Here is a 115,343-nt window from a genome sequence, read left to right as displayed (position 1 = left end):
CTCACCCTGGAATGGAGCTCCAGCAGGGTCGAGGGCAACGTCAACAGGGTGAAACGGATCAAAAGGGATGGGTGTGGCCGGGCCGGATTCGACCTACTCCGACGTCAAATTCTCCTCGCGGATTGAATCGGTCGACTGCCTCGGCCTGGTGCTGGCGGTGCTGGTCACCGCGGCGAGCGTGCAGCACCGCGACGCCGCCGTCCCGCTGCCGGAGCGGCTGTGCACGCTGCACTTCTTGATCCGGCTGGTGTGGGTGGACGGCGGCCACGCGGGCCGGCTCGTCGACTGGGCCGCCGAGAAACTCGGCCTCGCCATCGAGATCGTCAAACGCTCCGATGACACCAGCGGGTTCGTGGTGCTACCGCGCAGGTAAGTAGTGGAGCGCACCGCACCCTGAGCTGGCTGATGCGCTCATGCCGCCTGGTCCGCGACTACGAGACCCTGGCGGCCATGCACGAGGCGATGGTGCTGTGGTCGATGACCATGATCATGAGCGGACGCCGCCGGCACGCTTTCATCCCACGGCAGCCGACACGACGGCCTGACCGCGCCGAACACGTTCGGCCGGGGCTCTGCGGCCCAGCCCCGGGCTGTCAGCCGTTTCACCTGCGAGCGCACTCCTTCCACCCCCGTGGCAGTCGTCTGCCACCCCAACTGGACCGTGAGCTGCTTCGCCCGGATCCCGTAGGCGGCTTCCGGTGCGGCGAGCACCGCCAGGATTTGCTGGTACCCCGGCGCGAGCACTTCCACGCGGATACCCTCGGCTCGATGCGGCGCGATGGAGCCCGCCACCGAGGTCCGCACCAGTCCCGCCACCCCGGCCGAAGGCTCCTCGGCCGGCACTTCCGCGACCGTCACCCGCGCCAGCTCAACCGCTCCAGAGCGCGTTCCGCCACACCGGGCGCGGACTGCACCCGCTTGGCCTCTTCCCGCACCTTCTTCTCCCACGCCTCCAGCAGCCCTGTCCCCGACGGCACCCCGCAGCCTCCCACCAGACAGACAAGACGATGCGTCGTTTCTCCCGCCAAGTAGCCGGAACCATGCCTGACCAGCAGAAACTCGGCGACTTCGTTCGAAAAGCGGAAGCCTTCTGAGAGGCAAGGACGGTGATCACAACACTTGCTTGCCTCGGGCCCGTGCACAGGACAAGAGCTGACGGCGAGCGCCGGGGAACGCACACAGGGGTGCGGCGCGTATGCGCGCCGCACCCCTGCGTCAGTGTCCCGACTGGTCGTCGGCGACTACTTGGACTGGTTCACGATCTGCTGGATCGAGCGTGCGATCACAGCAAGAGCCGCCACTGCGGCCAGTATCTTGAGGGTCACCGACACGTCACCTGTGATTGTCTCTTCGGCAAGAATTATCACCACGAGGATTGATGTCCAGGGGATCGCCCGCGTCAAGATTCCGTTGTCCCCAAGTGGGTTCTTCATCGTTCCCTCTCTTACGCGCACCGGGCGAAGGTGAACCAGTTCGATCCGGTCCAGTACACGACGTGGATGGCCAGGCACCGGTTGTAGAGGCTGGCCACCCAGGCTCCCGTTCCGTAGAACATGAACGACCAGTAGGCGACTCGTCCCACGAAGCCCATGTTCTTGAGTCCACCGAGCGCGGCGACAGCCCAACCACCACCAGCCGCAAGGTTGTTATTCTCACGTGAGTTGAGGGTGATCGTCACCCACGACCAGCCCCAGTAGACCCGGTACATGCCGGTCAGATCGTACATTCGGATCGGATCGGCCGGATAGACGTAGCTGTTCTCGTTTCCGCCGACGACCGGGTCGGTCTGCAGGAAACGACCGGTGCTCGGGTCGTAGAGGCGCACGCCCATGAGGGTGAGGCCGGTCAGGGTCTCGTCGGAGCGCTGCCTACCGCCGAGCCAGCTGTAGCGGGCCGCCGCCTGTCCGGTACGGGCGTTGCCGTACTCGTCGGAGTCCAGGACGGTGGGTGCCAGGGCGGTGTCGGCCGGAAGGGCCAGAGCCACGTCGCCGTGCAGGTTCACCAGTTGCAGGATGGTGCCGCCCGTCTTTGCGGTGGTGGCGGCAAGGTTGCCGTCGATGCCGCGGATGGTGCGGGTGAGTGATCCGGTGGCGGTGTCCTCCACGGTCCAGCGCGGAGAGTCACCCTCGGAGTCGTAGTGGTTGAGCCGGGAGGCGGTCTGGGACCATGTGCCGGACGCGTTGGATTCCACGGTCCACGAGCGGATCCGCAGGGCGGAGTCGAGTGCCCAGGTCTGGCGCTGCGTGCCGGCGGTCTGCTGTTGAGCCAGATCGTTGGCGTAGTACGCCAGGGTGGTGCCCGGCTTGGCGGTGGTGCGGCCGAAGGCGTCGTAGGTGTAGCCGGTGTTCACCAGCCGGTCGGCGCTGTCGTAGGCGTAGTTGGTGGTCGTCCCGCCGGTGGTCGTGCAGTCGGCGTTCACCGCGGCACTGGCGGTGCCCAACGACCTGCGGTTGGTGTTCTTGTCGAAGGTGTAGGTGCGGGTGGTGCAGATGGCGTCGGTGCTGGTGTCCTGCGTCTGGGTGAGACGGCCCGCCTTGTCGTAGGCGTGGGCCTGGGACGCGGTGACGCCGGGGGTTCCGGTGTGGGTGGCTACCTGGCCGTGCACGGTGTCAGTGACGCTGTCGGAGAGCAGCACGGTGGCATCGCTGTCGCGTGTGTAGGTGCGGGCGACAGCCTGACCGGCCGGGTCTTGGACGTCCGTCATCGTGTAGCCACCGGGCAGGCCCTGGGAGACAAGCCTGCCGTCTGCGTCATAGCGGGCACTGAAGGTACCGGCCACTGAGTCGGTGACCGACGTGGTCAGTCCGCGAGGATCAACAGCCGTGTTGTAGGCGTAGGTGGTGGTCGATGGCACGGAGTCGGTGACCGTGGTGGGCCGGTCGAGCGCGTCGTACTGGGTGGAGGTAACGCCTCCGTCCGCGTCCGTGTAAGACATGAGGCGGCCGAGCTGGTCGTACGCCTTGGTGATGGGGCTGCCAGCCGTGGAGGTCTGCTTGAAGGACTGACCGGTGGCAGGGTCATAACTGGTGGTCACTGCGGGTACGGCCGCACCGACGCCGCCCGTGACGGTGTTCGTGGTCTGTCGGCCGGCACTGTCGTAGCCGGTGGTGACGGTTCGGGTGACGCTGTTGGCGGTCTCGGTGACCTTGGCGATCTGACCGAACTGCTCGTACTCGGCAGTCTTGGTCGGCAGTTGGCTGGGGTTGGTGCCGCCGCCGGTGATGGCGGCAGCGGGACCGGTCTGGCAGATCTCGTCGGCCCATTCCGGCTTTCCGCCACAGGTGCCGGTGCCGTCGGCGGTGTAATAGCTCGTGAGGGTGGCCCCGGCATCAGTGCCGTCGGAGGCCGGCTGGACGGACTTGGTGACCCGTCCCTGGCTGTCGTAATCGGTCACCCTGGTGATTGCCAGGCCGCCCGGGTCCGTAGTGCTGCTGGTGGGCAGTCCCTTGGCCCAGTCGTACGCGGATGCGGTGACACGCGGGTCGGCGAGCAGGTCAGGCCAGGACCGTGGCTGGGCACCGACGGTCTGCTGGGTGACCTGGTCCTTGACGACGGCGGTGCCGTCGGTGGGGCGCCCCTGGTCGTACGTCTTGACCGTGTGCTGCCGGGCCATGAGCTGTTGGCCGGCAGTGGCAACGGTGGTGGCGCCGCTGGTCAGCGCGCCCGCGAGGGTGACCTCGTGCAGCGGGCCGTACACGTCGGTGAGGCGGGTGCCTGTGGCGTCGTAGACCGAGGTGTCAGAGAGAAGCTGGGCGCGCTCGCCGGAGGGCAGGGCGTTAATGCCCAGGTCGGTCAGTCTGCTGCGCTGGGCGGTGGTGGTGCCCAGGGCCAGTTCCCGGTTGCCCGCGGTCAGCGACCGTACGGTGTTGCCGGACCTGTCGTACTCGGTGACGGACAGGTGGTTGCCGGGGGTGGCCTCGTTGACCTTGCGGCCGGAGGCGTCCAGGTAGTGGATGGCTGCCCGCTGGTAGTCGGCCGCGCCCATGGACGCGCCGTCGTTGGAGGTGGGCAGCTGATCGGCGGGGAAGACCGCGGTCCCGTCGGTCGGGATGTCGCTCTGGCCCCATGAGCCGGTGGCCGTGGTCCCGAGGTCGTTCGGGGCGGCGCTGCCGGTCAGCGGGACGCCGTAGACAACAGTGGTGGCCGCGGTGCCGTTGGTCTGGCCCGCGGTGCCCGGGGCGAGGGTGGCGCGGGATGCCTTGAGCAGCATTCCGGGCCCGGAGGCGGGGTTGGAACCGGTCTGGCCGTAGGTGTACGTCCAGGGCAGTTGTCCGGGCGGGGTGAGCGAGGTGACGCGGCCTGAGCTGTCGTAGGCGTACGCCGTCTTCAGCGCGGGCGAGATCCTCGGGTCCCAGGTTTCCCGGAGACGTCCGCTGTCGTCGTAGACGTAGCGGGCGACGGATGTCGCGGTGGCGGCCGAGGCGCCGGGAGCGGTCGCCCACAGCTTGATCTCGCTGGCTTGGCCGGCTACGTCACCGAGCACGAATGCCGTGGCAGTGGTGAAGGTTGCGTAGCCGAACTCCAGTGTCCTGCAGCCCTTGGTGGACGGGGTGGCCTCGCAGGTGGCCAGGGTGGTCGCGCTGGTGGCGGCGATGACCCGCTTGGGGCGGGCCAGGGTCTTGCCGCCCACGGTGACCGCTTCGGAGACGACCTTGGTGGTGGAGTTCGCCAGGCCGTCGGCGAGTGAGCTGGTCACGGTCCAGGTGGTCGCGGCGGGAGCGACCTTGGCGAAGGTCGTCACGGTGCCGGCGGTGTCGGACAGCGTGAAGTCACCCGAGGCGAAGGAGCCCTTGAGCGTCAGGCCCTGGGAACCGGGCTCCGGAACCCAGCCGTTGCTAGCCGAGTTCGCGGTGAAGGTGGTCGCCGAGCCCTCGGCGGTGACGACGTCGAGTGATGTTGCGGACGTCTTGCGGATCTCGGTGTAGGCGGAGTGGACCGTTTCGGCGACGGTGCCGGACAGCCATTCCTTGCCGAAGACGGCTGCCTGTCCCGCTTGGTCCGCCGCCTGCGGGGAGCGGGAGGAGGCGGTGCGGGTGACCGACATGCCGAAGAAGGAGGCGTCGGTGCTCGTGAGGGTGTGGTCGCCGGTCAGCAGGTTCACCGAGCCGGGGCCGATGTCCTGCGACGCGGCTCCATCGGCGTTCCGGTCCACGACGACCGTGACAGGGCCGGAGGAGGCGGTGGCGCTGCCCGGGCCGGTGAAGTCCGCGCGGACCTGCACGGTGCCGTCAGGGTTGACGGTGGACGTGGCGTTCCAGGTCAGCGCAGGGCTCTTGCCCGCCGTAAGGCCGGCCGGCCACGCGGTGAGAGCCTGGCCGCCCAGGATGACGTCGCCGGCCGGGATGGTGGTCCAGGCGTCGGCGTCACCGCGGCGCCAGGAGAAGGTGACGTTGTCGTACTTGGTGCCGTCGGCCTCACCGGACAGTGGGACGCGCGCGGCGGTGCGGGTACCGTCGTCCGGGAGCGTGACACCGCCCGGTCCTACGTGGAAGGTGTACGAGACCGGCTCGGACTTGTTCTCCGCCTTGTCCGTGGCACGGACCTGGAGGGTGTTGGTGCCGGCCTTGGCGGGGGTGACGGTGATGTTCACGGCGGTGCTGGTGCCGCCAGTGGCCACCTTGGTCCAGGTCGTGCCGTCGAGCGACCACTCGACGCCGTTCTGGTCACCCGTGGGCGGGGTCACCGTGAATGTGCCGGACTGCCCTGCGCCCTTGACCCAGGCATTGCCCGGGTAGTCCGTCGAGGTCACGGACGCCGGGGTGGAAGGGGCAGAGGTGTCCACGGTGAACTTCGCGTACGCCGACCAGCCAGTGTTGTAGTTCGTTCCGTCATACGGTGAGGTACGGAACTTGTACGTCTTCCCGTTCGTCAGCACACCCGCCGGCACGGTCACCGACGTGGGCTGGCCGGACGGCACGAACGGTGACACCAGGACATTGCCGACCTGCGTGCCAGTAACGTCGTCGAAGATCTGGTAGGTGCCGTCGACCTTGTCGTTGTTCGGGTCGGCGAACGTGTCGCGCAGCGTCGGCGTCGTGGTGTTCACGAACCACGTGCCAGTGGTGTCCTTGAAGAACGGCGGACCGGCCTGCTGATCGGTGCCGGTGCGCGGCCGGTAGTTGTACGTCACCACCAGCTTCGGCGGATTCGCGGCGGCATTCGCGGAGTTCACCCGCTTCCACTGCGGGACGACCGTCTCGCTCGCAGCGCGCAGGCCCATGCCCGAGGTGGCGTTCTTCGCCGAGGCCCAGGCCTGGGCGAGCGTAGTGACGTCCGCGTTGATCCACCCGTCCGGAGCGGCCGTGCAGGCCGGGTTTCCCTTGGTCTCGGTGGAGGTGGCGTACTTGGTGTTCCAGGCCGGCTGCGCGGTCCAACGCGAAGACGTCGCGGCCTTGCCCGCGTCCCACACTTCCCACGGGTAGGCCACGCAGTCGGTGTTGCCCGAGTGGAAGTTCCACAGGCTCACTTTGGCATCGGAGACCAGCGCATCCGAGATCGGTGCCGTGTTCCAGGTGATGAACGAACGCGCAACCCGGTAAGTGCCGTCGGCGTTCTGAGTGCCCGGGTTGCCTAGGTCCAGCTCGGTGTCCGCCGACCAGTCGACAGTCTCGCCCTGCTGGACGTACGTGTCGAACACGCTGCTCAGCGACGCGGTCGAAGGGTCGACCGTGACCGGGTACTTCGTCGCCGTATCCGAGAGGAAGGCGGCGTCCGGGGTGATGACGAGGTCGGCGCCGTCCTTCGTCTTGACGACCTTCATCGCCGCCTTTACCCGGCGGTTGTGCTCACCCGAGACCGGATCGATGCTCGCGTCCCACATCACCGGAGCGGGCATCATGGCCGTCTTCTTCGACTTCTTATCCGTGAAGAGAACACCGCCGTCCGGCTGCTGCTCGACCTTCAAGCCCTTGGCCCTCAGCGGCAGCGTGTACGAGAAACCGGCCTCCGGCTTGGCCTTCACCTCGACGAACTGCTCGAAGCCGGTACGCGTCGCCTCGACGACCACATCCGCGCCCGGCACTGCATCGGTGTATGTAGCCCGGGGGCCGTTCAGCGTCGGCGTCGGCAGCCCGCCACGCCACTGCAGGGTAATCGCCTCGTCGCCCGAGCCCACGCTCACCAGATCGGTGGGCGCGGCAGACTGAGCATCCCTCAGCGAAGCGGCCTTCGTGCCCGCCTTGCCGGACAGCCGCAGGCCCTGCGGATGTGCCTTCGAGGCGACCGAACCATCCGGGGCAGCGGCGAAGTCCACATCGACGTCGCGCCACTCGCCGCTGGCCGGGTCCTTAAAACGGATCGGTCCGGCAGCCACCTCAGTGGTCAACGACCCGTCCTTGTTTACCCACGTCGTCGAAGTCTCCGAACGCTCCGACAGTGCCTCAACCTGCTTGCCGGACAGCCGCGCGGTTACACGGGCTGACGCGATGTCGGCGGCCGCAGTCGGATACCGGCCCGTCTTCTGCTGCGGGGCCTGCTGCGGGGCGCCCGTCGCGGTGGTGCCATACAGCAGCGTGACGGACATGGCCAGGGCGATGGAGGTGGCCATGCGCCGGGTCCAAACGTCGCGGGGGTTGGGCCAGGTGCGCCCTCGCCAAGCCCGCGTTCTTGTTGCTCTCATGAATCCCTACAGCTCTTGCCGGCCCAGGAGTCGGGCCAACTCGGCAGAACCGTATCCGCGCAGAAAAGAGCTTCTTTCGGCCAATTCGGACTCTAGATAGTCTTTACGTCTCACATACATGTGGAATCGTTATGGGCAAGATGGAACGAGACGTTCGTGATGCCCTTCATGGCGCTGACCAGGGCATCGTTTGAACTTATCGCTTGCGGGAACGACGTACGCGGCCCACATACGGAAGATGGTGAACGGTTCGCAGAGGAAATATCCAACACGAGGCGCCTGCCGTCGTGCCAGGGCCAGCGGGGGGCCTGCAGCTCCCGGCCGGTCTGCCGAGCGCGGGACGGCAGGCCTTCCTCGCGCAGCTCGGCGTCGGGGCGGCGGCGAACATCCGGCTCGTAGCGACTTTGAAGGACTACATCGGCGCTGACCGGGAGACGGCCCTGTTGGTCAGCCCCAGGGCGTGGCCGCTGCTCGCGGCCCGTATGGCGGGTATTGCCCGCGGCCCGTATGGCGGGTATTGCCCGCGGCCCGGAGGGCGAGCGGGGCCTGCGTGAACGGTTGAAGGCAGGGCTGCTGGACGACACCGCCTGGCAGCAGGGCCCACGCGTTCCACCCCGGACCGGTCGGCCGCCTCGTGCCGTTCGAGCGAACGGCAGCGCTGCTTTCCCTCATTGAGCCGGACGACCTCCTCTTCACCGCATGGGTGGAGCTGTCCGGGGCAGAGGCGATGGGCCACCTCCACGACCTCATCCGCACGGTCACCCACGGCGTCATCACGGAACTCGGCTACGCAGGGCCCGGGGTCGCGCTCGAGGTCCTGGTCGGCAAACGCCACGAACTCGCGCTGCATCCGGCCCACGTCCACGGCCTCACCCGACTTCTGCGTCAGTCTGTTGGCACCATCGGTGCCCGCAGCACGGCCGGGGGCGGCCGGTGCTTCACTGCGACGGCACCGGCAGTGCCCGCCCGCTGCGGGAGCTGGCCGCCGGGCAAGCCTGATCGCCTGGGCAAGCCCAAGGCGACCCTGGGCAAGCCACCCGCCAGAGGCGGCTTGCCCAGGCTTCTGGCTACAGCCCCTCCCACCCCGGGCGCAGGACGTCGGCGTAGACCCGGGCCCGCACTCCTGGCTCGCCGGGATCCCGGTGCATGGCGACGATGCCCGAGGTTGCCCAGCGTTCTTCCCAGTGCAGTCAACAGCACCTGGCCCTCCTTGCCACCCGCGATCACGGCTGTGCACCCATTGGTAGGCACGTGTTTCGTCCGCAGCTTGCCCAGCAGATAGGGCGCAGCTCCGGTTTAGCTGATTGTCATGTCCAATAGCGTCGCTTGTAGGTGATCGAAGGCGCGCCCCGCCACATATGTCGCGCGCTTGGAGTGCACGTTTGGTGGTGCACAGGGTCATGTGCCGTAGACGAGGAGGTCTCCTGGTGGGCTTGGGAGGGTGGTGGCTGTGTCGAGTAGCGGGGCGCTGGGGAGGGGAGCGGCGATGAGGCGGGGGAGGGCGAGGGCGGTGACGGATTCGGGGGACGCGGCGTCGAAGAGGTACAGGGTGTTGGAGGTAGTGTCGGACACGAGGTGGGGCGCGGTGATGTCGGCGGCGTTGCGGATCGCAGCCGGGCTGTTGAGGGGGGTGGCGAACATACGGCGTAGATGGTTGACGCCGCGTTCGTTGAGCGGGACGTCGCTTGTCGTGCTGAGGAGATCTGCTGTGTGGAGATCCTTCGCAGAGGTGCCAGTGGGGATGGCGCCGGTGAGGAGGAGGACGAGGAGGATGGGGACTGCTTTGCGTTGGAGGGCCTTCGTTGCTTCTGGCAGGCGGTGGGCGTGGTGGGAGGGCAGGGACAGGGCGAGGCCCCCGATTTGACTACTGAGACTGGCGGGTACGGCTGAGCAGACGACGAGTTGGTCGTACTCGCGAATGTCGTAAGCGGGGTTGCCAGGGCGGGTTCGGCTGAGGCGCTCAAGGAAGGTACGGGGGTCTTTGCAGGTCCGTGCCGTGAAGCTTTCCATCGTGTAGCGGGTGATGTGTTCGGCCTGCTGGTCGTGGCGGAGCTGGCCGATGAGGCATTTGCCGAGGGCGCTGGCGTGCGGAGCCTGGTGGAAGGGGGTGTGTTCCTCGACGGGTGGGGCGTTGGTGCTGGTGGATGCCTGGGTGACGAGGACGTCGCCATCGCTGTACCTGGACAGGTAGATCGCGGCGCCGATGTGGTCGCGGGCGATGGCAAGGGTGCGCTGGAGCTGAGCTCCGATGCCGCTTCCGCCGGGCAGGGCGAGACGGTCCAGTGCCAGCCCGGGTGCGTAAACGCCTACGGCGTCGTGGACGGACTCCGCGAAGTCCTCCTCGCACAGCATCTCGAGCAGCGGGGCGAGTGCGGCATCGTCCAGGCCGGTCTTCATGGCGATCTGGCGCGCACTGATCCCGAGGGGGTGCTTCTGCAGGACCCCAACGACGTTGTGGGCGTGTCTTGCCTGGCGCATGGCGGCGCTGTCGTCCGCCGAGGCTTGCCTTCTACTCCTGAGCAGCAGGCGCGGCGCGCCCATCGCCCAACCGGGTACCTCTGGTTCGGATGGAGCCACCGCAGCGATTTGGGCCGGTCGGACGTTTGCTTCGGGGCTGGGGCTGAAGGCGCGGTCTTCCTCGTATGCAAGCCGTTTGGGTGCCTCGGCGCCCGGGGACGTCGGGCTAGGGGCGCTGGTCGGGCGGATCATCCAGTAGCCGGGCTGGCGATGCTGGGGGTGATGGGCGAGGGCGAACACTGCCTTTGCGAACTTCGTTGCCGGCAGCGGGATCAAGCCCAGATCCTCGTGAGACTCCTGCCGGATACACGCGAGGAGGCCCGCGAGCACGTCCCGTACGCCAGGGGAGAGCGGGCGGTGATGCCAGCGAGGGTCGGGGGTGAAGTCGGAGTGAGCCAGCACGTCTGCCCACAACTGGGCATCCTCGTACTCACCACGCCGGGAGTGATCCAGAACCAGGCAGTAGGCGGCCTTGTCGACACCCAAACCGGCTGCATACTGCCACCAGAAGCGGGCTCCTTCGCTGTCCCCGGCCGCGTGCAAGAGGCACGCGAAGACCTGCGCTCCAGCCCCGTCCGTGTGGTGGCTGCTGATAAACACGGCAATGCTGGGGCCGGCGCTCGGGTGGGAGACGGTCTCGGCACACAGCGCCTCCAACTCCTCTCCGGCTTCCTCGTTGTGGACGAGCTGCTGCCACGCCTGTCCGGCGAACCCGTATGCGTGGCGCGCCTGGCGAAGCTGGGCCTTGGCCGCTGCGAGACGGATCTGGCATGCCCGGTCCGGCGTTCGGGCAACTAGGGGCGGGGAGAGGGTCTCCTCGCCGTCGAACAGGCTTGGTTTCAGCGCGACAGCGAGAAGCTCCTCCACGGTTCCGTAGCTCCCGTGGGTCTCGCTCATGGCCTGGCCTTGCCTTTCCTGTTGTATTCAGTGGGCAGATCGAGGATCCGCGCCAGCCGTCTGTGGGCATGGCGCAGATTTGAGCGCACGGTTGCCGCGGGGATGGACATCATGTCGGCGATCTCGTCGTTGCTGTAGTCCAGGAGGTAGCGCATGCGCAGGGTGATGCGCTGCCGTTCCGGCAGGCGAGCAATGGCCAGCCGGACCTGGTCCAGAAGATCCGAGCCTTCGCGGGCGACGGCGTGGAGGAGTTGAGGGTCGACCGGGTACCTGTCATGGCGCAGGCGCGTCTGGATGGCAACCTGGCGCTTGAGGACTTGCCAGGCACGGTGGTTGAGGTTCAATCCAAGGACCAGGATCGGCCAGTCCTCGATCAACTCGTCCCAAGTCCGCTCCACTGCCTCTTCGGCATCGACCTGGGAGTCCAGGTCCATCCACGCGTATCGGGTGAAGCGTGCCCGGTGCGTCTGGTCGAAGGCCAGGAACCGGTCCCACTCCTCGGGTGTCCACCGGTGCGTTGCCGGCGGCTCGGGCAAACGGACCGTGCCGTCAGCCTCGTCAGTGACGTCGCTCATCGGACGGCCTAGACGTGGTCGAGCGGCGCGAACGGCGGGCCGACGCCCGCCGCTGCACGCGATGGCTGGCTGCGGGCGCAGTCCGGATCCCAGTGCACCGCTGCATGGGTTCCCCTTCGTCAGGAGAGTTCGGCTCCGCCCGAACGGCGAAGCACCGCTCCATCCTCGGAGCAACGCAGGGGGACACACGGCAGAAGACCATAAGAGATGGCTTGTGTATGATTTTGGATCAATCAGTGACTGATCATGATCGAGCAGCCGAGCAGCCGAGCAGCCGAGCAGCCGAGCAGCCGAGCAGCCGAGCAGCCGAGCAGCCGAGCAGCCGAGCAGCCGAGCAGCCGAGCAGCCGGGCGGTTGGAGGCTGCCCCGGATCACTCCATCGGCACCGCAGCGTGAGATGTCGGCGTCGTCCTCCGGCCACGGGTTGAAGCCGTGCAGCGGCCGTAGATGCATCTGCCTCTTGCCTTCCGGACACCCTTGGACTCTCCGGCGGATTGGGTGCCTCTACCAGTGCGCGGGCGCGCGCGGGGCGCGTTTGCTCGACTTCGGGAAGATTTCGGCCAGCCTGGTGACGAAACGTCAACCTGTCCTGCAGCAACGCGCAAAAAAAGTGCTGCCGTCTCATATGGGTAGATTTCCCGGCTAGCGCATCGTGTCTGTACGGTCACTCGCAGGTGCGTGCGGGGCTTCACCACATGGCCTGGAAACCTCTGTTCGGAGCCCCGCACGCCTTCCACGCAACACCGAAAGGACTGTGCACATGGCACGTACCCGTCGGCGCCGCCGAACGAAACCGTCCATTGGTCGCTCGGCTGGAAGCCAGCGTATCTACCGTCACGAAACATTTCGTTCCATGAACTGGATTGGCAAGGGCGCGACTTCCGCGTTTCTCGCGATTCCTGTTCTGGGACTCATCCTGATCAACCAGACGTCCGTTCAAGTCACCGTTCCGGCAGGGGCCCTCTACTCAGTCGCTGCTGCCATGACCGGCGCGTTCGCCGGGGTCCACCAGGCTCGCAGGCGCCGCCGCTAGCCCAACCGCGGGCGGGGGCGCCGCCCCCGCCCGCGTACCCACGTGCAACCGCAAGAACGTCTTCCCGGCCGCTCCCGCGGCCCGGGAGACGTCACGAAATCCGGCGAATCTTCCACACCCTGCGCTTGCACGCCGCTGACTTGAACCCTTTTCGTGACACGGACGGACGCCATGACTTGCGACCACTGCGGCACCCCGCTCACCAACCCCGGCGTGAGGGCAGGGCGCCCTCAGAAGTACTGCGGCGCCGCCTGCCGACAGGCCGCCCACCGGGCCCGCAAGAACCACCCCGAGCTGGTCAGCACCGACCCGGCCTCACCCCAACCGGCCGACGCCCCTCGACGCCAGGCCGCGCCTGCACCCGTCGTGGAAGGCAACCCCACCGAGGACCCGGTCACCGAGATCGCCCATGACCTGAGGGAGTCCGCCCGAGAACTCCTCAGGCTGCTCCCCGACGCCGACGGTGAGGAGCCGCTCAAACTCGCGGCGCAGATGCAGCAGCAACTCGACGGACTCACCGCCGGCCTCGTCGGACGTGCCCGCTACCACCAGGTCACCTGGGGTCGTGTCAGCGAAGTACTCGGCATCAGCCAGGACACCGCCCGCCACCGCTACTCCGAGGACTTCATCAAGCGCCGCCTCGCCCGCCTGACCGGCAATCCCACCCCGGCACTCGCCCCACGAACGTCACCCAAGAACTCCCCGCCGGCCAGCCCCAGGCCACACCGCACCTCCGCCCCACGAGCCCCGCAGACCACCGCATCCCCCGACAGTCAACCCGCTCCCACCACCACGCCCGCGCCGTCGGGGGCTGCGTACAACCGGCTGGCCCCCGTCCTTTCGATGTTGGTGCGGACGTCCAAGCAGACCAACACAGAGGTCAGCGCCAAGATCGGCTGCTCTCCCTCATTTCTGTCACGGATTCTCTCCGGTGAGCGCCTACCGACCTGGGCCATGACCGAGAAGTTCGCGCACGCCTGCGGAGCCGACCCCGGCGTGTTGCGGACCGTATGGGTAACCGAGCGGTGCAGCGAACGAACCCGCGACATCACCCTCACCGAAGACGAAGAATCACCCGTTCCTGCGGCCGACGCGCTCCACAAAGCCATCCACACCCTCCACTCACGAGCCGGCCAGCCAGCGGCCCAGGACATCGCCGTCGCCAGCCGCTGGACTCTCACCACCGACGAGGTCGCGCACCTCATCGAGGGCACCCAGCTTCCCGCCTGGCGCGTCTTGAAGCTGTTCGTCGACCTCCTTGGCGGCGATGCCACCCACTTCCGCCGCCTTCTCGACCAAGCCACCGCCGAACACGGTGCAAGCCCAGCCGTCCTGACATCCAGGCCGACCAGCGACCGCACCACTCCGTCACCCGCCCAACCGCCAACAAAGCAGCCCGCCCCAACCGCACTCAACGAAGTCATCGCCACCTTCAGCCGCACGCTCAACCACCCCAGCATCGTCGAGTCCCAGCGCGCCCGGCTGCTGCAGAAGCGGGCCGACCGGAACGCCATCAGCCACCCACGGACCCAAGAGCCCGGCAGGACCCCCCGGACGCAAGCGTCCCCAGTCCCGTCCCGAGAACCACGCAAGTAGATGCACACGGCGCCAGCCGTCGGCGCCGACCACTCCCGAGGCCGGGGCCGCGAAGGGCCGGGGCGTGTACCCCCAGCACTCTCCGGCTCGATCCGGAGCCGGGCGCGGGAGAGTATCTGGTGGTCACCGGCCAGGGCCACGCCTTGAGCCCCGGGCCGGACTGGCACGTACAGCGGCTGGCACGCCTCCGTTCCTCGGCGCCTGAGGTCAGGGCACCGGGTTGCACTGAAGTGTCGCCATCTTCGAACGGGCAGGTCAGCGAGGCTGGCGTGACGGTCAATGATCGTGCTGGTGGTGGGCGGGAGTCTGCGGCCTTGATCTTGCGTCGGCGACTGGCCTCGAGGTTGGTCAGGGCGAGCACGGCGCGCCGGAGAGCGGTGGCAGCGCGGGGTCGGTGCGGAGCTTGGTGGGGATCCGCCAAGCGTTTAGGTGGGCGAAGCCGTGTTCGACTGGAGCGTCTCAAGGGCCGGTGTGAGTGTGTGCTGCCCAGTGGGTCGGTGAGAGCAGGAAGCGGGCGCGCAGTGTGTGGACGGCGTGGTGCAGGGCCCGGGCCGAGTCAGCGGTGTCGGGGGTGGTGGTGCCGTCCGCAGTGAGGTGGGCGTAGAAGTCGGCAGCAATATCGGTGGCGGTGTGCTCGTTGACTGGCCACAGCGTGCCGATGACGTTCCGGTATCCGGCCAGGTGGAACGCCCCGGTCAGATGCACGGCTTCATCGGCCAGTTGGAGGCTGGTGGCGGAGGTGTCGCAGGCCGACAGGAAGGCCAGTGACCCGGTCAGCCGCAGGGCGCTGATGTCGCTGACGGTCAGCGGAGCGGTTTCGTGGTCGTGCAGGATCAGACGGCTTGTCGCCGGATCCTGTGCGTCGGCCAGGCCGTGGCAGGAGAAGTGCACCAACGGGTGCGTGGGGAGTGCGGCCAGGACGTCGGTGCGTACTGGGCGGTCGGGCCGCAGTGCGTCGGGCATCAGCGCGTTGACAGTGTCGGCTTCGACGCCTGCGCCGCTCAGTGGGCGCGTGCCGGGTGCGTCGGGAACTGCGATGATCAACGCGCGTTCTGCGGCTGGTGATTGGTGGGAGCGAGCGTATTTCAGAGCGCGTGCCGTCGGGGTGTAGGACGAGATCGCCCGGTTCAGGACCGTGCGAGGGGCGGCCACGAGGAGTGGATCGGCGCTGTTGAGGTCGCGATGGTGGCCTGCCGCGTGGACGGGCAGGTAGCACATCACACCGACTGGGCACCACCAAATCCGCGGGAACGACGCTCCGTCGGCCGGCGTGCCGGTGTAACCGATGGCGGTCAGCACCGGGTCGGCGACGGTGTCCCACAGCCACGCCAGGATGTCGAGGATCTCGTGCTGAGCGTCCTTGCGCGTCGTGGGCGGTTGGTTGGAGTCGGTGGCCGCCCGACGGGCGCTGGCGAGCTGCTCGACCCGGGCGGCGGCGTCGTGTGCGGTGAGTTGGTGCAGCCTGACGGTGCGCACCGCATCGGGGTCGGCGCCGCTGAGGATCAGCGCATCGCAGCGGCCCGGCCCGGCGGTGAGGAACACGATCGGGCCCTGGTCGCCGTGCTCGGTGAGTTCTGCGAGCTGCGGTGGGTGCAGGAAGCCCGAAAAGCCGTCCACCGCCCGGATCCGGTCGACGAGGCGCTCCCATTCGTCGTGAGCCAGCCGGCGAGAGAGGGCGATATCAGCGGCGCCTTGGACGGTGTCCGGTGTCCCGTCGGTCCGGTGGGGCCCGGCGTCGAGGGCCGTCACGTGACCGAAGGCGGGGTTGTCGAGAGCGTCGAGGCGGTCCCGCAGATCTTTGAAGTCCCGTGCCAGCCCCTCGTGGTGTTCGCCCAGCCTGGTGAGGTCGTCGCTGCGGGCGTCGATGGTGCCGGCTGCGAGTGTCCCGCGGGTCGCCTCCAGGAGTTCCACCGCGCGCCGGGGACGACCCGCGTCCAGCGCGGCCGCCGCTGCCACTCCCGCCAGCGACCCCAGGCGGCGCACCTGGTGACGCTGGTCGTCACGGGCCAGGGTCCGGGGGCTGATCCACGGAAGCATGCCGACGGCGGTTTCCACCGCGGCCAGTGCTTCCGCGGTGCCGGAGGGCGTCGAGCCGGCCAGGACGGCGACCTCCCGCAGGGCCTGGACCCGGACGAGTGCCTCGGTGGCGGTGTTCCGTCCGGACGACCGGAACCGCTCCAGGGCTTCGGCCGACAGCGTCGCGTCCTGAGTTCGTTCGGCCAGGGCTCGCAGCGCGTAGCCGAGGTTGTTCAGGAACAAAGCGTGGTGGGGATGGTCCTCCGGCGTGCTGACGACGGCCCGGCGGCCGATCTCCACTGCTTCCGCGAGCAGGCTCAGGTCGCCGTTCTGTTCGGCGAGTTCCTGGAGAAAGCCGCCCAGGTTGCTGACGCGTCGTGCGTAGTAGGGGTCGTCGTTCGGTGTGATGGCAACGGCCTCGCGGCTCAGTTCGACCGCCCAGGCGAGCATGTCCGGTGTGCCGGACCGGAGCAGGCCACTGAGGTTGTTCAGGTACCCAGCGCGGTCGGGATGCTCCTCCGGCAGCGCAGCGACGGCCTGGGAACCGACGTCCATCGCCTCGAGGAGGAGTTCGGCGTTCCCGGTGCGCCTGGCGAGTGCCAGCAGCACGATCCCGAGGTAGCTCAGGTGCCCGGCCCGGTGCGGGTGGTCCGCCGCCGACGCGAGAACGGCCCGGCGGCCGACCGCCGCCGCCTCGGCCAGTGGGGTCGTGTCGCCGGTCCGTTCGGAGAGGGCCTGCAGGGCGAGGCTGAGGTTGCTCAGGTACGAGGGGAGGTAGGAGTCGTCGTCCCGCGCGATGGCGACCACCTGGCGGGAGACCTCGACCGCTTCGGCCAGTGGGGCGACGTCCCCGGTACGCTTGGCGAGCGTCCGCAGGGCCAGGCCGAGGTTGCTCATCCGTCGCGCGCGCTTGGGGCTGTCGTCCGGCGTGGCGGCGACGGCTCGGCGGCTGACCTCCACGGCCTCGGTGAGCTGGCGGATGTCCCCGTTCTGCTCCGACCGCGAGCGCAGCACCACGGAGAGGTTGCCCACGTACGAGGCGAGGTCGGGGCTGTCGTCCGGCGTGGCGGCGACGGCTTCGCGGCAGACCTTTACGGCCTCGGCCAGCAGACGGGGCTCTCCAGTCCGTTCGCAGAGGGCCTGCAGCGCAAGGCCCAGAATGCTCAGCAGGTCGGCGCGATGCCGGTGGCCGTCCGGCACAGCGGCGACGGCCCGGCGGGCGACCTCCACGGCCTCGGCCAGCGGACCGGCGGCCCCGGACCGCTCGGACAGCGACTGCAGCACAGCGGAGAGCGCCCGCAGGACGTCCGTGTGGTGCGGGTGGTCGTGCGAGGCCAGGGCGACGGCCTCGCGGCAGACGGGCACGGCTTCGGCTGGCAGGGCGACGTTCCCGGTCTGTTCGAACAGTTCCTGCAGGGCGATGCCGAGGTTGACCAGATGGCCGACGCGCTCCGGCCTGCCTCGCTGCCCGCCCGTGACGGCCTGTCGGCTGACCTCCACCGCTTCGGCGAACAGATCGGTGTCCCTGGTCAGCGTGGCCTGGAACCGCAGCGTGATACCGAGGTTGCTCAGACAGGACCTGTGATCGGGATGGTCGGCCGGGGCCGTGACGACCGCCCGGCGGCCCACCTCCACCGCCTCGGCCAACACCGCGGCGTCGCCGGTCCGTTCGAAGAGGGCGCGGAGCGCGAGACCGAGCATGGTCAGGTACTTGGCGTGGTCGAGGCGGTCGTCCGAGGTGGCGGCGACGACCCGGCGGCCTAGCTCGACCGCCTCCGCCAACAGGGCGACGTCGCCGGTGTGTTCGGACTGCGCCCGCAACAACAGGGCCAGATTGCTCAGGCACGCCGGGTAGTCGGGGTCGTCGTGCGGAGTGCCGGCCACGGCTTCGCGCAACAAGGCGACGGCTTCGTCCAGTTGCGGCAGACTCCTGCTCCGCTGGTAGGCCTGGAACAGCCTTCCTGCGGCCGGGACGGCCGATGCGGCTGTCGTCACGTGGCGGGCGGGTGTTCCGGCCCTGGCGAACACGGCGCGCAGTGCGTCCGGAACGGCCTCCGGACGAGCGCGGTACACGGGGTACAGGAATCGCACGGCCGCGTCGAGCGCTTCCTGGTCCTCCTCATCGGGCAGCACCAGATACCGGTACCAGTGGAACATGCCCAGCAGATGGGCAACGGGCAGGTCCTCGTCGGGACTGCCCACCTCGGCCAAGTCCTCGGCCTCCTGCCGGGCCTGGGCAGTGAGCAGCGTCGCCGCGCTCTCACCGTCGTTCATCACCTTCAGCATGCGCCGCTGCAGCGCGGCCACGGCGATGCGGCGCTTCGACGCGTCCGATCCGACCGCACGAGTCACTGTCCACGGCCCCTCGAACGCACACAACGGTACTGCCGCGGGCCGATACGTCACGGCGCCCCTGGCAGCACACCGGGCTTTGCGGATCGTATCCGCTTCGGCCCGCCGCACACCTAGGATCTCCGCAACAGGCCTGTCATGACTGCGAATTCGCGTGGTCGGCCACGCCGGTACGAGACTGAGGGAAGGAACGACAGGTGAGCGTGGTTCGAGAACGCCTGGCCGCCCTGTGCGACCAGATCGCCAGGCACAGCGAGATGCGTCAGGCCATCGGCGACGCCGACGCCGGACCTCAACTGGCTGAACTCCTCGACGCCGTCACCGCCGAGCAGACGCCTGACCAGGGCCGCCTGCTCGTGTTGCTGGACGAGATCGAGGAGGCCTGCAGCCGGGACGGCCTGGCCGGGATCACCACATCCTCAAAGCAGTACACCCCCCTGCCCGCAGGCTTCTCGGAGTCCAGCCCGGACGAGCCGCTCACCTGGACCTGCCCGCTGCGCCGCTGCAACCGGACCGTCTTCGACGATGAGGTCGCGACACCTCCGTCCTGCGCCGCAGCCGGAACGCCGATGGCCGCGATCCGAATCCTGTGATGACCGGCTTCCTGGCGAAACTGGGCACGAGCCTGGCGGAACGGTGGTTGGCCCTGCTGGTCCTGCCCGGCGTGCTGTGGGCCGCCGCCGCAGCCGCCGCCTACCGGGTGGGACAGGCCGACCCCTTCGACCCACGGCCACTGGTCGACTGGCTCGGCGACATCGCCGCACAGCCGACGGCACACCGCACCACCTGGCTGGCCGTGGCCGCCGTCGTCAGCGTCCTGGCCTCCGCGGGAGCGGGCCTCGCGGCCGGCGGCCTCGGCACCGTCCTGGAAAACCTCTGGGCCGCCCCGGGAACCCGCCCGCCGCTGGCCTGGATCGTGCACGCCCGCCAGCGGCGATGGACCGCGGTGCGCGAATCGGCCCGCCGCAGGATCGCCGAAGCCAACGACCCGAGCCGTACTGGCGCCGCACTCGCCCGCGCCCAGGCGGCGGCCCGTCGGGCCCAGCGCCGTCGCCTGGCGGGGCAGTCGCAGCTGCCGCAACGGCCGACGCGCACCGCCGAACGCTTCCATGCCAGTGCCAGTCGAGCGGGCACGCTATACGGCTTGGACCTGAACATGGCGTGGCCCCGGCTTTGGAGTGTCCTGCCAGACGCACTGCGCGCCGACGTCACCGCTGCGCGCGATTCGTACGCCTCGGCCGCCCGTCTCGCGGGCTGGGGCCTGATGTACGCCGTTCTGGCGATTGTTTGGTGGCCTGCTGTTCTGCTCGGCTCCATCATGGTTGTCGTCGCCGCCGCGAGAGCCCGTACTGCGGCCAATGTGTTGGCTGATCTCATCGACACCGCCAGCGATCTGCACCTGGTTGACCTTGCGGGCAGACTTGGCATTCCCGCCGCGACCCTGTCGGCCCTTGAGATCGGACGTGCCATCACCCAACGTCTCACCCGCCCTCAGCATGCCGCGGTCCCGGTACCTGCCTTCGATGAGACGCCGTAGGAAGCCTCAATCGCCGGTGGAGTCCACGGAGCTACGGGGAGACTCCACTGGCCGTTGACAAGATCAGTTGCTCGGGTGGCGCCGGGGGTTGAACGGGGTGTTCCGACCGACTGAGAACCGCTGGCCGCGGACATGGTTACTCAACTTGCGTATCGCCCTATCGCCCTGTCGTTGCGGCGTCCTCGCCTCGTCGGAGGTCGTCAGCGCCTCGTGAGCGGCATGATGGTGCCGGTGCGGGTGGTGAGCTCTGAACGCAATGCCTCGTTGTGGTGGTGGAGGGTGGCAAGAGTGGTTGCCGCAAGGCCCGGCCGTATCCAACGTGATCCCGTCCAGCTGCGCCCCCGTGAGCCGCCCCCGTCGAACACGAAGCCGACCGTGTTCAGTGGCCATGCGGCTACGGGCAGTCCGAACACGGGGCAGCGAGCAACCGCGGCAGCCCCGCCACCTCCAGCCCGGTCTCCTCACGGCATTCGCGCACCGCGGTCTGCCACGGCCGCTCTCCGGCTTCCGCGATCCCGCCCGGCCACAGCCACGGATGGGTGGTGGTGTAGGTGGCGCGGAGATGGACGGGGCGGTCAGCCTCGTCGGTGAAGAAGATCGCGCCGAAGACCGTGGCCTTGGCGAGCGTCGCGGCGAGCTCCTCTGGAGGCAGCCATGTCCGGCTCACGGCGTCCTCCCGTCGAGCGGGGCGGGGAAGCGGGTCATCCGCATCAGCGCCGGATCGGATCCGAAGCCGAGCCCTTCGTAGAGAGGGGCGGAGCCCTCGCTCGCGTACAGCTCGTAGAGGGTGACCCCGTCGGCTTCCAGGTGGTCCAGGAGTGCGGTGAGCGCGGCCTTGGCGTGGCCGCGGCGCCGGTGATCGGGGTCGGTGGCCACCGCGTGGATCCGTACGGCCAGCCCTTGGGGGTACTTGGGGGCGGGCAGGACAGCGTGGACGAGGCCGAGGGCGCAGCTGGCAAGGCGGCCGTCGGGTGCGTCGATGACGTAGGCGCGTGCGTCGCCTCCGGGAACGAGGCGTACGGCGAGCTGGTCGGTGCACCGGTCCAGCCAGAGCGTATCCAGGGGCTCGGACAGGATGTTCTCCGAGCGCAGGCGGGAGATCTCCGCAGCGTCGGCGGGGGTGGCCAGGCGGGGCTGGGCCATACCGTGCTCCTTAAATCGGTGCTGTGGCGGGGGTTAGCGGTGGCGGTCGGTGTGGAGGCGCAGCAGGGTGCGGCGGCCGCGTTCGGTGACCTCGGGGTCGCCGTGGGACATGCCGTAGGCGATGCCGGAGACTGCGTCGAAGGCCGCCTCGCAGTCCAGGCGTAGCTCCTCGTCCGGGTCGAGTGGCCGGCCGTACCCGTTCAGGAACGCGGCCCGAAGGTCGTCTCTGCCGGTCCAGGTGTCGGAGAGCCGCACCATGTCCCTGGTGGCGCTGGCATATTCGGAGCGCTCGAAATCCAGCAGTCGTGGCCCGCCGTCGTCGCCGATCAGGACGTTGCGGTACTGCAGGTCCCCGTGTGTCGGCACTGCGGGAGGCGCGGGCAGGTCCGCGTACGCGCGGGCCAGGGCGAGGACCAGGTCCTCGTCGCCGACGGCCAGGTACGGTCCGGCCGCTTTCAGGTGCCGCTCGATCTTGCCCAGGGCCGGGGAGGGGCCGGCGGGCTGCTCGGGGGCGGCGCGGTGCAGGGCGGCGGCCAGCTGGCCCAGACCGTGCTGGACCTGTGCCTCGGTCGCAGGGTCCAGGGCCATGCCGTGCAGCGGCCGGCCGGTGAGTGCGGTGATCACCACGGCCCGCGCCTGGCTGTCGGCTGCGACCAGCCGCGGGGCCTTCGCGCCGAGTACCGGCGCCCACGACCGGAGCGCGGCCACCTCCCTGTCATGGAACTTGGCCCCGCGGTGCCGTTTGAGGTACCAGGTACCGCCACCGGCGCCGGTGATCCGCCAGACCCTGCTCCCGGTCCGTACCCAGGAGACGTCCTCGGCTCCGGTGATCCGGCCCACGGCCGGCTCGGCGAACACCTGCAGGTGGTGCGGGAGTCCGGGTCCGTCGACCGGCGGGCCGGGCAGGAGGAGAGTGCGGTCGGGGCCCTCTGCTGCGTAGGGGATTGGGTCGCCCGGTTCCTGGAAGTGGACGGCCGCGGGCAGCCCGGCACGGTAGGCGTCCAGGCCGGCCCGGCAGTACGCCACCATCGGCTCCGGCAGCCCGCCCTCCAGCGGGTACCAGCCCATGTCGTCGCACCGGTCCGGCTCCATCACAGCCGGCTGTCCCGACCACCGGCGGACTTCGAAGAACACGCCGATGCGGCTTCCGGCACCGACGGGGGGACGGTGGTGGACGGTGACGGCCACGGTGACGTCCTCGGGATCGATGAGGACGCCGGTCTCCTCGCGGGCCTCCCGGATGACGGCTTCGACCATGTCCTCCTCGGGGTCGAGATGACCGGACGGGCAGTGGTAGAGCCCTGTCGCGTACACGGGGCCAGCGCGGCGCGACAGCAGTACCTCCGGGCCGTCCTTGCCGTCGCGGCGCAGGATGAGGTGGACGTCGACCGGCACGGTGTGCCGCAGGCCGCCGCTCACCGTGCGGCCTGGGGCCGGCGGGCGACGAGCACGGTGAAGACGGACTCCTCGTTCAGCAGGCCGTCTTGGGCATGCTCCTCGAGGAGTTCCAGGGCCTGCTCCTCGAATCGGGCGTGGTCGGAAAAGAGGTCGGGACGGGCGAAGCTGGTGGAGCGCAGCTACCCGACCACACCGGTCGGGGTACAGGTCCGGGTATGCGGGAAGCGCTGCTCGGTGATGTCGCTGAACGCGGAGTCGGCCAGGTCGTCCTCGTACCGGCGGCCGGGCCCCGAGTAGGCGCCGGTGGTGCCCGCGCGGCGGCCTTCGCCGAGGTGCGTTTGGATCAGCTCCTTCAGCGCGGCCGTCCAGCCTGCCTGGTGGGTCCACAGACTTCCGTCGCCCATGAGTGCGAACGCCGCCGTACGTGTGGTCACCTGGTCGGCCATGGCCAGCACCGCCGGCCGGTCCATCCAGTGGAACGCCCGGCAGCAGGTGACCAGATCAGGTCCCTGGCCGGGCCGCTGCGGCCCGTAGGTGTGGGCTTCGCCCGCGAATGCCGAGGCCGTGGTCGTGCCGAGGACGGGACGGAGGTCCGCCATCGCCTGGGCGAGCATCCCTTGGTTGACGTCTACGAGGTCGATGTGGGCCAGCCGGGGCACGACTGCCAGCAGCGCGCGGGGTACCTGTCCTGTCCCGGCGCCGAGGTTGATGGGGATCTCTGGATTCGGCCAGGGCCGCTCGTCGCCTCGCTAGGTCCGCACCTCAGCCAAGTGGGGAGCGAGCGCGAGCGTGGTCAAGATGGTGGAGCCGGGCCGCCCGATCGTGCAGTGTGCGGGCCGCGCCGAACGGTCATGGGCGCCTGCGGCAGCGCTTCACGCTGGGCTTCGCCCACCCTGGACAGCTCGACCCGCACCTGGATCTGGCTGGCCATCGGGCCCATCCGCTGTGGCGTCTCTCCGCAGATCACGGGCTTGAGCCTGGTAGAGCCGCATGTTCACCTGTCGCGTATTCGCGGGCTGTTCGATGCTGGTCACAAAGAGTGATTGCACTTTGATTGGCGCGGCGCTCCCCGCTCTCGTGAGGAACTTAGCCAGGCTGAGCAGATGGCTGAGTCCCCCCATACCCCCGACGAGGCATCCGAAGAGCCAAGGAAATCACGAGAACCTCGACTACGGCCGAGGGGTGCGACGGCTTTCATCTACGTTGGAATCGCATTAGTCCTTCTGGGGCCCCCTGTGGTAGGGCTCAGCCTCTACCTTGACGAGTGGCACGCCAGTCATCAGGAGAGACGGGTATCCAGTTCCGCACCGGTGACAGTGGGCATGGCGCTGCACCTCAAAGTCACGGCTCAGAGGGTTGACCCCGTAGCCAACGAGGTGGTGCTGAGCGTCCTGCCCTTGCCTCAGGAGTCCCTAAGGGAGGGCGCTCGTGAAGGGTTGTCCTTCACTGAGGACGTACAGCTCGCTTCCTCCCACCTCATTCCCGGGAGTATTCGCCTTTCCAAGAACACCGTCCCCAGATTGCAGCAGCTTCGGTTTATCTTGGACGGCGGTCGGGCTACCCACTACCCCTGGGATTTCTACTCAACAAGCATCTCTTGGAACGCAACCACGTCAAACGGATCCTACATTCCCGTCCGGATGAGTTTCGTGAATGCCGACCCATTCTTCGTCATGAATCCGACCAGATATGTCTCAAACCCCGAGTCTGCTGGCCTTGAGCTGAGCATCCACAGGTCTCGAAGCACCTGGATTTTTACCGTGTTCATGATGTTGGCCATGTGGGGGCTAGCCTTTGCCGTGCTAGCGGGCGCGGTCATCCTGGTGCATAAGAAGGAAGGATTGACCTGGCCAGCTCTGGGCTGGATGGCCGCGACCTTGTTTGCCCTTGTCGGCTTCCGAAACGCTGCACCCGGCTCCCCACCGATCGGATCGATGATGGACTACCTTGCCTTCTTTTGGTCCGAGGCCATTATCATCTTGAGTCTGGCATGGGTGGCGGCGGTCGGATTCCGGCATGACTTCCGCAAGCTCATCCGCCTCAAGATCAATGGGCAAGACGGGGGCGAATAGGGGACCGGCAGGAACATCGGTGCAGCCGTTATCCGGGTGGGGAATCAGAGCGAGCAACTCTGAGGCCAGCCCAAGCAGGGGGTGGCCGATTTCAAAGAGTCCTATCAAGGTCGAGGGGAGGACCGGTGCGGGCACGCCGTGCAGGGTTGCGGCGAGGAGCCGCACGGCGGCGTCGGGTACTCCGGGACGGTAGCGGGCATAGTCGGCGGCCGTGGTACCGAACAGTGCCTCCCCGGCCCTGGGGGTGTCGTCGATGGCGGGTGCGCCGGGATGCATGGTCATGGGGCTTCTCCGGGAGTGAGGGACGGGGCGGGGAGCGGCCAGGAGAGGGTGCCGCAGCTGGTGGTCGCCTGCTGGGTGCCGCCGGAGTCGATTTCGATGCGGTAGGCGGACGGGGAGCCGGCCGCCCGCCACAGGGCGGCGACTTCGTGGAGTTCCGCCCAGATGTCACGCGGCCCGTCGGCGGTGACCGTCCAGCGGCTCCCGGCTGGGCGGGCCCGCATCCAGGATCCGCAGCTGGGGGCGCCGAGGGTCAGGTCCTCCGCTCCGTAGTCCCGGACGAGCCCGGGCCGCAGTGCCCCGAGCGCCAGCCACGCGCCGCGGTCGGTGACTGCTGGAGGCACTAGCCGGCTGCGCCGGGTCCAGCGGCCACCGCCCGCGGCGATCTGCTTGCGGAACTTGGCGGACAGGAAGACCTGCTCGAAGCCGTCGATGCCCGTGCCGGCGCGGTGGCCGAACTCCACCGCGCGCAGCTCGGCCTGGACCTGTCCCATCGAGGATTTGGTGATCACGGCGAGGCCCGGCCAGGACGGTGACGAGGTGGCCACCGTCATCAGGGCGAGGCCGCCCGGGGCGAGCTGGTCCACCAGGGCCGTGGGGATGCTGGGCACGGCGAAGGAGACGAAGATCCGGTCGTACGCCGCTCTGGCGGGCCAGCCGACCCGTCCGTCGCCGGTCACCACGGTGGGCCGGTACCCGAGGACGGCCAGGTGCGCTCGCATGGCTTCGCTGACGTGTCGGTCGACGTCGAGCGTGACGACGCCTTCGTCCCCGCACACGAAGCACATCACGCCAGCAGTGACCCCGGCGCCGGAGCCGACGTCCAGAACCCGCTGACCCGGCCGCAGGTCCAGTGCGTCCAAGAGGCCGGAGGTCATGCCCATCGTGCTCGACATCGCCGTCATGGTCCCCCCGCTGCGCACGCCCGGGATCCGGCCGAGGATGGGCTCGCCCGCGTGCTGAACAGGGACGCTGTCTCCTCTGTGCAGCAGGTGGCACAGCTCGTCCCGGTCGTCGGGGCGCGCCCAGTCGAGCAGCTCCCACCGCGGTGGAAGCTCGTCGGGAGCCGAGCGGCGTACGTACGCCTGACGAATCAGGAGCTCGCGCCGCAGGGCGAGAAGTGCATCCCGCACCGGGCCCGCACCCAAGTCGCCGGATTCTTCCAGGCGGGCCACCATCTCCGCCCGGGCAGCCGCGGTATCGGGATCGGCGGACGCCACGACCACGCCACCCGCGGACGACGCGGGGCTCGTGTCTGCCGGGAACCGCGGCTCAGGCAGTGGGGAGGCCTTGGACCCGGCGTCGGTGGCCGCCCCAGCGTTCAAATGGTTCACGATGTCCCTCCGTCCATGGAGCCCTCTCGGCTGGTGTCCTGGGCGCACGCCGCCCCCGGGGCGGGAACGACCGGGCAGGGCGTCCCGGGCCTCCCAGGGGTGGCCGGCATCTGCCGCAGGCCGCGCAGCGGAGACCGGGCCAGGACCACGAACGGCACGACCAGGAGGCAGGAGCCCACGACCAGGGCCGGCCGGACGCCGGCCCAGGTGCCGAGTCCGCCGGCCAGCAGCGCGCCCAGCGGCTTGGCCGCGCAGGTCAGCCAGGTACTCACGGCCTGCATCCGGGCCTGCATCCCGGCCGAGGTGACGATCTGCCGGATCGAACGCTGCGTCGTTCCGGCGGCCCCAGCACACGCCAACTGGAGAAACAGCGCGCTCCCGATCACGACTTCCCAGGTCAGGCCTGGGGACGCGATCAGCAGAGGGATCTGGGTGAGCGGTGTGAGGGCGAGCGCGGTCAGCATCATCGGCCCGGGCCCGTACCGCCGCGCAACCGCTGGAGCGGCCAGCGCCCCGGCGGCAGCGCCCAAGGCGCCGAGCCCCAGCAGCACGCCGAACGCGGTCGGGCTCATCGCCAAGAACCGCAGGAGGTACAGCGCCCACAGGGTGTTGAGCAGCGCCAGCGCGAAGGAGGTCGTCGCGTTGACCCAGGTCAGAACGCTCAGCCGGGGATCACCGTGCACGTACCGCAGACCCTCGACGATCTCCGTCCACAGCCGGCGCCCCTCGGCCGGTGCGGGGGTGCTCTCGCGGGCCTGGATCCGGTAGGTGCACCACGCGCTGACGAGGTAGGAGGCGACGTCGCCGAGCAGTGCGCGGGCCGGGCCGAGCAGCGCGGTCAACGCGGCGCCGGCGTTGCTGCCACCGGTCGCGGCGATCGCGAACAGCGCGCCGATGCGGGAGTTGCTCCGCTGGATCAGCGACCGGTCGACCAACCCGGGGAGCAGGCTGATCGACGCCGCGTCGTGCACCACCGCGGCGGCGCTCCGAACAGCGGAGACGACCATGAGGTGCGCCAGGGTCAAGGTGCCCAGCGCCGCGGCCACCGGGACCGTCGCGAGCGCCGCGGCGCTCACCAGGTCCCCGGTGATCATTTGCCGCCGCTTGGAGTACCTGTCCGCAGCCGCCCCGGCGTGCAGAGCGAGCAGAGCCGGCGGCAGCTGTCCGAGAACCGCCAGGACGGAGACCTGCCCGGCCGTGGCGTCCAGATCGATGACAGCGAGTACCGGCAGGACCATGGAGCTGATCGAGCTACCGGCGACGCTGCAGGTCTGGCCGGTCATGTACCGACGGAAATCTTGGTGCCGCCACAACGACGCGGAGGCGGCGCCGGAGTCAGGGCTGCTCACGGAACACCCCCTCTGAGTCATCCGCGAGTACGCGCGAGGCCGGGCGCGGGAACCGGTTCCTCCTGGGCGACCGCCTCCAGCGGGCGGACGGGCTCGGTACCCAACAGCCCCGGATGCGGAGGCCGCGCAGGCCCGCGGTCATCGGTCCCACCCGAGCTCCGTGTAGCGGTGGCCGGCGGAGATTCCCTCGATGGCCGCGCGGGTGTACGGGACGAGCTGCTTGGGCAGGCCCGTCGGCTCAAACCACTGCCAGGCCAGGCACTTGTCGAGTTCGAGGACCTCGGGAACCCCCTCCCACCGGCTGGCCTGGAAGATCATCTGCAGCAGGGGGAGGCCGCCGGGGGTGTCGACGATGTGCACGACGTGCACCAGCTCCAGGTCCGCCGGGTCGATGACCAGCCCCGCTTCCTCCCGGGCTTCGCGGACCAGGCAGGTGACCGCGGACTCCCGTTCGCACTTCCCGGCGAGGAAGTGCCAGGTGTTCCCCGCGTACGCGACGTCCGGGTGGCGCAGTCCGAGGAGTACGCGTCCGTGCTCGTCCTCCAGGTGGAGATGCACGCCGATGCCGTTGAGCACGGGCCGGCGGCCTCCGTCCGACGCTGGCGGCGCCTCGTCCTGCTCTGCCTGCGGCGGGTGATCTGCTGCGTGGCGGCGGATCAAGTTGCCGAGTCCGCGGCTCAGGCGCAGCCGATCCAGCTGGTCCGGAGTGACCCAGTGCAGGAGAACCCCCTCCCGCAGCTCGAGTTGGTCAGGGTCCCCGTTCCACCGGCCGGCGAAGACGCGAATAGGGACGCGGAGGCCATCCACGCTGGTGGCCTCCTCCACGGCGTACGGCGCAAGGCCCTCCAGGTGCAGCCCGGGGACCTCCTCGGACAGTTCACGCAGCAGGGTGTCCTCCAGGCTCCGGTCGCCCCGCCTACGCCCGCCCCCAACCAGCGCCATCGTCCATGGCTGCCAAATTTCGGGCCGTTCGTCGCGAAGATGCAGCAGGTAGGACCCGGCCCCGTCGTGGATGAGCGCGGAGGCGTTCACCGGTTCTGGCCGGCCGTCGAGCCCCGCTTCCAGGAGTTTGGCGCGCAGTGTCGGCGAGGTGATGGCGGTGATGGGTACCCACTGGGCGCCGGACACCTCCTGGTCCTGTAGCACGATCTCCGGCCGGTCCTTGTTGGCGAGGTAAAAGGCGTAGCGGATGTCGTAGTGCCGGTGTGGGGGTTCGCCCTTGTCGGGGTTCTCGTCGATGTCGTGAACGTCAATATCGATCGGCGTGCCGAGGGCCTGAGGCGTCAGGGTGAGGGCGTCGGCCGGGATCCCGGCTTCCTCCGCCAGCTCGCGCAGGGCCGCGCCGAGCAGGGAACGGTCACCGGCCTCGATGTGGCCGCCCGGAGCCAGAAGGAGCCCTGTCACCCGGTGTGAAATATGGAGAACATTGGCGTTTCGGTCGATGACGATGGCGCTGCACGTGACGTGGCCGGGCAGAGTGCTCCGGCTGGTCGCGTCATAGGGCTGGTCGAGAGCGGTCAGGAGGTCGGCCAAGGTGTCGCGCTCGGCAGGGTGGTGGCCGAGGTAGGCCTCGACGGTCTTGCGGATATGGGTGTGGCTGGGCGGCACGGCGTACTTCTCGCCTTCGGTGGGGGGCCTGTATCCGGATCGGGGGGTCGGCGTCATGCGTCCGCGGGGCACCGCGTCTCTCTAGTGGTGGCGATGCGGGAGGGGGTCACCGGGCTGCGTCCTCGGTGGTGGGCGTGCCGGGGTGGTAGCCGCTGGCTTGAAGGGTGAACATCGAGGCGTAATCCCCGCCCAGGGCCATGAGTTCCTGGTGAGATCCGGACTCGACGATGCGGCCGCTGTCGAAGACCAGGATTCGGTCGCAGTCGACGACGCTCGCGAGCCGGTGGGAGATGAGCACCGTGATCTGGTCCGGTCGCAGTCGGCCTCGCAGCACGGCCTCGTACACGGCGTGCTCGGACGGCGGGTCCATGCTCGCGGTCGGCTCATCCAGGAGAAGCAGAACCGCAAGCTGGTAGAGGCCGCGGGCCACGGCGATCTTCGCCCACTCTCCGCCGGAGAGCTGGCGTCCCTTCTTGAACCGCTTGGACAGCGTCGCCTGCCACTGGCCGGGGAGCGCGGCGATCACCTTGTCGGCTCCGGAAGCCCGAGCGGCGGCCATGACCCGCTCCGGATATGCCTCGGTCAGGCTGCCGGCGCCGACGGTGATGTTCGACAGAGCGCTGAAGGGGTAGCGGACCGGGTCCTGCAGGACACAGGCAACCCGCTCGTGCAGGGACTGGGTGTCCATGTCCCGAACGTCGACGCCGTCCCAGCTCACGCTTCCTTGCTGAGCCTCGTATAGGCCTGCCAGGACCTTCGACATTGTTGATTTCCCGGACCCGTTGAAACCGACGAATGCCACGGTCTCCCCGGCGCGCAGGGTGAAGGAGACGCCGTTCAGGGCCGGGGTGTCCTTGCCGGGGTAGCTGAAGTGGACGTCCTGGACGACGATTTCCTTCACCTTGTCCGGAGCACGCACCTTGGATGTCCGCGGCAGGAGGCGGCGGCTCCGCTCCTGGACCGCGAGGAGATCATCGACCCACAGGGCGTGCTCGTACACGAGGTGTCCCACCTCGATGAGCTGGGTCAGGGAGGCGCGGCCCGCCTGGATCGCCAGGACGGCCCCGGCCCCCGCCGCCAGCGGCAGCCAGCCGGCGATCAGCATGCCGGCCAGCGCCGCGTACGTGATGCCGGTGCCGATCCCACCAACGGTCCGGCCGGTGAGGTTGAGCACGGCGGAGCTCACGCCGAGGCGGGTGTCCTCCTCGGCGATTCTGGTGGTCAGGCGGCGGTGCTCGTCTAGTAGCGCTCCCTGGGCCGTGTCGGAGCGCAGTTCGGCGGCCGCGTCCACGTCGAGCAGCAGCCAGGAGAACACCCGGACTCGGCGCTGCAGCGCGTTCCACCGCTTGAAGGACTTGAACCGGGCCCGTGCGCTGCGCACGGCGGCCGCGCCCACCGGCAGGACCGACAGCAGCAGGAGAGGTAAAAGAGCTGGGTGCAGGACACCGAGCACGCCGGCCGTACCGATCAGCCCGAGGGTCGCGGAGGCGAGGGAGACGACCTGTCCGACGATCATCCTCGCGTAGAAGAGCCCACGGTCGTTGGCACGGTGGACCTCGTCGTGCCAGTCGGGATCCTCGACTGCCTCGAGGCGCACGTGCGCGGTGAGGTGGAGGAACTCGCATTCGAGGGCGGTGCGGATCTTGGGTGTGACGCGGGCCTGGGCCACCGCGACCGCAGCCTCCAGCAGGGCCCGCGCCGCGAGGAAGCCCGCCACGATCAGGATCTGGGGGATCGCAGCACGCACACGGTCGGGCGTGGGGCCCTCCGCGAAGAGGTGCTGGAGGACTTTGACCGAAGCGATCAGCCCGAAGGCGGCCATGGCCGCCGAGGCCAGCTGGCAGACGATGGCCGCGAGGGTGGAGCGGCGGTCCGCTTGCCAGGCGAGCCGGCCGATGACGGCGGTGATCTTGGGCAGCCGAGCCAGGACCTGGTACACGGTGGCGCTCGCGGCGGCGCCGTCATGAACCGACCAGTACGCCTCCTCCAGGCCCTCGGTCATGTCCCCGTCCTCCGGCCCGGCCGGCATTGCCGCCGGAGGGAGCGGCAGCTCGGTGGCACGCGGGCCGGGTACATTCCCGGCCGCTGTATCGCCGATCCCGCTCACGCCGACCACCTCGCATCCCGTCGTGCCGCGCCGCGCACGCAGACGCCGGATTGACGGGGTCCCCGGAACCGGACGGCGAGCGGGGACCGCCGCCACTGTTCGAATTCGAGGGACCGATGGACGGGGGCGGGCTCGGCGTTCACGATGTCCTCCATCTGGGCGGCAGGTTGGCACTGGTGCTCTAAGAACGCTCCGGTTCCGCGGCCGTAACGGCCCCGGACGGGCGAATATCTCGAACGTGAATGCGGATCTTGCACGTTGGGCAGTAGCGGCCTACCTGGTGGCTTTTGAACTCACGCGTTCGAGTGGCCGTCGCGGCGCGGCACCCGATCAGGGGCTTGCGCGATCCTCGGACATCGACCAGGGGGTCCGCGTGCCGGAGGTGGTGCCACGGCTTGGCCTGGCGCGTGCCCCGGCGGCGCTTGATCGGCGTCGCCGCGGTCGCTGTACCCGGACCTTGGCGCCCGGGCTACTGCTCGGCACGGTGACCCCTCCTTCAACTCGACGTGTGGAAAACCCAGTTCAGCCAGATTCCCGCGCACGGCGAGGAGGCCCGTCTGCGTGACGGGCTGAGGCGGGTTGGGAGGTGCTGGAACTGGAGGAGCCAGTAGAGGGCAGGCGCCGAGTCGGAGCAGCGGGTTCTGGCCTACCTCGGCGAGCCCGCCTCCCAGGCGCCACCCGTGATCGTTTCCGGCTGCCGCCGGGCTTCCCGGGACGACGGCCGTGCGAGGTTGGCCGGAAGTGGCCGCTGCAGGGGCAGGTCACCGAAAACCGCTTGCTGCCTTCAACGCCGTGTCGAGTGCCGGATGTATGTTCCCCTTCGACGGGAGGCGGCGCGGACCACTGCCGGCCACACCCGGATGGCAAGCTCTCGCACTGAACTCGATTGCCATACAGGGGAGATGAACGAACTTGAACGCCACCTCCGACACAACCGGCGCGACCCGTTCCGGTGGGTGCCACCCGGACTGCGGTCGGATCCGGTTCGAAGCGAAGGGGGACCCGGACTACCCCCACACCTGTAGCTGTCGGGACTGCAAGAAGCGCGGCGGGGCGCCGATGATGTCGTGGGTGGCGTTCCCCCTCGACGGATTCGAGTGGACCGGGGAGGGAGGCGAGCCGACCTGGTACGACACGTACCCGGGTAAGACCCGGCGGGGATTCTGCGGCACGTGCGGCACCCATATCGCGGCGTACGACTACGGAGACGCCTGGATGGGCGTCACCATTCCGGCGCTCGACGAGCCCGACGGCGAGGGTCTCACTCCCGTCAACCAGTCCTGCCGCGGCGAGGCGGTGCCCTGGCTGGGCCAAGTCGAGGACACGCAGCACAGCACCGTCGGCTAACCCCAGACCCCCTGTGTAGGGTCCCAAATCCCGTGTCCTAATCCCACGATCGATGTCCTATCGCTGGCAGATAGGACACGATCCTGAGACTGGCTGGTGAGGGCGCTCACCCATTTGAGTGATGCGACTGCGGTGCGGGCCTCGCGAACAGTGTGCTGGCGCCGTGGCTGTGCCGCGAGATCCAACAACGCATCAGCTGATGAGCTTATTCAATTCATCTGCCGCCTCCACCACAGAGGGATGTTTCAATTCGAGCGGCTCAATGTCTTCCACCGACAAATTCAGATCCCAAAGGCCGATAGAGGACCACTCAGGTTTGTAATAAGACCACCATGAAGCGCCTGAGAATTCCCTGCCGCCTTTTCCGTCGGGACGCTCAAACAGGGCACGGGCCCACGACTGGGTCACGGCGCGATCTCGCGTGATCACATTTGATGGCCGCAGCCCCAATTCCACAAGTCGAGGCCCGTCGTCAAGGTCACATACAGCGGGGTCACCCGCGTACGTCGCAAGGGCCAGCACACTTCCAGGTGGCGCCTTGGGGGGCGGGGCAAGCACTGCACGTGCCCAACTTTGGTAACGACCCAGCGTCTCCGCGACCGCACCTTGAGGTGTATCGGCGAGATACAAAACCAAGTACTCACCCACTGGATCGTCAATACGACCATAACCCTGCGCTGGCCACCGGTAGAGTGGATGCCCATTCTGTCCTGGCCGAGCGGAAGCGTCATACACGCAGACGCGATAGTACTGGGGCATGCTCAAGCATAGGCACCTTGTTCAATCGCCTGCAGTATCGGCGCGAGAGCTGCTAGCCCTTTCGAGCGAAAGACATCGGCCGGACGCGCGCCACCGAGCAACGGCTCTTGACCGCTAAGCCAGAGTTCGGCTTGTTCTGGCGTGAAAACAGTGAAGAGAAGAGACAAAAACGCGTCCAGATTAACGACGGCGCTAACGCTGGCCGGACTCATTCGCTCTCGACCAGATTTCCACCTAGTCGGCTGAGAAGATGAAACGCCGAGCAACGCCGCCGCCCCGTTATTACCCAGTACGCCGAGAACGCGCTCCAACGCCTGTTTGGGCTGGTATGCACTGGCGGCCGGCTTGTACCTAAGCGCGATGCTCTTTGCGGGGACTGTGGCACGACCTGCGACCGACCGAAGCCGGGAGGGGCGCTCCAGTGCCCGAACGCGCGTAGCGTCCACCACGGCGTAGTTCTTGGGCAACCTGACGTCGCCAGCGTCTCCGACCGACACCTCGATGCGCTGACCGCCCGGGAGCGTGATGAAGGCATCCGTTGGCTTCGCCATCACGACTCCTTACCCAACAAAATCTATTGGGTATCGAGCCTACTCCCTGCGCGGCAGAACGGCCCGTCATGCTGCGGAGGGATCTCACAGGGCCAGTCGCTCCCGGGTCGGACGGGGGACGCGCGGTGAGTCCGGTCTCGCTCCTGCTGTGCGCCCGTATCGGGGACGCCCTGGGGATCGCGAGGATCTTGGGCGAGCGGGACTCTGGAGGCATGGCCGCGGATTCGCTTCTGCACCTCCTGCTGGGCCCGGCTGCCGAGGGATGTCCTGGCACGCCGGCTGTACTGCGACGACGTCTACCGCGCCCTTGCGTCCTGACTGGCGGGCCGAGGAAATGACACGGATCTGAGACAGCCAGGGAATGACATGGCGTGAGACACAGGAAGAACACGCAGCTCACAGGCTCGACGTATGACGCGGAGATTGAGAACCTACACCCTGCGGACCTTGCTAGCCGCCGGCACCCTAGGGGCTGAAGCTGCAGGGCTTTGGCCAGGTGCTTCATGCTGCGGATACCCAGGGTGAGACGAAGGTGAGCGGGTGCTCGGCGGCTGAGTCCACGCGCAGGGTGGCGCCGATGGGGAGGGTGTACTTGCGCGGGGTGTGCCCGTACGGCAGGCCGTGGGCGAAGGGCCAGGCGTACTCGCGGCACAGCTCGTCGACCATGGCGGTGACCGTGATGCCCGCGGTCGCCTCGCAGCCGACGCTCTCCCCGACGATCAGGCCCGCGATCTTGTCGAGGACCCCCACGTCCCGCAGGTGGGTGAAGGCCTGATCAAGGACGTCCGTCGGCTTGAAGGCGTCCTCGACCGCCAGGATCGCTCCGTCCCAGCGCGGCTCCCATGGCCTGCCAAGCAGGCAACGCAGCGACGAAAGACACCCCGCGATCAAGTGGCCTTCGGCGGAGCCCGGTCGGGTCCAGGTCAGGGGTGCGTCGATCCGGGCGGCGGCACTCTGGCCGGCGAGCATCTCGGCGAAGTGCTCGGCCGTCTCGCATGGCGACTCCGGGTCCCCGAAGTCCCACATCACCGAGGGCCCGTGGAGGGTGACGAGGCCGGTTCGCGAGGTGATCGCGTTGAGGAGGAGGCTGGGATCTCTCACGCCGACGATCAGCTTCGGGTTGGCGGCAATCAAGGGGAGGTCGAGTCCGGACAGGAGACGGTTGGAGTTCCTTCCGCCGCCCGCGCAGACCACGGCGGCGATCGATGGGTCGGCGATCATCTGGTGGAAGTCGTCCAGGAGCTCGTCGGTGGTGCCGGCGCGGTATCCGGACCGGCCGGTGGCGTGGGCGCCCACGACGACTTCGAAACCGAGCCCGGTAAGCGCCTGGACGCCGCGGGAGAAGTCGTCCGGAAGGGCGGCGGGCTCCGGGGCGGAGACGGTGACGATGCCGATCCGGTCACCCTGGGACACGGGCGCCGCGAGGCGGGGTGTCGTACTCATGGTGGGTGCTCCATTCGCTTGGTGCCTGGACGAGCGGGCCTGAACGCCTTGGTGCACCGCTGCGACGGCCAAGGAAGTTCGTTTCCGCAGCGGGCTGCTGGAGCCGGTGCACGCGCGGAGCACCGGTACTGGAGCTTGGGGAATTGGGGCTGCGACTACCGGCGTCGGGACATGGGCGTTGAGGGCGGTGGTGGGGGTGCGTGCGTCAGGTTCGGGCTGCAGGTTCGGCCGGGGAAGGACGGCGGCGAGCCCGGGGTGCGACGGCTCGAGCCGTCGCACCCCGGGCCTTCTGGAGCCGTCAGGTGTGCCGGCTCAGTCGAGCGGGATCCCCAGGAGTTGCTGGAGCTTGGCGACGGTCTCCACGGGGGTGGTGGCGTGGACCGTGGCCATGCCGAGGTGCTGGGCGGGGATGAGGTTGCTCGGGTTGTCGTCGACGAAGATGCAGGCCGAGCCGGGCAGGCCCAGCTTGTCGAGGGTGAGCTGGTAGATCGCGGCATCCGGCTTGCGGATCCGGTGCTGCTCGGAAAAGACGATCACGTCATGGTTGGCTTCCAGGTCCCACGGCGTGTACGGGTTGAAGGGTTCCAGGCCCATGCTGTTGGACAGGATGGCTGTCTTGAGACCGGCGGCGCGGATTGACTGTGCGGCGTTCACCACGAGCTTTTCAGGGGCCAGTGTGGCCAGGGCCCGGCCCATCAGGTTGTTGGCATCGATGCCCAGGATGCCGGCGATCCCCTGGTTCCACTCTGTCTGGCTGATGTCTCCACGTTCCAGCTGGGCGTAGAGCGCGCGGCCAGCGGGGTCGAAGGCGACGGTGTCGCGGTATGCGAACGTCGACAGGCCTATCTCTTGGGCGAACGCGACGGCAGTGTCGTCCATGGGGTTGGTCAGGACGCCGCCGAAGTCGAAGATCACGGCCTTGAAGGTCTGCTGGGTACGGCTCATCGTGTCGACTCCTTGGCGATGGTGGTGGTGCCCTCGGCGTGGGCGGTGCCGTGTTGGTGGGGTGGTGTGAGCAGCGCGCGGTGAGGGCGGGCTGCGGCTCGGAGGATGGCGTCGCTGACTGCGGCGACGCGGGCGGCCCGTGCGCCGGTGCAGGCAGGTGCGGTGCCCTGGGTGAGTGCTGTGGCCAGGTCGATGACGCCCATCCCCCGGCCGGTCATCCGTGGGGCCCCGCTCGTGGGCGGTAGCGGTTCCCAGGTGAAGGTGCCGTACTCGGCGAAGAGGACGTCGCCGGTGTGGAAGTTGGGGTCGGGCAGGACGAGGGCCCCACGCGTTCCCTGGAGCTCGATGCGGGGTGTGCGGGTGGCTGCGGCATCGAAGCTGGCGGTCAGAGTGACGGGCACGCCGTCGGCGGAAGTGAGGAGGGCGCCGATATGGATCGGGGCCTGGGCCGTGAAGTGCTTGCCTGCGGCGGGGCCGGAGCGGATGGTGCGTACTTTCCGGGTGTGCGCGGTCGCTGCGTGGACCTGCAGTGGACCGAGCAACTCGTCGAGGGCCGCGAGGTAGTACGGGCCCATGTCGCCCAGCGGGCCCGCGCCTTGAGCGTAGAAGGGTTCGGGGGAAGGGTGCCAGCGCTTGAGCCCAGTGCTCATGAGTGTGGCCGTCGCGGACAGCACGGTGCCGATCCGGCCCGTCCTGACCGCCTCGTGCGCGGTCACGAACGCCGGGCCCAAGGTCGTGTCGGGCGCGGCCCCCAGCAGGATCCCGGCGGTGTCGGCTTCGGCAACCACCTGGGCGACGTCGCCTGGTGTGAGAGCAAGGGGTTTCTCGCTCCACACGCCAGGGACGCGCGCGGCGATGGCCTCCAGAGCCAGGGCGTGGTGGGTGTGGGGAGGGGTGAGGATGACCGCGAGGTCGATGATGTTCGGGTCGAGGACGGAGCCTGGTTCGGTGGCCGGGATGCCGTGCCGGCCACCGAAGGCGTCGGCCCGGGCCGGGTCGGCGTCGGCGCAGGTGGTGAGGCGGACCAGCGGGGAGGCGGCAAGTGTGGTCGCGTACTCCTCGGCGACCATTCCGCAGCCGATGATGCCGACCCGGACTATCGCGGTCATCGGCCGCTCTCCAGGCTCTGCTGTATGAGGTCGGCAAGGGTGCAGGCCCACTGCTTGTGGGTGTCCGCGGGGAGCCAGGGGATCTGGATGTCGAAATAGGTCCGGTGGTCGGCGAGCTGCCGCTCCGGCTGGACGGGCCAGGCTTCGGCGGTGTGAAGGTCACCGGGACCGGGCCACCAGCTGCGGTAGCCGTGCTGGAAGAGAGCTCCGGAGATACGCGCGGCAGTGGCTGGATCGAGGGCGCGGACGCCGACGAGCGACCCGTTTCCGGTCGGCTCGGTGGAGCCGGGCACGAGCTGGAGCCCCTCCAGCGCCGCGAGCTGGAGGTGGACTTCCCTCTGGAGTGCGCGCAGGTCCTCCACGAGCACGGGAAGGTGCTCCACCTGGGGCAGGGCTAGACCTGCGGCGAGTTCGGTCATCCGGGCCTTGGACCGCCAGACTGCGCGCGGGGTCCTCTGCCGCGTATCTCCCGCTATGGCCCGCATCAGGGCCATCATGTCGGGGTCGTCGCCGACGACGAGTCCGCCCTCACCCGTGGCAATGATCTTCATGGAGTGGGTGGAGAAGGTCGCCAGGGTGCCCCAGCAGCCAGCCGGGCGGCCTTCGGCTTCGACGCCCCACGCCTGCGCGCAGTCCTCGATGAGCGGGATGCCGAGGTCGGTGAGGTGGCGGGCGATCTCGGCGGTGCCGGGGGCGGGACGTCCTCGGAGATGGACCAGGACGACGGCAGCGGTGTCCGGGCCGATGAGCGGGGCGATCTCGGCCCACGTGGGCGTGAGGGATTCGGTGGCGGGTGCGATGCGCACGGTGGCGCCGAGCATGTCGGCTGCCGCGCCGATGGACACCCAGCCGATCTCGGGGATGATCACCTCTTGGCCGGCGCGGATCTCCAGACCGCGCATGGCCATGCGCAGCGCGGAGGACCCGGAGTCGACGGCGAGGGCCTGGGCGCGGCCGGTGAGGCCAGCGACGCGCTCTTCGAGGTCGGGGATCAGCTCCCCGTTGAACGTGGCGATCTGGCCGGTCAGTATCCCGCCGCCGACCAGGGCGTTCTGGGCATCGGCCGTGAGCTGGCTGTACTGGTAGACCGGAGCAGGGTGCTGGGGCATGACGGTGTATCCCCTCCACGGGAAGTGAGCAGGTCTTCGTGCCTGGGCTACAGGTGAGCGGTGCCGGGGAGCCGGCCGAGGATCGGTAGCGCGGTGAACGCTTCGGCCCGCGAGGCCCCGATCCGCGCCCCCCACAGCGCGCCGAGGTTCTCGGCCATGGGCCCGAAGTGATCGGTGATGGGCTGAGAGCGGTGTTCGCGCAGGGCCGTCATCTTCTGCTCGAAGGTGGCGGTGACGTCAACGATCACGGACCCGGCGACGGGCCCGCTGAGGGTCAGGGAGTTGTAGCTGTCGCAGGCGTAGAGCTTCTTGGGGTGGCCGGTGGCTATGACGGCGTCCACGAGCCCTTCCATGACGGCGGCCGCGATGCGCCGGTGGTCGGGATGGACGTCGTCGATGGGGTGGGTGATGAGGATCTCGGGGCGGTGGCGGAGGATCAGTTCCGTGACGACGGCCGCGTCGAGCGCCTCGGCGAGCACGACCTCGGCGCCCAGGGCCTTCCCGCCGGCGAGAGCCTCGGCGTTGCGTACGGCGTCGTGGGCCTGGACGGCGGCGATGACCGGGGCGGTGCGGGCATGCAGGGCGAGGGTCCCGCCGGCCCACAGTTCCGGGTCGTCGGGGTGCGCCATGACGGCTAAGACGGATCCGACGCGGCTCACCACAGACCCAGCTTCTCGACGACGTCGGCGGGCTTGGGCAGGAGCGGGCTGACGGTGCCGGTGGCCTGCCAGGTGACGGGCACGTCCCGCCGCATCCGGCTGAGCTCGCGCCACCGCAGCACATCGCTCCAACCCGCAGTGATAGCCGCGCCCTTCGCTCCGGTCAGGCGCCCGGAGTCGGGCAGGTCCTCAAGGGTGAGCCCGCCGGCCAGGAGCGCGCCGGCCGTCTTGGCGCCGATGCCCTTGACCCCGGGAATGTTGTCCGACGTGTCGCCGGTCAGCGCCCGGTAGTCGGGCCACTGGGCCGGGGTGACGCCGTACCGCTCGACGATCTCGGTGGCGGTGATGATCCGCGCGGACGCCTTCCGGGAGCGGTTGATGATCTTGACGTGTTCGCCGTCCAGGAGCTGGTAGTAGTCCTGGTCGGCGGACATGATCCGCACGGGCCGGTCCGGGTAGCGGGCGGTGAGGGTGGCGATGACGTCGTCGGCTTCGGCGTTGTCGATCTCGACCCAGCCGATGCCGTATCCGTCGAGGGCTTCCTTGATCGGGGCGAGGAACTGGATCGGCTCCAGAGCAGCTGGGGTGGATTCCCGGTTGGCTTTGTAGTCGGCGTCGGCGTCCTTGCGGTCCGCGCTGCCGTTCTCGCCGTCCAGGACGACGCAGATCTCCACCGGTTCGGTGTCCAGGTCGTCGCGGACGCTGGCCCGCAAGAGCGCGAAGAACGCGAAGAGGCCCGTCAGGTTGCGGGTCTTGTCCCGGGAGAACACCGGGGCGGGGAACCCGAAATGCCCACGCCACAGCACGTTGAAGCCGTCGACGAGGAGCAGGGGGGCGACCTGGGAGCGCAGACGGGCAGGGTTACCCATCACGACACCGCCTTCACGAATTGCTGGGCGATACGGACAGGCCTGTAGTCCTGCGAGAGGTGGTACATGGCCTTCGAAGTTCGCTCGTAGGCTATCGGATCGGCGAGGAGGCGCTGGGCCAGTCGAAGCAGCGCGTTCGGGCCGTGCATCAGTTCGGCCAGCAACCCCGGCGTGGCGGTGCCGTCTTGGAGCAGGGTCGGCAGATTTCCGGTCCGGTAGGCGATGACCGGCGTTCCGACGCTCATGGCTTCCAGGGCCACGAGCCCGAAGGTCTCCCGCAGCGAGGGAACGATCACCAGCGCTGCCTCGGAGAGCCAGAGGGGAACCTCGTCCCAGGGCAGCGTGCCGGTGCTGAGCGTGATGTGGTCGGCCTTGTCGGCGATGGTGCGGCAGCGGCCGAGCAGCTTCTCCTGCGAGCCGTCGGCGCTCTCGAAGGCGGCTGTGGCGAGCTGAACGTGCAGCGGCCGGCGGGAGGGAAGACAGGCTGCGGCGGTGAGCAGCGGCAGGACTCCCTTCTCGGTTCCCAGGCGAGCAAGGACGCGAATGGGTCCGCTTTCGCGCAGGGCACGTCGCTCGGTCGCCGGCAGTGGGTCGATCTCGCGGAGCAGGGCGTTGGGCAGGACGTGCCAGCTGCTGGCGGCCCAGCCCGCTCGCCGGGCCTCGGACCGTACGAACTCGGAGGGGGCGATGACGGTATCGGCGAGAGCCAGGGCCGGGTGCATGTCCTCGGCGTGGGGCATGACGTGCACGGCGAGGATCCGGCGGACGCCTGCCGGCAAGTTCAACTCCAGGCGGCCGAGGCCCCACAGGGCGTCGGTGAAGACGACGGTGTCGGTGCGGTGCCGCTCGGTGATGTCGAGGAGGCGGGCCTGGAGTTTGTCGGTGGCGCCATCGATCGCGTCCCGCAGGGTGGTGTCGCTGCACGGGAAGGTGACGCCGAGGTCGAGGGGCTCCACTGTCACGCCGGGCAGGGACCGGCCCATCGGCTGGGGCGCGGCGGTGGCGATCACGACGTGGTGGCCGGCCTCCGCCAGGCCCGTGGCGAGTGCCGCGGTCGCCCGCTCGATTCCGGCGGGAGCGTCCACCTGCCAGGAGGCGAGCACCAGCAGCACGCTGCGCCAGGGGGTGAGGTTCACGGGGTTTGTCCCTTCAGGGGAGAGGGGGAGCTCAGGGCTACGAGTTCGATACCGCCGGGCGGGGCTTCCCAGGGGAAGACGACCCAGTCGTCGACCGTGTATGCGGCCCAGTCGGGTGCCCGGTCCGAGCCCTCGTTGCGGCACAGGGCCACGGTCTCGATGCGGCCGTCGGGCGTGAGCAGAGGCTCGAGTGCGGTGGTGAGGGCGGCGAAGGTGGCGCCGCTGCCGCAGATGTCGTCCACGAGTAGCACCCGCCCGGACAGCGTGTCCGGGAAGCCGCCGGGGAAGGCTACGGCCACGTTCCCGGTGGCCTGGGTGTGGATGGCGTCAGTGTGGTTGTGCTTGGCGTGGACGTGGGCGAGGGGTACCGCGAGGCGTCCGGCGAGCCCGGCACCCGGGATGGTGCCGCCGTTGGCCACCGCGAGGACGATGCTGACCTCGCCGTCCGGCGCGATGGCCGCGGCCAGCTCGTCGAGAACGCGCTCCAGCATGGGCTCGGTCAACTCGAAGGGGCCGGTGCCGCGGAAGAGGCGACGGGCCGTGGGGCCGCTCACGGGGCACTCCCTTGCAGGACAGGCACGGGCAGGTGGAGGTCCTCGGCCCGGATCAGTCGGCGCAGCGCGCTGATCTCGTTGGCCTGATCCGTGTTGCGCCAGACCCTGCCGTCGGCGCGGACGACGGTGAACGCGTCGGCGATCTCCCTGGTCCGCAGCCGTACCCGCATTCCGGGTGGCGGCGTCACGGCGTCGAGCCGGGTTCGGGCCTGGGCGTCGGAGAGCATCTGCGTGTCGCGCAGGGCCCGGCCGTCGCCGATGGGCAGCATCTGCAGGAAGGTGACCCCGCCGGCTCCGAGCCGGCTGGCGAGGTCCGAGATCTGCTGCATGCCGTCGGCCGTGGACCGCATCACGACGTAGTGGAGCTGCACCGGAAGGCCGGCCCGGGCGGCGACCCGAACTCCCTCGCAGGCACGCTCGAAACTTCCCGCGCCGCGCCAGTGGTCGTGCGTCGCCGCGGTGGGTCCGTCCAGGCTGACGCGGATCGCGTCGAAGATCCCGACGAGTTCGGGTGCGCGCCGCGCGAGGTGCCAGCCGTTGGTGGTGCAGCTCACGACGGCACCCGCTGAGCGCAGGGTCCGGCCGAGCGCCGTCAGATCCCTCAGGAGCAGCGGCTCACCTCCGGAAATGTCCAGACCGAGGGTGCCGCTGGTGGCAAGGATCTTGGCGATCCTCGCCCGTTCAGTACCTCGCAGCTCTTTGACGGTCTTGTCGTCCAGGCACTGCGGGCACGTGAGGTTGCACCGGACGAGCGGCGACCAGCAGACGTTGAACGGCACGGCTGTGGCGACCTGCCGCTGGAAGACGGCCATCCACGCCGTGACCTGTGTGTCGTCGAGCCAGCAGCGTCCAGGCGGCAGTACCTGCGGTGCGAGATGGGTCAGTTCGGTGGCCGGGTCGTACACCAGGCTCCGGCCGCCCAGGACGCGGGTCGAGAAGGCGCGAACGGTCATCGGGCGTTCACCTCCGCCCGCACCAGCAGCCGGTGTGCGGCGGCCGCGAAGGTCCGGCCACGGCCGGTGGGCGCCGCCCCGGCCAGCCTGCCGCGGTAGTGGGCGAGCGTGGCCGGCCAGCCCTGGAGCTTGGTCTGCCACTGCGTGTCGGCGTCCGGGGGGTCGAGGTGGTAGCCGACCGCCTGGCGCAGCGGGACGACGAGACAGCCTGCTGCGATGAGAGCGGCGCCGAGGTGGGTGTCCTCCATACCCCAGCCGATGCGGCCGAACGTCTCGTCGAAGCCGCCGACGTCGACGACCGCGGCCCGGGGCACGGCGACCATGGCCGTCACGACGGTGCGGGCCAGGTCCCAGTCGAGGTAGAAGGCGCCGTGGCCCAGCTTCTGGAAGTCGTCCGTGTCGTTGAGGGGGCTGCCCGTGGCGGGGCCGGGCAGGACATGGCCAGAGTAGAAGAGGGTGCCTCCCTCGCTGCGCCAGGTGACCCGATGGTCGGCCGCGAGATCGGCCGGTCCTTCGGGGACCAGGGCCTGACCGCCCGGGCCGGGCTGGAAGGGCACGTTGTGGCGGAAGCCTGTGAGGACGGTGTCCGGCAGAGCGCGGGCGGCGAAGTCGGCCAGCGCATGGCGCGGCAGCACCATGTCGGAGTCGAGGTACAGGACGGTGTCGGCACTCGCCAGGTAGGTGCCGACGTTCCGGGCAGCAGCGGCCCCCTGCGGCTGGGCGAGGCGCACCCATGTGTCCACGGCGGGATGCCGGGCGGCGATGAGGTGGGTGTTGTCGGTGGATCCGTCGTCGACCACGATCACCTCGACGGGGCCCTGGGTGTCCTGGGCGGCGAGGGAGTCAAGGACGGCCTTGAGTGCGTAGCCGGTGTTCCGGGCGGGGATCACCACCGACACGGCGCGGCCAGCGGCGAGGCCCGGCGGTGTCGGCGTATGCCAGCCGATCCCGGTGGCGCCTTCGAAGTCGGCCCGCAGCCTGCTGTGGTCGTTGGGCTGCTCTCCCAAGGCGTAGGCCAGGGTGTCGTTCACGGCCAGTTCCAATCGTCGAGTACGGCAGAGGCTTCGTCCCAGCCGCGGGGGTCGGTGATCCACCGGATGCGTGGCCGGTCCTCGTCACCGAGGACATCGGCCAGCAGCGACAGGTAGGCCGGCTCGGCGACGAGGAGGATCTGCGCGGGGTGGTGCTCCAGAGCGTCAAGGCGTTCACGGACGGCGGCGCAGACCGCGGGCCGCAGCAGGCGGGCGCGTGCGTCGGTCAGCGGCCGCTCGTAGGGCAGGACCCTGGAGCAGGCTGCGAGGAGACCGTGCTCGGCCGACAGGAAGCACACCCGCTCCAGTACCTGCGGCTGTCCGGCCAGCCGACCGCGTAACTGCGGGACGATGCCGCCCTGGTACAGGTCGAGCGCGGGCACCGGGGTCGCCGCAGCCGCCTTGCGCCGGGAGCATCCGGCCATGACCAGAGTGCCCGGCAGCGGGATGGGGGCGTTCACGTCTCCCTCACCACCCGGAAGCCGATCCCCGCCGAAGCCAGTTCGGCCGGCGCGGCGTTGAGGAACGTGCACTTCGCGTAGAGGCCCGGGGAGGCGTATGAGGCGCCCCGCAGGATGAACCCGTCGCCCAGTACTGGGCTGGAGGTCCACTCCCAGCAGTTCCCCGCCATGTCCAGCAGCCCTTCCGGGGTCGCGCCATCGGGGTGGGAGCCGACCTCGGTGGTGGTGCCGGGTCCGCCGCGCAGGTTCGCGAGACCGGCCTCCGGGGCCGCTTCCCCCCACGGAAAGGTGCGCCGGCCAGGGCCTGAGGCGGCGTACTCCCACTCCACGGAGCGAGGCAGGCGCCCGCCGAGTCGGCGTGCGATCTCGGCGGCCTCGGGCTGGGACACTCCGGTCATCGGCGCCGTGCTGACTCCCGCGCCGAGCTGGGCAGGGGTGATGGGGGTCCGGGTCCATTCCAGAGCCCGGACCGTGATCGGCCGGCCGCGGTCTCCGAAGAGGCAGACGCCGGAGGGGACCGGGACCCAGCAGATGTCCTGCCCGGGCGGCGCGGCGGGGGTGATGGTGGGCGTCATGGGCGTCATCCGCTGATCAGGAAGAGGTCTTCGGCGTTGGCCGCCGGCCGGATCCGGCTCTTGCCGGGGTGGGGCTGCAGCCCTGCTTTGCCGAGTGCGGCGGTCAGGGCCTCATTCGCTGTCTCGGCTTGCGCCTGGCTGGGCGCGAACAGGCAGTAGTTGTCGGCGAACCTCACGACGTGGAGGCCGCGAAGCGCGGAGTCGACACGGGAAAGGCGCAGGTTCAGGAGCATCGGGCTCAGCCCGCACCCGGGAGCGATCGGGTCGGGCAGAGCCTCCAGGGCGGTGCGGACCCTGTCCAGGAAGGACCCGTCCTGGATGTGTTCGGCGAGCCAGCCTATGACCTCATCGGTACTGGAGCCGGCCGACGCCTGCTTCACGTCGACATCGGCGACCCATACCCAGCCGGCTTGCAGGTGTTGGGCGGCCTGCCGGAGCGAGGTGAGCCGGTTGCGTCCCGGTCGGAAGCCGGAGACCCACGGCGCGAACGCGTGTGCCTCCAGGACCGGCTCGATGGCGCGGCGCATCGCCCGGTGGACGATGCGGTCGCCCACCGTCGGGATCACCATGTCGATCCGTTTGCCGGTGTAGGCGATGACGTGCGACGCCTTGACCGGCCCGGGCTGCCACTGCCCCAGGCGGAGGTCTTCGCCGAGCCGATCGAGGCGCTCACGCATACCCGTCCGGAAGGCCGCCCATGACTGTCCATCGGCGCCGGGCGCCGAGGCCCGTCGCATACACAGCCGGGCGGCACGCTTCAGGTGACGCGGTTCGACAAGGAACGGCATCAACGAATGGGTAGACAGAGCAAGGGAGTTGCGCGCTACAGTGGCTCCTGCCTGAGTGGCAGGAACGATCCCCTCCTCTGCTGATTGGCCGCTATCCCACACACGCGGCTGGAGAGAGCGGGAACGACGGCCCCACTCAGGCTTTGTGTTGTCCGGGCTACCGGCCACGCTCGTCCTCCCACAGCAGCGTGTGAAGCCGTGGGCTCAGGTTGAAGCCCAGACGGAGTGCGCCGTCGGCCATCTCCCGCATCCCGTCCAGGACGGCCTTCGAGGACACGCCCTCGGGCATCACCCACACCTCGTGCAGAGCGAACCGCTCGACGAGGTCGGCCGTTTCGACGAGGTCGTCGGCGTGGCTGATGACGAACTTGAAGCGGGCCTTGCCGCTCTTGGCCAGCGCGCGCAGCGCGGCCGGGACGATACGGGCCGACGCCCGCCCGCCGGCGGAGGACAGCTTCGGTGACACGTTGAACGCGCGCACGCTCTCCACCAGCTCCCCGCTGGGGATGAACGTCCCGTTCGTCTCGATCTCGATCTCCCGGCCCGCCCTGTGCAGGGCACGGGCCAACCGGGTCAGACCGGTCATCTGGATCATCGGCTCCCCGCCGGTGATCACGACCAGCGGCGTACGGAAGCTCAGCGCCCACTCGGTGAGGGACTCCACGCTCTGCCGGCGCGCGACCGCCGGGTCCCGCGGGTCATACCGCTTGAAGTCCCACGTCTCGGGGGTGTCGCATGCCCACCGGGCCTGCTTGCCGTGCCCGCACGACAGGTTGCAGCGCGAGAGTCGTATGAACAGGGCCTGCCTGCCAGTGGAGGGGCCTTCCCCCTGGAAGGTGGGCCCGAAGGTCTCCGCGACCGATAACTGCCGGTCGTCGGCCGCAGAGCTCGACAGGAGGTGGAGCGCGCCAGCGTTCATCCGCGTGCCACCTCGAACGTCGCCCACGAGGACGGGGACTCTGACACGCTCACGCTCACGAGCTGACCCTCGACGGCCGGCTCCAGGTGTTCGATGAGCCACTCGGCGAGGAGCCGGGCCAGGTTCTCCGACGTCGGCTCGATCTCCAGGACCCTGTTCAGGTTCTGGTGGTCCAGGTGGTCGTCGATGAACTGCCTGAACGGCCCGAAGTTCGCGAAGTCCGTCACGAACCCGGGCCCGGTCAGAACGTGGGCGGTCCAGACGACCTCGACGGTGTAGGTGTGCCCGTGCTCGCGCCTGCACTTGTGGCCCTCCGGCAGGCTCAGCAGCTGGTGCGCGGCGTGGAAGGTGAACTGCTTGCCGATCCGGGTCCAGCCCGTCACCGCGCTCATCGGCCAGCCTCCTCGGACACCGTCTCGTACGCGGTCGGGTCCGGCACGCCCGCCAGGGTGAACGCTTCGCGCCGCTCGACGCACGTTCCGCACACCCCGCAGTGGAGTTCGCCGCCCTTGTAGCAGGACCATGTCTCCTGGAACGGCACTTTCAGCTCGGCGCCGCGTCGGGCGATGTCCGCCTTCGTCATGTGCAGGAACGGGGCCAGGACGCGGAAGTCCGTGACGAGCAGGCCCTCGTTGCCCGCCTTGATGGACTGGGTGACTTTGTCGAAGAACAGGGGTCGGCAGTCTGGGTAGACGCTGTGGTCGCCGGCGTGGGCGCCGAAGGCGATGGCGTCGGCCTTCTCGCTGATCGCGACGGCCGCTGCGATGTTCAGCATGATCGCGTTGCGGTTGGGGACGACCGTCGATGCCATCGTCGCGTCGCTATAGTGGCCGTCCGGGACGGCCACGGAGGCGTCGGTGAGCGCGGAGCCGGTCAAGAGCGCGCCCACGCTCCGCAAGTCGACGGTGCGGTGCGCGGCGCCGAGCCGGTCGGCGGTCTTCGTGGCGTAGGTGAGCTCCTTGACGTGGCGCTGCCCGTAGTCGAACGAGAGCAGGATCAGGGCGGTGCCCTGGTCGGCGAGGTCGTACGCGGTGACGGCACTGTCCATGCCGCCCGAGCTGATGAGCACCGCTGTGCGCGGCGCGGGTCCAGTCATCTCCTGATGCCCTTCAAAGGTCCCCGGACGAACATGCCGGGGAGTGGAGTGAGTCCGGGCGCGTGGCCTTGGCGTGTGGACGCGAGGCGGGGCGGCGGACGTGGCGCGGTCGCGTGCATACGCGTCGGCCGCCTGGCATCAGTGAGCCCCAACCGGGCAGGATGAGGCATCCGTGAGTCGCACTCACTCACGCTCATCCTCAACTCAACGTGCCGGGAGCCAACATGGGGGACCGATCCGAGCGCGGGACCTTCGCGGCAACGCTCAAGCACTTCCGCACGATCCGCGGCTACTCCGCAGCAGCACTGGCCAGGAGGCTCGGAATCGATCCCTCCTACGTCAGTCATCTGGAAGCCGGCCGTGAGCGAGGAAGCTCCGACCTGGTCCGCCGCATGGACAAGGAACTCGAGGCCGCCGGAGCCCTCTGGCATGCCTGGCAGGAGGACGAAGGCGAACCCGTTCCCGCCGAGACGCCGGAGGAGACGCCCACATCCACCGGGGTCCTCGTCCTGGAGGACGAGGCGCGCCTGACGTACGACGGCACCCGCTACCAGCTGCGGATGCGCAGGCTCGTGCGCAACGTCGGCTCTGTTCCGGTCACCCGCTACCTCGTCCGGATCGCCGTTGACCGCTACCCCGGGGAGCCCGAGCGCTCCAACGCCCTGTACCGGCTGCGTCCGCTGACCTGGGACGAACTGCGGCTCGAGGCGCAGTGCGGGGACGAAGCCATGGGCTGGACGGTCAAGCACGACCGGGACGCGTTCAAGGAGATATGGCTGACGTTCGCCAACGATCAGGCCCGCTTCCCGCTCTACCCGGGCCAAGAGGCCGAGATCACCTACTCGTACACGGTCAGTGGCGACAAATGGGGGCCGTGGTTCCAGCGGGCAGTGCGCGTACCTACCCGCGAGCTCAGCGTGACCCTCGCCTTCCCAAGCGCCCTCAAACCCACCGTCTGGGGCACCGAGACGTCCCTCACCGCGGACTTCGCCCCCCTCCGCACGCCTCCCACGCGGCACATCGAGGGGGACCAGACGATCTTCTCGTGGAGCACCCGGGACCCTCAGCTTCACGCCCGCTACCGCCTGGAATGGCGACTCACCACCCCGCACACCGCAGAGAGCGAGTCCGAGCCCGTGAACCCCACCTCCCCGAGCGCCGCCATGGCCGGCGCGGGCATCGTCCAGGACGGCGACCCGCTGCTGCACGCCGTCGCACGCCCCTTCGACCTCCCTGCTGAAGCCGAGGAAGCAAGGCGCGTGGTGGGCACCCTCTTCGAAGCTATCGCGCGTGTCCGTCAACTGCACACGTTCGGCAAGGGCATGGGAATCGCCGCCTGCCAGATCGGGATCGACCGTGCCGCCGCGGTCGTCATCCCCCCGGATCTGGAAGCCGACCCGATCGTCCTCCTCAACCCGGACATCGCCGAGACCGCCGCCGACTCGGACGAGCAGTACGAGGGATGCCTGAGTTTTTTCGACGTCCGAGGTCTGGTCCCCAGGCCCTTGTACGCCGTCATCGCCCACACCGACCTGGACGGCACCCGCCGCCTCATCCGCTACGAGCACGGACTCGCTCGCCTGGTCCTCCACGAGGTCGACCACCTGCACGGCACGCTCTACCGGGACCGGATGCTCCCCGGCACGACACCGATCCCAGTCGAGGAGTACCGAGGCACCGGACATAACTGGACGTATCGGTAACGACGTCACCGCTCCCGCAGGCCCGAGGGGGCTATGGCTTCCGACCCGGGGCTTCATAAGGCACTCTCCGTGACGTCGTCAGGCATGCCCGCGAGGTGACGGACAGAAGATGCCCACAGGGCGAAGCCGTGCCGGCGGGGACGAGCGACCGGAGCCCGACCATCGTGGCGCAAACGGGGCGTCCCGGTTCGTCCGCTCACGCCTGGGTCCTGGATGGGGTACGCGTGCCGCTGCGGGGGCGCAGGGGCACCTTCGCGTCGGCGAGGATCCGGTGGATCGTGGCGAAGGCGCGCCCCAATCTCCTCGGAAATTTGCCGTATGGTCCCCTGCCGCTGGTCGGTGTACGCGGCGATGACCGCCTGCTTGAACATCTCCCGGTCGCGCATTCGCGCCGACCGCCGGGGCGTGGATCTCCTGCACCACGATGCCGAGCCGGGGGCCGCCCGCCTCATAGCCTGCTCCCGCGGTGCACGGCGAGGCTTTCCCTGGTGCGGAACCTGGCTGCCGCCCGTACCGCCGTCCGCTGCTGATGCGCGGCGGCGCTCACCAACGGCATTGCCGAGGCGAGCAGATACAGGGCGCACAGGACCTCGGTCAGTGGGCTGGGCATCACAGGACCCTTACCGCCGTGTCCTCGGCGGCGAGCCGGAGAATCGAGTCGCACATCGCCACGTGACTGAATGCCTGTGGGAAGTTCCCGACCAGGTGCTGCCGGACGGGGTCCCACTCTTCGGACAGGAGCCCCAGGTCGTTGCCGAGGGCCAGCAGCTTCTCCAGGAGGGTACGGGCCTCGCCCGTGCAACCGATCATGGAGAGGGCGTCAACCAGCCAGAACGAGCAGGCGAGGAACGCTCCCTCGTCGCCCTCCAGCCCGTCCACTCCCACCGCGGAGCCGGCCGAGGGGTAGCGCAGGAGGAAACCGTCGGGGGTGGACAGCTCGTGCTGGATCGCCCGGATCGTGCCGATGACCCGCGGGTCAGTGGGAGGAAGGAAGCTCGTCTGGGGCAGGAGGAGGAGCGAAGCGTCCAGCTCCGGCGATCCGTACGACTGGGTGAAGGTGCCCCGCGCGGAGTCGAAGCCGTGCTCGCAGACCTGGGCGTGGATGGTGTCTCGCAATTCCCACCAGCGGTCCAGGACGCCGGGGTCGACAGTGGTACCGCCGGACTCGACGAGCGTGATGGTGCGGTCCATGGCGGCCCAGGCCATGCCCTTGGAGTGGACGAAGTGGCGGCGCGGGCCGCGGATCTCCCAGATGCCGTCGTCCGGCTGGTCCCGGACCCTCTCCAGGTATTCGACCAGCTTCACCTGGAGGTGGGCTGCGGTCTCGGCCGGGCCCAGGCCGGCCTCACGCGCCGCGTGCAGGGTCATGGCGACCTCGCCGTATACGTCGACCTGCAGCTGGTGGGCGGCCCCGTTCCCGACCCGGACTGGACGTGAACGCTCGTAGCCGGGTAGCCAGTCGAACTCGACCTCGCCGAGCGACCTCGCACCGGCGATGCCGTACATGATCTGCAAGTTCTCCGCGTCGCCGGCCACCGCGCGCACCAGCCAGGCGGACCAGGCGCGGGCCTCCTCGCGGTAGCCGGTGCGCAGCAGGGAGGACAGGGTGATCGCGGCGTCGCGCAGCCAGGTGTAGCGGTAGTCCCAGTTCCGTCCCCCGCCGATCTCCTCCGGCAGCGACGCGGTGGGCGCGGCGACGATCCCGCCGGTGGGCGCGTATGTGAGGGCCTTGAGGGTGATCAGGGAGCGCAGGAGCGCGTCGCGGTAGGGCCCGTCGTAGGTGCAGAGCAAGCTCCACCGCGACCAGAACTTCTCCGTCGCCTCCAGGGCCTCGCCGGCGTCGGGCACCGGGGGCGGTGCCTGGTGGGAGGGATGCCAGCTGAGGACGAAGGCGACGCGCTCGCCCGCGCGGACGGTGAAGTCGGCGTACGACGTCTCGTCCTGGCCGTACGTGGTGGCCGAGGTGTCCAGCCACAGGGAGTCGGGGCCCGCGACGGCGTGGAGGCGGCCTTCGTCGGTGGTGGTCACCCAGGGCACGATGCGCCCGTAATCGAACCGCATCCGAAGGGTGCTGCGCATCGCGACCGTGCCGGCGGTGCCTTCGACGATGCGGACCGTCTGGGGGGTGCCGTCGCGGGGCGGCATGCAGTCGGTGACGCGGACTCGCCCGGTGGGGGTGTCCCATTTGGATTCGAGGATCAGGGTGCCGGGCAGGTAGCGGCGCCGGGCCGCCGATGGCGCGGTCCTGTGACTCGGGTGGGCGGTGCCGATGCGCCAGAAGCCGTGATCCTCCGTCCCAAGGAGGTGTGTGAAGACTGCGCTGGAGTCGAATCGGGGCAGGCACATCGAGTCGATGGACCCGTCACGGCTGACCAGCGCCGCTGTCTGCATGTCGCCAATCAGTGCGTAGTCCTCGATACGCGCGGGCATATGAGCAGTCCTTCTGCGGAGCGCCGACCGGGCCCTGAAGGCTCGGGTCGACGCGAGCGAACGTTCGGGCAGTGGTGCGGCTGGGGCGGATAGGCGCCGGGCGGTATCCGCCGTGGGCTGTGCCAGCGGCGGAGCGGTCAACGGGGTACCTCGGAGGCGGTGACGAAGACCGCGAGGAACAGCAAGAACACGGTGATTCGGTACTAGGGCGGTCGTTCCTCGGATGGTGTGACGGCAGGTCAAACGAGGCGCGGTCAGCGAGGCGTCAACGGAGGTCCCTCGCCGCGGCCAGGCCGGGCGTCCGTGAGTAGGGCGCGGCCGAGCATCGCCTGGACGTGGCGCCGAACCCGGCGCCGGTGGATCGCCACAGTGATGGCCCCCGCGATCGGCCCGACGAGGGGAGTACCGGTTAGCGGACCAAGAGCGCGTAGCAGTCGGTCGGAGCGGGGTACGGTCATGGAGTTCTCCGGCAGGAGTAGGCCAGAAGGCCCCTGATGGCCATGGCGAGGCAGGCGGTGTGCCATAGGCCGAGCAAGGCGGTATCGGGCAGCGGGGCCGATGCGGCTTCGCGTACCAGGGCCGCCGCGCGTTCCCCGCGGCGGATCGGATGGAGGCTTCCGGGCGGCGTGGGCGGCAGGACTTGCACGGCGATGACGCGCATCTCCTGCCATGCCGTCTCGACGTCCTCGGGTGGCAGGAACTGCCGGCTGCGCCAGCGGGTATACGCCAACCTGACGGCGTCCCGGATTTCGTGCTCGGTCAGCCTGGCCGTGCCGGTGGCTCGCGCTGGAAGGGCCACAGTCCGGGGCGGAGCGAGCAGCCACCCTGAGGGCAGGACCACGCGGCCCTGCCCCGGCTTTCGGCCGATCCATCCCTCGTCTTCCAGGACATTGAGGGCCTGGCGCATGACCGTTGGTTCGGTGACGCGGTCGCGGGCGAGCTCGGCGATTCCCGGCAGCGGCACCTCGGGAAGGTAGAGCCGGGCCGCGATCTGATCGAGAGCCCGGTCGGCCAGGTGGCGCGCCCGCCAGGCCCGCTCATCCGACGGATGAGGTACCGCGATGCGGTCGCCGGCCCGGGCCAGTGTCCCGGCCTCTGCCAGGTCCCGCAATGCGCGCGGCAGCAGGGGGGCGGGCACCCCGAGATCGGCAGCGAGGACCTTGGCTGGCAGGGCCATCCCGGGCGCGTATCGGCCGATGGTGATGCGGCGGGTGATCTCCTCGCATAACTCCGCCACAGTCGCTTCCCGCTCCGCTGCCTCAACGGCGCCGGTGTCCGGCGCAACTGTCGACATCACGCCAACCCGCCTTCAGCGCGGACGAGGAGCGTCGTGTGCTCGGCTCGCCGAGGAGCACGTTGAAGCAGATGGTGGGAGTCTCCGTAAGGACTGCTGACCTCACGGACCTTGGTCCAGCCACAGGCCTGCTCGAGATAGTCGGCCAGTGCTTTCGGACGGACCGTGCAGCGGATCCAGGCTGGCGGAGCGGGCTTGCGCGCGGCGTGGTCGCAGAGCCCGGACACGAGGAGCGCACCCACCCTCGACTCCCTCGGGTCGGTGTGGGCGAGGGACAGCACCTGGCTCGGCTCCTGCCGCTCTTCGAGCGTCCAGCCGAACAGAGGTGCCGCCGGCTGAACTGCGAGGGCAGCGACGAGCCTCTCGCCGTCCCACATTCCGACGGGCACCATTCCGGGCTCTGGCTCGGGAAGGCGTACGAGCTCCATCAGATTGGAGCTCTCCCCGCTCAGCGGGTGCCTCTTCTCCGCCAGCCAGTCCATACGCAGGGCAAGCAGCCGGTTGAGAGCCGGCACATGACTGAGGGTGAGCAGCTTCATCACATACATGGGCGAGCCTTGGGGTGGAAGTGGTCAAGGGATCAGTACGGAGGTCGATGCGGTGGGCCGGGGAGTCAGGAATGCGTCACTGACCTTGCCCTGCAGGGCCAGCCCCAGAGAGGTGTGGGGCTGGCCGTCTGGCGATGTGCTGTCCGCGCCGGCACGCCGTGAAGGGACGATGAGGCGTGCACGGTGACGGTCGTGGCATTGGCCCCCGTACGAGCGGGCTGCGCTTCGACCCGAGGCAGGTCGGGGACGGCCGTCGCCGGGCTGGCTGCGGGGACAGCTGCGTCGGCGTCGGTGGTGACCAGGAGCGTTGCGACCAGGCCCATACCGAGGACGTTGGCCCCCGTCAGCAGCACGCCGAAGAGCGCATTGCCGTCGGCCGATCGGCGGTGATGCCGGTTCCGTGCTCGCGGTGGCAGTGGGGTCAGGACGGTGGGGCCGCCTAACTCACCCCACCCCGCACCGCTCATTGAGCCGCCCCGGCGATGAGATCGGCCCAGACCTGCTTACCCGTCACGCCGATCTTGCTGCCCCAGTCCCGGGCGAGCGCCTCGACCATCAGCAGTCCACGGCCTGACTCCGCGACGGCGTCACCGAGTTTGGCGGCTGGCAGGGGAGGCTTCAGGCTGGAGTCGGTGACGGTGATGCGCACCGAGTCCCAGGCGGTGCGCTTCACGGACATTCTGATGGTCTGACTGCTGGTGTGCCGCATGGCGTTGGCGACCAGCTCCGTCGCGACAGACTGAGCGTCACTGACGACGGGCCCTTCCATGCCCCAGGTGTTCAGGTACAGGGCAACGTCTGACCGGACCCGGCACAGAGTTTCGGGCCGGTTGGCGTACCGGCCCCGGTATCGCTGCGGACCGGTGGGCGCGGGCCCGATCATCAGGCCAGTGAAGGCAATCACCGCAGCCCCTCGGAGTTCGGAGTAGAGAAGCGGTCCAGGTACAGCTCGAAGTCCAGCGGCTGCCAGTCGGTGGTAGGCCCGTGGGCCCGCACGAAGTCGGCGGCCGGATGCTCTGCGGCGTGGTCATGCCGGGTTGGGGCGGAGGTGTTGCTCTGGCTCGTCTGCATGATCGGCCTCGGCGTATTAGGGGGCGGTCAGGGCACGGCTCCGCCACCGACGTGAATCAGGTGGTGAGCCATCGGCCGGGCCGTTGGTAGGTCCGGCGGCGCATGAAAAGGCGACGGCAGCGCGCCAGAGTGATCATGTCCTGACGCACAGTCACGATCGCCACCCTGGAAGAATGCACCCGTTGCAGCGATGCCTGCAACCATTGCAGGCAAAGTCCCAATGGATGTAAGGAAGTTCTGGCGACTTCGCATCCCGAATCCGGGCAGACTTACCCGGAGCGAGGCCGTCACACCCGACGAGAGGGAAGCCCACCCCGCACGATCACCCGTCTACCCACAGAAAGGTCAAACTTCCCGTGCCCACACCTCCGCTCGTGCAGACAGTACGAAGGCGACGCCTCGGCAGCGCGCTTCGCGACTTCCGGGTCCAGGCCGGCATGAACACCGAAGCGGCTTCCGCCGCGACGGGCTGGGACGGCAGCAAGATCAACCGAATCGAGAACGCGAAGGCCCACCTTCCGATCAAGGAAGTTGCTCCACTGCTCAACGCGTACGGCATCACCGACGAGGCCGTAGTCACCGCCATGGAGGAGCTGGCCCGCGACGCCAACAAAGTCGGCTGGTGGAACAACTACGGCGATCTCCCAGAAACCGCTTACAAGACCTACGTCGGGCTGGAGGAAGACGCCGACTCCACGCGCGTCTATACCCCAGGGCTCATCCCCGGCCTGCTCCAAATCCCGCAGTACGCACGGGAGATCATCACCGCCACCGCGATCACGAGGACCACGGAGGAGGTGACCGCACTCGTCGAGATGCGAAAGAAGCGCCAAGCGATCCTCGTGGACACGGCCAGGACCGGCGGACCGCTCGACCTCTGGGCAGTGATCCACGAGTCGACTCTGCACTACAAGAGCGCGTCCTATCCCGCGCTGATGAGGGACCAGCTACGCCACCTGCTCGACATGGCGGACCTGCCGAATGTCCGAATCCAGGTGATGCCGATACGCGCCAACCCGCACCCCGGGATGGTGGGCCCCTTCCACATCGTCCGCTTCCCCCAGCCGTGGCCGACCGTGGTCATGCTGGAGAACATCCGCGGTGGCTCGTTCGCCGAGGGAGTGGACGACGTGAAGGTCTACGAAGCGGCCTACGAACTCATCCAGGCCGCAGCCCTTCCCGTGAATGACTCACGGGAGAAGATCAGATCCATCATGGAGGACTCCACGTCATGACCAGCACCAACATGCTGCCCCACCCCGAGCTGTCCCGATCTGCGTGGTTCAAGTCGTCGTACAGCGACGGCGGTGAGAACTGCATCGAGGTGGCCGACCTCCGCCAGACGGATATCGGGAGGATCGCCGTGCGCGACTCGAAGAACCCCAACGGTCCTGCGCTGCTTCTGGAGCCGGCGTCGTTCTCGACGTTCGCCCAGATCGCCGCAACCGGTGGCTTCGACGCGTAGCCCACAACGACAAGATGGCCCGCCTCCCCCAGTTCGTAGCCGGGGGACGCGGGCCGTTCTCGTACAGCCGTACCCATACGTTGCGTGTCGTACCCGCAGCACATATGAGTGTGCGATTTGTTGCCTGGTTCCACTGACCTCGTTTCTGCGGCGAAGCGCCGCTTGTCCGAAGGGAGGCAGTCGTGACCGAACGCGACGTCATGCTCAACGAACTCGCGCAGGGGTTGCGCCCGATGTCACGGGGCATCGAATGGTTCGACGCACTTGGCCCGGAGGAACAGTCGGAGGCATTGCTGTTCCTACGCCACCACTGTGTCCAGGCGCGCGCCGTCACCGAGGACGGACCGGAGAGCGTCCGCCGCGCCGGGCTGCGCCCGACGCACACACCCGCGGTCCTGATTACCCGCGGCCGGATTGAGCACCAGTTGGGGAAGATCGCCTCTCTCACGCCCCTCGATGAACGCCGCAAGGCGTTCCGGCTGCTGGTCGCGGTCCTCGCGATCGCCGACGGACGACGGCGCGAACGCTTCTGCTCCGACGGGTGCGGTCACTGGTGGCACAGGCTATCCGCCACTGGCTGATCCCTCCGCCGGCGCTGGGCACGACGCTGCTCCTGATACCGACGCGCGCCTGGCCAGCCACCCGGCGGCAGCAACTCGTCATTACCGCGGCCGCGCGGTGGGATGCCGATTTACATGAGGGTGACGCGCATCCCGCCCTCGGCCAGCACCTCGAGTACGGTGGCCACCAGGTCGTACGACTCGCCGTTCGGCGCCAAGACGCGGGACAGGTACCCGGCTGCGGTTGCGGCATCCCGCCAGAGCAGGGTTGCGGGGGCGGTGTAGCCGAAGTTGCCGCGCAGACAGTCGACGAGGGCGTCCAGGCAGCCGCCGAAGTAGCCGCCCGGTCCGTTGACAGCCTCGCCGAGTGCCAGGTAGAGGCCCGGTTCATCGGTGATGTGTCGGCCGTCCAGCTCGTACATGCGTCCGGCCGCCCGGTCGTGGTGCTCGAGCCGGCAGCCCCGCTCACGGACGAGGTCGAGCCAGGCCCCGCGTTGCCGGGTGTCGAGGCTTGCCCAGGCGCCAGGAGCGTCCGGTGGTCCGGCCAGCCAGCGCTCCCAGATGGGCCGCGCGTACCCCGGTACAGGTTCGAAGTGCTCACCGTCGAGTTCCAGATCGATCAGATCCGTCCGATGGGAGGACGGGCGCCACGTGCGGACCTTGGGCCGCAGCAGACGGTCGGTGAGCTGCTCGCCCCGGTCGTCCCGTATCTCCAGCCAGGCCTCCTCCAGGTCCAGTGCCCGCCGGGTGCCCGTCGCCAGTGCCCGCCGCAGTCGGTCACCCGGGGCGAGCCCGCGCAAGATGAGCGGGGACGCTGCGTGCTCGGGCGGCAGGACGCGCGGCAACTCCCGGCAGGAGCCCAGCCACTGGTACCCGTTGTGCAGTCGGACAGGAGCCCTGTGTCCCTCGGGCGGCCCCTCATAGTCGTCCAGACCATTGATCACGAGAGCGTCCGTTCCCGGGTATGGTCCGAGGCTTTCCGCGTCCTCCAGGAGCCAGGCGTCAAGCGTCCTGTCTTCCGGCACCAGCCACACTCGGCTGCCGACCCAGCCTCGTACCTCGGCTCCGTCGGGGACCCAGCCGAACAGTTCGTACGTCCCGCGCCGCGGCTCCCTGAATAGTCCCTCGGCCTCGGCGCAGGTGCCCCAGACATGGCCGTCCCCTGTGTCCGTCAGCGTGTACCGTCCCTGCCCGCGATGGTCCCTGTCCTTATGCACGGTGGGAATCATGCCCGGACGAGGAGTAGACCGTGAAGCCCTTTTCGTGGCCGGTCAGGGCGACTCGAGGCTGAGCGCTCCAACTGGCGGATGGTGCCAACTGAACCGCTCAGGCACACGTGTGACTGAGCGGTTCAGTTGGCCCGGGTGAGCGGCGTAGGTGGCCCGGTCATGTCAGAGGTGGCTGGCACGATGCTCCGCATGGATCTCGTACACCTGCTCGACGGCCTGGATATCCGCCACTGGTCTTCCCTCTCCCATGCGTATGGCAGCGCGGAGGACATTCCCGATCTGCTGCGGGCTCTGACCGGCGCCGACGCGGATGCGGCGGATGAGGCGTTGTCCGAGCTGTACGGGAGCGTTCTGCACCAGGGGACGGTCTACGCCGCCAGCGCGGAGGCGGTGCCGTTCCTGGCCGGGATCGCGGCGGCCGGCCACCGCACGGCAGACGTCCTGGCGCTGCTCGGCGGCATGGCGGAGAGCGAGGACGAGTACGGCGTGGCACCGGGCGCGGTCCGGGCGGCCGTGGCGGACCGGCTCCCGTTGCTACTGCCCCTGTTGGCCTCCCCGGAGCCGGAGGTCCGCCGGACCGCGGCCTGGGCGGTGTCCCACACCCGCGCGACCGCGATTGCGCTCCCCGCCCTCCGCGCGCGCTTGGACGAGGAACCCGAACCCGCCGCGCGCGCCGAGGTTCTGGCCGGGATCGCACGGCTCGACCCGCAGGGCGGAGCGGCGGCTGCCGCCGCCGTCCTGGACCCGTCCCAGCCAGCCGAGGTGCGCATGGCCGCCGTCTTCGCCTCCCTCGACGCAGGCGCTCCGTGGACCGAACCCATGCACACGACGATGCTGTCCCTTCTACCCGCCGACCCCCTGCGCTCCGATCTCGACCTCAAACGCGGCGAGCCGCTGGCCGCCGTCATCGAGGCACTCCTGGGCCGGGGCCGCCGCAAGGAGCGCAAGGTGGCGTTCGCACTGATCGACGCAGCCCTGCACGACGGTCGGGCCGAGGTGCGGGCCGAAGGCCTCTGGGCGGCCGACCGCGCCTGCATGCTCTCCCGCAGTGCCCCGCGGCGACTGGTATGGAACCTGCGAGCGGCGGCCGTCGACGAGGAGTCGGTGGTAGCCACGTCGTCCCTCCTGGGCCGGCTGGGCAGCGTCGCCGCACCGGCCGCGGACATCCTCGCCCCCCTCGCCGGACGGAACCCGGACCACGACGACGACCATGCGGACCGGGCCCTGGCCGCACTCGTACAGGTTGCGCCCGCGCAGTCGGCCCCGCTCCTGGCCGCCGGCCTCGGGCGGCGCCCGCGGGCCCTCGACGCCGCCGCCGGGTTCCGCAGCCCGGAGGACTCCGCCTTCCCGTACAACGGCGAACTCCTCGACGCGGTCCGCGACCGCCTTGCCCAGCCCGAGGCCCTGAGCGGCAACGAACCCTGGCAGCTGACGAACCTGCTGGCGGGGTGGGGCGCCGAGGCAGCGCCGGCGTTGCCCGAGCTGTGCGCGGCGCTCCCGCACTTTCCCGGCCAGGCCGCCCGAGCCATCGCTTCCGTCGCCGCCGACTGCGCCCCGACGGACCGCGCCCGGGCCGTCACGTCGTTGCGGGCGGTGGCGGCCGAGCAGGCAGTCCTCCCCGCGGCGAAGGCCCTGCACGACCTCGACGGCGAGATCGCGCCCCTGCTGCACTGCCTCGAACACGACCTCCGGCGTGGTGCCAGCCAGCTCAGGGAGGCCGCCAAGATGGCCGGTGCGCTCGGTCCCCGGGGAGCGGCGCTTGCGCCTGCCCTGCGCGAGGCGCTCAGCGGCACGGACGGCAACACCACGCCTGCGCTGGATACGGACACGGCCCTCGCTGAGGCTCTGTGGCGCGTCACGGGGGACGCGGAAGGGGTGGTTGCCGTTCTGGACTCGGTCTTCGCGCGCGCCGAACAGAACCCCTGGTCCCGGTGGTCGGTGGTGCGGGCCGCCCGCACGACGGTCCTTCTCGGCTCCGCGGGACGGCCGCTCGCCGCCCGCCTGGAAGCCGCCCTTGACGACCCGGCACAGGCGCCGGCCGCGGTGCTGGCCCTCACGGCCGTGGCCGAACCCGCCTCGCTGGACCGCACCGCGCTCGCCGAGGCCGCCTTGCGGTCGGCCGAATCGGACGCCGATCCGACGGGTGCCTGCGACGCCCTGGAAGCACTCGGCCCCGAGGCATTGACCGGCGACCACGCGCGCCGACTTGCCGCTCTCGCCGTCGGCGACGCCCGGGTGGTCCGCTCGGGAGTCGAAGATCGCGTCATCCGCCAGGACGAAGCCCTCCGAAACCGCGCCCGGATACTCCTCACCGCCTGCCCGGACCCCGCGGCACCCTGACCTGCCGGGCATCGTCGGCCGCCTCGGCATCCGAACCAGGCCGCGCCCTGCACCATTCGTCCCGGACCGTGAGCGGCGTAGTTGGCCGGACGGGCCAACTACGCTGCTCAGCCACAGATCTCGTGACCGGGCATCCTGCTGTCTTCGCGTTGATTCCGGGCGTTGGCCTGCATCTGGGCAGCGCCCGCGCCGGCTGCTCGGCGGCGCCCTCGTCTCGGGAAGCGGGGCGCTGGAGGGCGGCTGCGGGCGGCCGACCTCGACGGCTGGGCCGTCGCGGCAGGGGTGCGTCGGGTGTGTTGCTGATCACACCCTAAAGCTCTGGGTTGCCGTCGACCCCGGACCAAGATTTTCGGTGAGTCCATGTTTAGGGATGTCAACTCGTCCGATTCGGAAGCGGACTGGATGCGTTCGGTGACGCGCCCATGTCAGGGCTTTGGCGGTGGTGCGACCTCGCAGCGTTATGCCGTTGCTGTGCCCACGTATCTGGCCGCGCCTATACGGGCGTTGGGCCCTCCGGATCTGTGGTGGACTACGTCATGGCGGCTTCGCTCCCGTTCCTTCCGGGGTGGAATGCTTCGGGTTCCGCGCGGGCCCGGAGAACCGGACACCCGGGGCGCCTGGTCCCTCCAGGCAGTCGAAGGAGGCGTGATGTCCATGGGATGTCACAGCCGGGAGAGCGGTCCGCCAGAGGTGCCGTGGTGGTGGAGAGCGCGCAGATTCGCCCACGACTGGGCGTATCCGGTGATGTTCTGCTACTACACGGCGGCCCTCATTGCAAAGGGGGTCACCCTCATGTTGTCGTCATGAGGGTGACCCCCTGACCTGGGGGTTACGCCCGTCGCTGCCAGCGGCGGGCGTCTTCCGTTTTTGCCGGAAAACGTCCCACTGCAGTTCTGGGAGGGGGCGGAACCGCATTGTCTATTCCGACCGGGGGTGGAATAGACAATGGGCTCACCATGGCACGTGTGACGTACAGATCGCCACCCATACCTGACGTCTCAGGTATGGGAATCCTGTGCGGCGGGCCCGCGTGCACTTTTCTGGACCGTAGCGGAGGAGACCCTGGTGGGCGGGGTGGACGGTGATGCATCCGGAGGCCGCGAGCAGCGCGGCGAGGGCCAGGGGCAGGGACCAGCGGCGCATGCCGCTACCGTGCCGCAGCCGACCCCGGCACTGGCCCTGACGGCCCTGCCGGGCCCCTCGGATGGATGATCCACGCCCGTCCCGCCGGGCCGTGTGGAGCCGGCCCGGCCGACCCTGGAAGAGGGACAAGCCGTGAGGGAGGCCCCGGGATGGTGCTCAGACCACCGGTCGAGCCGATGCTGCCGAGATACGGCGGATCGTCTGCACGACGAACGCCATTGAGTCTCGGCCGACCAGTGGCGCAGGACCTACGTCTGAACCCGGCGCCCGCCCTGCGTCAGGCAGGGCGGGCGCCGCCGGTGGTAGGCCCAGGCGAGAGCCAGAACGATCGGACCCCGCAGCAAGATCTTCCACCCCCGCTTTTGACCGCACCCTACTCGGACCGCCCAGCCGAACCCGCAGGGGCCTTTCCGCAGTCACAGATCCGCGACTGCTTGCCTGAACAGCCAAGAGCTTTCGGGCGTCAGGCGGTGACCAGGGCCGCGGTATCGACCCAGAGGGCCAGGACGCTGAGCGCGGCCAACTGCTCCAGCGCCTCATGTTGGGGAAGTTCGGGGAGTCCGTCATCGTGGCTGTTGGGGTTGCGGATCCCGGCGAAGAAGCCCTCCGTGAAGGCCGCAGCACCGCGGTGGACACTGCGGAAGGTGTCGCTTCCGTCGTTGTCCATCAGGCGCAGGCGGGGCTGCCCGGGTTTGGGATCGTCCTGGGAAAAGGCCTGCTGGAACAGCCTGGTCTCGCTCACGTCCTTGCGGCCGACCTTGTTCTGCGTCTCAGCGTTGACCTTTCGGGCGGCGGCCGTGACGGCCTCGCGGAAGTGCCCGCTCTGCCACAGCGGCCGCGCACCCTCCCACGCCCAGGGGTGCATCGCCGAGGCGTTCAGGTCTGGGGCATCGTCCCCCAGCCGCGCACGTACCTCGCCGTCGCGCTCCAGCACGGCCTCAGCTCGCTGGGCGGCCTCCCGGTGTCGACACCAGCGGTTGACGCGGCTGTCCGGTATCTCCGTGCGCCAGCCGGGAAGCACCCGGTCCAGGATCTGCTCGACCACCTGAGCGCTGGCCAGGATGTCCTTCTGATCCCCCCGGTTGGACATACGCGAGGTGATGAAGGTGACCCCCGGAGGGTCCGGCGGGTGGTACAGCGTGGTCAGCTCCAGGAACCGGGCCAGCTCCGCGCGAGCCCAGGCGATATCTGCAATGGAAATGGCCATGGCCGAATCCTGCACCCGGAGCCCACCGGCCGGGAACCGGAATTCCCGGATCGGTTCACACCACCAGGGTGCTGCGCCGCTCCAGCAGCACGACGTCGCGCCACAGGCCGTTGTGGCGGCCGATGCGTTCGCGGGTGCCCGGCCGCCCTCAGCATCGGTGCCGCGGTAGCCACCGACGGCTCCTCGAAGCGGCGGAGCCGCGACCGGGACGAGGGTCCGGTCGCGGCCCCACGCTGTCGTGCCCGCCCCGCACCCCACCCCACCGTTCTTCGAGTCACCCGAACCGGCGATGGCACCGCACCTGTTGCAGCGACTAGCGTTGGTGGTCCGCCCGCTGAGCTGTACAAACCGACTTTCCTCTGCCTCGCGCCACACCGTCTCCCCCAGAGAACCCGCTCTGCCAGGAGTGCCGCGCCCGGCTCCTAGAGTCACAGCAGAAGCCGGCTCACCCCGCAGCTTGACGTCGCGGGGCCTTCTGGCCGCATCGGGCGCGCCGGACCGCGCCCGGCGGGTGACGCTGGGGGCCAGGCCCGGAGCGGCGGTGAAGGAGGCCAACCCCGGGGGTCCTGGCCCCTCCCTTTGAGCCGATGCTCGCCCAGGCCGCCGAGTCCGTCCCCAGTCCCGGCGTCCTGGCGGGCGGCCTGGCCCTGGAGTAGAAGTTCGAGGGCGCCGGGCGCTGTTCGCCGACCGCACACGCAGGCTCGGGGGGAGTGCTCCTCGCTGACGGCAGCGGTCCGGGCCCAGTGTGGGTTCTCTTCAAGGGACGTCGGCCGATCCTCACTTGTCGCAGTGCTCGGCTGGTTCTTGCCGGGCCGGCGCGACGCCGACGTCCTCGCCATCCTTCCTCTCGTTTTCGGCCGCCCGAAGCCCGTCCGGGTCGCGCAACCACTGCTGCCCGTCGCTATCGAAGAACTGGACAGCGCGAATCGGTGCCCCGCCCTGCGCAATGCCGTAGCCCTTCAGGAAGTCGTCGATGGCACGAGGGGAGAAGATCAGCCGGGTGCAGGGCGGGATGGCATCGAAACCCATGAAAACCCATTCGTACTTATCGACACCCGCGTCCGGCGCATAGAACCAGAGGTCGACTCGGGTGACCGGGTCCAGCGAGCGATTCGCGACGATCACCGTCTCGCTCATACCGCTGGCGTCCTCGGTCCAGTAACTGACCCGTCCGGCCTGCTGCCGCCGGTCCCGCTCCAATTGCTTACGCGTAGCGTCCACGCTCGACGATGCCACCGTGGCGCTGAAGAACAGACCGATTGCCGCCGCGACAGCCGACAGGGCTGCCGCCCAGGGCGCCACGTCGTGGCCGAGGGAACGCGCCTGCCGTGGCGTTGCGCCGGCCGGGGTCCGCCGCCGGAGGGACGACAGCCGCCGTGCCCTGACGGTGCGGGAGGTCGCTCGATGCATGACAACAGCATCGGCCAGAAGTCGCAGCCCGGCCACCGGCTATGCGCCGAGTGCCTCAGCTGGCTGGCTCGGCCACTACAGCCTCACTGGCCGCGGTCCATACCGATCTGCTCGTGGACCAAAGTCAGGCGGAGGGTGCGCTCCAGTATGCCTGGCCCGGTTCGGGTCGGTGGGGGGCGAAGAGCTGGGAGACGGTCACGGGGGTGAGGCCGCGCCGCCTCAGACCGTCGATGATCCCGGGCACGGCGGGAACAGTGCCTGGGTACACGTCGTGCAAGAGGATGATCCCGTTGCGCTGGGCCCCTTGCAGGACACGGCTCGTGATGACCTCGGGATCGTGGTCGCGGTAATCCTTGGCTGTGACGGACCACAGGATCTGCGCGAGACCCAGGGAGCGGCAGACCTCGGCGACACTTGGGTTCGTCAGTCCCCGTGGTGGACGCATCAGGGTGGGAGTCCGGCCGGTGAGCTCCTTGACGCGTTCCTGGAGGAGCATGAGCTCGTGGCGGGTCTCCTCCGCCGATGCCTTGGTCAGGAGCCGGTGCGTCCAGGTGTGGTTGGCCAACTCGTGCCCCTCAGACGCCTCTCTCCGCACCAGGTCCGGACGGCGGGTCACATTCTTGCCCAGTAGGAAGAACGTCGCGTTGACCCCTTTGGCCTTGAGGATGTCCAGCAGTCGGGTCGTGTCGGGGCCGGGTCCTGCGTCGAAGGTCAGAGCGACGCACTGAGTCTTTTGGCAGTCGACCGGGTGTGGCTTCTGAGTAATCGGCAAGGGTGTCGCGCTCGGGGCCGGCCGTGAAACGCGAGAAGAAGCCGGAGGAGTCTTGGCGCCAGGGGCCGAAGCGGGCCGCGCCGAGCCACAGGCGCCAAGGACTACGGCCGCGGTTGCGGCGGCCGCTACACCAGTCAGGATTTTTCTAAGACGGCGGTGCGCGCTCATGCTCACAGGACTATCAGTATCAAGGTTACGAAACGCACGGCACCCGACACGGCGGAGGCAGCTGGCTCAGGAATGACGTCGTGCACGGTAGATGCGCGACGTCATGCGCAGGCCGTGGTGGATGTAGCCGGCCAGGCGAGCATGGCGGCCATCCGGGTGCGCAGCACACGGCTGGTGTGGGCGAGAGGGACGAGGGGTCCGGTCCCATGTGGTGACAGCCAGGGCAGTCGTGCGACAAGCCGACGGCTGCAGGCACTGGTCCGAGTGCCGTACCGCGGAAGGCGGGGACTGCTGTCCGGCGGCACCGTGGTGGTCAAACGCCAGGTCCGATTCCCGACAGACCAGTGGGGTCCAGCCGTGACGCAGACATCAGCCAGAGCGGGCAACCCGAGGGCACCGCAGCCCCGCTCCCGCAGATACCGGGCGATGGTTCGCGATGTCCAATGGCCCGCTGGCATCGCGGCGGCGTACACCGTTGCCCAGCTGTTGCTCGTCGTGCCGGGGGCGGGTCTGGGATGGGACGAGGCGGTCTATGTCAGCCAGGTCAGCCCGCATGCCCCCGCCGCGTTCTTCAGCGCCCCGCGGGCCCGTGGCATCTCCTTTCTTGTCGCTCCCGTAGTGGGGTTGACGGATTCGCTGGAGGCGCTCCGCGCCTATCTTGCCGTTCTCTCGGGCGCCGGTCTCCTGCTGTCGATGTGCGTATGGCGTCGGCTCCTCTCTCCCCGTGTCGCCGCTCTCGCGGGTGCGCTCTTCGCTGGCCTGTGGATCACCATGCTCTACGGCTCGCAGGCCATGCCCAACCTGTGGGTCGCGTACGGGGCGCTGATCGCGGTTGGCTGTTTCCTGAGAGCGGCGCAGGACCGTTCGGACCGTGCGGCGCTGGCCGGTCTCGGCGCAGCTGTGGCCTTCACCGCGCTCATGCGGCCGGGTGACGCGTTCTGGCTCCTCTTGCCGCTCTTTGGTGCCGCGTTGTCCGTTCGGGCGTGGCGGCGTCCGGCCGTGCTGCTCGTGCTGGTTGCGGGAGCGGTCCTCGGCAGCGCTGAATGGGTCATCGAGGCGTACCTCCGCTACGGCGGTCTCCCCGCCCGGCTCAGACGTGCGGGCGATATCCAGGGGCATTTCGGATGGCACCTTGCATTCGACGACCATGTGCGGGCGCTGCAGGGGCGGACCCTGTGCCGCCCCTGCAATGTGCCGTTGCGGGAACCGCTCTCCGCTGCATGGTGGTTCGTTCTGCCGCTGCTCACTGCAGGCGGCGTCGTGGCTGCGGCTCGCGCGCGCAAGACGGCCCTCATCCTTGTGCCGACGGTGGTCGGACTGTCCCTGGCGGTGCCGTACCTGCTCCTGGTCGGTTACGCGGCACCCCGCTTCTTGCTGCCTGCCTACTCGCTGCTCTCGCTCCCGGCGGCGCTGAGCCTGATGTGGCTGGCTGGTGCCGCGCGGCCACGCGCGGTCGTCGTCACCGCCTTGGTGCTGGCGCTGACCGCTCACCTGACCGTCCAATATCTAATCCTCGAAGCAGCGGTCTCCCGCAGCCGGTCGAGCCAGATGGCGTTCGGGCGGGTGGCCGCGGCACTCCGCCGCCAAGGGCTTCGCCCCCCATGTGTCGTCAGCGGGGAGGAAGCCGTCCGAGTCGCGTTCCGCTCCGGCTGCGCGTCCCGCCAGACCGGTGGCCACGACGGCAGCATCACCCCGGCCGAGATGGGGGTCACTGCGCGCAGCCGGCCTGTGGCTGTCCTCGTACGAGGCGACGCGCACCCACCTCCCTACGCCCGGGCCTGGCGGCCCCACCCCTCCCCGCCCTGCCTGGCATCCCGGGCCTTCTTGCCTACCTCGGGCCTGCGACGCTGCCGGCCCCGGCCGGGAAGCAGCAGCATGCGCCGTAGAGCCTTGCGAGGAGTCGGTCGAACGAATCTGCGGTTGGCGGCGCACGCGAGGGAGGGCACCGTTGCCGCGACAACGCGCACGTGCTGCCGCTGAGTGAGGTTCCCCCGCTGTGCGGGAGGTGCTGACTAGCTGGTCAGGGCGGGTTGACGTGGTTTCAGGTTCACTTGTTCGGTCGTTGCCTGGTTGGCGTAGTGCTTTTCCTCGTACTCGATCGGGCTGAGGTAGCCGAGTCGTTTCTGGATGCGGCGGGGGTTGTAGAAGCCGTCGAGATACTGGAAGAGCGCGAGGTTTGCCTCGGCACGTGTGGCGAAGACGCGGCCGCGGACGCATTCGGTCTTGATGAGCATCCACAGGTTCTCTGCGAGGGCGTTGTCGAACGAGTCGCCGACCGATCCCATGGATGCCTGGATCCCTGCCCTGACCAGGCGTGTTGTGAGCTTCACGGACGTGTATTGGCAGCCGTGGTCCGCATGGTGAATGAGCTCGCCAGCGATGGGCTCGCGGCTGGCCAGGGCGTACTCGAGGGTGGTCAGGACCAGGTCCGCGTCCGCGCGGGCAGAGGTTTCCCAGGCCACGACCCGGCGGGAGAACGCGTCGCGGATCGCGGAGAGCCACAGCGGGCCCTCCAACGTCGTGATCATGGTCAGGTCGGTGACCCACAGCCGGTTCGGCCCGGTCGCGGTGAAGTCGCGCTCGACCAGGTCAGGAGCGAGCTCGGCGTCCGGGTCGCGTCGGGTGAAGCCCTTGCCCCGGCGGGGACTGATCCCGGCCAGGCCGGCCTGGCGCATGAGACGTTCGACGCGCTTGCGGCCGACTCGGGTGCCTTCGTGCTTGAGGACGGCGTGCACACGCGGTGAGCCGTAGATCCCGCCGGACTCGTCGTGGACCTGACGGATCCTGCTGGTCAGCTCGGCGTCCCAACGGCGTCGCTCGCACGGCTCGGTCTCGGCCTGGCGCCACCGGTAGTAGGTGGAGGAGGGGATCTGGAGTTCCCGGAGTACGGGCTCGACCCCCAGGTGCGGGTGCTCGTCGAGGAGTCCTGTCACCTGGGCCGGGTCGGGTCGAGCTGGGCCGCGAAAAAAGCCGACGCCGTCCGCAGAACCTCGTTCGCCCGCTTGAGCTGTACGTTCTCCTTCCGCAGGGCCGCCAGTTCCTCACGCTCGGCGGTCGTGAGCAGGTCTCCCCGTTCGCCGGCGTCGGCCTCGGCCTGCCGGATCCAGTTCCGCAGAGCCTCGTGATGCACGCCGAGTTCCTCGGCCATCCGGCGGATCACCGGCTTCGGCTCGGTGGTCCGGTACATCCGGACCGCGCGCTCACGCAACTCCCGCGGGTATTTCCTCGGTGCAGGCATCGTCTGGACTCCTCTCATGAGACCCATCTGACCCTCTGTCACCACTTCCCGCATCTCGGGGGAACCTCATGTACGGGCTCCGCTGCCCCAGCAGCGCCTGCACCTCGTCCGGCGTACCGCCCGCGTCCGCGACGTTCGACCCGAACGCCCTTCGCGCCATGTGCGGGCCCACCCGCCGGCCCAGTCCCGCCCGCTCCCCGAGCCGCTCGAACAGTTCCCCGATCGCCTCCGGCGACATCGGCGCCCCCAGCGGAGCACGGAACAGGTTCACCAGCAGCAAGTCACTGCCACCGTCCCCCTGCAGACGGTGCCGCTCCTCGTAGTAGAGGTCGAACGCGGACACCGTCAGGAAGTCCAGCGGCGCCACCCACGAATGCCGCGACTTCGACCAGGCGCCGTTGGAGTTCTCCCGCCGCCGCACATGCACATGCGCCCCCGGGTACTCGCAGCCCAGCCCCCGCGAGTCCGGCAGCAGATGCACATCGCTGCGCCGCAGCCCCGCGGCCTGCCCACGCCGCAGCCCCACCCGCCCGAGCAGCAGCACGACCAGGCGGTCCCGCGCGCTGCGGCACGCGACGAACATCGCCACCAGCTCGACGTCGGCCGCCCGGTCCACCTCGACGACCGGCTCCCGCAGGCGGTGAACCGGCCGCAGCCGGTAGAACAGGCCCCCGTCCTCGCCCGTGGCCTCCGCCGGCAGATCCCGGCTGTCGGCGAGCTCGTAGATCTGCCCCAGCACCCCACGCGGTGCCTCACCAGCAGTGACCGCGTACGCCAGCAGCCCCCGCACCGCGACCAGCACCCGATTGATCCGCCGCTCACCCCGCACCGGCGCCGCCCCCGGGCCTGGCCGCACCACCGGCACCGCTCCGTCCCCGGCGGCCGGGGTGTACTTCAGCCAGACCATGAACAGGCCCAGATCCCGGCCCGCCTCGGGCCACTGCCGGCCCGTCGACCTGCACCACCTCAGGTACAGGGCGACCCCACCGGCGTACGACTTCGTCGTCAGCTCGGCCCGGTCCCGCCCGAACCGAAGGTTCCGCAACCAGTGATCGGCTACGGCGACGACCTCCAGGTCGTCATCAAGGACCGTCCAGTACCTCTGCCCGGACGGCATCACCACGGGAAACGCCCGCATCCGCAACTCCTGCTTCGAGTCGTGCAACAACCCGCCGCAGAGCCACACCCCCCGAGAACGAGTCCCAGGAGCTCAACGAATCCACCTCACACCACGTCACACCACAGCCGATCCACCCCAAGAGAAAGGGGGTTCCCGCCGACTCCGTACCGGCAGCAAGGCTGGTGGCACCGGGTGCAGGGGCCGGTCTGTGAGGGGGCCCAGGTGACAGGCTGTGGTCTGGACGCGGAGGCCGGGGCGGGGGAGGTCATGGCGCTGCTCCTCGGAGGGGGATCCTCCTATTCGGTTTTCTGGCCTAGTGCTGGCCCCCGTGTCTACCTGGTGTTTCGGCCCTATGGGGAGATCTCCATCAGGCCGGACCTGTGCGCGGGGCCGGGGTGACCCTGGAAGGGGGAGGACGGTTTCGTGGGTGATGTTGAGGCCGCCGGTGGAGCCGATGATGGCGCAGGCTGCGGAGTCGGCGCCGGGCTACGACATTCACGAAGCTTTCAAGGCGAGCGGCGTTGGCGCGTGGCTTGCCACAAGGGGCCGGCGTCCATGACGCCGGCCTTTTACTGACTTGAGCTCGTTGGGGTGAATCGTTGCGATGTTCCTGATGGGTGTGGGTGGGTGACTGTATTCGTGGTGTGTGAGATATGCGGATGGGGGCGGGCTGACTCCGACAGGACGTCAGCGGCGCGAGACGGTACGGATGCAGGCGGCTGAACTGTTCGAGCAGAAGGTCAAGCCGTCGGAAGTCGCACGGCGGCTGCGGGTGAGCGTGAAGTCGGCTTATCAGTGGCACCAGTTGTGGCGGGACGGCGGTGTTCAGGCTCTGGCCTCCCGCGGTCCGAGCGGGTCACGGTGCCGCCTGTCCCCGCGGTGTCTGGAGAAGCTGGCCGTGTATCTGGAGGAGGGGCCGGCCGCGCACGGCTCGGTCGAGGACCAGGTGTGGACCGCCTCGAGGGTGGTCACGCTGATCGTCAGGAAGTTCCACATCTCCTACAGCGTCTCGGGTGCCACCCGGTTGATGCACCGGCTCGGGTTCTCCCCACAGGTGCCCGCGCGGCGGGTCGCCGAACGCGACGAGCAGGCCGTGAGCACGTGGCGGGAGGCGACCTGGGCGGAGGTAAAAGGGCCCGGGCGGCCTGCGGGGGCTACGTCTGCTTCGAGGACGAAGCCGGCTTCACCCGACGGCCGCCCCGGGGACGGACCTGGGGCCGGCGCGGCATCACGCCGGTCGTGACGGTCAGCGGTCGCCGCTCGGGACGGCTGTCGGTGGCCGGCCTGATCGCGATGCGGCCCGGCTCCCGGACTCGGCTGTGTCACCGCCTGCGGACCCACCCCGCCGGCAAAGGAACACGTCGCAGCATGGGCGAGCGGGACTTCATCGCTCTGCTCGACGGAGTCCATCAGCTGGTCAGGGCGCCGATCGTGCTGGTCTGGGACCGGCTCAACACCCACGTCTCCCGCAGGATGCAGGAATTTGTGGCAGAGCGTGAGTGGCTGACGGTCTTCCTGCTGCCCGCCTACTCACCCGACCTGAACCCGGTCGAGGGCGTCTGGGCACACGTCAAACGCAGCCTCGCCAACCTCGCCGTCATGGCACTCGACCACCTCGAAGCACTCGTCCGCAACCGGCTCAAACGCCTTCAATACCGGCCCCACACCCTCGACGGCTTCATAGCTGGCACCGGCCTCACCCTCGACGCACCAGCCTCACCTTGAAAAGCCGAAGTCAGTATCTTGCACGCCGCGGACCACCAGTTGCCGCTTGCGCAGTTGATCTTTATGCCTGACCTGGGCTTCACCGTCGAAGCGTCGGGAACTATTCGTCCACGGGAACGAGGTTCGTGCCGTAGTCGATCACCCTGCCATGGTTCTTGGCCTGCTGTCGTTCTGCCGGTGTGACGCACAGGGTGTCGCCCTTGAACTTCTCACGCCAGACGTAGCCGGGCTTGCACGTGCTCGGCCCGTAGGCTCCGCCACCGGGCTGCCGGTGGGGATTCTGGTCGTGAACCTTCTGTCGTGCCGCCGGCGTGACGCACAGGGTGTCGCCATCGAAACTGTCACGCCAGACGTAGCCGGGCATGCACGTGTCCGGCCCGTAGGCTCCGCCACCGGGCTGCCGGTGGGGGTTACTGCCGTCGGACGGGAGACTCGTGACAGAGGTCTGGGTCTGGGGCGCGATCGCCGCAGTGGCCGGCAGCGCGATGCCTCCGGTGATGAAAGCGGCTGAGGCGAAGACCATCATGGAGCGCGAGATCCGGCGCTTTGACTGAGCGGCGGTCGGGCTGGGGCGGTCATACGACATGAGTGCTCCTTGCGGATAGCGGATAGAGGCCGCCGGAAATCGGCCGGGCAAGCTGCGCCCGAGCGACCGGCGGCTGGTTGATACGGGGCCACTGGAGGGCCGCCGTTCTCCTGGCTGGTCTCGCTGTCTTTGCGGCGTGACCACACTTCAAGTAGGCGCGTTGGTGGTAGCGAGCGTCATGCCCCTGAAGAACGTGTCTTGACGGGAGGGCGCAAACCTGAGCGGCTCGGTGTCGACCCCGGACATCCCTGGGAGGGCGTCACGTTCGCCGCGACGTGGGGGAGCCGTGACGTCCTGGACGTGGTGCTCGTCCGCCCGGACTTGGTGGCGGAGGTCAGCGGGGACCGGGCGGTTGACCTGGGAGTTTTCCGGCCCCCGCTGAGGTTCCAGCGAATCCGTCTGGACGTGACCGCTGGCGATGTCCCGGCTTTCGGTCAGGGGTCGGCTGCGGCGGCTGGCTGACCGGCCCGGCGCGCGTCGGCGAACGGGCCTCTTGGGGGTCGGTGCCAGTCGGTGCCGGCCCTGCTTCGTGTCCCCCGCAGGGGTGAATCCGGCCCTCGCGTACGCGTAGGCGGCTTGTGCGGTGTGCTCCCAACTCGCCCCAGAATCAGGGCTATTGATATCAAACGGGATCTTTCGGCATGTTTCCGGCGCGGCCCGATCGTCGGGCCGCCGATGTGTGATCGGAGTGCGGTTCATGGCGCGTTCGGTACGGGAGCAGTACGACGAGAACCAGGCTGCGCGCCGGCTGCGGGTGCCGTTGGCGGCCTGGCGGTGGGCGGCCGGCTCGGGCCTGGTCCCGCCGGCGGACGCCGGCCGCGGGTTGTGGTCGCGGGCGGTGGTGGAGGCCGCCGACCCGGAAGCGGTCCGCGCGGCCCTGCGGGGCCCGGTGGGGGCGGGGTGGGCGGCGGACCGGCTGACGGAGGCCCTTGGGGTGCCGCTCCCGATTCTCCGGCCGAGGGTGACCGCGGCGGCGGTCGGCCACCTCGTTAAGGCCGGTCTTCTGGTCTACCTCGGCGGGGACACGCAGTTCCCCGACGTCCACCCGGACCAGGTGGCCGCGCTCGCCCGCCGCCGGGACCTGCCCGCCCTGCTCGACCGGCACGTGCCCCTCGGCCCGGACCAGGCCGCGGTGCGCCTCGGCGTTCGCCGTTCGGATTTAGACCTGATCGCCGGCCGGCTTGGGTGGCTGTCTCCGGTTGCCTCCGTGGACGTCGACTACAGCACCACGGCGGGGTGACCACGGTCCCCCTATGTACGACGCCCAGGAGATCGCGCTGCTGGAGGTGGTCCGCCCTTCCGTGGACTGGCGGGCCGTGCGCACCGTCACGGCTGGCCGCCGCTCCCCGCTCGCCGGCCTCCGCCCAGTTGCCCCCGGCGGTGACCGGGTGTTCTTGGCGGAGGTGGCGCGGATCGCCAGGGTGGGCCGGGCTGCGGTCGTGAACTGGCGCCGTCGGCACCCCGATTTCCCCGACCCGGTGGCCGGCACGGACGTGCACCCGCAGTTCGAGCGCCGCGCGGTCGTCGTCTGGCTCCTCGCCCACGACAAGATCGAAGTACCCACGGGGCCGACGGTAGCCTCGCTGGTACTGGCCGGGCCCGGGGTGCCACGCACCGGTTCCGCCTCGATGACCCGTGGCTGGCCCTGGCCGACGACGCGGCCGGCGAGGACTGCTCGTCCGGCTGGGCCACCGACGCCGACGCGCTGGCCGAGGTGACGGCCGGGGAGTTCGGGGCATCAGTGCGCCGGCTGACCGCGCCGGGTACGGGGCCGGCCGTTGGCGGTGCCGGGCGAGGTCCGCGTGGTCGACCGGTTCCGGTCAGGGGCGGGCGGTCTGCGGGTGACGTTGGCCTGGCCGGCTGGCCTGCGGGGCGCCGCCGCGTAGCGGTCGGCGGGCGGGGTGGTCCGTCACGGGGTGCCGTACGCCGACCTGGGGGAGGAGTGCGTGTGCAAGCTGTACAAGTGGACATCTGACGTGCCGGGACCACCGGGGGCCTATCGGCCCTCGGGGCAGCGTCCCGCACGAGTCCCGCATGCGGTACAGATCGTTCGAAGGAAATCGAACTTGATTGGGTGGGGCCTGGCGGGAGGCACCGAGGCGCGGGTATGGGCATCCACCTCCATGCAGCAGGCTCACGAGCCCCTGACCGCAGCATTAACCCTTACGCCAGGGCCTACGCCGGGGGCTTTCAGCGTCCGGGCGCACTGGTGGAGGGCTGGCGGAGGGAGGCGTGCTTGCCTTCCGTAGCAGCTCGATAACGCGAGAGCGTGCCTCATCGCTCAGACCCTCGTCGTCCGGCCAGACTTGACGGCCGTCCAAGGTGCGCACCCAGATGACACTGCCTTCTGCGCTGGTAGGGCGCGACATAGCACACCTCCTCCTCTTAATCTCACTATCCCACGTACGTCCATCTCGATGGAAGAACCCGGGATTCCCAAAAGTCGTCACGGAGGGTTGCCGCGAGACTTCAGACTGTGCCAGGCGCGGACTATGTAGGGAAACGCGATCAGTCCAAAGAGAGCCCACTGAAATATGAGGAGCAAGTGGAATCCGAGTGCCATGCATGCCCTGGTGCCAGCGGAGAAAAGGATAAGCGAAGCCACGAAACATACCAGAGGGATGCACCATGCGAATGCCCGCACGCCGGCAAGCATTTTATCTTCTAGTGCGTGAGATCTTGTAGAAGACTTCGCCAATATGGTTATGGCGGCAGCCCCAACGGCTAGGAATATCGTAGTGAGTAGTACCGTCAAGTTGAGAGCCGGAACCGCGGAGCCTGTTTTTCCGGGTTTGCTGGTTTTGGCTTTAACGAGCTCGGCGGCCAGGGAGTTTCCTATCCACAATAGAGCCAGTACTGTCAAGCATGTTACGAGTGTCGCAAAGAGCCAGCCGAGGAGTTCCCCCCGGAGCTTCAAGCGCAATTCGTAGTCTCTTCCTGAAGTGAAGTTGTGAGCTGCCAAGTGATAGCAGCATCGGCCGAGGCGGCCACTACGAGGCTCAGGAGGCGTAGGCACCAGGCCGACGGAGCTCGGGTTTATCTCCACGCCAGCAGGTACCCATACTTCGCAGTGATAGCTCCGGGGGTCGCCCACGGGAGCATTGGTCTTAAAAGGCCAGTCGACCCACCCCAGGAGCGGCATCCATGCTGTCGACCATTTGCGTTCTACCTTGTAAGGGGCATCATTCGATACCTCGATCATGCACTCCTTGCCTGGTTCTCCAGGAACCAGAACGCATAGAAAATGGCTTCCTATGAGAACTTTCAAGGAAATTCTGAAGGTTTTCGATAGGGCATTTTCGGTATCGCTAAACAGGCTATGCGCTTGAGCTCTAGGTAGTCCCCACTCTGTGGATATCATCGTGTTGTACTGGATGCTTCCATTCAAGTTGTGGGATTTCGTAACGTTTCGCAGTTCTTCGGTCAAGCGATCGGGGATCGGGCCGCCGCATAGGGTCTTCGCTAGGAACTCCAGGAAATGAAATTCCAACCTATAGCACTCATCGTCGAGCAATCTCGGTAGTGCTTTCCCTTGCGCGTCGCAGACGTGGAACCCGTATTGCAATTCCGATTTATCGAGCACCATGAGGGGGACGACAGATTGGTCCTGGCCTGGATCACCCTTCAAGATCAAAGCATCTTGGGGGATAGTTACATGGAAACTCGTAGTGGCGTGAACCGTCTTAGCATCAACAAACCTGTAGGTATCCGTGCGGCGGTGCAGCCATTTGGTTCTGGAGAGCCAAAGTTGCCCCAATCGGATTCCGGCAGCCGGATCCTTGAACCCCTCCCAGTTATCCAGCAGGAGTGTCTGCTGCGGTGCCTCAGGATCTGGAGTAGTCATGACGAGCCTCCGGCCACGGCATGAGGGGTGTTCTTGCGGGCATGCGCCCGCCATCTCTTCCAGGTTGGCCAGCGGCTCGATCTCTCGCAACGCGGCGATAAGGACGCACTATCGGCGTCTTGGGGTGCGGCTGCTAGCTAGTGTTCTGCGCCTGAAATCTCAGGGCTAAGTCTGTAGCCTGTTGTCATGTCGCCAGGTCCTCGTGCCGTCGAAGTCCGCCTGTCCAATGAGGAGCACGCCGAGTTGTCCCGCTGGGCGAGTGGGGCGGTGGCGCCGCGGTTCGCAGAGCGGGCGCGCATTGTGCTGGCGTGCGCAGGCGGGGTGCCGAACGCGCAGGTGGCGGTCAAGGTCGGTGTGACCGCAGCGACGGTGAGGAAGTGGCGCGGGAAGTTCGCCGCCGAGGGGATGGCCGGACTCGAGGATGCCGCCCGAATCGGCAGGCCGAAGGCCGATCTGGTTCTGAGTGAGGCTGAACGGAACCAGTTGGTCCTGTGGGCCCGGCGTGCGAAGACCGCCCAGTTTCTGGCTCTGCGGGCGAGGATCGTCCTGCGTTGTGCGGAGGGCGGGACGAACAGGCAGGCCGCGGTCGAGCTCTGTGTCGATGCCTCGACCGTCGACCGCTGGCGCAGTCGTTTCATCGCCCATCGCCTTGAAGGCCTGGTCGATGAGCCCCGTCCAGGCCGGCCGCCCTCGATTCTCCTTGACCAGGTCGAAGACGTGATCGTGGCGACGCTGGAGTCCACGCCGGGGAAGGATACTCACTGGTCGCGGGCCTCGATGGCAGCTCGGACGGGGCTGTCGAAGTCGACGGTCGGCCGGATCTGGAAGCGGTTCGATCTCAAGCCGCATCTGCAGGATTCCTTCAAGCTGTCCACCGACCCGCAGTTCGTGGCGAAGGTCGTCGACGTCGTCGGCTTGTATCACAACCCGCCGGAACGGGCAGTGGTGTTATGCGTGGATGAGAAGAGCCAGATCCAGGCGCTGGACCGTTCACAGCCGGTGCTGCCGATGATGCCGGGCATGCCCGAACGACGCACCCACGACTACCTGCGGCACGGCATCACGAGCCTCTTCGCCGCGTTCAACGTCGCGGACGGAACCGTCATCAGCGAACTCCACCGCCGCCATCGCGCGATCGAGTTCAAGAAGTTCCTGGTCACCATAGACAAAGCCGTGCCCCACGAGCTCGACGTGCACCTGGTCTGCGACAACTACGCCACCCACAACACTTCTGAGATCAAGACGTGGCTGGCCAGGCACCCCCGCTTCCATGTCCACTTCACGCCCACAGGCTCCTCCTGGATCAACCAGGTCGAGCGGTGGTTCGGTCTGCTGACCGACAAGCTCATCCGCCGCGGAGTCCACACCTCGGTGAAAGCACTGGAAGACGACATCCGGGCCTGGATCGAGACCTGGAACGAGGACCCGAAACCCTTTACCTGGACGAAGACCGCCGACGAGATTCTCAAGTCCCTCGCCGACTACCTCACCAAGATCACCCCATCCGACCCGAGCAACCAGGCGCAGACTTAGCCCTGAGATTTCCGGCGCAGAACACTAGACGTCCGGCAGGTTGTCGACCAATACCGTCAGGTGGTCCCGCAACCGCACCGCCAGCCGCGTTGCCTCCGCAGGGTCCGCCTCGGCCGCCGCTTCGTACGCGGCCCCCATGCCGGCCGTCTTGGCTGCGAACGCCTCGGCGGTGGCTACGTAGCCGCGAACGCCGCGACCGGCCCGACCGGCTGTGCCTTGGCGGCGGCCTGCTGCACCGCGAGTTCGCGGATGCCGCCGCTGCTCGGCGTCAAGCTCTTCCACGGCCTTGCGGGGGAACTGCTTGACGATGCCGGTGATGGTCTTCTGGCTGACCTTGTCGCGGCCGGTCGCCTCGGCCACTGTCCGGTACGCCTCGGCGGCGGCGTCCTCCCCGTAGTCCTCGCGGATGGGGGTCAGACTCTCGGCCGCGCGCTGGCTGATCACGTAGGCCCGCACGTTGTCCGAGTCCCGCATGCGGGACAGACCGTTCGATTCGAGTTCGCGGCGCGGCGGCTCGGCCAGCAGTGCCGCGATGCGCGCGCCAGCGATCTGCCAGTAGGCGTTCGACGTCGACATGTCCGCCACGTCCCTGATGAACGCCTCGGCGGTGCCGTAGTCCCGCCGCCATAGCCGGCCCCGCAGCGAGATGTCCAGCGCGCTGGCCGCGACGAACCATGCGTCCTTGTACTGGGCGAAAGAGCGCTGGCACAGCTCCCAGGTCTCTTCCTCCTCGGCGGTGAGCGGCCCTTGAGCGTCGGGCGAGTCCACCGCGGCCGGCAGCTGCTCGAACCGGATCATCGGCCGCGGCCGGCCCTGAGCAACGTCGTCCTCGGTCAGGGTCGCCACAGCGCCCCCGGACGCTTCCTGTTCCCGCTCCCTGCGGAGCTTCCGGCGCGCGCGCAGTTCTGGGAAATGAAGATCCGTGCAGCTTTGGGCGTGAGTACCAAGAATTCCGCAGAACGGTTGTTACTCGATCAACTAGTCCGGTTGGGTGAGGCGGGTCGGAAGTGAGCCGGGTGGTGCGCCGGAGCGCATCGTTCCGGATCGGGGCTGGCGGGGCGGGTGGGTGTGACGGTCAGCGAATGTCAGGGCCACGCCTGACCGGTATGCGTGTGGTGTGCAGGCGACTGTGACGGGAATGTCCGGGTGCGGTAACCGGCCCCGGCGGGGGCTGCAGCTGGTTGTGTGCCGGGTCGAGCGTGGGGCCTTCGGCTCATCCGGGCCGGGAACCCGCACCGCCTCTGCCAGCCTGTTTCGGCTGGTGGAGCACTGTTCTTGAGGGAGCATCACCCATGACTTCTGCTTCTTCCTCCGCCCGCCGTATCGCCGCCACCGTCCTGGCCGCCGGGGCAGTCGTCGGTGCGGCCGCGCTGCCGGCCGCCGCCCAGGACCGTGACCACCGGCCGCATCCGCGGGTGGAGATCAGCCGGGTCCAGGCCGACAGCCCCGGACGCGACGACCGCTCCAACCGCTCCCTGAACAACGAGTGGGTGGAGATCACCAACACCACGCGCGACGCCGTCAACCTGCGCGGCTGGACCCTGCGCGACGCGGACGGCAACCGCTATCGCTTCGACAACGTCCGCATCAACGGCCGTGCCACGATCCGCATCCACACCGGAACCGGCCACAACACCCGCACGGATCTGTTCCAGAACCGCCGCGACTACGTCTGGGACAACCGGGCCGACACCGCGACGCTGCGCGATGACCGTGGTCGCACGGTCGACACCGAGTCATGGGGCCGGCGCCACCACTGACCGGTGTCAGGGTGTCGGTGGCCGCCTGGACGGCGTGCGGCCGCCGACACCGCACCCCAGGCCAGTGCCCGGGGCTCCCAGGACCCGAGGCGTCCGTGGCGGGGCCGACCGGGCTGCTTTCGACCGGCCGGGCGCCGCCGTGCGTAGACCTCTTGTCTCCCTGCCGCCGTGTCACGGGGCGTCCTCGGCCGCTTCGGAACTCCGGCGAGCGTGCGGCCTAGCATCAAGGGCCGTCGCCGGCGTCGAACATCGACAACTTTGTCCTCGGCGGTTGCGCTCTCGCTAGCGTGGTGGAGCGGGCTGCGGTGGATGGGCGGCCGTCGGGAGGACAGTGTCGATGGGCACCATGGTGGTGGGTTTCAGGCTCGGCTCGGACGCGAAGGGCCGGCAGGCGACGCTGGTACTGACCGAGGCCGGCGTGCTGCACCAGAGCACCGGCCTGCTCGGGATAGCCCCCCGGCCCGCGAAACCCCACGCCCCGATCGCCCCCGACCCCCATCCAGTTCCGCGTCAGGCCGCCGCGCTGCGCAAGGTCTACCGAGCTCTGATCGGCCGCGGCTACACCCGCGAACTCATCCCACCCGCATGCGTGCGCCTCGAGACCGACGAACACCCCCTGCACGCACAGCCGTACGGCCCCCACGCCCCGCACCCGCATCCGGAACTCATCGCTGAGTTCACGGGTGCCGCCCCCGCCGGGTCCGGCTCCCTCGAGGACGCGCTGGCCGCGTTCTACACGGCGATCGGGATCACACCCCGGCCCCGCACCCCCTTCCCGCCTGGCACCGCCACGGTCCCCCCACACGTCCGGGAAGCACTGCGCACCCTGACAGGCGGGCAAGCTCTGACCTCCGGCCCGCGGCGCGGCCCCGGCTGGACTGTCACCGCTGCCGGGGTGCGCCTGCACGCCGGCACCACGAGTCAAACGCTCGATCCTCGGGAAGTCGCCGAGCTTCAGGCAGCACTGACAGCCTGGCTACGGCACCAACAATCTGGGCCCGCCGGTAGGTGAGTCGAGCCCGCCTCGCCCCCTCATACACCGCAGTGATCCGCGACGCCGACGGCACCTACCGGACGGCTGCCATCAGCCCTCGTGATCTGGCTCCGGACATGACCGTGCCTTCCTGCGTCAGCCCCTCGAGGTGCCTGTAGCCGACGCCGGGCCAGAGGCCGCGAGGAAGGCTTCACGGCTGATCACTCCGCGCGAAGAGGCCGTTGCTCGGTGCCGGGGGGCGCCTCCGCCGAGACGGTCGCCACCGGGCTCGGTACCACCCGCTCCACGGCCCTGGTCCTCCTCCTGACCGCCCAGGAGCGGTGAGGCAGAGCCGGGACGTGCGCCGGGACGAACCGGTGTACGGACCCTTTGTCGGAAAAGGTCATGACCTTGTCATGGCCTGCTCGTATCTTCAGAGCATGACCGTCACTGCCCGCCGGGAACTCGTGAGTCCAGGAACCCGTAACGCCTTCCGCTCCCTCGCTACAGATCTGACTGTCCGGATCGTGGCCGAGCTGTGGGAGGACCACGGCTTCGCGCCCGTGGCACCGGAAGACCTGAAGTACAGCGACCCGGGGCAGCGGGCGGACTGAGTTCATGCGCTACGCGGAAGGCGTGGACTGGGCGGACGAGGGCCACGTCCGGCGTGCCCTCCTGGTTTTCGAGGACTACATCCGTACGTACCGGGATCCGGGTGAAGAGGGAACCCCGAGGTGGCTGGAGGACATCAAGGTCCGCCTTGACCGGGACGGGTACCACCTCAGCGACGAGGGACAGATCTCCTGGGTCAACCCTCCCGTGCTGGTCCGGGATCTGAGTGGTCTCAGCGACCCGTCCGGCATCGTCGTTGAACTGGAGCGCATCAGGCGTGACCTCACGACGGATCCGCAGGGGGCCATCGGGGCGGCCAAGCAGCTCATCGAGGCGACCGCCAAGACGGCGCTTCGGGAGCTGGGGGTTGTGGTGGAGAAGAACCGGGACGTGCCCATTCTGGTCGCCATGGTGCACAAGGAGCTGAGGCTGGATGCAGCCTCAGCTCCGGACGGTCCGGACGGCAGCAAGGCCATCAAGAAGATCCTCTCAGGGGCGGTCAACATCGCGGTCGGCGTGGCCGAGCTGCGGAACCAGGGCTTCGGCAGTGGGCACGGACAGGCGAGCGCGCCCTCCGGCCTCGGCGTCCGCCATGCCCGCCTGACGGTCAACGCGGCCGTAACGTGGTGCGAACTGATCCTCGACACCATGGCCGACCCGAGCGCGCCCTGGCGCAATACTGGGCCAGTGGCTGGTCCGGCCCTGTCGGGTACCCGAACCCCGGCCCCGTAAGCCGGGTGCAGACGGGCAGGCTGAGGCGAGAGCGCCGCCCAGGGCTCGCGCAAGTCGCGCGAGCCCTGCGGCTGGAGCCCATCCCCCAAGGGGCGCGCTGTACGGCAAGGGACCCTTGCTGTGTCGCGCCCGCGGTGCGGCAGCAGCCGGGTGCGGGCTGCGGCATCCGTCCGAACCGCCACGGCTTAGGCCACGGCGTTCTACCGTGGCCGGTAGCACCCACCGCCAGGAGGAGCCGATGAGCGCCCAGCCCGACCACCAGACACCCGCCGCCCCGTACGCGCCCGCACCCGGGGCGCCGGCCGAACTCCTCGCCCAGCTCCGGGCCGACCGTCGCGCCGAGCGGTGGGTGCCGGCCTTCGAGCGCGAGTGGGCGGCCGCGTTGGAGGAGTCGCGCCGGACGTTTTCCTTGAACACCCTCTACGAGGTCGTCCACGTCTGGCAGGCCCGTCTCGTCTCCGCCCCCGCGGTCGACGCGTTCACAGCTTCCGGCCACGACGAGACCGGGTTCATGGACATGGCCGAGCTCCGTGGCCGGCGGCGCCGGTGAGCCTGCCCCCGTACGCGGTCCGCCTCTCGACCCCGGCCGCGAAGGTCCTCGCCGAACTCCCCGAGCACGCCGAAGAGACGGTCTGGGACCTGCTCGACGCCGCCGCGGCCGACCCGTGGGGCTTCCGCCAGTGGGACCCCGACGACCCCGAAGGCGAAGACGTCCGGATCGCGTCCGCCGGCCGCCCGTCCGTCATCTACTTCGCCAACCGTGCGCTGCGACACCTGTCCGTCCTGGACATCGTCTGGCTCGGGTAGATCATGGCCGCGCCCGCTCCTCCTGGGCGTGGCCGCTTCCGTCCTATGGAGCGGATCTCTGGTGCCGATTGCGTCTGCGGCGTGGTCGAGGCAGCGCACCAGCCCCGGACAATTTGTGGGGTTCACCCGACAGGCGGGGAGTCTTCCCGGAGTATGGAACCGCGTTGCAGGAAGGCGGCTCTCGGCGCTCGTGGCTGCGACGAGGGGGTTCGGACGAGAGAGGGGGACGTCTGTGTCGAGGAAGCAGCGGATCGCGGTGATGGGCGCCGCGATGGTGGGAATCGTCTCGACTCCTGTCATCTGGTTGCTTGACGGACCCGACACCGCAGGAGTCGTGGGCGCGTCGATTCAGGCCGCCACCGGAGTCGCGGCGCTGGTGTGGGCGTGGGCTCAGCCTCGGGCCGACATGGCAGGCGAAGCAGGAGACACCGCGACGCAGACCGGCCGAGCGGAAGCGAGCGGCGGCGGGCAAGCCCATACGGGCGTACGACGCCGTGGTGCCGGCAGCCCTGGCACCGCTCGGGTTCAGGACACCGGTGACGCCATCTCGCGTGGCACGGGTAGCAACGCCGGCACCGGCATCGACTACACCGATTAGCGTGGTCATGCAGGTAGCGCCAAGGCCGGACGCGACATGAGGTGGCGTCGAAGCAAGCAGCGTTCATCCTCTTCGCGGGACGATCTCGCGGCCTCCTCGGTCAGCGACAGTGGTGACGCCATCGCGTCGGCAGTGGGCGCAGTGGCCGTCAGCGGCCATGTGGATCACCTGACGATCACCCACGCCGGTCCACAAGGGCCAGTCCAGTGGCCGCTGCGCCTGGGATCGGTGCCCGCACTGGCATCTGCCTTCCAGCAGCGGCCTGAAGTTCGCAACGCGATCGACCAAGCTGTCACCGGGCACACCGCGGTGGTGCTGACCCAAGTTCTGTCCGGCGGCGGCGGTGTCGGCAAAACCCAACTCGCCTCCGCGTACGCCCACCAGGCGCTGGTCGAAGGCGTCGACCTGGTGGTCTGGGTCGACGCCAGCGAAACGGACCAGGTGATCGCCCGCTACGCGGTAGCCGCTCACATCGTTGATGTCCCCAACGCTCTGGCGGGTCGGACCGGCGAGCAGCACGCCAGGGCATTTCTCCAGTGGCTGGCAACCACCAAACGATCGTGGCTCGTCATCCTCGACGACATCACCGACCCGGATGCGATGCAGCCGTGGTGGCCGCCATCATCGGCGTGGGGCTGTGGCCGGGTGGTGGCAACCACCCGCCGCCAGGATGCCGCCTTGTCCGGCGGTGGCCGGGCGGTTGTAGACGTCGACACCTACAGCCCACAAGAAGCTCACACCTACCTACGCGCCCGGCTCCGAGCCGCCCGTGCGGAGCATCTGCTGGACGCGCAGACACAAGCGCTGGCCGAGGCACTGGGCAATCTGCCCCTGGCGCTGTCTCACGCCGCCGCTTACATGATCAATGAGGACGTGCCCTGCGCGGACTACCTCCTTCGCTTCAACAGCAGTGCCGCGAAACTGGACGATCTGCTTCCGCGCCACGCGGACACCGAAGGCTACGGACGCCACGTAGCCGCCGCCCTCCTCCTCTCCCTGAACGTTGCCCAAGCCTGCGAACCCGTGGGCCTCGCCATCCCAGCGCTGCGCCTCGCCGCCGTCCTCGACCCGGCCGGGCATCCACGCGACCTCTGGGGAGGACAGGCGGTCATCAACTACCTCACTGCCCACCGAACACCCATACCGGGGTCAGACGCCCTCATTCCTGTCGACGCCACCCAAGCCAAGGCGACGCTGAGGCTCCTGCACAGGTACAGCCTCCTCACCGACGATGCTCAGGCCGGATTCCGCGCTGTGAAGCTGCACGCTCTGACTGCACGAGCCGTTCGTGAACACACGCCGAGTGGCGAACAGCGAGAGATCGTAAGGACTGCAGCCGAAGCACTCACAGAGCTATGGAACAAAGGTGTGGAGAGGGCTGTGCTGCATACGAACGTCGACAGCCTGAACGACTTCGCAGGGGACATGCTGTGGGAGGTTGAAGGCCACCACCTGCTCCGCTGGGTAGGCCACAGCTTGAGGGCTCGGGGCCTGGCCAGCGCCGCGGTTCCGTACTGGCAGCGGGTAGCAGACACGAGTGAGCGCCTGCTCGGGCGGACGGACCGCAAGACCCTTCTGGCTCGACGTGAGCTGGCTATGGCCTACCTGAGCGCGGGCCGCACCAAGGATGCCTTCGCCGTGTTCCAGGAGGACTACGCATACGATGCCGAGGCACTGGCTGACACCGGCCTGAAGAAGGACCAGGCGGGGGACTCTGCAGACCTCCTCCGCCTGTTGGAAGACACGCTCGCAGTCCGGGAACGCCTCCTCGGCCCCACAGCCCCCGAGACTCTGTCATGCCGAGTACAGCTCAGCTTCGCCTACTGGAATGCAGACAAACAGCCACAGGCCATCAGCATGCTCAAGCTAGTCCTCAAGCACCAGAACGAGGAATTGGGCATCCACCATCCCGATTCAATGGCAACGGCGCTCCGCCTGAACGAGTTGCGAACTGAACGCAAAAGGCGGTGGTGGGAGACGTCGGCCGGATCTTGACCACTCTCGAATGAACAGTTCTGAGCCCTCGGCGGCCGGGTGAGAAGTACGGCCGACGCGGTGGGGCCGCTACTCAAGTGGTACCCTCGGCGGCTCCGTTCTGGCTGCTCAGTCGTGGCGGGCGAGCTTGAACGCGGAGACGAGCAGGATCACGGCCAGCGCGGGGATGAGCACCACGTCCGGGAACACGCCGAGGAGCAGTCCACCCAGCACGGCCCCGGCTGCGGTCTCTCGGTTTGGTGACAGCGGTGTGAGAGACGGTGGGCTCCGGTGTGTTGATGCCGGTCGGGGGCTGTTTCGGGGTGTGTGGTCGCTGTCATGGATGTGAGAGATCGGGGTCTATCCACTGTCGTTGAGTGAGAGACGCCCAGGTCGCGTACTGACGTGAAAGCGAGAGATCGCAGACAACGCGCCCACCGGAATGCTGCGGTCCCCGGCCCTGACACCCTGGCGGGTGCAGGGCCGGGGCGCCGCCCCGACAGGACGGCGCCTGGGGCCCGCATGGGGGGTGGCGGCCACAGCGGTGCCGTGGGGGAGAGGAATCACCGCTGTGGCCGGGCGCCTTGTACATGCCCTCGGTGCACGTGGGTCAAGTGCGAAACCACCTGTGCGCATGGAGAGGTGCGGGCCGGGTTTACAGACTGGCATTGTGCTCACCTGCGCGGCTCGCCCGCAGCGGCGCCAGGCCGGCCTTCGTAATGTGTGTCGTGGGAGCGGGGTGCGCCCCCGTCGGCAGGCCGTTCGCGGTGAGGGCTGTCCTCCGGTGAGAGGTGGCAGCCCAGGAGAGAGCCGGGCCTGTGGCGGAAAGTGGCGGCCAGCCGTGTGGGGATTGCTGTTCTGGTGAATGGTGATGATGAAAAGGTTTTGTGCAGGAGGGTGGCCGGAGGGAACGGAATGCGACCGTGGACCGTTGCTGCGATCCCGCTGAAGGTTCGATTCCGTATGTGGTGCGAAAGATTGTCGACATCCCGCCGGCGGTCGGCGGCCGTAGGGAGTGACAGTGCTTATATAAATGCTGTTACGATGGACGGCATGGCCGACACCCACGCGCTCGACCCGACGCAGCAGAGCCTCTGGCGGCCCCTGCGTCTGCTGCAGGCGTCCATGGACGCCGACATCGCAGAGGTCTATTCCAGCCAGCAGATCGAAGGGCTCAAGCCCAGCTTCGTCATGGAGCTGCTCCGGCTTCACGCCCGCGGACCCCTGACCATCGCGGAACTGGCGGAGTCCGTTCAGCTCACGCATTCCGCACTCAGCCAGAAGGTCGCCGCGATGCGGAAGGCCGGCTGGGTCCAGACCGTCGTGGGCGACGACGCGCGCACCAGGAAGGTGACGCTCACCGGCAAAGCCCGCGGCATCGTCGGTCGCCTGGCGGCGGAATGGCGAGCCACCGAGGCTGCCATCGCCGAGCTGGAAGGGGACATTCCCTACCCGCTCTCCCGGGTCGTCACCGATGTCGAAGCCGCTCTGGAGCGGAAGAGCTTCCGCGACCGGATCGCCGAGAAGCTGGCGGAGGATCCCGCATGGGGCTGAAGGGCGCACTCATCGACGTGGCTCCGTTACGGTCGTCGCCACCCTTCCGGAGGCTGTGGATCGGCCAGACCCTGTCGGGTTTCGGCAGCCAGATGACACTCATCGCCGTCATGTTCCAGGTCTGGCAGATGACGAAGAGCCCCGCCTGGACGGGCGCCGTCGGACTGGCCCAAGCGGTTCCGCTCGTCGTGCTCGGCCTGTTCGCCGGATCGCTCGTCGACAGGGTGGACCGGCGGAAGTTCTACCTGCTCATGACCAGCGGACAAGCCGCGTGCTCGCTGCTCCTCGCGCTCCAGGCCTTCTTCGGGCACGCTCCCGCCGCCGCCGTCCTGGGGCTCGTCGCGCTTCAGTCGTGCTTCGTCGCGGGCAGCGGCCCGACCTCGCGCACCTTCATCCCGCACCTTCTCGCCAAGGAACAGCTGGCCGCGGGACTGGCGTTGAGCCGAATCGCCTTCCAGGGCGCCATGCTGCTCGGTCCCGTGCTCGGCGGGCTGATGGTGGGCGAGCTGGGAGTCGGAGCCTGCTACCTGATCGACGCCGTGACGTTCGCCGCCGCGTTCTACGGTGCCTTCGGCCTGCCGAAGATGACTCCCGGAGACGAGCCGGCGCGCCCCGGCCTGCGGGGGGTGCTGGACGGCCTCGTTTTCCTGGGACGCACCCCCGTCATTCGCGGGGCCCTGCTCACCGACCTGGCCGCCACCGTGCTGTCGATGCCCATCAGTCTGTTTCCCCTGATCAACGCCGAACGGTTCGGCGGCAACCCGCGCACCCTCGGGCTGTTCCTCACCGCGGTCGCCGTCGGGGGCGTAGCGGCGTCACTGTTCTCCGGAACCTTCACCCGGTTCCCCCGCCCCGGCCTGGTGATGCTCGGCGGTTCCGCCACCTGGGGCGCGGCGCTGACGTTGTTCGGCACGGCATCCAACCGATGGGTCGGACTGGCCTTCCTCGTCGTGGCCGGCGCGGCGGACACCGTCTCAGTGGTCTCGCGGAGCACCGTCGTCCAGATGAACACGCCGAGCGATCTGCTCGGCCGCGTCAGCGCGGCCGAACAGATCGTGGGGCAAGCAGGGCCCGACATCGGCAACATGCGAGGGGGCCTCGTGGCGGATGTCTCGTCAGGAGCGGTGGCCCTCGTCAGCGGCGGCCTGCTCTGCCTCGGTGCCGTGGCTTTCGTGGGCATCACGACGCCGGACCTGCGCCGTTCCACCCCGTCCGCCTCGGCCCGTACGGCGACCGCCAGTCCATGAGCCCGGACCGGCGGCGCGCCGGGGGTCATCCGCAGGCGGCCGTCAGTGCGGCGGTGAACTCCCATGCCAGTTCGCTGATCACGAGGTTCGTTCCCAGCTCAGAGAGTTCTATCCGGCGATCCTCGCCGCGTTCGCCCAGCACGAGCAAGGACTGTGCTCGAGGGAAGCCCGCAGCATCCTGGCCGCGGCGCCGACCCCGACATCGGCTGCGAAGCTCACACGGCAACGCCTGCAGTCGCTGCTCAAGCAGGCCGGCCGCGTCCGCGGCATCCAGGCCGAAGCCGAAAGGCTCCACGAGGTCTTCAAACGCGACTACCTCCACCAGCTCCCGCCGGTCGAAGCGGCTCTGGGACATCAGACTTCCGCTCTGCTCAGGGAGCTGAACACCCGCCCGCGACAACGCCGACCAGCTCGAAGAGGCCGTCACGCAGACCTTCGAAGAGCATCCGGACGCGCCGGTCATCCGCAGCTTTCCGGGTCTCGCCGCACTGACCGGCGCCCGGGTACTGGCGGAGATCGGCGACGACCGGACCCGCTTCGCCACTGCCGGATCCCTCAAGGCCTACGCGGGAAGCGCCCCGATCACCAGGGCCAGCGGCAAGAGCTGCAAGGTCATGAGCCGGAAGGTCAAGAACCAGAGACTGGCCGCCGTCGGCTACGTCTGGGCCTTCAACTCTCTCACCAGGTCACCAGGAGCCAGAGCCCACTACGATCGCCGAAGGGCTGCCGGTGACCGCCACATCGCAGCACAGCGGAACCTCTTCAACCGCTTCATGGGCATGCTGTTCCACTGCCTCCAGAACGGCCACACCCACGACGAAGCAGCCGCCTTCCCACAGGCCTCAGCAGCAATCAGAGCAGCGGCGGCTTGACGCTTATCCGCGTGGGATGTCTTGTCAGCGAGGACCAGGTCTGGCCTGGTGCGGGGTCGCCCTCGTCGACGTGGAACTCGCAGGCGGGCCATCACGTGCAGGAAGCGGGCGCGTCGCCGGCTTGTCCGGCCGCGAGATAGAAGGCCAGAGGCCGACAGCGGGCATCGGAGGCGAGATGGATCTTCGTGCGCCGAAGTCCTGCGCGATGCCGCGCAGGTCCGAGGCGTAGCCCTGGCCGATGGCGCGGAACTTCCACTCCGCGCCGTTGCGGTACAGCTCGCCTAAGACCATCGCGGTCTCCGTCGAGGTGTCCTCACTCAGGTCGCAGCGCGAGCTCCTGGCCGTCGGCCTGGTTGACCTCGCGGATGAAGGCTGCTCCGGTGATGGAGCTCGCGTCCCAGGTCAGCTCTTGATGTCACGGTCCTCGAAGATGAAGTCGAGGAAGATCAGGAGTAGGAACATGTCTCCGAGGGCGGCAATCGACGGACGCGCCGGTTACGAATTACTGGTCCGTGTCCTTCACGGGGTGCATTGTGTGCAGACCCTCGCCCGGTCGCACCCTGCCCGGGCATGCCTGTAGATTCGCCGGATATGCACTATATGTAACCAAAGGTGACGTATAGTGGGGAGGTGTGCGCCGACCCTGTCCGATGTCTGTGGGAGTGCCATGTCCGCCACGTCCATGCTGCTGATCAAAGGAACCTTCCGGGCGGCGTTCTCCGCACCGGATGGTGACACCATCCTCTTCCTCCCGGACAACGTGGCTGACTGGAAGCTCGTGCCCGGGGTTAACAGGGTCTTGCCGAAGGGCGACGGCCGCGCCCCGATCCGGCTGGAAGCCATCGACGCGCTGGAGACCCACTACGGGGACAAGGATTCCCCCTCAGGCGTGCAGCACCAGCCGCTGAACCTGGCGCATCAGGCACGTGACGAGCTACTGGCCTCGCTCGGCTTCACCAACGTTGTCCGCGATGGCGAATTCGTCAAGAGCACCACCCCGGACGCCGTGCCCGGCTTCATCCTCACCCGCGGCGCGGACATCTTCGGCCGGTGCGTGGCCCTGGTCAGCAAGACATTCCCCCCGGTCTTCAACGGCTACGAAACCGAAGTCGACGAGGACCTGTTGAAGAAGACCGCGAACTACCACATGATCGACCTCGGCCTGGCCTACCCGACCTACTACGCCGCCTTCCCCGACCACCTGCGCGCCTCCCTGACCGTCGCCGCCAGGGAGGCTAGGAACGCGAGGAAGGGCGTATGGGCCAAGGACGCGACCACCGAGGGGGCGAAGGTCACCGGGATGGACTCGCTCACGGCCGAAACCGGGGCCGTGATCCTCCCGAAGCTGTTCCGTCGGCTGAAGGACTACCTGGACCTCAACCCGGCGGATCCCTCCCTGGCCTGCTTCCCTGCTTTCCTCGCCGGAAACTCGGACAAGTTCTACATCCAGGGAAATCCGAAGCAGTTCACCGGCATGCACAACATTGTCGAGATCACCAACGGCCAGACTGTGAAGATGACCCGCCAGGCCGAGGAAATCACCTTCGACGAGAAGTGAGCGGGAGCCGACGCGCGCCCGGATCTCGGGCGCGGTCACGGCGGCCTGATCGTCGAGCCCGAACATGCCGAGGCTCTCGTCTCCGGCGGTGGTGGACAGCGCAGTGTACGTCACAGATCCTGTCCGACGTGCCCCCGCTGGACTGGCTCGCGAACCACCAAGACCTGGACGACGACACACTCGAGCGGGAACTCATGGGCGAGATAGCCCGCGCGGAGCTTCGGGCACTGCGCCTGCCGTGGGTGGCAGCGGACCCCCTGCCATACGTGGACTCGCCATACATTTGCTTCCGCGCCTCGGCAGCGATGTCCGACCACCTCCCGGCACCGCTTGTCGCCCAACTGCTCGACGACGGGGAAAGCAGCGTCCGCACGACGATGGCCCTGCACGCCCGAGACCAGACCGATCCCGACACCGCCGAGCGCATCGACCGAACCTACCGCCCGGCCAAGAGGGTCCGATGGCGTCCGGCCGACGAATTCCCCCTTCCTGCAGACGTACTTCGACGCCTTGCCACAGACCCCGACCCGAGAATGAGGCAGCTGGCCCCGCGCGACCCCGACTTGCCCGTGGAATCCGCGCGTCGCCTTGCAGCCGATCCCGACCACACCATGCGCCGCACCATCGCGACCTATCCCCGGCTCCCGGCCGAGGACCTGACACGGCTGCTGGCCGATCCGTCCGAACCTGTCGCGGCCACTGCAGCCGCAAACCCCAACCTGCCGCCCGCACACATGCACCAACTGTTCGCTCTCGCAGGCTTGTGACACTCGAGTACGCGTCGCCCATAGCGGGTAAGGATGCCAAGGGCCGTCGGGTGGTCACTTGTGAACGTGCGGGCAAGCATCCCCCAACCCGATGTCTCGGCCTCTGCGATGCGCCGGGGCCATCGCCGCGAGAGGGGCACCAAGCCGTGCGTGACCACCGCCACGAGGAATTGCGCAGGTAAGCAATACCGCTACTTCACCAGTGCCGACGCGACACCACCGAAGCGATCACCGGCGTAGTCACCGGCACCCAGACGCGCCCGCAGCTCCTGCTCCTGGGCCGCTACGACACCCGCGGCCGCTTCCGTCTCGTGGGCCGCACCGTACCTGTGCCCGCGGACGCAACCTCGCAGCTCGCCGGGCGCCTCACGGCCGCCGGCCCCGGGAACCGTGGACGGGGATGCGGTTCTCCTCCGCTTGGGGCAGCACGAAACCACTCGAGGCTAACCTGGTCCGCCTGACCTTGTTGCCGAGATCAGCGCGGACACCGCCATCGACCGGGCGGCATCCACCGCCACCCGCTGCGTCTCACACAGCTGCTCACCGATGCCACCGCCGCGGCCGTGGCCCTCTTCGGTGAAGGCCCCGCCACCGCTGCCGGGTGAGCGGCACGGCCCGTCGTAGCCGGGCGGCGCAGTGTCGTTTCGGCAGTGAACTCGCCCACCCGCCCGGGTGAGTTCTTGGCGAGCCCCTGTCCCGGTGACGCCGGGGCCAGCTACAACCCTGGTCCGTGATCAAAAATCTGCTGCGTGGCAGTCTGCCCGCCCTCGCCCTCGCCGTCCTGCCCGTCCTTGCCTCTGCGCCCGTCGCGCACGCCGCCCCGGTCCAGGGTGCCGCCGCAGCACCCGCGGCGCCGGGCACCGGGAGTGTTCGGGTGCCGTTGCCGCTGTTCGAGGCGATCGACCAGCTCACGGTGGACGAAGAGCAGCGCGAGGGCTACGTGCGCACCCTGTACAAACACTGGAACAAGGGCCTCAACGCCGGCGACGGCTGTGACACCCGTAAAGAAGTCATCCTGTCTGAGGCCGTTGAGGCGCCGCAGGTAGCGACGGGCTGCAAACTGACCGGCGGCAGCTGGCGCAGCCCGTACGACGACGTGGTCGTGACCGACGCAGCCCGTCTTGACGTCGACCACTTTGTCCCGCTGGCCGAAGTCCACGATTCCGGCGGTTACGCGTGGGACGCTGCCCGGCGTGAGGCGTACGCCAACGATCAGGCGTCCCCGGACACCCTGATCGCGGTCTCGGCCGCCTCCAACCGCAGCAAGGCGGATAAGGACCCCGCGGAATGGATGCCCACGGACGGCTCCTACCACTGCACCTACACCGCGTCCTGGGTGGGCACGAAACTCCGTTGGGGCCTGGCCGTCGACGAGGCGGAGCGGCAGGCGCTCCTTGGCCTTGCGGAGGACTGCCCGACCACCACCGTCGTCTACGAACCAGCGGCCTGATCGGCTTCCCCGTGAACGCCGTGGTCCTCCAACGAGGCGAAGGGCTCGAGGCGCCCGGCGAGGATCGCGAAGGCAGTGCCGACGCCACGTGAAGGGCACCATGAACTGCCGAAAGAGGGACGGCTGAACCTGTGGACATGCTCCGGGCCGTGGCCCAGGTCCTTGGACAGAACGATGAGGCGTGCGGGGCCGGTTTCCTGGTCGCTGAGGACGTGCTCGTCACCTGTGCACACGTCGTCCGCGCTGCCGGCAGCGGGCCCGGGGCCAGCGTATGGCTGGTCTTCCCGAACGCTGACGGGGCAGGCGTCGTCGAGGGGATCGTCCTGGAAGAGCCGTGGCGGGAACCCGAGGCCGAAGACGTCGCCATGGTGCGCCTGGGTGTCGCCGTGCCCGGGACGCATGTACCGGCGCTGGGTTCCGCGGAAGGTTCCAGGGGTCACGAGGTGCGCTCGTTCGGCTTTCCCGGACAGGCTCCGGAGGGCGGGCATTTCGGGTACGCGACGGCTGGTGACCTTCTGCCTGCGACCGAGCATCGGGCCGAACACCTCCAGCTGACGGGCGCCAACGACCTGACCACCGGCTTCAGCGGCGGCCCGGTCGTCGACGAGGTGACCGGTCTGGTCATCGGCATGCTCACCGAGATCACCAGCCCCGATAAATACGGGAAGGGCCAGGGCATCGCCTACGTCACCCCCGTCCAGGTGCTCCGAGCGATCTGGCCTGCCCTGACCGTTCAGGATGTATGCCCTTACCGGGGGCTGGAGCCGTTCACCGCGGAACACGCCCAGTGGTTCGAAGGCCGGCAGGACGCCGTAAGCCAGGTTCTCGCGCATCTGGACGAGCAGCGGCGTGCGGTCCTGCTGCTCGGCCCGTCCGGCTCGGGCAAGTCCTCCCTGATCCAGGCCGGGGTCCTTCCTGCGCTGGCCGCGGGTGAAGTGGCGGGCAGCGACCGGTGGCTGCCCGTACGCGTTCGACCAGGTCAGGACCTGTGTGCCGAGATCGAGCGCGCAGGGCTGCCCGGGGCCGCCACCGACGGGATCGCCGAGGCCGTGACCCGCGTGCTCAGGGCACAGCCCGAATACCAGCGGGTCGTACTCGTCATCGACCAGTTCGAGGAGCTCCTCACCCCGCTGGAAGGCAACCTTGCCGCCGCGGACCGGCTCACGGCCGCGATCACCTCGCACGCAGCCCTGAGCGTGATCCTCGTCATGCGCGACGACTTCTACCCCCAGCTCGCCGCCCTCGCCCCCGACCTGCTGGAGGCCGCAATGCCGGGCCTCCTCAACATCCCGGGCACGCTGAGCCAGAACGACCTGCACGACATCATCACGCTGCCCGCCCAGAAGGTCGGAGCCCGCTTCGAAAGCGGGCTCCCGGAGCAGGTCGTCACCGATGTCCTGGCCACCGCCCCGGAGGGGGCGGCAAGCCGCAGGGCCACAGTCACGGTGCTGCCCCTGCTGGAACTGACACTCAGCGAGCTGTGGCGACAGCGCCACGACGGCTTCCTCACCCACGACGCCTACCGGCGCATCGGGGGAGTGACCGGCAGCCTGACCACCTGGTGCGACACCGCACTCAACCAACTGCCCCCGAACAGCCTGCCCGTCGCTGAGCGTATCCTGACCTCACTGGTACGCCCTGCCGACCTGCGCCACAACATCCCCGCGATCCGTGCGCAGGTCCCCCTGGAGGATCTGCGCGACCTCGCAGCCGGCCCCGACGGTTCACCCGACGGCAGCGATGTGTTCGACACGGTCCTCGCCGAGCTGACCCGGCACCGCATCATCACCACCCGCACACCCGAAGGGCCATCGGCACGTCCGGTGGCGGAGCTCATCCACGACGCGCTCATCCGAGACTGGGGCAGGCTGCGCGAGTTGATGGGCCAGGACCGCCGCTTCCAGGAATGGTTCGTACGAGCCCGAGAGCAGCAGGCCCGCTGGGCCGACGGAAGGCACGAGGAAGACCTGCTCGCGGGCACGGCTCTGGCAGCGGGGCTCGAATTGTCCCATGAGCGCCGTCTGCCCGCCAACATCGACCACTTCCTCACCGCCAGCAAGCAGCGCCAGCAGGCTGCCATCCGCCGCAGCCGACGCCTCAACGCGATCCTGGCCGGCTTGCTCGCTCTCGCTCTCATCGCGGCGATCGGCGCGCTCTGGCAGTGGCGGTCCTCGGTCACCGCACGTGAGGCAGCCCAGTCCCGTCAGCTCGCGGCCGAGTCCAACCCCCTCATCACCTGGAACCCCGAACTGGCCTCGCTCCTGGCCGTCCAGGCGTACCGCACGAGCCACACGCCCGAAGCGCAGGAAAGCCTGAACAACGCCGCGGCTCTGCCGCTGCACCGGCGTCTGTTGGGCCATGACAGCGGCGTACACGCGGTGGCGTTCAGCCCGGACGGACACACCCTCGCGAGCGGAAGCGCAGACGGCACCGCACAGCTGTGGGACACGGCTACCGGGAAGGCCGGCATCACACTCGACCACGTTTCCCTGGCCGTGGCCTCACTGGCGTTCAGCCCCGACGGCAGCATCCTCGCCACCGGCAGCAACGAAGGGCCGGTGCGGCTGTGGAACGTGGCCACCGGCAAGCCCCTCGCCACGTTGACCGGGCATATCAGCCAGGTGAATTCCGTGGCCTTCAGCCCCGACGGAAAGACGCTCGCCACCGGCAGCAACGACGCGACCGTGCGGCTGTGGGACGTGGCCACCCGAAAGCCCCGCACCACCCTGCGTGAGCACACCGACATCGTGCACGCGGTGTCGTTCAGCCCCGACGGCCGCACCCTTGCCAGCGGCGGCGGCACGACCGTGCGCCTCTCGGACGTCGACAGCGGAGCGGCCCTCAGGACGCTGCCCGAGGGGCAAGGCCTCGTGGGCTCGGTGCTGTTCAGTCCCGACGGCCGCACCCTCGTCACCGAAAACGGCGACGGGTCGGTAGGGCTGTGGGACGTGGACACCTGGAAAGCCCGCACCACACTGTCCGGGGATGGCGACCCCATCCACTCCATGGCGTACAGCCCTGACGGAACCATGCTCGTCATCGGAACTGCCGGCCACGGCGTGAAGATCTGGGACGTGGCCACTGGAGCGGTCCGCGCCACCCTCCTCGGGCACACCAACGAGGTGGAATCGGTGGCGTTCAGCCCCGACGGCCGCACCGTCGCTTCCGGCAGCCTCGACCACAGCGTGCGATTGTGGGATGTGGCAGACCGCACCGTCCTGGCGGGGAACACCAGCGCGGTGCTGGCAGTGGCGTTCCGTCCCCACAGCAGCCTCCTGGCCACCGGCGAAGCCCTGGGGGCGGTCAAGCTGTGGGACGTGGCGTCCGGCAAGCCACACAGCAGCCTCAACCACCGCGGCGGGGTACTTTCGGCGGCCTTCACTCCCGATGGAGGCACCCTCGCCACCAGTCGCTTGGACAGCGAGGTACAGCTGTGGGACGTGGCCAGCGGCAAGGTCCGCAGCACCATCGCTGTCCCCGCGGACAAGGTGGACGCGGTGGCGTTCAGCCCTGACGGAAAGACCCTGGCGACCGGCGCAGACGACGGAGCGACAGCGCTGTGGAACGTGAAGACCGGAAAAGTCCAGACCGTCATGGGCGAGCACACCGAGTTCGTGGGCTCTCTGGCGTTCAGCCCCGACGGACGCACCCTCGCCACCGGAAGTGGCGACCATACGGCGCGCGTGTGGGACGTGGCCACCGGCGAAACCCGTACCACCCTCACCGGCCACACCGACCGGGTGACATCAGTGGCCTTCAGTCCGGACGGACGGACCGTCGCCACCGGCAGTTACGACCGCACCGTGCGGCTGTGGGACGCGGCTACGGGCAAGACGCGCCGCACGCTGATCGGCCACACCAGCGACGTCAACGCGGTGGCGTTCAGCCCCGACGGCCGCACCATCGCCAGCGGAAGCACAGACGGCACCGTGCGGCTGTGGGACGTCGAGTCCGCCAAGACCCGCACCACACTTCTCGGGCACTCCGACGGCGTGGCGTCGTTGGCGTTCAGCCCCGGCGGCCGCACCGTCGCCTCCGGCAGCTACGACAAGACGGCGCGGCTGTGGAAAGTCGCGCTCCCCACGCCCGCCACAGCCATCAAGAAGATCTGCCACTCCGTCAACCGCGACATCACCCCGGAAGAACGGACGGCGTACCTGCGGGGCCAATCGGTCGGCCCAGTGTGCAGCGCAGACTGAAGAACAGGGTGGTGTCAGAGGTCAGTTTTCGCTCGCGGGGCACGTGCTGTGCCCGGCTGGTCGTCCTACAGTGCGGGCCTGAGCAAGTGGCCAGTGCCCGGTGCCCGGCCGGGACGCGCGGCGTGCTCCTGTGTCCGGCGGACCCTTAGATTCCACCATATGTTCGATTGTCTGGGCGAGTCGCCTGCCGACAGCCCACCGGCCGGGCTCCTCTGGTCGGGCCGACCATGGAAGAGGGGTGACCTCGAGGGAGGCCTCGGAGATGGTGTTGCAACCGCCGGTGGAGCCGATGCTGGCGCAGGCTGCGGAGTCGGTGCCGGGCCCGGTCGCGCTGCGGGCGGGGGTGGCGTACGAGCAGAAGCTGGACGGCCACCGCGCGCTCGTGTTCACCGCGGCTCGATCCGGGTCGCATGCGCCGTGTCGGAGCAGTGCCGAATGCCGGAGGGGCTGCCTCAGCCTCTCGGGCGTTCGTCGTCATGCCGTCAACGGGCGTTCACGTAGATCTGGGGCGACCAGCGGGTGCAGGCATTGCCGTTGCACGCCTGGACCAGGAAGTTGTAGTCGTTTCCGGGAGCTTCGATGGTCCACATCCTGTGCGCGCCGTTGTGCATTCTTTGATCGTGCCAGCCTCCGGCATCCCCCGACCAGCGCATGGTGTAGTGGGTGGTATCGGTTCTGGAGGTTCCCCCGAAGTAGACGGTGATGGCGTTCTCGCACGAGTCGTAGCGCGCGCCGATGTAGGGACTGTTGCTGAACTTGTACCGGGGAGGAGTGTCCCCGATGTTGTTGCCGCCCTTGGGTGGGAAGCCGTTGCGGGAGTAGCAGTCCCGCGCCGGGGCGGCCTCCGCGCCGGAGGCGGGCACCGCCATGATGCCGGTCGCGAGGAGGACAGCGGACGAGACCGCCGTAGCGGCACGACGCCACTTGAGCACAGGCATGGTTGACTCCGTCCATGTGTGTGGGTTTCCTGCCGGCCTCGCCGCCACCCCTGTGTGCGGCTGCGGCTGCGGCCGCGGCTGCGGCCGCGGAAGACGCTTGACGCCGCTTGCGGTGCCGACAAGTCCAGACCCGGTAGCCGCCCCCGCGGCCATCCCTTTTTCAGGTTACGGCGGCCGACGCGATGCAGCTTGCCGAGTCCGGTCAGCCGGCCGGGGGAGTTCGCTAGAGCCACGGGGGATCAGGCGGGTCGGGAGTTCGTTGCGGTTGCCGGGCACGGGCCGACCGACGGAGACGACAAGGCGTGACCAGCTACTGAGGTTTTCGGGTTGTCATCGGGTAGTGACGGTTCATGATCCCTGCGGTATGCCGGTGAGGTGAGGTATCCAGAGGGTGGGGGCCTGACCGCTGAGCGTCGGGCGTTTCGTGAGGGGATCCGGCTTCAGGCCGGCGAAAGGTTCGCGGCGGGTGAGAAGACCGCGGTCATCGCGAAAGAGCTGCGGGTGAGTGTCCGGTCGGTGGAGCGGTGGCGTCGTGCATGGCGCGAGGGCGGCATGGAGGCCTTGCGCTCGGCGGGTCCGGCGAACTCCCCGACCGTCACTGATGCCCAGTTCGCTGTGCTCGAGGAGGAACTCGGCAAGGGCCCGTCGGCGCACGGCTTCGAAGACGAACGCTGGACTCTGGTCCGGGTCCAGACGCTGATCCGTCGGCGTCTTCGGGTGAGCCTGTCGGTGGCGACGGTATGGCGGCTGCTGAAACGGCACGGCTGGTCCTGGCAGGCGCCCGCCCGCAGAGCCCTCGAGCGTGACGAGCACGCGGTGGAGCTGTGGAAGAAGGAGGTGTGGCCCCGGGTAAAAGGCTCGCGGCGGCGTCCGGTGCCTGGGTCGTCTTCGAGGACGAAGCCGGCTTCTCGATGACTCCGCCCCGTGCCCGCACCTGGGGCCGGCGCGGGCAGACTCCCGTCATCCGCGTCCGTGGCAGGTCCCGCCGCCGGACCTCGGTCGCCGCGTTGTGCTGCTACAAACCCGGTGAGAAGAGCCGTCTCATCCACCGCCCCCGCACCCATCTCCTGCTCAAGGGCGCACGCAAGAGCTTCTCCTGGAAGGACTACCGCGACCTGCTGGTGCGGGCACGCATCCAGCTCGACGGCCCGATTGTGGTGGTCTGGGACAATCTCAACACCCACCTCGCCGCCGGGCTGAAACGGTACGAGGCCGAGCACGACTGGCTTACCACCGTCCGCCTCCCGCCCTATGCGCCCGACTTGAACCCCGTCGAGGCCGTCTGGTCACTCGTGCGCAGAGCAATGGCCAACACCGCTTTCGCCACACCCGACGACCTCGACCGCACATTCCGCCGCGAGTTACGCAGAATCCAGCTCCGGCCCCACCTGATCGATGGCTGCCTCACCGCCACAGGCCTGGCTATCAACCCACCGACGCCACCCTGAAAACCTCAGTAGTGAAGCAGAGGCCGATCCGTTCGCCGGTTGGGTCGTGGCGCTGGGCGGGCTCGTCCGGCTCGGGCGGTGCCGGCAGCCAGCCGTTGCGGGCGGCGGCCGCCCTGTAGTAGGCGACGACGTCCGCTCGGCGGGCGGGCTCGGTGTACCCCCGGCCGAAGTACGCGAAGCGGTCGTCGTCGTCGCAGCCGGAGTATGACCCGTCGTCGGCCTGTGCTCCTTGCGGGGTGCCGAGGGTCCCGACCTGGGCGGACATTGGGTCCTGCAGTGCCGCGTCTGCGGCGGTGCAGCCGTAGATCCCGCCGTTGAGGGCCCACCAGCCACCCATGACGGTGAGTGTGCCCAAGACCAGTCCGCCCGCAACTACGGACGCTCCCACACGAAGATCATTCACGGGCGGGAGCGTACCGGTCGGCAGCGGCGGGGAGAACCCGGGCACCCGCACCATGAGCGATAAGGCTGCCCCGGCCACTTAGGCGAAGTTCACGTCCACCAGCGGCAACTCAACGATCTTGTTCGGTACCACAACGGCTTCGAAGCAGCCGCGATGGCCGCCGCGATCGGCCCCACCAGCGGAACCCCAGTCAGACGGAGAGATAGCCTCAGCGCCCGACGGCCGTAGGTTCCGGGCATGGCGTCTTCCGGCACGCGTAGGCCATCAGGCCCCTGATAGGCATGGCCATGCACGCGGTGTGCCACAGGCCGAGCTGCGCGGTGCCGGGGAGCGGAGCCGACGCCGCCTCGCGTAGCAGGGCCAACGCGCGTTCCCCACGATAGGCAGGATGGACAGTCCGGGGCAGCGTGGACGGCAGGACTTGCGAGGCAACGATGCGCATCTGCTGCCATGCCCTCTCGACGTCCTCAGGCGGCAGGAAGTGCCGACTGCGCCACCGGGTGTATGCCGACCTGACGGCATCCCGGATCTCGGACTCGGTCAGGCCCACCGTGCCCGCTGCGCGGGTTGGAGGGGCCGCCGTTCGGGGCGGGGCAAGCAGCCACCCGGAAGGCAGGACCACACGGCTCCGCCCTGCCTTCCGGCCGATCCATCCCTCATCCTCGAGGTGGCCAAGGGCCATGCGCATGCGGGAGGGTAAGGCTGGGACGCGATCTGATGGAGGAACCGGCCGGCCAGGTGGCGTGCCCGCGAGTGTCGCTCATCCGACGCATGAGGCACCGCGATGTGGCGCCCGTTCTGGGCCATTGTTCCGGCATCGGCCAGATCCGGAAGGCCCGCGGCAGCAGTCTCGCGCGGGTAAGCCGAGGTCGGCGGCCGCGACGTTGGCCGGCAGCACCGTTCCGCGCACGTACCGACCGAGTGATCAGCCGACGGATCTCTTCGACCGTCACCTTCGAAGCCGCAAGGTCAACAGCCCCGCCAGCTCACCTTCACCGTGAAGTGGCAGCTTCACGTACAGGTCTCGCTGCGGGGCGCGCCTGCCAGGCCGCCGTCCCCCCGCCAGCAACCGGGAGACGACGGGAGAGAGGGGTGCCCGGTCACCTCGAGGGTCGCTAGGGTCGCCTGCATGACGAGGACGACACCGCCGCGCCCGCTCGATGTCGAGGCGCTCTTCCCGGAACTGGCCGCGTACCGTGGCACGACCACCCGCCTCCACCCGCGGGCGGGCGCTCCGGACCTGTCGCAGAGCTCGGTGGGAGGGCCCATGCTGTGGCCGGCGAACGAGCCCTGGCCGGTATGCAGGGAGGCCCACGGCCGAGGCCGCGGACGGAGTATCGAGGACATCCGCCGGGAACGCCAGATCTGGGCGGCCGCGCGGGCGAGACAGCCGTACGAGGGTCTCACCGACGACGAGCGGCAGCTCATAGAGACGCTCGGCCGCAAGCATCGCGTGCCCGACCTGAACGACACCAACCCGCTGCCCATGCTCGGCGTCGCGCAGTTCTACCGCCGAGACCTCCCCGATCTGCCGGCCGGGCCGGACGGATGCGACCTGCTCCAGATGTTCTGGTGCCCCTTCGACGCCCACGGCCCCACCCGCTACGGCATGCTGCTCCGCCTGCGCTGGCGCAACTCGGCAGAGGTCGGCGAGGTGCTGGCCGAGCCGCCGCAGCCGCCGGTCGTCGGCTACGAGGGGTACGTGCCCGAGCCGTGCGTGCTGCACCCGGAGCAGGTGGTGACGTATCCGTTCGCCGGGCTCCTGCCCGAGGAGCTGTGCGCGCGGATCGACGCATGGGAGGAGGCCCTGGAAGAGGCGGCTGAGGAAGAGGACGAGGACGGCGTGGCCGAACTCCCCGGCTACCAGTACGACCTGTCGATCCCGCCCGGCTGGCGCGTCGGCGGTTTCGCCTCCTGGCACCTCACCGATCCCTCCCCGATGGACTGCCGCGCTTGCACCACGCCGATGCACCTCCTGCTGACCGTCGACACGTCCGAATGGGACGGAGGCAGCAAGAGCTGGGCGCCTCTCGAGGAACAGGGCCTGCCCCCACGTCAGGCCGCCGAACCGACCGGAGTCGTCGTGGGCAACCACGGCGAAGTCAACGTCTTCGCCTGCCCCGCCGACCCCGGACACCCGCACCGCTGGAGCATCCAGTAGGAGCCGCGGAGGCCCCCGACTTTTGTCCGCAACGAAAGTCGTGACTCTCCGCGGGGGAATGCCTCCTCAACGACGATCCGTGAGATATGCGGTAAGGGGTGATCCAGAGAGCGTCGTACTTGCTGAGGACTGCCCGGAGTTCGCGGGCGCTCCGAGGTGTCATGGCCAGGAGCAAGCGGTCGAGGAGAGCGCGGCCTTCCACGGGGTTGGTTGAAGCCTGGGGACAGGGTCGCCGCCTGGAACACCCCCGCGTCGGCGGGCAGGACTACGGGCCCAGTGCGGGAGCCGCCTCACGCTGGGAACACCCCGCGTTGGCGGAGAGGACCCGTCGCCGGTCCAGACGATCTCGCTGGATCTCGGAACACCCGCGGCCCCGACGGCGGGTCGGCGGGGAGCCCCCTTCGTGGCCTGCAGGTTCTTAGGCGCTTTGCATGTCTATGGTCATCTGCCGGAGGTGCAGAGGTGCTGTCATGGCGGAGGCCGAGGCCGTAACGTAGTCCATGCGCCAGCAGCGTGTTCGGGGTTGTGGCGGTCATGTTTGTTGTTGGGCGTAGGCCGCGAGTTCGGGGTGCTCCCGTATGAGTTGTTCCCGTAGTCGGCGTACTTCCTGGGCCTCGGTGGCGGCGCGTTGTTCGGCTTCGGCATGGTCCTGAGCTGAGCGGGACCGCTCGGCATGCTCGGCATGGGCTTCATCGAGCATGCGTTCCCACCGGATTGCCTGTCGTAGCCGTTCGGCTTCCTGCGCTGTCTCGGCCTCGGCGACGAGTCCTGCCGTCGCGCGCTGGATCTCGGTCTGCTCTGCCCGGTCCCGGCACTGCCGGCACAGCCCGTTGTCGGGTCGTGGTCCTTTGCCGGCTGCCGAGCAGTCCTCGCCGTCGCATTCCCACCACCGGAGCTCCGCGGCGTTGCCCCGTTGTGCGGTCACTGGGCGCTGGCGGCGGTCTGCCCGGCGTTCTGCGCATTTGGGGCATGCGTCGTCCAGGTGGAGGGTTGTGCCGTCCTCGCACATCGGGTCCGGGCAGTCTGTGGACGGGCGCACCAGCCCGACTGCGACTCCGACGGGGGAGGAGAGCTCTCCTTCGGCCAGAGCGCGGGCGTAGCCGTGCGTCCACCAACGGCGTTGGATCCGCTCGAGTAGCTGCTGGGGGGTCCGTCCTGCGTCCAGGGCGTGCAGGATCGCCTCACGCAGCACTGCCGGGGGGTGGGGCGGCAGCAGAGCTGCTAGCTCTCGCGGCCATCCCGCTTCAACGGCTCTGACCGAGTCATCCAGTCCCGGCGACATCCGTATCCGGGTCGTCTTCGGTGACCTGGCTGCCGGGATGGGCGTGCCAGCGCCTCGGGACGCGGCGTAGCCGCTGGCCCGTCGCGGGCTACTACCTGTTGTGGCCCTGCGGGCGTCATCGGCGCTACGCGCCGCAGGCGCTGTCGGGGTTTCTTGAGAGGGGAGGGTTATAGGGGAGGGTTGGGGGACTGCCAGTCCCCCCTGCGGGGATTGACAGTCCCCCCTTCCTCGGGACTGAGAGTCCCCCCGTCCGCCGGATTCGAGGGGTTTTGCGGGAGGGGACTGAGAGTCCCCTCCCTGGGGGCGTGGCTTTCCCTTGTCGCTGCGTTCTGTTCGCGGTGGGGCGGGTGGCAGTGTGGGGCGGGTGTGCGGTGTGAGTGGGGGCAGGCCGCGGTGTGCCCGGTCCTCGTTGACCCGTGTCAGTCGTTCGGGGCCGTACCAGGCTGCCGGGATCTGCAGGTCGTAGACCTTGGGGCGGGCGTGCGCGGGGATGTACCGGGCGGCTTCCTGGTCTCCCAGCGTGATCACACCCCGCTCGGCGAGCCAGGCCAGACGCCGCTGCACGGTCTTGACGTCGCAGAGCGCGATCCGGGCCAGCGTCCGCCGCGACGGGAAGGCATTGGTGCCGTCCGGATCGGCTTTCTCTGCCAGGCCGGCCAGCAGCATCCGGTCCGTCGTACTGTTCACGGGGCTGTCATGCAAAGCCCACAGGATTGGCTCAAGCGCCACCGTGCACCACCACATCCAGGGCGAACCCGTTGATGCCGTGTACGGGGGCGTGTGGCGCCCTCGGGATGATTCCGCATAAGCTCATGGCTCAGCGCACCTCTCAGTTCACGCAACTAGGTGCTCTTCCCCGCGCAGGCGGTCCAGGCCTGTACGAGGACCTGCGAGCCCCGCCACCTGTGGCGGGGCTCGTTCGGTTCGGGCGAATCCTCACGCCCTACAAAACGGCGCCGATGCCACCGGCTTGGTCACCGATGCGCCCCATGTGGCATCACAGCCGGGCAACGGCGCAGCCGGTGAGTCACCGGTGAGGTTTCGCGGCCCGCTACGGCACCCCGCCGGCCAGCGGCAACTCCCCGTAGTGCAGCTCCAGACGGTCGGCAGCGCCCACCACGCGTAGGGCTTCCAGTGCGAGGCCGCTGCCGCTGCGCACCACACGCTCGATACACAAGACCGGTACCCGCTCCCCGATGCCGAGTTCCGCGGCCTCTGCCTTCGTCGGCGGCCGGGCTGTCACCGTCTCGCTCGCGGTTTGGGGATCCAGCCCAGTTGCGGTCATGGCCCCGAACACGCCGCCGACGATCTTGCCCGGCTCATCGAGTCCGGCCGCGGCAGCCACTTCGGCCGGATAGTAGGCGTCCTGGACCTGCACGACATCCCCGTCGATCACGGCATGCCTGCTGCGGCGAACAGCAGGAGAGCCGGGTTCAATCTCGAGCAACGAGGCAATCTCCCTCGGAGCGGAGATCCGCTCGATGGACAAGGCAACGACGCTGCCCTCCAGACCCACCGCGGTCGTTGCCGTCTCCCACGGCCCCTTGTCCCCACCCGGGCGAAGTACAGCACCGTAGCGGCTCAACGGGACGCGAACGCGAGAGCGGTTGCGAACAACCGTCCCAACTCGCGGCTTGCGCACGACGAAACCACGGTCGACGAGCTCCCGGTAGGCCCGTTCAATGGACGGTTTTGACTCTCCCTGAGCCATCAACTCCACGGTGGTCGGCATTTTCGCACCGGGCGGAAACTCATCCGACTCGATGCGCTCCGCCAAGCGGTCGGCCAGGTCGCGCCATCGCTGCAACGGCATGTGGACCCCTCCCTGTCTTCTGGTGCGAACCAGTACATCACATTAACCATGGTTGTTCTTAGGGTTGTTGATGGACGCCATCCCCGACTGGGATACCAGATGCACGCTGGGGCCCTGACTTCAGCGCTGACCTGCAACAACGGAACCCATGGGCGCGCAGAAGCACTCGAATTGCGAAAGGCCGCCCGGGGACGCCTTCCCAGCAGGTCCGAGCGTCCGGTCTGCGCAGAAAACGCCCTGGGGCCGGAATCCGGTCCAACTGTCAGCCGTACATGAGACGGTGATCGTGATCAGCATGCAGACCCGATCATGGAGAGGCGGCCCTACGCGCATGCAGCTGACTCGTACGCACCGGATACTCATCGGCGTCGTGGTCGCAGGAGCCGTGGTCATCGCGGGGATCGGTTTCGCCGGTTCGTACGCCGCGGTCCGCGCGCTCGCCCTGCAGAAGGGGTTCGGGAACTTCTCGCTGGTGTTCCCGATCGGCATCGACATGGGCATCTGCGTGCTGCTGGCGCTGGACCTGCTGCTGACGTGGATCCGGATCCCGTTCCCGCTGCTGCGCCAGACGGCGTGGCTGCTGACCGCGGCGACGATCGCGTTCAACGGCGCGGCGGCCTGGCCGGACCCGCTGGGTGTGGGCATGCACGCCGTGATCCCGATCCTGTTCGTGGTCACGGTGGAGGCGGCCCGGCACGCGGTGGGCCGGATCGCGGACATCACCGCGGACCGGCACATGGAGGGCGTGCGCATCACGCGCTGGCTGCTCTCCCCCCTCCCGACGTTCAAGCTGTGGCGCCGGATGAAGCTGTGGGAGCTGCGGTCGTACGAGCAGACGGTCGGCATGGAGCAGGACCGGCTGATCTACCAGGCGCGGCTGCAGGCCCGGTACGGGCGGGCGTGGCGCCGCAAGGCCCCGGTGGAGGCGCTGATGCCGCTCCGGCTGGCCCGGATCGGCGTCCCCCTCTCCCAGACGGCCCCGGAGGGCCTGGCGGCGGCGGGCATCGACCCGATGCTGCTGCCCCCGGCGCCGGAGTCTGCCGGGCACGTGACGGTAGAGCGGGCCGATGCACCGCAGGACGTCCCGGTCGGGGTGCCAGCTGTATTGGGGGAGCAGGCCATGGAAGAGCCCGCAGATAGGGATGAGAGCCTCGCCCACGTGCTACACCCGGATATCGACCCCGCACACGACGAGTTCGGTCAGGGCCACCCGTACGGTCCCGAATTCCAGGGAGCGCGAGCCCCGACGCAGCCGGTCGCTCCGGTGGCCGCTGAGCCGATCCGCATGACGGAGGCGGAGCTCTGGGAGGCCTGCCGCTCCTACGCGGCGCGCACCGGCGCGGCCCCTGATGCCGCCGCTTTCGCCGTGCACCTGGCCGAGGCGTACGGCGTGGTGGACCCGGTGACCGGTGGGCCGCTGCCCGCGACAGAGATGGAGGAGCTGCTGGCCCGCTTCCCCGGCAGTCGGACAGCTCTGACCGATACGGGTTCGGTGACCGGTCACGGTGGTGAACCCCACCCCTTCTTTGAAGCCCTCTCGGCCCGCGGCGAGGTTTATGCGTCCGTTGTGCAGGCCCTGGTGTCCGGTCGGGTGCCGGCGCCAGCGGCTTCGGCCGGTGCCCCGCTGTCGGCGGCAGGACGTCAGCAGACGTCCCTCGACGTACTGACCGATCCGGTCCCGGCGCCTGCGGGGGAGACCGAGCACTGGAGGCGACGGTCACCGACACCGCTGCGGCCGCTGCCCGGCTCCCGGAGCAGCAGACCGGGGAGCCTGCCCTGGATCCGGTGCAGCAGCAGATCCTCACCGTCGCCGCTTGGCTCGCCGAAGCCGAGGAAACCGGCGTGAAACTCTCCGGAGCAGAGGTGGGCCGCCGCTTGGGAGTATCGGCCAAGACGGGTCAGCGCCGCGTGATCGACGCCGGCAAGCACCTCACCGAGCAGCGCCGACAGCAGGGGCGCGCCCACCTCCGCTCGGTCTGAAGCTGACCACCCCGCGCGGCCGATGGCCCGGTGACCGATGACCGATGACTCCGAGACGGGTGACCGACGACTGGTGACTGGTGACGTGCCGGGTACCCGGTGACTGGTCATGGCCTGACCGGCCGGAGGCGGCGCGACCGGTGACTGAATCGGTGAGTGACCGACCATCACCTCACCGGTGCCGGTCACCGGCACGCCGAAACGGGAGCCCACTCGACGCGAGCGGTCGGCGTGGGCGAGGCCCGGCACGTGGTCGTGCTCGGCTGTTTCCGCCGTGACCGGTCCAGTAGCCACACGCGTTTGACCTGTGGTTTGACCGATGACCGATGGTCAGGAGGGCCGGTGACCGGTGACCGATCCGACCTCCATCGGTCATCGGTCATGACCGATCTTCCAAAGTCACCAGCCCCCCACACCGCTGCATGCCCGGTGACTGGCAGCGTGCTCACCGGTCGACAGAAGCGAGGCGCGGGTGCCAGAGCCGGTGAGTCATCCGGGGACCCTGTCGCTCGCCGTTCGTCGGGGTGGTTTTGTACACGACTTGCGGGTTCTGGCACACATTCCATGAACGATCTTGCGGGCTCTCCGCCAACAGCTCGCGCTCGCCTTCCACCACGCCGTACAGACGTCCCACGCGTCATCGACGACCTCCGTCGCCGACGCCGACCACGCCCCCTACGCCGAAATCGCCGCCATCTCATGGCCGACCTGTCCCTCAGTGTCGCGTCTGGTGTGCTGTGGGTCAGCGGCGAGGAGCGCACCCGCCAGCAGTGGCATGGTCTGGTCCTCGCCCGGCGGCCATACGGGCGGCGCGGCGGGCGTCTTCCCAGTTACTGAGGTTTTCAGGGTGGCGTCGGTGGGTTGATAGCCAGGCCTGTGGCGGTGAGGCAGCCATCGATCAGGTGGGGCCGGAGCTGGATTCTGCGTAACTCGCGGCGGAATGTGCGGTCGAGGTCGTCGGGTGTGGCGAAAGCGGTGTTGGCCATTGCTCTGCGCACGAGTGACCAGACGGCCTCGACGGGGTTCAAGTCGGGCGCATAGGGCGGGAGGCGGACGGTGGTAAGCCAGTCGTGCTCGGCCTCGTACCGTTTCAGCCCGGCGGTGAGGTGGGTGTTGAGATTGTCCCAGACCACCACAATCGGGCCGTCGAGCTGGATGTGTGCCCGCACCAGCAGGTCGCGGTAGTCCTTCCAGGAGAAGCTCTTGCGTGCGCCCTTGAGCAGGAGATGGGTGCGGGGGCGGTGGATGAGACGGCTCTTCTCACCGGGTTTGTAGCAGCACAACGCGGCGACCGAGGTCCGGCGGCGGGACCTGCCACGGACGCGGATGACGGGAGTCTGCCCGCGCCGGCCCCAGGTGCGGGCACGGGGCGGAGTCATCGAGAAGCCGGCTTCGTCCTCGAAGACGACCCAGGCACCGGACGCCGCCGCGAGCCTTTTACCCGGGGCCACACCTCCTTCTTCCACAGCTCCACCGCGTGCTCGTCACGCTCGAGGGCTCTGCGGGCGGGCGCCTGCCAGGACCAGCCGTGCCGTTTCAGCAGCCGCCATACCGTCGCCACCGACAGGCTCACCCGAAGACGCCGACGGATCAGCGTCTGGACCCGGACCAGAGTCCAGCGCTCGTCTTCGAAGCCGTGCGCCGACGGGCCCTTGCCGAGTTCCTCCTCGAGCACAGCGAACTGGGCATCGGTGACGGTCGGGGAGTTCGCGGGACCCGCCGAGCGCAGGGCCTCCATGCCGCCCTCGCGCCATGCACGACGCCACCGTTCCACCGATCGGACACTCACCCGCAGCTCTTTCGCGATGACCGCGGTCTTCTCACCCGCCGCGAACCTTTCGCCGGCCTGAAGCCGGATCCCCTCACGAAACGCCCGACGCTCAGCGGTCAGGCCCCCACCCTCTGGATACCTCACCTCACCGGCATACCGCAGGGATCATGAACCGTCACTACCCGATGACAACCCGAAAACCTCAGTACCTGGACGGTGCCCGCGGGCGAGGTGTGGCCGGTAGCGTGATCGTGTTCTCGGCCCCCGCCGACGGGGCCGCGGGGGAGGGGGGAGATCCCGGTGGCTGCTCTTGAAGCGATTTACGGAGTGCTGGGTGTACTGGGAGGCGCGACGATTGGCGCTTGGAGCGCCGGACGTCTGCAGCGTGGGGCACACAAGACCACCTCGGCAACCGCGGCCGCCGAGCAGAAAGCCCGGACAACCGAACTTGCCCTGGAGACCACCTCCACCGTCCGCATCGCCACCCGGGCCTGGGCGCTGTTCATGGAACTCGCGGTCCAAGACCTTGCGGCCAACCGGCCTGTGGAAGTGGCCTCCTTCGACGCCACGGTGCAAACGCTCCTCGGTGATGTCACCAGCGCCCTCTTCCGCCTTGCGGCGATCCCCGGCATCCCCTTCGCCGAAGCGCCGGCGCGCATGGACTCGCCCCTTACCCATGCAACGTGGACCCTCCGGGAAGCTCTGCTCCTCAATGAAGTGATTGGACGGACTCTCCAGCCTGGGCAAGCCGACATGCTTCTGGCGCTGGTACGCGACGGTGCCGCCGACATGAACGAGACCTTCGTCAGGCAGACCAACCTGCTCACGGGTCGCACATCCGCTCCCCCCGAGCAGGCCCAGCAGCCCCAGCGGATAGCCAGCCACCTCAGCAGGCCGCAGCCATACCGGCTTCCGAACCACCTCGGCGGGGCGCAGCCGCAGGGGCCCGCCCAGTTGCCCGACCACCTCAGCCGCGCATATGGATACCCGGGGGCGGGTCCGGAAGATCTGAGCATGAGCAGGCCATCTCTGCCCCGCCGGTCCGCCGGACCTGAGCCGTTCGAGGCGTTCTGGTTCGCGGTGCCGACGCCCCGCCAGTTGTACACGCTGGAAGGAGAGGCTTCCTCGCCCCCTGGGGACCAGCTCCTGCCGGGCTCCTGGTACCTGGCAGTTGAGCCTCACCGTTCAGGTCTTGTGGTCGCGGTAGTCGACGACATCAAACTCGTCCTTCAGGACACGCAAGGCATCCAGAGAGGCTAAGAGAGCATCTGATCAACGTTCAGGCCGTGTTGATGAGGCTCGTTGAATTTGGCTATGGCGAGTATTTCGTGAAGGTCACGGGGTCCGTAGCGGGCGATGCCCCATGAGGTGACGCGTCCGAATTGCTGTCGATGCAGCGCCTGCGTAGCCGTCCGGGCCGTCCGCAGCCACGCGGCCTCGTCGTTTGCCGCATGTCCGGAATAGCGTGAAAGAGCAGGACCCGCTGCGGTCGCCGATGGAACCTCCCCCGCCCCGAGAAGTACCAGCGCTCTTCCCGCGGGGGCTGACCTGGGGGGGATGGGTGGTGTCCGGTCTGGGGGTTCCCACCTCCGGCAGAACCTCCAGTGCGCCTTCCGGTCCGCCGGCGCGGGCAATGGCCGGTGCACCGTCCGGTGCAACCCCCGTCTGGTTGGCCTGGGGTGGGGCCGGTTGTCGCTTCCGGGACCGCGGGAGGGGTCCCGTACGGTAGTAGTCGCCGGACTGGCGCCACCTTGTCCTGGTGGCCCGCGCGTGGTCGACCGGCGTGTCCTCCGAGGGGGAGACATGGGGGGAGACATGGGGGGAATCATCGGGGGACTTATGGGGGGAAACATGGGGGGAGGCGGTTCTTGAGGTCTGCCTGCATCGCCTCTGGTCAGGGCCTGTTTTGTGGGTGGTGACTAGCCGGACTTATTAGGTGGGAGGGGGTAGGGGTAGGGGGAGTGGGTTGAGGGTGGTGTGGGGGTGGGGGGATTTGGCTGGCTGGATTTCCTGGTGATCGTGGGGCTGCGTGTCGTTAGCGTGGCGTGATCACGAGTCAGGGAGGCGTAGTGCGGGGCTGGCTGGCGGTGCGGGTGGTGTGGCGGCTGTGGGGCTGCTGGCTGGGTGTGGGGGCGGTTCGTCGGGCGGCAGGGCCGTGCAGCCGGTGCCGGCTGTGTCTGGGGCTCCGTCGGCGGCTGATCCGGACGCGGGGGAGCGGGCGGCGGTGCTGGAGGCGTACAAGGCGCTGACGGCTGCGGAGGAGCGCTCGTACGCCGGGGCGAAGGTCGACCCCGACCTGGCCCGCTACGCAACGGACAAGGCGTTGGCGGACATCCAGGCCACGGTGTTCTGGCACCAGCAGGGCAAGACGGTGATGCAGGGTCCGGTCCGCCGCGACGCGAAGGTGACCGTGCTGGACACCGCCTCGGCGCCGCTGCGGGCCACGGTGACGGATTGCGCGGACTCGAGCGGGCAGCGGGAGGTGGAGACCGCCACGGGCCGTGAGGTGCCCTACAGCGGGCCGCGCCGCCACGTGGTGACCTCTACCGCCATCCGCCCGGCGGTCGGGAGCTGGCAGTTCGTGACGTACGTGATCGCGCGGGACCGCTCGTGCTGATCGGCCCCCGCCTTGGCGGTGCCCTGGCCGTGGTGCTCCTGGGGGCCGGGGCAGGCCCCGCCTCGGCGGACGGGCCGGGCGGCGGGGTGGTGTGTCCGCCGGCCAAGCTGAACTGCGATGTCACAGCTCGGGACCCGGGCAAGCCTGGATCGGGCGAGCCTGGCGGGGAGCCGGACAAGCCTGGCGGGGACGGCGCGGGCAAGCCTGGCGGGGACGGCGCGGGCAAGCCTGCGTGCGCGATCGACGGCATGGAGGTGCCGTGCTCCACCCCCGAGATGGGGACGTTCAGCGCGGCGGACTCCTGCTACTGGTAGGCGCTGGACCCGCCCCCGCAGCTCCGGACGGGTTCAACACCGGGGCGCCGGCCGGGTGGAAGCCGGGTGACGGCGGCGGGGCGCTGTACCTGGTGACCTGCCCCAGCGGGAACGGTGACGTCCGCGCCGGCATCCGCTGGTCCGCCACCGGCCCGGCCGGCGGCGGCGTCGACGTCCAGGCGCTCGCACAGCAGGCGGTCGAACGCCTGCGCCTGGAGGGCCCGGACATCGGGATCGTGCCGCGCCCCGACGGCAAAGGCCTGGTCGGGAAGCCGGTGTGGATGTGGAACCGGCCGGGCCCGGCCCGGACCGGCCCGGCCACGGCGTCCGCCTCGGCCGGATCCGTCACGGTCACCGCGACCGCCAGGGTCCGCAACGTCGTGTGGTCCATGGGCGACGGCGCACAGATCACCTGCACCGGCTCCGGCACCCCGTACGCGGCCGAGTTCGGGAAGCAGATGTCACCGGACTGCGGGCACATGTACACCCGCACCAGCGCCCAGGCGCCGGGTGGCCGCTACGCGGTCACTGCCACCACGACCTGGGAGATCTCCTGGGCCGGCGCTGGGCAGACCGGCACACTCACCACCACCCGCGAGAGCGCCACCAGCCTTGCGATCGGTGAGCTCCAGGTCCTCAACGTGCCCTGACCTGCGGCACAGGAACTCACCGTTCCTGTAGTGGTGACTACGGATATGGCCGGTGAGTTCCGGCGCGGCCGCTGGTGGAGTTCTGGCGCCCGGGCAAGCCTGTCCGTCCGTCGCGGTCGGGAGGGTTGCACCGGGAGGGGGCTCCACCGTTGTCTGCCCATTGCACCGGCCATTGCCTCGCAGGTACTGCCGCAGGTAGGACCCCCGTGTTCGCAATCATGGAGGTTCGTGCAGGTCAGAACCGGTGGGCAAGCCTGTCAAGCGCGCCGACACCTCTTTGTACGCGATAGCCGGACATAGAGGTTGACCCCAGCACAGCCGCCGTGCCGGACGGATCACCCGCCCGCAGGTCGGCCTGCACCGGGCCCTGCGCCCAGACGGCGACGGGCGGACGCGGGCGCGGGTGCCTCGGCGGAGAAGGACTGTGCCGGCTGCTCGCGCGCCAGCTCAGCCGCGAGACGGCCGCGGGGGCCGGCTGTGGCCGGGGTGTCGGTGGTGGGGCGGGGGCCGGTGCCCAGGGGGCGGCGCTCGATCATCCGGCCAGTGTGCTTCGGGCGTGCCCGGTGGAAACGGCCGGGTCGGCGGGTATCGGTCTGTTTCCGGCTTCGGGGTGGTTGTGGGTATGGCGAAAGTCGATGCACGCCGTGTCCGGCGTCATCGACTTCGCGCTGGTCACGCGCCAACATGACCGAGCATGTCCCTGGTTTGCCGTGGGTGGAGCCAGTAGCAGTCAGGGCGCCAGCGAGAGCTTGTCCATATATGGGCCGCCCGCGCTTTCGGGTTCCAGCCTCAGCTTGAAGGGACCTGGAACGAAGGATTCCGGTTGGGATCCAAGTTGAGCCAACCAGTGAGGATGAACATCACCGCACGTCAGGTCGATGAGCCGGGCGAAGTTTTGAGATCCGCTCTCATAGACGGATCCTGAGCCAACTTTGCGGCTGGTCCGAACGTGTCGCGCACCTGGGATCGTTGGAGTTTCAGGGACTGTTGATCGCTGCTCGGGTGACGCCAATCACCCAGTGATCAACGGCCAATTGGAGCCAGTAGCAGGGCGGCGACCTCAGGGTCGCCGCTCAGATTCAGGAGCCTTCAATGAGCCCGATCGACGGGGCGCCGGCCCCCACCATCTCTTCTGGGCGCTTCGGTATGGCGCACGCCCTCGTGATCACCGCGTTTCTCGCAGCCGCGGTCATCCTCACCCTCGCCGCGCACATGGCTGCGCGGGACACCCTTACCCTTCTCGGCGGCGCCGGCGCGGTCGCTGTTGTCGTCCTGGTCTCCGCGAACGTCAAGGGCGGCAACGGAAAGGACGGGGGGACGGGCCTGCTGCGTCGGCTGTTGAGCGCGGCGTTCAGCCCTGGATCGGGGACCGGGGTCTAAGGGGGCAGCGGTCATGGGACGCCCTGAAGCCCCTGCGGACCGGACGGTTCCCGAACGGGCCGAGCTCGCCGAGCTGCTCCGCGCCGCGCGGGCGCGGAGCGGGTCAGGCAAGCCGCTCACCTATGAGGCGTTGGCCAGGCGCACGGCCTGGTCCAGCGCGGCCCTTAAGCGGGCAGCTTCTGGAAAGACGCTGCCCGCCTGGGAGCTGGTGGCGGCCTTTCTGGCCGCTTGCCAGTCCAGCTCGGTCCTGCAGAAGGAGGCGCTCCACCTTCACGGGAGGGCGCAGCATGCCGTGGCTCTGCATGCGAAGGAGGCGCGGGTCACCACCGTGGTGCCCCGGCCGCGGTTTGTCAGCGACGAGGCGGACCTGAGCCGGGCATTGAGGGACGCCTACGGGCATGCGGGGCGTCCTCCGGTCCGGACGATGTCCCAGCGGGCTGGGAGGTGGGTCCTGCCTCACAGTTCAGCCCACCGGATCATCACGGCCCGGGCGCTGCCGGTCAATGTCGGCCAGTACATCGGCTTCCTTGAGGCCTGCGAGGTCACTTCCAAGGACCTTCCCGACTGGTTTACCGCTTGGCACAAGGTCATGGGGCCGCCCTGCACGGACACTCCCGACGACGTCTGGTGGTGGCGTGCATCGACCTGGCGCGAAGAGCTCTACGAGGGCTGGTTCTACGAAACCTTCGGCCACAGCGCCACGGTTGCGGCGTGACGCGAGGAGCTGGCCACGCCTGCGGCCGGTGAGGCGGTGCCCACCCGGACAAGCCGGGTGGGCACCGCCTTTTTTGCAACATGCATGGCGGGTTCCGATCGCGTGGCAGACGGCCGCCCCTGCCGGGCCGGCGCATGTGCCTGCGTGCGTTCAGCGGCGTCGGAGGAGGTAGGGGACGACGACGGCTGCGTATACGCCGGCGGTGCTGACCCCGGTGGCTACGGGGTTGGCCCAGGACGGTGCGAGCCGTACCGCCAGGAGCGCGCCGATGGCGAGGACGAAGCCGAGCACTCCGATGAGTGCGTCTCGCTGCCGCCGCCGCGTCAGCTGCTGCGCGTTGGTCTCGGTGGTCTCGCTCGCCTCGGCTTGGGTGGACGCGTTGGTGATCCTTTCCTTGGGCCCGGAGTCGGGCTGGTTGGTTGGGTGCGAGGGCACCTGTGCGAGTCCGGCCGGCGGGGGTCGAGTTCTCGCGAATTTGCGTTTCGTGCCTGTTCGGAGGCTGTCTGGTGAGTGCGACACCGCGGGTGATTGTCACTGGGGTGCTGCGGTTGTCGTCATCGCGGGTGGGGTGTCGTTCGTACTGGTCAGGGGTGGGTTGGCTCCTGGTGGTGACATTCTGGTGCGGTGTGTTCGGTGTCATCGTGTGCGTTGTTGCTGGACAGCGGGGTGCGGTGTCTATGGGGCGGGTCGGCCGGCGTCCGGGGTGGGCCGTTGTTGTCCGGTCTCTGTCGCCGGTCAGTGAAGCTGAGCAGTCGTCAAGGCTCTGACCTGGGGGTTGTGCAGTTTGGGTGAGCGGGTTTGGTGATGGGTCGGCTCACTGAATCTGCGTAGCATCGGAGTTCGTTGGTCTTCTGACCTGCGGTGTTCGTCGGCCTGACCGCGCTGCGCAGGTTGGTTGGGAACTGTGCAGTTTCACTGGTCGTCGACAGACCCTACCGCCGCACCAGGTGTGGTGCTCAACCTCGTTTCCCGGGCTTATCCGGCTAGCAGATTGAGTCACCGAGCGGGTGGTGGCCCTGGCTGCCGGCAGAGCGGTGGGGATGTGGTGGTCTAGTGGGCTCGAGAAGCAGCACAAGAAGGATCACCTGACTGCGGGGAGATAAGACGTTGGGTCCGTGGGACGTCAAAGAGGACGGAGATCGTGAGCAGTGGGCGTGGAGCCCGCTGGTTGGTGTGGGGCCGTTGGAGTTCGGTATGAGGCCGGACGAGGTGGCCGCAGCGCTCAGCGGCCCGGAACCTCGCACACGGTCGTGTGCCGGGTATCACGACCGCAGTGCAGTGCCCATCTGGGAGCGGTACCCCGACCCCGGGGTGGCGCTCTACTACACGGGCGCGGGCCACCTGGCGGCCGTAGCTGTCGATGCCCTGAACGGCCCTCAGGTCCCCCTGGACGGTATGGGGTTGGTCGGGCGTGTGCCCTCAGGCCTGGGGTGGGAGCGAAGCGGACACCCCAACGAGCCGAAGGCTCGGACCCCGTGAAACGGGGTCACCCAGGCCCGCGAAGCGGGCCGTTCGGGTGGAGCGCAGCGGAACCCGAACCTGTCGGAGCGAAGCGCAGGACACTGGCCCGAAGGGCCAGCTCTGGCTCGGCGAAGCCGAGCCCCGCCAGCGCAGCGAGGCGGTTCTCTCCTGAGCGCGTAGCGCTCA

At 68.9% G+C, this 115,343-nt stretch carries 99 protein-coding genes and 5 pseudogenes; 42 read left to right on the top strand and 62 right to left on the bottom strand.

The window, feature by feature from the left end; all coding sequences use genetic code 11:
* Window positions 1-67: 67 nt before the first annotated feature.
* On the top strand, window positions 68-373 hold the full coding sequence (locus tag OG299_RS00530; RefSeq protein ID WP_327359980.1) for a hypothetical protein: 306 nt from the start codon (window positions 68-70) through the stop codon (window positions 371-373).
* 38 nt (window positions 374-411) lie between these two features.
* Here OG299_RS00530 and OG299_RS00525 read toward each other — a convergent pair whose 3' ends face one another.
* The 7 genes from OG299_RS00525 to OG299_RS00495 all read right to left on the bottom strand — a co-directional run bounded on the left by OG299_RS00525 (window position 412) and on the right by OG299_RS00495 (window position 11,607).
* A complete protein-coding gene (locus tag OG299_RS00525) occupies window positions 412-858 on the bottom strand; it encodes a hypothetical protein (protein WP_327359979.1) in 447 nt (148 codons plus the stop codon).
* A complete protein-coding gene (locus tag OG299_RS00520; RefSeq protein WP_327359978.1) occupies window positions 855-977 on the bottom strand; it encodes a hypothetical protein in 123 nt (40 codons plus the stop codon). The genes OG299_RS00525 and OG299_RS00520 overlap by 4 nt, the downstream gene beginning before the upstream one ends.
* A 264-nt stretch (window positions 978-1,241) precedes the next feature.
* Window positions 1,242-1,433 carry a hypothetical protein gene (locus OG299_RS00515; protein ID WP_327359977.1) on the bottom strand — a complete coding sequence of 64 codons (192 nt, stop codon included), beginning with the start codon at window positions 1,431-1,433 and terminating at the stop codon, window positions 1,242-1,244.
* Window positions 1,434-1,444: 11 nt separating this feature from the next.
* On the bottom strand, window positions 1,445-7,522 hold the full coding sequence (locus tag OG299_RS00510; RefSeq protein ID WP_327364414.1) for a DNRLRE domain-containing protein: 6,078 nt from the start codon (window positions 7,520-7,522) through the stop codon (window positions 1,445-1,447).
* Between the two features lie 1,163 nt (window positions 7,523-8,685).
* Window positions 8,686-8,808 (bottom strand): DUF6207 family protein, encoded by a 123-nt coding sequence (locus tag OG299_RS00505; RefSeq protein WP_327364413.1) that lies wholly within the window; start codon window positions 8,806-8,808, stop codon window positions 8,686-8,688.
* A gap of 208 nt (window positions 8,809-9,016) precedes the next feature.
* On the bottom strand, window positions 9,017-11,032 hold the full coding sequence (locus OG299_RS00500) for an IclR family transcriptional regulator domain-containing protein (RefSeq protein ID WP_327359976.1): 2,016 nt from the start codon (window positions 11,030-11,032) through the stop codon (window positions 9,017-9,019).
* Complete coding sequence (locus OG299_RS00495; RefSeq protein WP_327359975.1) at window positions 11,029-11,607, bottom strand: RNA polymerase sigma factor; 579 nt, start codon at window positions 11,605-11,607, stop codon at window positions 11,029-11,031. The genes OG299_RS00500 and OG299_RS00495 overlap by 4 nt, the downstream gene beginning before the upstream one ends.
* Window positions 11,608-12,460: 853 nt before the next feature.
* Between OG299_RS00495 and OG299_RS00490 the strand changes: the two genes are divergently transcribed.
* Together OG299_RS00490 and OG299_RS00485 are read left to right on the top strand one after the other, a co-directional pair.
* Window positions 12,461-12,640, top strand: a complete 180-nt coding sequence (locus OG299_RS00490; protein ID WP_327359974.1) for a hypothetical protein — start codon at window positions 12,461-12,463, stop codon at window positions 12,638-12,640.
* Window positions 12,641-13,006: 366 nt separating this feature from the next.
* The gene (locus OG299_RS00485) at window positions 13,007-14,236 is read left to right on the top strand and encodes a helix-turn-helix domain-containing protein (protein WP_327359973.1); all 1,230 of its coding nucleotides are present in this window, start codon (window positions 13,007-13,009) and stop codon (window positions 14,234-14,236) included.
* 459 nt (window positions 14,237-14,695) lie between these two features.
* Here OG299_RS00485 and OG299_RS00480 read toward each other — a convergent pair whose 3' ends face one another.
* Window positions 14,696-18,604: a CHAT domain-containing protein gene (locus OG299_RS00480; protein ID WP_327359972.1), complete on the bottom strand. Its 3,909-nt coding sequence runs from the start codon at window positions 18,602-18,604 to the stop codon at window positions 14,696-14,698.
* 197 nt (window positions 18,605-18,801) lie between these two features.
* Between OG299_RS00480 and OG299_RS00475 the strand changes: the two genes are divergently transcribed.
* Window positions 18,802-19,197: a hypothetical protein gene (locus OG299_RS00475; protein ID WP_327359971.1), complete on the top strand. Its 396-nt coding sequence runs from the start codon at window positions 18,802-18,804 to the stop codon at window positions 19,195-19,197.
* Entirely contained in the window at window positions 19,197-20,141 is a 945-nt protein-coding gene (locus tag OG299_RS00470) for a hypothetical protein (protein WP_327359970.1), read from the top strand. Before OG299_RS00475 ends, OG299_RS00470 begins: the two co-directional genes overlap by 1 nt.
* A gap of 394 nt (window positions 20,142-20,535) precedes the next feature.
* On the opposite strand, the gene OG299_RS00465 is transcribed toward OG299_RS00470, so the two are convergent.
* The 4 genes from OG299_RS00465 to OG299_RS00450 all read right to left on the bottom strand — a co-directional run bounded on the left by OG299_RS00465 (window position 20,536) and on the right by OG299_RS00450 (window position 23,392).
* A complete protein-coding gene (locus tag OG299_RS00465; RefSeq protein ID WP_327359969.1) occupies window positions 20,536-20,808 on the bottom strand; it encodes an NUDIX domain-containing protein in 273 nt (90 codons plus the stop codon).
* A complete protein-coding gene (locus tag OG299_RS00460; protein ID WP_327359968.1) occupies window positions 20,805-21,284 on the bottom strand; it encodes a GNAT family N-acetyltransferase in 480 nt (159 codons plus the stop codon). The genes OG299_RS00465 and OG299_RS00460 overlap by 4 nt, the downstream gene beginning before the upstream one ends.
* A gap of 33 nt (window positions 21,285-21,317) precedes the next feature.
* Window positions 21,318-22,703, bottom strand: coding sequence for a phosphotransferase (locus OG299_RS00455; RefSeq protein ID WP_327359967.1), 1,386 nt, complete (start codon window positions 22,701-22,703; stop codon window positions 21,318-21,320).
* 158 nt (window positions 22,704-22,861) lie between these two features.
* On the bottom strand, window positions 22,862-23,392 hold the full coding sequence (locus OG299_RS00450; RefSeq protein ID WP_327364412.1) for a class I SAM-dependent methyltransferase: 531 nt from the start codon (window positions 23,390-23,392) through the stop codon (window positions 22,862-22,864).
* Between the two features lie 393 nt (window positions 23,393-23,785).
* Here OG299_RS00450 and OG299_RS00445 point away from each other — a divergent pair, with 393 nt between their 5' ends.
* Window positions 23,786-24,754 (top strand): DUF8686 domain-containing protein, encoded by a 969-nt coding sequence (locus tag OG299_RS00445; protein WP_327359966.1) that lies wholly within the window; start codon window positions 23,786-23,788, stop codon window positions 24,752-24,754.
* A gap of 278 nt (window positions 24,755-25,032) precedes the next feature.
* On the opposite strand, the gene OG299_RS00440 is transcribed toward OG299_RS00445, so the two are convergent.
* The 4 genes from OG299_RS00440 to OG299_RS00425 form a co-directional block, all read right to left on the bottom strand.
* Window positions 25,033-26,166, bottom strand: a complete 1,134-nt coding sequence (locus OG299_RS00440; RefSeq protein WP_327359965.1) for a methyltransferase domain-containing protein — start codon at window positions 26,164-26,166, stop codon at window positions 25,033-25,035.
* A gap of 197 nt (window positions 26,167-26,363) precedes the next feature.
* Complete coding sequence (locus tag OG299_RS00435) at window positions 26,364-27,737, bottom strand: MFS transporter (RefSeq protein WP_327359964.1); 1,374 nt, start codon at window positions 27,735-27,737, stop codon at window positions 26,364-26,366.
* A gap of 117 nt (window positions 27,738-27,854) precedes the next feature.
* The gene (locus OG299_RS00430; RefSeq protein WP_327359963.1) at window positions 27,855-29,324 is read right to left on the bottom strand and encodes an NUDIX domain-containing protein; all 1,470 of its coding nucleotides are present in this window, start codon (window positions 29,322-29,324) and stop codon (window positions 27,855-27,857) included.
* Window positions 29,325-29,430: 106 nt separating this feature from the next.
* Entirely contained in the window at window positions 29,431-31,326 is a 1,896-nt protein-coding gene (locus OG299_RS00425; RefSeq protein ID WP_327359962.1) for an ATP-binding cassette domain-containing protein, read from the bottom strand.
* A gap of 1,017 nt (window positions 31,327-32,343) precedes the next feature.
* Between OG299_RS00425 and OG299_RS00420 the strand changes: the two genes are divergently transcribed.
* Window positions 32,344-32,778, top strand: a complete 435-nt coding sequence (locus OG299_RS00420; RefSeq protein WP_327359961.1) for a GFA family protein — start codon at window positions 32,344-32,346, stop codon at window positions 32,776-32,778.
* Window positions 32,779-32,970: 192 nt separating this feature from the next.
* On the opposite strand, the gene OG299_RS00415 is transcribed toward OG299_RS00420, so the two are convergent.
* From OG299_RS00415 to queC, 18 genes are all read right to left on the bottom strand, one after another.
* Window positions 32,971-33,537 (bottom strand): RES domain-containing protein, encoded by a 567-nt coding sequence (locus OG299_RS00415; RefSeq protein WP_327364411.1) that lies wholly within the window; start codon window positions 33,535-33,537, stop codon window positions 32,971-32,973.
* Window positions 33,538-33,539: 2 nt separating this feature from the next.
* Window positions 33,540-34,088, bottom strand: coding sequence for a hypothetical protein (locus tag OG299_RS00410; RefSeq protein ID WP_327359960.1), 549 nt, complete (start codon window positions 34,086-34,088; stop codon window positions 33,540-33,542).
* 501 nt (window positions 34,089-34,589) lie between these two features.
* Window positions 34,590-35,531: a S66 peptidase family protein gene (locus tag OG299_RS00405; protein WP_327359959.1), complete on the bottom strand. Its 942-nt coding sequence runs from the start codon at window positions 35,529-35,531 to the stop codon at window positions 34,590-34,592.
* 312 nt (window positions 35,532-35,843) lie between these two features.
* On the bottom strand, window positions 35,844-36,476 hold the full coding sequence (locus tag OG299_RS00400) for an HAD family hydrolase (protein ID WP_327359958.1): 633 nt from the start codon (window positions 36,474-36,476) through the stop codon (window positions 35,844-35,846).
* On the bottom strand, window positions 36,473-37,585 hold the full coding sequence (locus tag OG299_RS00395; RefSeq protein ID WP_327359957.1) for a Gfo/Idh/MocA family protein: 1,113 nt from the start codon (window positions 37,583-37,585) through the stop codon (window positions 36,473-36,475). The genes OG299_RS00400 and OG299_RS00395 overlap by 4 nt, the downstream gene beginning before the upstream one ends.
* Complete coding sequence (locus OG299_RS00390; protein WP_327359956.1) at window positions 37,582-38,694, bottom strand: DegT/DnrJ/EryC1/StrS family aminotransferase; 1,113 nt, start codon at window positions 38,692-38,694, stop codon at window positions 37,582-37,584. Before OG299_RS00390 ends, OG299_RS00395 begins: the two co-directional genes overlap by 4 nt.
* A 47-nt stretch (window positions 38,695-38,741) precedes the next feature.
* Window positions 38,742-39,353 (bottom strand): PIG-L deacetylase family protein, encoded by a 612-nt coding sequence (locus tag OG299_RS00385; protein ID WP_327359955.1) that lies wholly within the window; start codon window positions 39,351-39,353, stop codon window positions 38,742-38,744.
* The gene (locus tag OG299_RS00380) at window positions 39,350-40,222 is read right to left on the bottom strand and encodes a 5'-3' exonuclease (RefSeq protein ID WP_327359954.1); all 873 of its coding nucleotides are present in this window, start codon (window positions 40,220-40,222) and stop codon (window positions 39,350-39,352) included. The genes OG299_RS00385 and OG299_RS00380 overlap by 4 nt, the downstream gene beginning before the upstream one ends.
* Window positions 40,222-41,358, bottom strand: a complete 1,137-nt coding sequence (locus OG299_RS00375; protein ID WP_327359953.1) for a glycosyltransferase family 4 protein — start codon at window positions 41,356-41,358, stop codon at window positions 40,222-40,224. Before OG299_RS00375 ends, OG299_RS00380 begins: the two co-directional genes overlap by 1 nt.
* Window positions 41,355-41,912, bottom strand: a complete 558-nt coding sequence (locus OG299_RS00370) for a phosphoribosyltransferase (RefSeq protein WP_327359952.1) — start codon at window positions 41,910-41,912, stop codon at window positions 41,355-41,357. The genes OG299_RS00375 and OG299_RS00370 overlap by 4 nt, the downstream gene beginning before the upstream one ends.
* On the bottom strand, window positions 41,909-42,865 hold the full coding sequence (locus OG299_RS00365) for a radical SAM protein (protein ID WP_327359951.1): 957 nt from the start codon (window positions 42,863-42,865) through the stop codon (window positions 41,909-41,911). The genes OG299_RS00370 and OG299_RS00365 overlap by 4 nt, the downstream gene beginning before the upstream one ends.
* Complete coding sequence (locus OG299_RS00360; protein ID WP_327359950.1) at window positions 42,862-43,896, bottom strand: glycosyltransferase; 1,035 nt, start codon at window positions 43,894-43,896, stop codon at window positions 42,862-42,864. The genes OG299_RS00365 and OG299_RS00360 overlap by 4 nt, the downstream gene beginning before the upstream one ends.
* The gene (locus OG299_RS00355) at window positions 43,893-44,357 is read right to left on the bottom strand and encodes a DUF6884 domain-containing protein (RefSeq protein ID WP_327359949.1); all 465 of its coding nucleotides are present in this window, start codon (window positions 44,355-44,357) and stop codon (window positions 43,893-43,895) included. The genes OG299_RS00360 and OG299_RS00355 overlap by 4 nt, the downstream gene beginning before the upstream one ends.
* Complete coding sequence (locus OG299_RS00350; RefSeq protein ID WP_327359948.1) at window positions 44,354-44,932, bottom strand: formylglycine-generating enzyme family protein; 579 nt, start codon at window positions 44,930-44,932, stop codon at window positions 44,354-44,356. Before OG299_RS00350 ends, OG299_RS00355 begins: the two co-directional genes overlap by 4 nt.
* Window positions 44,933-44,937: 5 nt before the next feature.
* Window positions 44,938-45,609, bottom strand: coding sequence for a reverse transcriptase domain-containing protein (locus tag OG299_RS00345; protein WP_327359947.1), 672 nt, complete (start codon window positions 45,607-45,609; stop codon window positions 44,938-44,940).
* A gap of 268 nt (window positions 45,610-45,877) precedes the next feature.
* On the bottom strand, window positions 45,878-46,639 hold the full coding sequence (locus OG299_RS00340; protein WP_327359946.1) for a 7-carboxy-7-deazaguanine synthase QueE: 762 nt from the start codon (window positions 46,637-46,639) through the stop codon (window positions 45,878-45,880).
* Complete coding sequence (locus OG299_RS00335) at window positions 46,636-47,031, bottom strand: 6-pyruvoyl trahydropterin synthase family protein (protein WP_327359945.1); 396 nt, start codon at window positions 47,029-47,031, stop codon at window positions 46,636-46,638. Before OG299_RS00335 ends, OG299_RS00340 begins: the two co-directional genes overlap by 4 nt.
* The gene (gene queC, locus OG299_RS00330; protein ID WP_327359944.1) at window positions 47,028-47,735 is read right to left on the bottom strand and encodes a 7-cyano-7-deazaguanine synthase QueC; all 708 of its coding nucleotides are present in this window, start codon (window positions 47,733-47,735) and stop codon (window positions 47,028-47,030) included. Before queC ends, OG299_RS00335 begins: the two co-directional genes overlap by 4 nt.
* Window positions 47,736-47,959: 224 nt before the next feature.
* Here queC and OG299_RS00325 point away from each other — a divergent pair, with 224 nt between their 5' ends.
* Window positions 47,960-49,438, top strand: coding sequence for a peptide deformylase (locus OG299_RS00325; RefSeq protein WP_327359943.1), 1,479 nt, complete (start codon window positions 47,960-47,962; stop codon window positions 49,436-49,438).
* A gap of 448 nt (window positions 49,439-49,886) precedes the next feature.
* On the opposite strand, the gene OG299_RS00320 is transcribed toward OG299_RS00325, so the two are convergent.
* The 6 genes from OG299_RS00320 to OG299_RS00295 form a co-directional block, all read right to left on the bottom strand.
* Entirely contained in the window at window positions 49,887-50,048 is a 162-nt protein-coding gene (locus tag OG299_RS00320) for a hypothetical protein (protein ID WP_327359942.1), read from the bottom strand.
* Window positions 50,048-51,868, bottom strand: coding sequence for a glycoside hydrolase family 15 protein (locus OG299_RS00315; protein WP_327359941.1), 1,821 nt, complete (start codon window positions 51,866-51,868; stop codon window positions 50,048-50,050). The genes OG299_RS00320 and OG299_RS00315 overlap by 1 nt, the downstream gene beginning before the upstream one ends.
* A 454-nt stretch (window positions 51,869-52,322) precedes the next feature.
* Entirely contained in the window at window positions 52,323-53,162 is an 840-nt protein-coding gene (locus tag OG299_RS00310; protein ID WP_327359940.1) for a GntR family transcriptional regulator, read from the bottom strand.
* Window positions 53,162-53,701 (bottom strand): hypothetical protein, encoded by a 540-nt coding sequence (locus OG299_RS00305; protein ID WP_327359939.1) that lies wholly within the window; start codon window positions 53,699-53,701, stop codon window positions 53,162-53,164. The genes OG299_RS00310 and OG299_RS00305 overlap by 1 nt, the downstream gene beginning before the upstream one ends.
* A gap of 472 nt (window positions 53,702-54,173) precedes the next feature.
* On the bottom strand, window positions 54,174-54,593 hold the full coding sequence (locus tag OG299_RS00300) for an ATP-binding protein (protein WP_327359938.1): 420 nt from the start codon (window positions 54,591-54,593) through the stop codon (window positions 54,174-54,176).
* Between the two features lie 17 nt (window positions 54,594-54,610).
* A complete protein-coding gene (locus OG299_RS00295) occupies window positions 54,611-54,781 on the bottom strand; it encodes a hypothetical protein (RefSeq protein WP_327359937.1) in 171 nt (56 codons plus the stop codon).
* A gap of 356 nt (window positions 54,782-55,137) precedes the next feature.
* Between OG299_RS00295 and OG299_RS00290 the strand changes: the two genes are divergently transcribed.
* From OG299_RS00290 to OG299_RS00280, 3 genes are all read left to right on the top strand, one after another.
* Window positions 55,138-56,016, top strand: coding sequence for a helix-turn-helix domain-containing protein (locus OG299_RS00290; protein ID WP_266674054.1), 879 nt, complete (start codon window positions 55,138-55,140; stop codon window positions 56,014-56,016).
* Window positions 56,013-56,246, top strand: a complete 234-nt coding sequence (locus OG299_RS00285; RefSeq protein WP_266674056.1) for a DUF397 domain-containing protein — start codon at window positions 56,013-56,015, stop codon at window positions 56,244-56,246. Before OG299_RS00290 ends, OG299_RS00285 begins: the two co-directional genes overlap by 4 nt.
* A 182-nt stretch (window positions 56,247-56,428) precedes the next feature.
* Window positions 56,429-56,827, top strand: a complete 399-nt coding sequence (locus OG299_RS00280; protein WP_327359936.1) for a DUF5958 family protein — start codon at window positions 56,429-56,431, stop codon at window positions 56,825-56,827.
* Between the two features lie 110 nt (window positions 56,828-56,937).
* Here the strand turns inward: OG299_RS00280 and OG299_RS00275 are convergent, their stop codons facing one another.
* A complete protein-coding gene (locus OG299_RS00275) occupies window positions 56,938-58,035 on the bottom strand; it encodes a barstar family protein (protein ID WP_327359935.1) in 1,098 nt (365 codons plus the stop codon).
* A 189-nt stretch (window positions 58,036-58,224) separates the two neighbouring features.
* Here OG299_RS00275 and OG299_RS00270 point away from each other — a divergent pair, with 189 nt between their 5' ends.
* On the top strand, window positions 58,225-60,375 hold the full coding sequence (locus OG299_RS00270) for a hypothetical protein (RefSeq protein WP_327359934.1): 2,151 nt from the start codon (window positions 58,225-58,227) through the stop codon (window positions 60,373-60,375).
* Window positions 60,376-61,981: 1,606 nt separating this feature from the next.
* On the opposite strand, the gene OG299_RS00265 is transcribed toward OG299_RS00270, so the two are convergent.
* The 4 genes and pseudogenes from OG299_RS00265 to OG299_RS00250 form a co-directional block, all read right to left on the bottom strand.
* Window positions 61,982-62,725, bottom strand: a complete 744-nt coding sequence (locus tag OG299_RS00265; RefSeq protein WP_327359933.1) for a TIGR02391 family protein — start codon at window positions 62,723-62,725, stop codon at window positions 61,982-61,984.
* 55 nt (window positions 62,726-62,780) lie between these two features.
* Window positions 62,781-62,864 (bottom strand): annotated as a pseudogene (locus OG299_RS00260) (GNAT family N-acetyltransferase); the annotation flags it as partial.
* Between the two features lie 638 nt (window positions 62,865-63,502).
* Window positions 63,503-64,135: a hypothetical protein gene (locus OG299_RS00255; RefSeq protein ID WP_327359932.1), complete on the bottom strand. Its 633-nt coding sequence runs from the start codon at window positions 64,133-64,135 to the stop codon at window positions 63,503-63,505.
* A gap of 124 nt (window positions 64,136-64,259) precedes the next feature.
* Window positions 64,260-65,075, bottom strand: a complete 816-nt coding sequence (locus OG299_RS00250) for a polysaccharide deacetylase family protein (RefSeq protein ID WP_327359931.1) — start codon at window positions 65,073-65,075, stop codon at window positions 64,260-64,262.
* Between the two features lie 426 nt (window positions 65,076-65,501).
* Here OG299_RS00250 and OG299_RS00245 point away from each other — a divergent pair, with 426 nt between their 5' ends.
* A complete protein-coding gene (locus OG299_RS00245; protein WP_327359930.1) occupies window positions 65,502-67,055 on the top strand; it encodes a hypothetical protein in 1,554 nt (517 codons plus the stop codon).
* A 32-nt stretch (window positions 67,056-67,087) separates the two neighbouring features.
* Here the strand turns inward: OG299_RS00245 and OG299_RS00240 are convergent, their stop codons facing one another.
* Genes OG299_RS00240 through OG299_RS00230 form a run of 3 tightly spaced genes read right to left on the bottom strand, consistent with a single transcriptional unit; the run spans window position 67,088 to window position 69,451 of the window.
* Complete coding sequence (locus OG299_RS00240) at window positions 67,088-68,008, bottom strand: IS3 family transposase (RefSeq protein WP_327359929.1); 921 nt, start codon at window positions 68,006-68,008, stop codon at window positions 67,088-67,090.
* Window positions 68,005-68,313, bottom strand: coding sequence for a transposase (locus OG299_RS00235; RefSeq protein ID WP_266673879.1), 309 nt, complete (start codon window positions 68,311-68,313; stop codon window positions 68,005-68,007). Before OG299_RS00235 ends, OG299_RS00240 begins: the two co-directional genes overlap by 4 nt.
* Entirely contained in the window at window positions 68,276-69,451 is a 1,176-nt protein-coding gene (locus OG299_RS00230; RefSeq protein ID WP_327359928.1) for a tyrosine-type recombinase/integrase, read from the bottom strand. Before OG299_RS00230 ends, OG299_RS00235 begins: the two co-directional genes overlap by 38 nt.
* 628 nt (window positions 69,452-70,079) lie before the next feature.
* Here OG299_RS00230 and OG299_RS42540 point away from each other — a divergent pair.
* Window positions 70,080-71,158, top strand: a protein-coding gene (locus OG299_RS42540; RefSeq protein WP_442817463.1) for an IS630 family transposase whose coding sequence is annotated in 2 segments (ribosomal slippage) — window positions 70,080-70,581 and window positions 70,581-71,158 — 1,080 coding nt in all. Because the reading frame shifts where the segments join, the coding sequence is not laid out codon by codon here.
* Between the two features lie 100 nt (window positions 71,159-71,258).
* Here OG299_RS42540 and OG299_RS00215 read toward each other — a convergent pair.
* Window positions 71,259-71,744 (bottom strand): hypothetical protein, encoded by a 486-nt coding sequence (locus OG299_RS00215; RefSeq protein ID WP_327359927.1) that lies wholly within the window; start codon window positions 71,742-71,744, stop codon window positions 71,259-71,261.
* 697 nt (window positions 71,745-72,441) lie between these two features.
* Here OG299_RS00215 and OG299_RS00210 point away from each other — a divergent pair.
* On the top strand, window positions 72,442-72,984 hold the full coding sequence (locus OG299_RS00210) for a hypothetical protein (protein ID WP_327359926.1): 543 nt from the start codon (window positions 72,442-72,444) through the stop codon (window positions 72,982-72,984).
* A 13-nt stretch (window positions 72,985-72,997) separates the two neighbouring features.
* Window positions 72,998-73,462, top strand: a complete 465-nt coding sequence (locus tag OG299_RS00205; RefSeq protein ID WP_327364691.1) for a hypothetical protein — start codon at window positions 72,998-73,000, stop codon at window positions 73,460-73,462.
* Window positions 73,463-74,190: 728 nt separating this feature from the next.
* On the opposite strand, the gene OG299_RS00200 is transcribed toward OG299_RS00205, so the two are convergent.
* Complete coding sequence (locus OG299_RS00200; RefSeq protein WP_327359925.1) at window positions 74,191-75,588, bottom strand: hypothetical protein; 1,398 nt, start codon at window positions 75,586-75,588, stop codon at window positions 74,191-74,193.
* A gap of 186 nt (window positions 75,589-75,774) precedes the next feature.
* Here OG299_RS00200 and OG299_RS00195 point away from each other — a divergent pair, with 186 nt between their 5' ends.
* On the top strand, window positions 75,775-77,121 hold the full coding sequence (locus tag OG299_RS00195; RefSeq protein ID WP_327359924.1) for an IS630 family transposase: 1,347 nt from the start codon (window positions 75,775-75,777) through the stop codon (window positions 77,119-77,121).
* A gap of 24 nt (window positions 77,122-77,145) precedes the next feature.
* On the opposite strand, the gene OG299_RS00190 is transcribed toward OG299_RS00195, so the two are convergent.
* Window positions 77,146-77,967: a hypothetical protein gene (locus tag OG299_RS00190; RefSeq protein ID WP_327359923.1), complete on the bottom strand. Its 822-nt coding sequence runs from the start codon at window positions 77,965-77,967 to the stop codon at window positions 77,146-77,148.
* Window positions 77,968-78,413: 446 nt separating this feature from the next.
* Here OG299_RS00190 and OG299_RS00185 point away from each other — a divergent pair, with 446 nt between their 5' ends.
* The 10 genes from OG299_RS00185 (at window position 78,414) to OG299_RS00140 (ending at window position 87,378) form a co-directional block, all read left to right on the top strand.
* Complete coding sequence (locus tag OG299_RS00185; protein ID WP_327359922.1) at window positions 78,414-78,881, top strand: lamin tail domain-containing protein; 468 nt, start codon at window positions 78,414-78,416, stop codon at window positions 78,879-78,881.
* A 337-nt stretch (window positions 78,882-79,218) separates the two neighbouring features.
* The gene (locus tag OG299_RS00180) at window positions 79,219-79,893 is read left to right on the top strand and encodes a hypothetical protein (protein WP_327359920.1); all 675 of its coding nucleotides are present in this window, start codon (window positions 79,219-79,221) and stop codon (window positions 79,891-79,893) included.
* Between the two features lie 401 nt (window positions 79,894-80,294).
* On the top strand, window positions 80,295-80,468 hold the full coding sequence (locus tag OG299_RS00175; protein WP_327359919.1) for a hypothetical protein: 174 nt from the start codon (window positions 80,295-80,297) through the stop codon (window positions 80,466-80,468).
* A 4-nt stretch (window positions 80,469-80,472) separates the two neighbouring features.
* Entirely contained in the window at window positions 80,473-81,198 is a 726-nt protein-coding gene (locus OG299_RS00170; RefSeq protein ID WP_327359918.1) for an abortive infection family protein, read from the top strand.
* A 238-nt stretch (window positions 81,199-81,436) separates the two neighbouring features.
* The gene (locus OG299_RS00165) at window positions 81,437-81,748 is read left to right on the top strand and encodes a DUF6247 family protein (RefSeq protein ID WP_327359917.1); all 312 of its coding nucleotides are present in this window, start codon (window positions 81,437-81,439) and stop codon (window positions 81,746-81,748) included.
* Window positions 81,745-82,005, top strand: a complete 261-nt coding sequence (locus tag OG299_RS00160; RefSeq protein ID WP_327359916.1) for a hypothetical protein — start codon at window positions 81,745-81,747, stop codon at window positions 82,003-82,005. The genes OG299_RS00165 and OG299_RS00160 overlap by 4 nt, the downstream gene beginning before the upstream one ends.
* A 232-nt stretch (window positions 82,006-82,237) precedes the next feature.
* Entirely contained in the window at window positions 82,238-82,603 is a 366-nt protein-coding gene (locus tag OG299_RS00155) for a hypothetical protein (protein ID WP_327359915.1), read from the top strand.
* 132 nt (window positions 82,604-82,735) lie between these two features.
* Complete coding sequence (locus tag OG299_RS00150) at window positions 82,736-84,598, top strand: NB-ARC domain-containing protein (protein WP_327359914.1); 1,863 nt, start codon at window positions 82,736-82,738, stop codon at window positions 84,596-84,598.
* A 1,032-nt stretch (window positions 84,599-85,630) separates the two neighbouring features.
* Complete coding sequence (locus tag OG299_RS00145; protein ID WP_327359913.1) at window positions 85,631-86,131, top strand: MarR family winged helix-turn-helix transcriptional regulator; 501 nt, start codon at window positions 85,631-85,633, stop codon at window positions 86,129-86,131.
* Window positions 86,122-87,378, top strand: coding sequence for an MFS transporter (locus OG299_RS00140; protein WP_327359912.1), 1,257 nt, complete (start codon window positions 86,122-86,124; stop codon window positions 87,376-87,378). Before OG299_RS00145 ends, OG299_RS00140 begins: the two co-directional genes overlap by 10 nt.
* A gap of 25 nt (window positions 87,379-87,403) precedes the next feature.
* Here the strand turns inward: OG299_RS00140 and OG299_RS00135 are convergent, their stop codons facing one another.
* Window positions 87,404-87,733 (bottom strand): hypothetical protein, encoded by a 330-nt coding sequence (locus tag OG299_RS00135; protein WP_327359911.1) that lies wholly within the window; start codon window positions 87,731-87,733, stop codon window positions 87,404-87,406.
* A 106-nt stretch (window positions 87,734-87,839) separates the two neighbouring features.
* On the opposite strand from OG299_RS00135, the gene OG299_RS42535 reads away from it, so the two are divergent.
* The gene (locus OG299_RS42535; RefSeq protein WP_442817569.1) at window positions 87,840-88,250 is read left to right on the top strand and encodes a transposase; all 411 of its coding nucleotides are present in this window, start codon (window positions 87,840-87,842) and stop codon (window positions 88,248-88,250) included.
* Between the two features lie 20 nt (window positions 88,251-88,270).
* On the opposite strand, the pseudogene OG299_RS00125 reads toward OG299_RS42535, so the two are convergent.
* From OG299_RS00125 to OG299_RS42530, 3 pseudogenes are all read right to left on the bottom strand, one after another.
* Window positions 88,271-88,467 (bottom strand): annotated as a pseudogene (locus tag OG299_RS00125) (IS5/IS1182 family transposase); the annotation flags it as partial.
* Window positions 88,440-88,623 (bottom strand): annotated as a pseudogene (locus OG299_RS00120) (TerD family protein); the annotation flags it as partial. The pseudogenes OG299_RS00125 and OG299_RS00120, both read right to left, overlap by 28 nt.
* Before the next feature lie 35 nt (window positions 88,624-88,658).
* Window positions 88,659-88,742, bottom strand: a pseudogene (locus OG299_RS42530) (DUF475 domain-containing protein); the annotation flags it as partial.
* A 175-nt stretch (window positions 88,743-88,917) separates the two neighbouring features.
* On the opposite strand from OG299_RS42530, the gene OG299_RS00110 reads away from it, so the two are divergent.
* The 4 genes from OG299_RS00110 (at window position 88,918) to OG299_RS00095 (ending at window position 96,224) form a co-directional block, all read left to right on the top strand.
* The gene (locus OG299_RS00110; protein ID WP_327359910.1) at window positions 88,918-89,808 is read left to right on the top strand and encodes a thermonuclease family protein; all 891 of its coding nucleotides are present in this window, start codon (window positions 88,918-88,920) and stop codon (window positions 89,806-89,808) included.
* 128 nt (window positions 89,809-89,936) lie between these two features.
* Window positions 89,937-90,575, top strand: a complete 639-nt coding sequence (locus OG299_RS00105) for a hypothetical protein (protein WP_327359909.1) — start codon at window positions 89,937-89,939, stop codon at window positions 90,573-90,575.
* 730 nt (window positions 90,576-91,305) lie between these two features.
* On the top strand, window positions 91,306-92,025 hold the full coding sequence (locus OG299_RS00100; protein ID WP_327359908.1) for an HNH endonuclease family protein: 720 nt from the start codon (window positions 91,306-91,308) through the stop codon (window positions 92,023-92,025).
* 137 nt (window positions 92,026-92,162) lie between these two features.
* Window positions 92,163-96,224, top strand: coding sequence for an nSTAND1 domain-containing NTPase (locus OG299_RS00095; protein ID WP_327359907.1), 4,062 nt, complete (start codon window positions 92,163-92,165; stop codon window positions 96,222-96,224).
* Window positions 96,225-96,706: 482 nt separating this feature from the next.
* On the opposite strand, the gene OG299_RS00090 is transcribed toward OG299_RS00095, so the two are convergent.
* Entirely contained in the window at window positions 96,707-97,162 is a 456-nt protein-coding gene (locus OG299_RS00090) for a hypothetical protein (RefSeq protein ID WP_327359906.1), read from the bottom strand.
* Window positions 97,163-97,537: 375 nt separating this feature from the next.
* Here OG299_RS00090 and OG299_RS42525 point away from each other — a divergent pair.
* Window positions 97,538-98,610, top strand: a protein-coding gene (locus tag OG299_RS42525) for an IS630 family transposase (RefSeq protein WP_442817462.1) whose coding sequence is annotated in 2 segments (ribosomal slippage) — window positions 97,538-98,048 and window positions 98,048-98,610 — 1,074 coding nt in all. Because the reading frame shifts where the segments join, the coding sequence is not laid out codon by codon here.
* On the opposite strand, the gene OG299_RS00075 is transcribed toward OG299_RS42525, so the two are convergent.
* A complete protein-coding gene (locus tag OG299_RS00075; protein ID WP_327359905.1) occupies window positions 98,588-98,947 on the bottom strand; it encodes a hypothetical protein in 360 nt (119 codons plus the stop codon). The genes OG299_RS42525 and OG299_RS00075 overlap by 23 nt on opposite strands.
* Before the next feature lie 1,195 nt (window positions 98,948-100,142).
* On the opposite strand from OG299_RS00075, the gene OG299_RS00070 reads away from it, so the two are divergent.
* On the top strand, window positions 100,143-101,174 hold the full coding sequence (locus OG299_RS00070; RefSeq protein WP_327359904.1) for a hypothetical protein: 1,032 nt from the start codon (window positions 100,143-100,145) through the stop codon (window positions 101,172-101,174).
* A 532-nt stretch (window positions 101,175-101,706) separates the two neighbouring features.
* On the opposite strand, the gene OG299_RS00065 is transcribed toward OG299_RS00070, so the two are convergent.
* The 3 genes and pseudogenes from OG299_RS00065 to OG299_RS00060 form a co-directional block, all read right to left on the bottom strand.
* A complete protein-coding gene (locus OG299_RS00065) occupies window positions 101,707-102,366 on the bottom strand; it encodes a hypothetical protein (RefSeq protein ID WP_327359903.1) in 660 nt (219 codons plus the stop codon).
* A gap of 630 nt (window positions 102,367-102,996) precedes the next feature.
* Window positions 102,997-103,200 (bottom strand): annotated as a pseudogene (locus OG299_RS42520) (helix-turn-helix domain-containing protein); the annotation flags it as partial.
* Window positions 103,201-103,507: 307 nt separating this feature from the next.
* On the bottom strand, window positions 103,508-104,269 hold the full coding sequence (locus tag OG299_RS00060; RefSeq protein ID WP_327359902.1) for a GntR family transcriptional regulator: 762 nt from the start codon (window positions 104,267-104,269) through the stop codon (window positions 103,508-103,510).
* Between the two features lie 331 nt (window positions 104,270-104,600).
* On the opposite strand from OG299_RS00060, the gene OG299_RS00055 reads away from it, so the two are divergent.
* Window positions 104,601-106,115, top strand: coding sequence for a DUF2637 domain-containing protein (locus tag OG299_RS00055; RefSeq protein WP_327359901.1), 1,515 nt, complete (start codon window positions 104,601-104,603; stop codon window positions 106,113-106,115).
* Window positions 106,112-106,249, top strand: a complete 138-nt coding sequence (locus OG299_RS00050; protein WP_327359900.1) for a hypothetical protein — start codon at window positions 106,112-106,114, stop codon at window positions 106,247-106,249. Before OG299_RS00055 ends, OG299_RS00050 begins: the two co-directional genes overlap by 4 nt.
* Window positions 106,250-107,091: 842 nt before the next feature.
* Here OG299_RS00050 and OG299_RS42515 read toward each other — a convergent pair.
* Window positions 107,092-108,164, bottom strand: a protein-coding gene (locus tag OG299_RS42515; protein ID WP_442817461.1) for an IS630 family transposase whose coding sequence is annotated in 2 segments (ribosomal slippage) — window positions 107,092-107,715 and window positions 107,718-108,164 — 1,071 coding nt in all. Because the reading frame shifts where the segments join, the coding sequence is not laid out codon by codon here.
* Window positions 108,165-108,320: 156 nt separating this feature from the next.
* On the opposite strand from OG299_RS42515, the gene OG299_RS00035 reads away from it, so the two are divergent.
* The 6 genes from OG299_RS00035 (at window position 108,321) to OG299_RS00010 (ending at window position 113,696) form a co-directional block, all read left to right on the top strand.
* Complete coding sequence (locus tag OG299_RS00035; RefSeq protein WP_327359899.1) at window positions 108,321-109,280, top strand: hypothetical protein; 960 nt, start codon at window positions 108,321-108,323, stop codon at window positions 109,278-109,280.
* Between the two features lie 913 nt (window positions 109,281-110,193).
* Window positions 110,194-110,637, top strand: a complete 444-nt coding sequence (locus tag OG299_RS00030; RefSeq protein WP_327359898.1) for a hypothetical protein — start codon at window positions 110,194-110,196, stop codon at window positions 110,635-110,637.
* Window positions 110,631-110,951, top strand: a complete 321-nt coding sequence (locus OG299_RS00025) for a hypothetical protein (protein WP_327359897.1) — start codon at window positions 110,631-110,633, stop codon at window positions 110,949-110,951. The genes OG299_RS00030 and OG299_RS00025 overlap by 7 nt, the downstream gene beginning before the upstream one ends.
* A gap of 92 nt (window positions 110,952-111,043) precedes the next feature.
* Window positions 111,044-111,601 carry an ATP/GTP-binding protein gene (locus OG299_RS00020; RefSeq protein WP_327359896.1) on the top strand — a complete coding sequence of 186 codons (558 nt, stop codon included), beginning with the start codon at window positions 111,044-111,046 and terminating at the stop codon, window positions 111,599-111,601.
* A gap of 1,092 nt (window positions 111,602-112,693) precedes the next feature.
* Complete coding sequence (locus OG299_RS00015; protein WP_327359895.1) at window positions 112,694-112,981, top strand: hypothetical protein; 288 nt, start codon at window positions 112,694-112,696, stop codon at window positions 112,979-112,981.
* 13 nt (window positions 112,982-112,994) lie between these two features.
* Window positions 112,995-113,696, top strand: coding sequence for a helix-turn-helix domain-containing protein (locus tag OG299_RS00010; protein ID WP_327359894.1), 702 nt, complete (start codon window positions 112,995-112,997; stop codon window positions 113,694-113,696).
* 150 nt (window positions 113,697-113,846) lie between these two features.
* Here OG299_RS00010 and OG299_RS00005 read toward each other — a convergent pair whose 3' ends face one another.
* The gene (locus OG299_RS00005; RefSeq protein WP_327359893.1) at window positions 113,847-114,131 is read right to left on the bottom strand and encodes a hypothetical protein; all 285 of its coding nucleotides are present in this window, start codon (window positions 114,129-114,131) and stop codon (window positions 113,847-113,849) included.
* Window positions 114,132-115,343 lie beyond the last annotated feature (1,212 nt).

It is taken from the genome of Streptomyces sp. NBC_01296 (assembly GCF_035984415.1).
Lineage (GTDB): Bacteria > Actinomycetota > Actinomycetes > Streptomycetales > Streptomycetaceae > Streptomyces.
Note: the sequence above shows the minus strand (reverse complement) of the source record. Positions and strands in the feature narration are given on the sequence as shown.

Excerpts from the sequence above, each read along its gene's own strand:
- OG299_RS00315 (WP_327359941.1), bottom strand. The coding sequence starts at position 51,868 with ATGCCCGCGCGTATCGAGGACTACGCACTGATTGGCGACATGCAGACA.
- OG299_RS00010 (WP_327359894.1), top strand. The coding sequence starts at position 112,995 with ATGGGACGCCCTGAAGCCCCTGCGGACCGGACGGTTCCCGAACGGGCC.
- OG299_RS00140 (WP_327359912.1), top strand. The coding sequence starts at position 86,122 with ATGGGGCTGAAGGGCGCACTCATCGACGTGGCTCCGTTACGGTCGTCG.
- OG299_RS00055 (WP_327359901.1), top strand. The coding sequence starts at position 104,601 with ATGCAGCTGACTCGTACGCACCGGATACTCATCGGCGTCGTGGTCGCA.
- OG299_RS00445 (WP_327359966.1), top strand. The coding sequence starts at position 23,786 with ATGGCTGAGTCCCCCCATACCCCCGACGAGGCATCCGAAGAGCCAAGG.
- OG299_RS00015 (WP_327359895.1), top strand. The coding sequence starts at position 112,694 with ATGAGCCCGATCGACGGGGCGCCGGCCCCCACCATCTCTTCTGGGCGC.
- OG299_RS00320 (WP_327359942.1), bottom strand. The coding sequence starts at position 50,048 with ATGCCCAGCCCACTGACCGAGGTCCTGTGCGCCCTGTATCTGCTCGCC.
- OG299_RS00515 (WP_327359977.1), bottom strand. The coding sequence starts at position 1,433 with ATGAAGAACCCACTTGGGGACAACGGAATCTTGACGCGGGCGATCCCC.
- OG299_RS00180 (WP_327359920.1), top strand. The coding sequence starts at position 79,219 with ATGGGCACCATGGTGGTGGGTTTCAGGCTCGGCTCGGACGCGAAGGGC.
- OG299_RS00310 (WP_327359940.1), bottom strand. The coding sequence starts at position 53,162 with ATGTCGACAGTTGCGCCGGACACCGGCGCCGTTGAGGCAGCGGAGCGG.
- OG299_RS00300 (WP_327359938.1), bottom strand. The coding sequence starts at position 54,593 with ATGATCGGGCCCGCGCCCACCGGTCCGCAGCGATACCGGGGCCGGTAC.
- OG299_RS00195 (WP_327359924.1), top strand. The coding sequence starts at position 75,775 with ATGTCGCCAGGTCCTCGTGCCGTCGAAGTCCGCCTGTCCAATGAGGAG.
- OG299_RS00245 (WP_327359930.1), top strand. The coding sequence starts at position 65,502 with ATGGTTCGCGATGTCCAATGGCCCGCTGGCATCGCGGCGGCGTACACC.
- OG299_RS00200 (WP_327359925.1), bottom strand. The coding sequence starts at position 75,588 with ATGACTACTCCAGATCCTGAGGCACCGCAGCAGACACTCCTGCTGGAT.
- OG299_RS00095 (WP_327359907.1), top strand. The coding sequence starts at position 92,163 with ATGCTCCGGGCCGTGGCCCAGGTCCTTGGACAGAACGATGAGGCGTGC.
- OG299_RS00345 (WP_327359947.1), bottom strand. The coding sequence starts at position 45,609 with ATGCGTGAGCGCCTCGATCGGCTCGGCGAAGACCTCCGCCTGGGGCAG.
- OG299_RS00275 (WP_327359935.1), bottom strand. The coding sequence starts at position 58,035 with ATGATTCCCACCGTGCATAAGGACAGGGACCATCGCGGGCAGGGACGG.
- OG299_RS00400 (WP_327359958.1), bottom strand. The coding sequence starts at position 36,476 with ATGAGCCGTACCCAGCAGACCTTCAAGGCCGTGATCTTCGACTTCGGC.
- OG299_RS00380 (WP_327359954.1), bottom strand. The coding sequence starts at position 40,222 with ATGGGTAACCCTGCCCGTCTGCGCTCCCAGGTCGCCCCCCTGCTCCTC.
- OG299_RS00270 (WP_327359934.1), top strand. The coding sequence starts at position 58,225 with ATGGATCTCGTACACCTGCTCGACGGCCTGGATATCCGCCACTGGTCT.
- OG299_RS00425 (WP_327359962.1), bottom strand. The coding sequence starts at position 31,326 with ATGACCGAGGGCCTGGAGGAGGCGTACTGGTCGGTTCATGACGGCGCC.
- OG299_RS00435 (WP_327359964.1), bottom strand. The coding sequence starts at position 27,737 with ATGACTCAGAGGGGGTGTTCCGTGAGCAGCCCTGACTCCGGCGCCGCC.
- OG299_RS00410 (WP_327359960.1), bottom strand. The coding sequence starts at position 34,088 with ATGGCGAAGCCAACGGATGCCTTCATCACGCTCCCGGGCGGTCAGCGC.
- OG299_RS00175 (WP_327359919.1), top strand. The coding sequence starts at position 80,295 with ATGACCGTCACTGCCCGCCGGGAACTCGTGAGTCCAGGAACCCGTAAC.
- OG299_RS00090 (WP_327359906.1), bottom strand. The coding sequence starts at position 97,162 with ATGCCTGTGCTCAAGTGGCGTCGTGCCGCTACGGCGGTCTCGTCCGCT.
- OG299_RS00365 (WP_327359951.1), bottom strand. The coding sequence starts at position 42,865 with ATGACCGTTCGCGCCTTCTCGACCCGCGTCCTGGGCGGCCGGAGCCTG.
- OG299_RS00265 (WP_327359933.1), bottom strand. The coding sequence starts at position 62,725 with ATGGCCATTTCCATTGCAGATATCGCCTGGGCTCGCGCGGAGCTGGCC.
- queC (WP_327359944.1), bottom strand. The coding sequence starts at position 47,735 with ATGACTGGACCCGCGCCGCGCACAGCGGTGCTCATCAGCTCGGGCGGC.
- OG299_RS00110 (WP_327359910.1), top strand. The coding sequence starts at position 88,918 with ATGTCCGCCACGTCCATGCTGCTGATCAAAGGAACCTTCCGGGCGGCG.
- OG299_RS00185 (WP_327359922.1), top strand. The coding sequence starts at position 78,414 with ATGACTTCTGCTTCTTCCTCCGCCCGCCGTATCGCCGCCACCGTCCTG.
- OG299_RS00075 (WP_327359905.1), bottom strand. The coding sequence starts at position 98,947 with ATGGGTGGCTGGTGGGCCCTCAACGGCGGGATCTACGGCTGCACCGCC.
- OG299_RS00405 (WP_327359959.1), bottom strand. The coding sequence starts at position 35,531 with ATGAGTACGACACCCCGCCTCGCGGCGCCCGTGTCCCAGGGTGACCGG.
- OG299_RS00295 (WP_327359937.1), bottom strand. The coding sequence starts at position 54,781 with ATGCAGACGAGCCAGAGCAACACCTCCGCCCCAACCCGGCATGACCAC.
- OG299_RS00070 (WP_327359904.1), top strand. The coding sequence starts at position 100,143 with ATGACGAGGACGACACCGCCGCGCCCGCTCGATGTCGAGGCGCTCTTC.
- OG299_RS00135 (WP_327359911.1), bottom strand. The coding sequence starts at position 87,733 with ATGTCCCAGAGCCGCTTCGACCGGCGGGAGCTGGTGGAGGTAGTCGCG.
- OG299_RS00350 (WP_327359948.1), bottom strand. The coding sequence starts at position 44,932 with ATGACGCCCACCATCACCCCCGCCGCGCCGCCCGGGCAGGACATCTGC.
- OG299_RS00395 (WP_327359957.1), bottom strand. The coding sequence starts at position 37,585 with ATGACCGCGATAGTCCGGGTCGGCATCATCGGCTGCGGAATGGTCGCC.
- OG299_RS00210 (WP_327359926.1), top strand. The coding sequence starts at position 72,442 with ATGGCGCGTTCGGTACGGGAGCAGTACGACGAGAACCAGGCTGCGCGC.
- OG299_RS00325 (WP_327359943.1), top strand. The coding sequence starts at position 47,960 with ATGGGGGACCGATCCGAGCGCGGGACCTTCGCGGCAACGCTCAAGCAC.
- OG299_RS00470 (WP_327359970.1), top strand. The coding sequence starts at position 19,197 with ATGACCGGCTTCCTGGCGAAACTGGGCACGAGCCTGGCGGAACGGTGG.
- OG299_RS00235 (WP_266673879.1), bottom strand. The coding sequence starts at position 68,313 with ATGCCTGCACCGAGGAAATACCCGCGGGAGTTGCGTGAGCGCGCGGTC.
- OG299_RS00460 (WP_327359968.1), bottom strand. The coding sequence starts at position 21,284 with ATGGCCCAGCCCCGCCTGGCCACCCCCGCCGACGCTGCGGAGATCTCC.
- OG299_RS00390 (WP_327359956.1), bottom strand. The coding sequence starts at position 38,694 with ATGCCCCAGCACCCTGCTCCGGTCTACCAGTACAGCCAGCTCACGGCC.
- OG299_RS00340 (WP_327359946.1), bottom strand. The coding sequence starts at position 46,639 with ATGAACGCTGGCGCGCTCCACCTCCTGTCGAGCTCTGCGGCCGACGAC.
- OG299_RS00060 (WP_327359902.1), bottom strand. The coding sequence starts at position 104,269 with ATGCCGTTGCAGCGATGGCGCGACCTGGCCGACCGCTTGGCGGAGCGC.
- OG299_RS00165 (WP_327359917.1), top strand. The coding sequence starts at position 81,437 with ATGAGCGCCCAGCCCGACCACCAGACACCCGCCGCCCCGTACGCGCCC.
- OG299_RS00250 (WP_327359931.1), bottom strand. The coding sequence starts at position 65,075 with ATGAGCGCGCACCGCCGTCTTAGAAAAATCCTGACTGGTGTAGCGGCC.
- OG299_RS00495 (WP_327359975.1), bottom strand. The coding sequence starts at position 11,607 with ATGAGCGACGTCACTGACGAGGCTGACGGCACGGTCCGTTTGCCCGAG.
- OG299_RS00510 (WP_327364414.1), bottom strand. The coding sequence starts at position 7,522 with ATGTCCGTCACGCTGCTGTATGGCACCACCGCGACGGGCGCCCCGCAG.
- OG299_RS00215 (WP_327359927.1), bottom strand. The coding sequence starts at position 71,744 with ATGTCGTATGACCGCCCCAGCCCGACCGCCGCTCAGTCAAAGCGCCGG.
- OG299_RS00255 (WP_327359932.1), bottom strand. The coding sequence starts at position 64,135 with ATGCATCGAGCGACCTCCCGCACCGTCAGGGCACGGCGGCTGTCGTCC.
- OG299_RS00500 (WP_327359976.1), bottom strand. The coding sequence starts at position 11,032 with ATGAGCGAGACCCACGGGAGCTACGGAACCGTGGAGGAGCTTCTCGCT.
- OG299_RS00490 (WP_327359974.1), top strand. The coding sequence starts at position 12,461 with ATGAACTGGATTGGCAAGGGCGCGACTTCCGCGTTTCTCGCGATTCCT.
- OG299_RS00305 (WP_327359939.1), bottom strand. The coding sequence starts at position 53,701 with ATGAAGCTGCTCACCCTCAGTCATGTGCCGGCTCTCAACCGGCTGCTT.
- OG299_RS00415 (WP_327364411.1), bottom strand. The coding sequence starts at position 33,537 with ATGCCCCAGTACTATCGCGTCTGCGTGTATGACGCTTCCGCTCGGCCA.
- OG299_RS00230 (WP_327359928.1), bottom strand. The coding sequence starts at position 69,451 with ATGCGGGCGTTTCCCGTGGTGATGCCGTCCGGGCAGAGGTACTGGACG.
- OG299_RS00205 (WP_327364691.1), top strand. The coding sequence starts at position 72,998 with ATGTACGACGCCCAGGAGATCGCGCTGCTGGAGGTGGTCCGCCCTTCC.
- OG299_RS00145 (WP_327359913.1), top strand. The coding sequence starts at position 85,631 with ATGGCCGACACCCACGCGCTCGACCCGACGCAGCAGAGCCTCTGGCGG.
- OG299_RS00530 (WP_327359980.1), top strand. The coding sequence starts at position 68 with ATGGGTGTGGCCGGGCCGGATTCGACCTACTCCGACGTCAAATTCTCC.
- OG299_RS00335 (WP_327359945.1), bottom strand. The coding sequence starts at position 47,031 with ATGAGCGCGGTGACGGGCTGGACCCGGATCGGCAAGCAGTTCACCTTC.
- OG299_RS00170 (WP_327359918.1), top strand. The coding sequence starts at position 80,473 with ATGCGCTACGCGGAAGGCGTGGACTGGGCGGACGAGGGCCACGTCCGG.
- OG299_RS00285 (WP_266674056.1), top strand. The coding sequence starts at position 56,013 with ATGACCAGCACCAACATGCTGCCCCACCCCGAGCTGTCCCGATCTGCG.